The 114,585-nt window shown below is 60.7% G+C and carries 105 protein-coding genes (2 of these 105 only partly in view); 80 read left to right on the top strand and 25 right to left on the bottom strand.

Going from position 1 to position 114,585, the window contains the following annotated elements; translation table 11 throughout:
* From prmB to I6G83_RS23350, 6 genes are all read left to right on the top strand, one after another.
* Window positions 1-886, top strand: the 3' portion of a protein-coding gene (gene prmB / locus I6G83_RS23375; RefSeq protein ID WP_041411839.1) for a 50S ribosomal protein L3 N(5)-glutamine methyltransferase. It extends 47 nt beyond the left edge of the window; only the last 886 of its 933 coding nucleotides appear in the window; its start codon lies beyond the left edge, outside the window; it ends in the stop codon at window positions 884-886.
* Window positions 887-944: 58 nt separating this feature from the next.
* A complete protein-coding gene (gene aroC, locus I6G83_RS23370; RefSeq protein ID WP_015673222.1) occupies window positions 945-2,030 on the top strand; it encodes a chorismate synthase in 1,086 nt (361 codons plus the stop codon).
* A gap of 90 nt (window positions 2,031-2,120) precedes the next feature.
* Complete coding sequence (gene mepA / locus I6G83_RS23365; RefSeq protein WP_054306726.1) at window positions 2,121-2,948, top strand: penicillin-insensitive murein endopeptidase; 828 nt, start codon at window positions 2,121-2,123, stop codon at window positions 2,946-2,948.
* A 3-nt stretch (window positions 2,949-2,951) separates the two neighbouring features.
* Complete coding sequence (locus tag I6G83_RS23360) at window positions 2,952-3,752, top strand: sulfite exporter TauE/SafE family protein (protein ID WP_054306705.1); 801 nt, start codon at window positions 2,952-2,954, stop codon at window positions 3,750-3,752.
* A 66-nt stretch (window positions 3,753-3,818) separates the two neighbouring features.
* On the top strand, window positions 3,819-4,367 hold the full coding sequence (locus I6G83_RS23355; protein WP_054306704.1) for an elongation factor P hydroxylase: 549 nt from the start codon (window positions 3,819-3,821) through the stop codon (window positions 4,365-4,367).
* 60 nt (window positions 4,368-4,427) lie between these two features.
* Entirely contained in the window at window positions 4,428-4,709 is a 282-nt protein-coding gene (locus tag I6G83_RS23350; protein ID WP_015673218.1) for a YfcL family protein, read from the top strand.
* A 57-nt stretch (window positions 4,710-4,766) separates the two neighbouring features.
* On the opposite strand, the gene mnmC is transcribed toward I6G83_RS23350, so the two are convergent.
* Entirely contained in the window at window positions 4,767-6,788 is a 2,022-nt protein-coding gene (gene mnmC, locus I6G83_RS23345) for a bifunctional tRNA (5-methylaminomethyl-2-thiouridine)(34)-methyltransferase MnmD/FAD-dependent 5-carboxymethylaminomethyl-2-thiouridine(34) oxidoreductase MnmC (RefSeq protein ID WP_054306703.1), read from the bottom strand.
* Between the two features lie 171 nt (window positions 6,789-6,959).
* Between mnmC and fabB the strand changes: the two genes are divergently transcribed.
* From fabB to I6G83_RS23305, 8 genes are all read left to right on the top strand, one after another.
* Window positions 6,960-8,180, top strand: a complete 1,221-nt coding sequence (gene fabB, locus I6G83_RS23340; protein WP_054306702.1) for a beta-ketoacyl-ACP synthase I — start codon at window positions 6,960-6,962, stop codon at window positions 8,178-8,180.
* Window positions 8,181-8,396: 216 nt separating this feature from the next.
* Entirely contained in the window at window positions 8,397-8,819 is a 423-nt protein-coding gene (locus I6G83_RS23335; RefSeq protein WP_015673215.1) for a hypothetical protein, read from the top strand.
* 70 nt (window positions 8,820-8,889) lie between these two features.
* Window positions 8,890-9,213, top strand: coding sequence for a copper-binding protein (locus I6G83_RS23330; RefSeq protein ID WP_054306701.1), 324 nt, complete (start codon window positions 8,890-8,892; stop codon window positions 9,211-9,213).
* Window positions 9,214-9,221: 8 nt separating this feature from the next.
* The gene (locus I6G83_RS23325; RefSeq protein ID WP_054306700.1) at window positions 9,222-10,478 is read left to right on the top strand and encodes a TolC family protein; all 1,257 of its coding nucleotides are present in this window, start codon (window positions 9,222-9,224) and stop codon (window positions 10,476-10,478) included.
* Window positions 10,478-11,806 carry an efflux RND transporter periplasmic adaptor subunit gene (locus tag I6G83_RS23320; RefSeq protein ID WP_054306699.1) on the top strand — a complete coding sequence of 443 codons (1,329 nt, stop codon included), beginning with the start codon at window positions 10,478-10,480 and terminating at the stop codon, window positions 11,804-11,806. The genes I6G83_RS23325 and I6G83_RS23320 overlap by 1 nt, the downstream gene beginning before the upstream one ends.
* Window positions 11,803-14,940 carry an efflux RND transporter permease subunit gene (locus tag I6G83_RS23315; protein ID WP_054306698.1) on the top strand — a complete coding sequence of 1,046 codons (3,138 nt, stop codon included), beginning with the start codon at window positions 11,803-11,805 and terminating at the stop codon, window positions 14,938-14,940. The genes I6G83_RS23320 and I6G83_RS23315 overlap by 4 nt, the downstream gene beginning before the upstream one ends.
* A gap of 347 nt (window positions 14,941-15,287) precedes the next feature.
* Window positions 15,288-16,328 carry a hypothetical protein gene (locus I6G83_RS23310; RefSeq protein WP_054306697.1) on the top strand — a complete coding sequence of 347 codons (1,041 nt, stop codon included), beginning with the start codon at window positions 15,288-15,290 and terminating at the stop codon, window positions 16,326-16,328.
* A complete protein-coding gene (locus I6G83_RS23305) occupies window positions 16,325-16,744 on the top strand; it encodes a hypothetical protein (protein ID WP_054306696.1) in 420 nt (139 codons plus the stop codon). The genes I6G83_RS23310 and I6G83_RS23305 overlap by 4 nt, the downstream gene beginning before the upstream one ends.
* 66 nt (window positions 16,745-16,810) lie before the next feature.
* Here the strand turns inward: I6G83_RS23305 and apbE are convergent, their stop codons facing one another.
* Both apbE and pdxR read right to left on the bottom strand, forming a co-directional pair.
* Window positions 16,811-17,842 carry an FAD:protein FMN transferase ApbE gene (apbE, locus tag I6G83_RS23300; RefSeq protein ID WP_054306695.1) on the bottom strand — a complete coding sequence of 344 codons (1,032 nt, stop codon included), beginning with the start codon at window positions 17,840-17,842 and terminating at the stop codon, window positions 16,811-16,813.
* 117 nt (window positions 17,843-17,959) lie between these two features.
* Entirely contained in the window at window positions 17,960-19,393 is a 1,434-nt protein-coding gene (gene pdxR / locus I6G83_RS23295) for a MocR-like pyridoxine biosynthesis transcription factor PdxR (protein WP_225365566.1), read from the bottom strand.
* A 97-nt stretch (window positions 19,394-19,490) separates the two neighbouring features.
* Between pdxR and I6G83_RS23290 the strand changes: the two genes are divergently transcribed.
* Complete coding sequence (locus I6G83_RS23290; RefSeq protein WP_054305571.1) at window positions 19,491-19,946, top strand: rhodanese-like domain-containing protein; 456 nt, start codon at window positions 19,491-19,493, stop codon at window positions 19,944-19,946.
* Window positions 19,947-19,955: 9 nt separating this feature from the next.
* On the opposite strand, the gene flk is transcribed toward I6G83_RS23290, so the two are convergent.
* Window positions 19,956-20,984 (bottom strand): flagella biosynthesis regulator Flk, encoded by a 1,029-nt coding sequence (gene flk, locus I6G83_RS23285; protein ID WP_015673207.1) that lies wholly within the window; start codon window positions 20,982-20,984, stop codon window positions 19,956-19,958.
* 191 nt (window positions 20,985-21,175) lie between these two features.
* On the opposite strand from flk, the gene I6G83_RS23280 reads away from it, so the two are divergent.
* The 4 genes from I6G83_RS23280 to I6G83_RS23265 are packed head-to-tail and all read left to right on the top strand — an operon-like array spanning window position 21,176 to window position 24,841.
* Window positions 21,176-21,541, top strand: coding sequence for a hypothetical protein (locus tag I6G83_RS23280; RefSeq protein ID WP_054305572.1), 366 nt, complete (start codon window positions 21,176-21,178; stop codon window positions 21,539-21,541).
* A gap of 48 nt (window positions 21,542-21,589) precedes the next feature.
* Entirely contained in the window at window positions 21,590-23,635 is a 2,046-nt protein-coding gene (locus I6G83_RS23275; protein WP_054305573.1) for a protein-disulfide reductase DsbD family protein, read from the top strand.
* Window positions 23,632-24,348 (top strand): DsbA family protein, encoded by a 717-nt coding sequence (locus I6G83_RS23270; RefSeq protein ID WP_054305574.1) that lies wholly within the window; start codon window positions 23,632-23,634, stop codon window positions 24,346-24,348. Before I6G83_RS23275 ends, I6G83_RS23270 begins: the two co-directional genes overlap by 4 nt.
* Window positions 24,341-24,841 carry a protein disulfide oxidoreductase gene (locus I6G83_RS23265; protein WP_054305575.1) on the top strand — a complete coding sequence of 167 codons (501 nt, stop codon included), beginning with the start codon at window positions 24,341-24,343 and terminating at the stop codon, window positions 24,839-24,841. Before I6G83_RS23270 ends, I6G83_RS23265 begins: the two co-directional genes overlap by 8 nt.
* Before the next feature lie 698 nt (window positions 24,842-25,539).
* Here the strand turns inward: I6G83_RS23265 and I6G83_RS23260 are convergent.
* Genes I6G83_RS23260 through I6G83_RS23250 form a run of 3 tightly spaced genes read right to left on the bottom strand, consistent with a single transcriptional unit; the run spans window position 25,540 to window position 28,500 of the window.
* Window positions 25,540-27,057: a tripartite tricarboxylate transporter permease gene (locus I6G83_RS23260; protein ID WP_054305577.1), complete on the bottom strand. Its 1,518-nt coding sequence runs from the start codon at window positions 27,055-27,057 to the stop codon at window positions 25,540-25,542.
* Between the two features lie 9 nt (window positions 27,058-27,066).
* Window positions 27,067-27,498: a tripartite tricarboxylate transporter TctB family protein gene (locus I6G83_RS23255; protein WP_054305578.1), complete on the bottom strand. Its 432-nt coding sequence runs from the start codon at window positions 27,496-27,498 to the stop codon at window positions 27,067-27,069.
* Window positions 27,499-27,519: 21 nt separating this feature from the next.
* Window positions 27,520-28,500: a Bug family tripartite tricarboxylate transporter substrate binding protein gene (locus tag I6G83_RS23250; protein WP_015673199.1), complete on the bottom strand. Its 981-nt coding sequence runs from the start codon at window positions 28,498-28,500 to the stop codon at window positions 27,520-27,522.
* Window positions 28,501-28,625: 125 nt separating this feature from the next.
* Here I6G83_RS23250 and tctD point away from each other — a divergent pair, with 125 nt between their 5' ends.
* Both tctD and I6G83_RS23240 read left to right on the top strand, forming a co-directional pair.
* Window positions 28,626-29,300 carry a transcriptional regulator TctD gene (gene tctD / locus I6G83_RS23245; RefSeq protein WP_015673198.1) on the top strand — a complete coding sequence of 225 codons (675 nt, stop codon included), beginning with the start codon at window positions 28,626-28,628 and terminating at the stop codon, window positions 29,298-29,300.
* The gene (locus tag I6G83_RS23240; protein ID WP_054305579.1) at window positions 29,287-30,699 is read left to right on the top strand and encodes a sensor histidine kinase; all 1,413 of its coding nucleotides are present in this window, start codon (window positions 29,287-29,289) and stop codon (window positions 30,697-30,699) included. The genes tctD and I6G83_RS23240 overlap by 14 nt, the downstream gene beginning before the upstream one ends.
* A 12-nt stretch (window positions 30,700-30,711) precedes the next feature.
* Here the strand turns inward: I6G83_RS23240 and I6G83_RS23235 are convergent, their stop codons facing one another.
* The gene (locus I6G83_RS23235; protein ID WP_054305580.1) at window positions 30,712-31,623 is read right to left on the bottom strand and encodes a DMT family transporter; all 912 of its coding nucleotides are present in this window, start codon (window positions 31,621-31,623) and stop codon (window positions 30,712-30,714) included.
* A gap of 119 nt (window positions 31,624-31,742) precedes the next feature.
* On the opposite strand from I6G83_RS23235, the gene I6G83_RS23230 reads away from it, so the two are divergent.
* The 15 genes from I6G83_RS23230 to hisP all read left to right on the top strand — a co-directional run bounded on the left by I6G83_RS23230 (window position 31,743) and on the right by hisP (window position 46,018).
* Window positions 31,743-32,516, top strand: a complete 774-nt coding sequence (locus I6G83_RS23230; RefSeq protein ID WP_054305581.1) for an AraC family transcriptional regulator — start codon at window positions 31,743-31,745, stop codon at window positions 32,514-32,516.
* A gap of 86 nt (window positions 32,517-32,602) precedes the next feature.
* A complete protein-coding gene (gene pdxB, locus I6G83_RS23225) occupies window positions 32,603-33,724 on the top strand; it encodes a 4-phosphoerythronate dehydrogenase PdxB (RefSeq protein ID WP_054305598.1) in 1,122 nt (373 codons plus the stop codon).
* 84 nt (window positions 33,725-33,808) lie between these two features.
* A complete protein-coding gene (locus I6G83_RS23220) occupies window positions 33,809-34,819 on the top strand; it encodes an aspartate-semialdehyde dehydrogenase (RefSeq protein ID WP_015673193.1) in 1,011 nt (336 codons plus the stop codon).
* Complete coding sequence (gene truA / locus I6G83_RS23215; protein ID WP_054305582.1) at window positions 34,819-35,631, top strand: tRNA pseudouridine(38-40) synthase TruA; 813 nt, start codon at window positions 34,819-34,821, stop codon at window positions 35,629-35,631. The genes I6G83_RS23220 and truA overlap by 1 nt, the downstream gene beginning before the upstream one ends.
* Before the next feature lie 100 nt (window positions 35,632-35,731).
* The gene (locus I6G83_RS23210; protein WP_015673191.1) at window positions 35,732-36,394 is read left to right on the top strand and encodes a DedA family protein; all 663 of its coding nucleotides are present in this window, start codon (window positions 35,732-35,734) and stop codon (window positions 36,392-36,394) included.
* Between the two features lie 235 nt (window positions 36,395-36,629).
* On the top strand, window positions 36,630-37,541 hold the full coding sequence (gene accD / locus I6G83_RS23205; protein ID WP_054305583.1) for an acetyl-CoA carboxylase, carboxyltransferase subunit beta: 912 nt from the start codon (window positions 36,630-36,632) through the stop codon (window positions 37,539-37,541).
* Between the two features lie 152 nt (window positions 37,542-37,693).
* Window positions 37,694-38,959, top strand: a complete 1,266-nt coding sequence (gene folC, locus I6G83_RS23200; protein ID WP_054305584.1) for a bifunctional tetrahydrofolate synthase/dihydrofolate synthase — start codon at window positions 37,694-37,696, stop codon at window positions 38,957-38,959.
* Complete coding sequence (gene dedD, locus I6G83_RS23195; protein ID WP_015673188.1) at window positions 38,960-39,646, top strand: cell division protein DedD; 687 nt, start codon at window positions 38,960-38,962, stop codon at window positions 39,644-39,646.
* 246 nt (window positions 39,647-39,892) lie between these two features.
* Entirely contained in the window at window positions 39,893-40,393 is a 501-nt protein-coding gene (gene cvpA / locus I6G83_RS23190) for a colicin V production protein (protein ID WP_015673187.1), read from the top strand.
* Window positions 40,394-40,419: 26 nt separating this feature from the next.
* Window positions 40,420-41,937: an amidophosphoribosyltransferase gene (purF, locus tag I6G83_RS23185; RefSeq protein ID WP_015673186.1), complete on the top strand. Its 1,518-nt coding sequence runs from the start codon at window positions 40,420-40,422 to the stop codon at window positions 41,935-41,937.
* A 127-nt stretch (window positions 41,938-42,064) separates the two neighbouring features.
* Window positions 42,065-42,637: a UbiX family flavin prenyltransferase gene (locus I6G83_RS23180; protein ID WP_054305585.1), complete on the top strand. Its 573-nt coding sequence runs from the start codon at window positions 42,065-42,067 to the stop codon at window positions 42,635-42,637.
* Between the two features lie 313 nt (window positions 42,638-42,950).
* The gene (gene argT / locus I6G83_RS23175; protein ID WP_015673184.1) at window positions 42,951-43,733 is read left to right on the top strand and encodes a lysine/arginine/ornithine ABC transporter substrate-binding protein ArgT; all 783 of its coding nucleotides are present in this window, start codon (window positions 42,951-42,953) and stop codon (window positions 43,731-43,733) included.
* Between the two features lie 103 nt (window positions 43,734-43,836).
* Window positions 43,837-44,523 carry a histidine ABC transporter permease HisQ gene (locus I6G83_RS23170; RefSeq protein ID WP_054305586.1) on the top strand — a complete coding sequence of 229 codons (687 nt, stop codon included), beginning with the start codon at window positions 43,837-43,839 and terminating at the stop codon, window positions 44,521-44,523.
* Window positions 44,520-45,227, top strand: a complete 708-nt coding sequence (locus tag I6G83_RS23165; RefSeq protein WP_015673182.1) for an ABC transporter permease — start codon at window positions 44,520-44,522, stop codon at window positions 45,225-45,227. Before I6G83_RS23170 ends, I6G83_RS23165 begins: the two co-directional genes overlap by 4 nt.
* Window positions 45,228-45,244: 17 nt before the next feature.
* A complete protein-coding gene (gene hisP / locus I6G83_RS23160; protein WP_015673181.1) occupies window positions 45,245-46,018 on the top strand; it encodes a histidine ABC transporter ATP-binding protein HisP in 774 nt (257 codons plus the stop codon).
* Window positions 46,019-46,028: 10 nt separating this feature from the next.
* Here hisP and I6G83_RS23155 read toward each other — a convergent pair whose 3' ends face one another.
* From I6G83_RS23155 to yfcG, 3 genes are all read right to left on the bottom strand, one after another.
* A complete protein-coding gene (locus I6G83_RS23155) occupies window positions 46,029-46,934 on the bottom strand; it encodes a TIGR01777 family oxidoreductase (protein ID WP_054305587.1) in 906 nt (301 codons plus the stop codon).
* Between the two features lie 30 nt (window positions 46,935-46,964).
* Window positions 46,965-47,339, bottom strand: coding sequence for a dihydroneopterin triphosphate 2'-epimerase (gene folX, locus I6G83_RS23150; protein WP_015673179.1), 375 nt, complete (start codon window positions 47,337-47,339; stop codon window positions 46,965-46,967).
* 111 nt (window positions 47,340-47,450) lie between these two features.
* Window positions 47,451-48,080 (bottom strand): GSH-dependent disulfide bond oxidoreductase, encoded by a 630-nt coding sequence (gene yfcG, locus I6G83_RS23145; protein WP_015673178.1) that lies wholly within the window; start codon window positions 48,078-48,080, stop codon window positions 47,451-47,453.
* Between the two features lie 263 nt (window positions 48,081-48,343).
* Between yfcG and yfcE the strand changes: the two genes are divergently transcribed.
* Both yfcE and yfcD read left to right on the top strand, forming a co-directional pair.
* Window positions 48,344-48,895 carry a phosphodiesterase gene (yfcE, locus tag I6G83_RS23140; RefSeq protein ID WP_054305588.1) on the top strand — a complete coding sequence of 184 codons (552 nt, stop codon included), beginning with the start codon at window positions 48,344-48,346 and terminating at the stop codon, window positions 48,893-48,895.
* 88 nt (window positions 48,896-48,983) lie between these two features.
* A complete protein-coding gene (gene yfcD / locus I6G83_RS23135; protein ID WP_054305589.1) occupies window positions 48,984-49,559 on the top strand; it encodes an NUDIX hydrolase YfcD in 576 nt (191 codons plus the stop codon).
* Between the two features lie 54 nt (window positions 49,560-49,613).
* On the opposite strand, the gene I6G83_RS23130 is transcribed toward yfcD, so the two are convergent.
* On the bottom strand, window positions 49,614-50,633 hold the full coding sequence (locus I6G83_RS23130; RefSeq protein ID WP_015673175.1) for a LacI family DNA-binding transcriptional regulator: 1,020 nt from the start codon (window positions 50,631-50,633) through the stop codon (window positions 49,614-49,616).
* Between the two features lie 344 nt (window positions 50,634-50,977).
* On the opposite strand from I6G83_RS23130, the gene I6G83_RS23125 reads away from it, so the two are divergent.
* From I6G83_RS23125 to I6G83_RS23095, 7 genes are all read left to right on the top strand, one after another.
* Complete coding sequence (locus I6G83_RS23125; RefSeq protein ID WP_054305599.1) at window positions 50,978-51,421, top strand: PTS sugar transporter subunit IIA; 444 nt, start codon at window positions 50,978-50,980, stop codon at window positions 51,419-51,421.
* Window positions 51,422-51,511: 90 nt separating this feature from the next.
* Window positions 51,512-51,793 (top strand): PTS sugar transporter subunit IIB, encoded by a 282-nt coding sequence (locus I6G83_RS23120; RefSeq protein WP_015673173.1) that lies wholly within the window; start codon window positions 51,512-51,514, stop codon window positions 51,791-51,793.
* A 23-nt stretch (window positions 51,794-51,816) separates the two neighbouring features.
* Window positions 51,817-53,196: a PTS ascorbate transporter subunit IIC gene (locus tag I6G83_RS23115; protein ID WP_054305600.1), complete on the top strand. Its 1,380-nt coding sequence runs from the start codon at window positions 51,817-51,819 to the stop codon at window positions 53,194-53,196.
* Window positions 53,197-53,209: 13 nt separating this feature from the next.
* Window positions 53,210-54,049, top strand: coding sequence for a transketolase (locus tag I6G83_RS23110; RefSeq protein WP_054305590.1), 840 nt, complete (start codon window positions 53,210-53,212; stop codon window positions 54,047-54,049).
* Window positions 54,042-54,995 (top strand): transketolase family protein, encoded by a 954-nt coding sequence (locus I6G83_RS23105; protein ID WP_054305591.1) that lies wholly within the window; start codon window positions 54,042-54,044, stop codon window positions 54,993-54,995. The genes I6G83_RS23110 and I6G83_RS23105 overlap by 8 nt, the downstream gene beginning before the upstream one ends.
* A 237-nt stretch (window positions 54,996-55,232) precedes the next feature.
* Window positions 55,233-55,775 (top strand): hypothetical protein, encoded by a 543-nt coding sequence (locus I6G83_RS23100; protein WP_072186093.1) that lies wholly within the window; start codon window positions 55,233-55,235, stop codon window positions 55,773-55,775.
* The gene (locus tag I6G83_RS23095; protein ID WP_054305592.1) at window positions 55,772-56,197 is read left to right on the top strand and encodes a putative T6SS immunity periplasmic lipoprotein; all 426 of its coding nucleotides are present in this window, start codon (window positions 55,772-55,774) and stop codon (window positions 56,195-56,197) included. Before I6G83_RS23100 ends, I6G83_RS23095 begins: the two co-directional genes overlap by 4 nt.
* Before the next feature lie 74 nt (window positions 56,198-56,271).
* Here I6G83_RS23095 and pta read toward each other — a convergent pair whose 3' ends face one another.
* Window positions 56,272-58,407 carry a phosphate acetyltransferase gene (pta, locus tag I6G83_RS23090; protein WP_197733922.1) on the bottom strand — a complete coding sequence of 712 codons (2,136 nt, stop codon included), beginning with the start codon at window positions 58,405-58,407 and terminating at the stop codon, window positions 56,272-56,274.
* A 164-nt stretch (window positions 58,408-58,571) separates the two neighbouring features.
* Window positions 58,572-59,774: an acetate kinase gene (gene ackA / locus I6G83_RS23085; RefSeq protein WP_015673167.1), complete on the bottom strand. Its 1,203-nt coding sequence runs from the start codon at window positions 59,772-59,774 to the stop codon at window positions 58,572-58,574.
* A 366-nt stretch (window positions 59,775-60,140) separates the two neighbouring features.
* Between ackA and yfbV the strand changes: the two genes are divergently transcribed.
* The 4 genes from yfbV to I6G83_RS23065 all read left to right on the top strand — a co-directional run bounded on the left by yfbV (window position 60,141) and on the right by I6G83_RS23065 (window position 63,832).
* Window positions 60,141-60,596, top strand: a complete 456-nt coding sequence (gene yfbV, locus I6G83_RS23080) for a terminus macrodomain insulation protein YfbV (RefSeq protein WP_015673166.1) — start codon at window positions 60,141-60,143, stop codon at window positions 60,594-60,596.
* A gap of 134 nt (window positions 60,597-60,730) precedes the next feature.
* A complete protein-coding gene (locus tag I6G83_RS23075; protein ID WP_015673165.1) occupies window positions 60,731-61,225 on the top strand; it encodes a YfbU family protein in 495 nt (164 codons plus the stop codon).
* Window positions 61,226-61,242: 17 nt separating this feature from the next.
* A complete protein-coding gene (locus I6G83_RS23070) occupies window positions 61,243-61,899 on the top strand; it encodes a sugar phosphatase (protein WP_054305594.1) in 657 nt (218 codons plus the stop codon).
* Window positions 61,900-61,999: 100 nt separating this feature from the next.
* A complete protein-coding gene (locus I6G83_RS23065; RefSeq protein WP_054305601.1) occupies window positions 62,000-63,832 on the top strand; it encodes an SLC13 family permease in 1,833 nt (610 codons plus the stop codon).
* 45 nt (window positions 63,833-63,877) lie between these two features.
* Here the strand turns inward: I6G83_RS23065 and yfbR are convergent, their stop codons facing one another.
* Together yfbR and I6G83_RS23055 are read right to left on the bottom strand one after the other, a co-directional pair.
* Entirely contained in the window at window positions 63,878-64,477 is a 600-nt protein-coding gene (gene yfbR, locus I6G83_RS23060; protein ID WP_015673162.1) for a 5'-deoxynucleotidase, read from the bottom strand.
* An 81-nt stretch (window positions 64,478-64,558) separates the two neighbouring features.
* Entirely contained in the window at window positions 64,559-65,773 is a 1,215-nt protein-coding gene (locus I6G83_RS23055) for a pyridoxal phosphate-dependent aminotransferase (protein ID WP_015673161.1), read from the bottom strand.
* Between the two features lie 848 nt (window positions 65,774-66,621).
* On the opposite strand from I6G83_RS23055, the gene lrhA reads away from it, so the two are divergent.
* The 14 genes from lrhA (at window position 66,622) to nuoN (ending at window position 83,390) form a co-directional block, all read left to right on the top strand.
* Window positions 66,622-67,545, top strand: coding sequence for a transcriptional regulator LrhA (lrhA, locus tag I6G83_RS23050; RefSeq protein ID WP_054305595.1), 924 nt, complete (start codon window positions 66,622-66,624; stop codon window positions 67,543-67,545).
* 715 nt (window positions 67,546-68,260) lie between these two features.
* Window positions 68,261-68,698 (top strand): NADH-quinone oxidoreductase subunit NuoA, encoded by a 438-nt coding sequence (gene nuoA / locus I6G83_RS23045; protein WP_015673159.1) that lies wholly within the window; start codon window positions 68,261-68,263, stop codon window positions 68,696-68,698.
* Window positions 68,699-68,727: 29 nt separating this feature from the next.
* On the top strand, window positions 68,728-69,402 hold the full coding sequence (locus I6G83_RS23040) for a NuoB/complex I 20 kDa subunit family protein (RefSeq protein ID WP_015673158.1): 675 nt from the start codon (window positions 68,728-68,730) through the stop codon (window positions 69,400-69,402).
* 96 nt (window positions 69,403-69,498) lie between these two features.
* Window positions 69,499-71,295 (top strand): NADH-quinone oxidoreductase subunit C/D, encoded by a 1,797-nt coding sequence (gene nuoC / locus I6G83_RS23035; RefSeq protein ID WP_015673157.1) that lies wholly within the window; start codon window positions 69,499-69,501, stop codon window positions 71,293-71,295.
* 2 nt (window positions 71,296-71,297) lie between these two features.
* Window positions 71,298-71,849 carry an NADH-quinone oxidoreductase subunit NuoE gene (gene nuoE / locus I6G83_RS23030; RefSeq protein WP_015673156.1) on the top strand — a complete coding sequence of 184 codons (552 nt, stop codon included), beginning with the start codon at window positions 71,298-71,300 and terminating at the stop codon, window positions 71,847-71,849.
* Entirely contained in the window at window positions 71,849-73,192 is a 1,344-nt protein-coding gene (gene nuoF, locus I6G83_RS23025) for an NADH-quinone oxidoreductase subunit NuoF (RefSeq protein ID WP_099050067.1), read from the top strand. The genes nuoE and nuoF overlap by 1 nt, the downstream gene beginning before the upstream one ends.
* Window positions 73,193-73,315: 123 nt before the next feature.
* Window positions 73,316-76,051 carry an NADH-quinone oxidoreductase subunit NuoG gene (gene nuoG, locus I6G83_RS23020; RefSeq protein WP_102025018.1) on the top strand — a complete coding sequence of 912 codons (2,736 nt, stop codon included), beginning with the start codon at window positions 73,316-73,318 and terminating at the stop codon, window positions 76,049-76,051.
* Window positions 76,048-77,025, top strand: coding sequence for an NADH-quinone oxidoreductase subunit NuoH (gene nuoH / locus I6G83_RS23015; protein WP_054305596.1), 978 nt, complete (start codon window positions 76,048-76,050; stop codon window positions 77,023-77,025). Before nuoG ends, nuoH begins: the two co-directional genes overlap by 4 nt.
* A gap of 14 nt (window positions 77,026-77,039) precedes the next feature.
* Window positions 77,040-77,582, top strand: coding sequence for an NADH-quinone oxidoreductase subunit NuoI (gene nuoI, locus I6G83_RS23010; RefSeq protein ID WP_015673152.1), 543 nt, complete (start codon window positions 77,040-77,042; stop codon window positions 77,580-77,582).
* 13 nt (window positions 77,583-77,595) lie between these two features.
* A complete protein-coding gene (gene nuoJ / locus I6G83_RS23005; protein WP_015673151.1) occupies window positions 77,596-78,156 on the top strand; it encodes an NADH-quinone oxidoreductase subunit J in 561 nt (186 codons plus the stop codon).
* Entirely contained in the window at window positions 78,153-78,455 is a 303-nt protein-coding gene (nuoK, locus tag I6G83_RS23000; RefSeq protein WP_004960562.1) for an NADH-quinone oxidoreductase subunit NuoK, read from the top strand. The genes nuoJ and nuoK overlap by 4 nt, the downstream gene beginning before the upstream one ends.
* A complete protein-coding gene (nuoL, locus tag I6G83_RS22995) occupies window positions 78,452-80,299 on the top strand; it encodes an NADH-quinone oxidoreductase subunit L (protein ID WP_054305597.1) in 1,848 nt (615 codons plus the stop codon). The genes nuoK and nuoL overlap by 4 nt, the downstream gene beginning before the upstream one ends.
* 97 nt (window positions 80,300-80,396) lie before the next feature.
* Window positions 80,397-81,926 (top strand): NADH-quinone oxidoreductase subunit M, encoded by a 1,530-nt coding sequence (gene nuoM, locus I6G83_RS22990; protein ID WP_015673149.1) that lies wholly within the window; start codon window positions 80,397-80,399, stop codon window positions 81,924-81,926.
* 6 nt (window positions 81,927-81,932) lie between these two features.
* Window positions 81,933-83,390 carry an NADH-quinone oxidoreductase subunit NuoN gene (gene nuoN / locus I6G83_RS22985; protein ID WP_015673148.1) on the top strand — a complete coding sequence of 486 codons (1,458 nt, stop codon included), beginning with the start codon at window positions 81,933-81,935 and terminating at the stop codon, window positions 83,388-83,390.
* 57 nt (window positions 83,391-83,447) lie between these two features.
* On the opposite strand, the gene I6G83_RS22980 is transcribed toward nuoN, so the two are convergent.
* A complete protein-coding gene (locus tag I6G83_RS22980) occupies window positions 83,448-84,323 on the bottom strand; it encodes a LysR family transcriptional regulator (protein ID WP_054305399.1) in 876 nt (291 codons plus the stop codon).
* 309 nt (window positions 84,324-84,632) lie between these two features.
* On the opposite strand from I6G83_RS22980, the gene I6G83_RS22975 reads away from it, so the two are divergent.
* From I6G83_RS22975 to I6G83_RS22960, 4 genes are all read left to right on the top strand, one after another.
* Window positions 84,633-86,456, top strand: coding sequence for a thiamine pyrophosphate-binding protein (locus I6G83_RS22975; protein WP_054305400.1), 1,824 nt, complete (start codon window positions 84,633-84,635; stop codon window positions 86,454-86,456).
* 44 nt (window positions 86,457-86,500) lie between these two features.
* A complete protein-coding gene (locus I6G83_RS22970; RefSeq protein WP_171020756.1) occupies window positions 86,501-86,929 on the top strand; it encodes a cupin domain-containing protein in 429 nt (142 codons plus the stop codon).
* A 50-nt stretch (window positions 86,930-86,979) separates the two neighbouring features.
* Window positions 86,980-87,852, top strand: coding sequence for a DMT family transporter (locus tag I6G83_RS22965; RefSeq protein ID WP_054305401.1), 873 nt, complete (start codon window positions 86,980-86,982; stop codon window positions 87,850-87,852).
* 430 nt (window positions 87,853-88,282) lie between these two features.
* A complete protein-coding gene (locus I6G83_RS22960) occupies window positions 88,283-89,524 on the top strand; it encodes an MFS transporter (RefSeq protein ID WP_015673143.1) in 1,242 nt (413 codons plus the stop codon).
* 7 nt (window positions 89,525-89,531) lie between these two features.
* Here I6G83_RS22960 and I6G83_RS22955 read toward each other — a convergent pair whose 3' ends face one another.
* Window positions 89,532-89,669, bottom strand: coding sequence for a hypothetical protein (locus I6G83_RS22955; RefSeq protein ID WP_156484017.1), 138 nt, complete (start codon window positions 89,667-89,669; stop codon window positions 89,532-89,534).
* A gap of 57 nt (window positions 89,670-89,726) precedes the next feature.
* On the opposite strand from I6G83_RS22955, the gene I6G83_RS22950 reads away from it, so the two are divergent.
* The 8 genes from I6G83_RS22950 to menE all read left to right on the top strand — a co-directional run bounded on the left by I6G83_RS22950 (window position 89,727) and on the right by menE (window position 97,972).
* Window positions 89,727-90,218, top strand: a complete 492-nt coding sequence (locus tag I6G83_RS22950) for a DUF1097 domain-containing protein (RefSeq protein WP_054305402.1) — start codon at window positions 89,727-89,729, stop codon at window positions 90,216-90,218.
* Window positions 90,219-90,360: 142 nt separating this feature from the next.
* Entirely contained in the window at window positions 90,361-90,672 is a 312-nt protein-coding gene (elaB, locus tag I6G83_RS22945; RefSeq protein WP_054305405.1) for a stress response protein ElaB, read from the top strand.
* Between the two features lie 150 nt (window positions 90,673-90,822).
* Complete coding sequence (gene menF, locus I6G83_RS22940; protein WP_054305403.1) at window positions 90,823-92,115, top strand: isochorismate synthase MenF; 1,293 nt, start codon at window positions 90,823-90,825, stop codon at window positions 92,113-92,115.
* Window positions 92,116-92,297: 182 nt separating this feature from the next.
* On the top strand, window positions 92,298-93,974 hold the full coding sequence (gene menD / locus I6G83_RS22935) for a 2-succinyl-5-enolpyruvyl-6-hydroxy-3-cyclohexene-1-carboxylic-acid synthase (protein ID WP_062779033.1): 1,677 nt from the start codon (window positions 92,298-92,300) through the stop codon (window positions 93,972-93,974).
* Window positions 93,974-94,741, top strand: a complete 768-nt coding sequence (gene menH / locus I6G83_RS22930; protein WP_054306499.1) for a 2-succinyl-6-hydroxy-2,4-cyclohexadiene-1-carboxylate synthase — start codon at window positions 93,974-93,976, stop codon at window positions 94,739-94,741. Before menD ends, menH begins: the two co-directional genes overlap by 1 nt.
* 11 nt (window positions 94,742-94,752) lie before the next feature.
* Window positions 94,753-95,610 carry a 1,4-dihydroxy-2-naphthoyl-CoA synthase gene (menB, locus tag I6G83_RS22925; protein ID WP_015673137.1) on the top strand — a complete coding sequence of 286 codons (858 nt, stop codon included), beginning with the start codon at window positions 94,753-94,755 and terminating at the stop codon, window positions 95,608-95,610.
* Window positions 95,610-96,593 carry an o-succinylbenzoate synthase gene (gene menC / locus I6G83_RS22920; RefSeq protein ID WP_054306500.1) on the top strand — a complete coding sequence of 328 codons (984 nt, stop codon included), beginning with the start codon at window positions 95,610-95,612 and terminating at the stop codon, window positions 96,591-96,593. Before menB ends, menC begins: the two co-directional genes overlap by 1 nt.
* On the top strand, window positions 96,581-97,972 hold the full coding sequence (menE, locus tag I6G83_RS22915) for an o-succinylbenzoate--CoA ligase (RefSeq protein ID WP_054306501.1): 1,392 nt from the start codon (window positions 96,581-96,583) through the stop codon (window positions 97,970-97,972). Before menC ends, menE begins: the two co-directional genes overlap by 13 nt.
* Before the next feature lie 35 nt (window positions 97,973-98,007).
* On the opposite strand, the gene katA is transcribed toward menE, so the two are convergent.
* Window positions 98,008-99,444, bottom strand: coding sequence for a catalase KatA (gene katA, locus I6G83_RS22910; RefSeq protein ID WP_054306502.1), 1,437 nt, complete (start codon window positions 99,442-99,444; stop codon window positions 98,008-98,010).
* Between the two features lie 336 nt (window positions 99,445-99,780).
* Between katA and I6G83_RS22905 the strand changes: the two genes are divergently transcribed.
* Window positions 99,781-100,323 carry a YfaZ family outer membrane protein gene (locus I6G83_RS22905; RefSeq protein WP_015673133.1) on the top strand — a complete coding sequence of 181 codons (543 nt, stop codon included), beginning with the start codon at window positions 99,781-99,783 and terminating at the stop codon, window positions 100,321-100,323.
* Between the two features lie 56 nt (window positions 100,324-100,379).
* Here I6G83_RS22905 and tyrP read toward each other — a convergent pair whose 3' ends face one another.
* A complete protein-coding gene (tyrP, locus tag I6G83_RS22900) occupies window positions 100,380-101,588 on the bottom strand; it encodes a tyrosine transporter TyrP (RefSeq protein ID WP_015673132.1) in 1,209 nt (402 codons plus the stop codon).
* A 244-nt stretch (window positions 101,589-101,832) separates the two neighbouring features.
* On the opposite strand from tyrP, the gene I6G83_RS22895 reads away from it, so the two are divergent.
* Window positions 101,833-103,029, top strand: a complete 1,197-nt coding sequence (locus I6G83_RS22895) for a nicotinamide mononucleotide deamidase-related protein YfaY (protein ID WP_062779036.1) — start codon at window positions 101,833-101,835, stop codon at window positions 103,027-103,029.
* Window positions 103,030-103,195: 166 nt separating this feature from the next.
* The gene (locus I6G83_RS23695) at window positions 103,196-103,411 is read left to right on the top strand and encodes a Hok/Gef family protein (protein ID WP_082394676.1); all 216 of its coding nucleotides are present in this window, start codon (window positions 103,196-103,198) and stop codon (window positions 103,409-103,411) included.
* Window positions 103,412-103,543: 132 nt separating this feature from the next.
* On the opposite strand, the gene yfaE is transcribed toward I6G83_RS23695, so the two are convergent.
* From yfaE to ubiG, 4 genes are all read right to left on the bottom strand, one after another.
* Window positions 103,544-103,804: a class I ribonucleotide reductase maintenance protein YfaE gene (gene yfaE, locus I6G83_RS22885; protein ID WP_015673129.1), complete on the bottom strand. Its 261-nt coding sequence runs from the start codon at window positions 103,802-103,804 to the stop codon at window positions 103,544-103,546.
* Between the two features lies 1 nt (window position 103,805).
* Complete coding sequence (gene nrdB, locus I6G83_RS22880; protein ID WP_015673128.1) at window positions 103,806-104,936, bottom strand: class Ia ribonucleoside-diphosphate reductase subunit beta; 1,131 nt, start codon at window positions 104,934-104,936, stop codon at window positions 103,806-103,808.
* Between the two features lie 98 nt (window positions 104,937-105,034).
* A complete protein-coding gene (gene nrdA / locus I6G83_RS22875; protein ID WP_054306823.1) occupies window positions 105,035-107,323 on the bottom strand; it encodes a class 1a ribonucleoside-diphosphate reductase subunit alpha in 2,289 nt (762 codons plus the stop codon).
* Window positions 107,324-107,758: 435 nt separating this feature from the next.
* A complete protein-coding gene (gene ubiG, locus I6G83_RS22870; protein WP_054306822.1) occupies window positions 107,759-108,484 on the bottom strand; it encodes a bifunctional 2-polyprenyl-6-hydroxyphenol methylase/3-demethylubiquinol 3-O-methyltransferase UbiG in 726 nt (241 codons plus the stop codon).
* 191 nt (window positions 108,485-108,675) lie between these two features.
* Here ubiG and gyrA point away from each other — a divergent pair, with 191 nt between their 5' ends.
* Both gyrA and rcsC read left to right on the top strand, forming a co-directional pair.
* Window positions 108,676-111,324, top strand: coding sequence for a DNA topoisomerase (ATP-hydrolyzing) subunit A (gene gyrA / locus I6G83_RS22865; protein WP_054306821.1), 2,649 nt, complete (start codon window positions 108,676-108,678; stop codon window positions 111,322-111,324).
* A gap of 156 nt (window positions 111,325-111,480) precedes the next feature.
* Complete coding sequence (rcsC, locus tag I6G83_RS22860) at window positions 111,481-114,360, top strand: two-component system sensor histidine kinase RcsC (RefSeq protein ID WP_054306820.1); 2,880 nt, start codon at window positions 111,481-111,483, stop codon at window positions 114,358-114,360.
* A gap of 60 nt (window positions 114,361-114,420) precedes the next feature.
* Here rcsC and rcsB read toward each other — a convergent pair whose 3' ends face one another.
* Window positions 114,421-114,585 carry the 3' portion of a response regulator transcription factor RcsB gene (gene rcsB, locus I6G83_RS22855; protein WP_015673123.1) on the bottom strand. It continues 486 nt past the right edge of the window, so 165 of the gene's 651 nt are visible here — the last part of the coding sequence; its start codon lies off the right edge, out of view; the stop codon is at window positions 114,421-114,423.

Below are 114,585 nucleotides of genomic sequence, written 5' to 3'. Positions count from 1 at the left end.
TCAGGATATGCTGCGCTGGACCGTCAGCCGCTTCAGCGCCGCCAATATCTACTATGGTCACGGAACCGATAATCCGTGGGACGAAGCGGTGCAGCTGGTTCTGCCGAGTTTGTATTTGCCGCTGGATATTCCGGAAGAGATGCGCAGCGCGCGTCTGACCTCCAGCGAGCGCCATCGCATCGTCGAGCGGGTGATCCGCCGTATTAACGAGCGCGTGCCGGTGGCCTACCTGACCAACAAGGCCTGGTTCTGCGGCCTGGAGTTTTACGTCGATGAGCGCGTGCTGGTGCCGCGTTCGCCGATTGGCGAGCTGATCAACGACCAGTTCAGCGGCCTGATCCCGCACCCGCCGCGCCATATTCTGGATATGTGCACCGGCAGCGGCTGCATCGCCATCGCCTGCGGCTACGCCTTCCCGGAAGCGGAAGTGGACGCGGTGGATATCTCCAGCGACGTGCTGGCGGTGACCGAGCGCAATATTCAGGCGCTGGGGGTCGAACATCAGGTGATCCCGATCCGTTCCGATCTGTTCCGCGACGTTCCCGCGATCCAGTACGATCTGATCGTCACCAACCCGCCGTATGTGGATGCTGAAGATATGTCCGACCTGCCGGAAGAGTTCCGCTTTGAGCCGGAACTGGGCCTGGCGGCGGGCAGCGACGGCCTGAAACTGGTGCGCCGCATTCTGGCCTGCGCGCCGGACTTTCTCAGCGATGACGGCGTGCTGATTTGTGAAGTCGGCAACAGCATGGTACATCTGATGGAGCAGTACCCGGATATTCCGTTCACCTGGTTGGAATTTGCCAACGGCGGCGACGGCGTATTTATGCTGACCAAGCAACAGCTGGTGGACTGCAAGGCACATTTCAGCATGTATCGCAGCTGATGATTTTCCCTGGCCTGCCGCGGCAGGCCTGATAACAAAACAACGGTAAGGAGCCGTGATGGCAGGGAACAGTATTGGGCAGTTATTCCGCGTCACCACCTTTGGCGAATCTCACGGGGTGGCGCTGGGATGTATCGTTGACGGGGTGCCGCCGGGCATCGCGCTGACGGAAGAAGATTTGCAACACGACCTGGACCGCCGTCGTCCGGGCACCTCGCGCTACACCACGCAGCGCCGTGAACCCGATCGGGTGCGCATTCTTTCCGGCGTGTTTGAAGGCGTGACCACCGGCACCAGCATCGGCCTGATGATCGAAAACACCGATCAGCGTTCGCAAGACTACGGCGCGATTAAAGACGTGTTCCGCCCAGGCCATGCCGACTACACCTACGAACAGAAATACGGCGTGCGCGACTATCGCGGCGGCGGCCGTTCGTCGGCGCGTGAAACCGCGATGCGCGTGGCGGCCGGGGCGATCGCCAAAAAATACCTCGAGCAGAAATACGGCGTGAAGGTGCGCGGCTATCTGGCGCAGATCGGCGACGTCAGCTGCGAGCTGAAGGACTGGGAGCAGGTTGAACAGAACCCGTTCTTCTGCCCGGACCCGGACAAGCTGGAGGCGCTGGATGAACTGATGCGCGCGCTGAAAAAAGAGGGCGACTCCATCGGCGCCAAAGTCAGCGTGGTGGCGGAGAACGTCCCGGTCGGCCTCGGCGAGCCGGTGTTTGACCGTCTGGACGCCGATCTGGCGCATGCGCTGATGAGCATCAACGCGGTGAAAGGCGTGGAGATTGGCGACGGCTTTGCCGTGGTCACCAAGCGCGGCAGTGAAAACCGCGATGAAATTACCCCGGAAGGCTTCCAGAGCAACCACGCCGGCGGCATTCTCGGCGGCATCAGCAGCGGCCAGCCGGTGATTGCCCACCTGGCGCTGAAGCCGACCTCCAGCATTATGGTGCCGGGGCGCACCATCAACCGTCAGGGTGAGGCGGTGGATATGGTGACCCGCGGCCGTCACGATCCGTGCGTCGGCATTCGCGCGGTGCCCATCGCCGAAGCGATGATGGCGATCGTGCTGATGGATCACCTGCTGCGCCAGCGCGGGCAGAACGGCGACGTGCTGTCCGACGTACCGCGCTGGTAACCGCGCCCTATCCGGGCATCGTCACGATGCCCGTTGTTCCGACGGCGCGGCATGGCGCCGGTCCGCATGGCGAAATCAATGGATATCACGATGAAAAAAGGGTTGTTGGCTCTGATGGCGCTGCTGGCGTCAAGCTCCGCGCTGGCGTTGACGCCGTGGCAGAAGATCGATCATCCGGTGTCGGGGGCGGCGCAGGCCATCGGCGGTTTCTCTAACGGCTGCGTGATCGGCGCCCGGCCGCTGCCGCTGAATGCGGCGGATTATCAGGTGATGCGTCAGGACCAGCGTCGCTACTTCGGCCACCCGGATCTGCTGGCGTTTATCCAGCGTATGACCCGCGCGGCCGGGCAGCAGGGGCTGGGCACGGTGCTGATTGGCGATATGGCGATGCCGGCCGGCGGGCGCTTCAGCAGCGGCCATGCCAGCCACCAGTCCGGTCTGGACGTGGATATCTGGCTGCAGCTGCCGCATCAGCGCTGGAGCGAGCGACAGCTGCTGAAACCGCAGCCGATCGACTTGGTGAGCGGCGACGGCATGCGGGTGCGTGATAATCAGTGGCAGCCGCAGATTGGTTCGCTGATCAAACTGGCGGCGCAGGACGACGAGGTGGCGCGCATCTTTGTCAACCCGGCGATTAAACAGCGGCTGTGCGACGATGCCGGCAGCGACCGCGCCTGGCTGCACAAGGTGCGGCCGTGGTTTGGCCACCGCGCGCATATGCACGTGCGGCTGAGCTGCCCGCCGGACAGCCTGGAGTGTAAGGATCAGGATCCGCCGCCGCCGGGCGACGGCTGCGGGGCCGAACTGGCCAGCTGGTTTGAACCGCACCAGCCAAGCTCGAAACCGGGCAAGCGGGTCGTGCCGCCGTTGCCGCCTTCCTGTCAGGCGTTGTTAGATAACCATTTTTCTGCGGAATAATTCATGGACTGGTTGATGGTCAGCCCCGAAATGCTCGGGGTGTTGTTTGCCGTGGCGTTACTGGCAGGTTTTATTGATTCTATCGCCGGCGGCGGCGGGTTGTTGACGGTGCCGGTGCTGCTGGCGGCGGGGGTGCCGCCGGCGGAAGCGCTGGCGACCAACAAGCTGCAGTCGGTGGGCGGCTCGCTGTCCGCCAGCCTGTATTTTATCCGTCGCAAGGCGGTCAATCTCGGCGATCAAAAGCTGACGATCCTGCTGACGCTGCTCGGCTCGATCGCCGGCGCGATCCTGGTGCAGCATATGCGCGCCGATCTGCTGCGGCAGATGCTGCCGCTGCTGGTGATCGGCATCGGGCTCTATTTCCTGCTGACGCCGCGCCTGGGGGAGAGCGACCGCCAGCGGCGTCTGAGCGCGCTGCCGTTCGGTCTGGTGGCCGGCGGCTGCGTCGGTTTTTACGACGGCTTTTTCGGCCCCGGCGCCGGTTCCTTTTACGCGCTGGCCTATGTGACGCTGTGCGGCTTTAACCTGGCGAAATCCACCGCGCACGCCAAGGTGCTGAACTTCACCTCCAACTTCGGCAGCCTGATCTTCTTTATCATCGGCGGTAAGGTGGTGTGGGGCATCGGCTTGCTGATGCTGGTCGGGCAGGTGCTGGGCGCGCGCATGGGCGCGCATATGGTGCTGACGCGCGGCCAAAAGCTGATTCGGCCGATGATCGTGGTGGTGTCGCTGGTGATGAGCCTGAAGCTGCTGTACGACAATCACGGCGCTGAAATCCAGCAGTGGCTGGCGATGCATATTTAACGGGTCAATCGGGCGGCGACGTGAAATAATAGCCGCCCTGTTTTTGTGGTTACTTTGAGTTTTTTTATGTCAGACACGCACCAATATCCCCAGCTGATTGAAATTTTTAATCAGTGCTTCAGCGACGATTACAACACGCGCCTGGTCAAAGGCGACGATGAACCGATTTACCTGCCGGCGGACGATGAGCTGCCTTACCACCGCATCGTGTTCGCCCACGGCTTCTACGCCAGCGGCCTGCATGAAATTTCCCACTGGTGCATTGCCGGCGCGGAGCGGCGCAAGCTGGTCGATTTTGGCTACTGGTACTGCCCGGACGGCCGCGATGCGCAGACGCAGAGCGAGTTTGAGGCGGTGGAAGTCAAACCGCAGGCGCTGGAGTGGCTGTTCTGCGTCGCCGCCGGCTTCCCGTTCAACGTCAGCTGCGACAACCTGAACGGCGACTGCGAGCCGGATCGCGTCGCTTTCCAGCGTAAAGTGCGCGCCCGGGTGCTGGAACTGCTGGAAAAAGGCATCCCTGAACGGCCGGCGCGCTTTATTCAGGCGTTACAATCGTTTTACAATACGCCGCCGCTGACGGCTGAGAGTTTTCCCTATCCGGAAGATTTGAACTGATTTTACTTTAAACCCCGCCTCTGGCCGGCGCGATGCCGCAGGGGAACATGAGGACATGCGATGATCGCTGAATTTGAAGCGCGCGTTTTGGCGCTGATTGATGACATGGTAGACCACGCCAGTGATGATGAACTGTTTGCCGGTGGCTATCTGCGCGGTCATCTGACGCTGGCGGTAGCCGAAGCGGAAGAGCAGGGCGAACACAGCGCCGAACAGCTGAAGGTGCGGGTTGAAGACAGCCTGCATAACGCCATTCGCGCCGGCGAGCTGTCGCCGCCCGATCAGGTATTGGTGGAAGCGATGTGGGAGAATCTGTACCAGGCCGCGCTGCCCACCGCCTGATGCCGCATGTTGCCGCCCCTCTCGCCGTGCGGGGAGAAGGGCGCGCCTCCGCCCGGTTTACAGCGGGCGACCCTTCAGCAGTTTTCTTACCCACATCCGGTTCGGATTGAGCGCCGCCAGCACCTCGGCGTCGGCCGGCAGCGGTTCGCCGAACAGCTGCGCCGCCAGGATCTCCGCCGCCAGCGGCGCGGAGCACAGCCCGCGTGAGCCAAGCCCGCCGAGCATAAACAGGTTCGGGTAGACCGGCGCCTGCTCGATCACTTCCCCACGCTGACGCCGCTGCGGCAGATTCTGGTACTGCGCCAGCGTTTGCCGGTAGTCCGGCAGCGCGCCGGCCATCGGCAGATGATCGCGGGTGGCGCTGCGCACGCCGCAGCGGGCCTGTCCGCCGCTGACGTCCGCCTGCTGCGTCCACGCCTGTTGCGGCAGGCAGCGCAGCAGCCGCGCGCGGTTTTCCTGCTGCTCCTGCTCGCTGTAGGCGGTATCGGTCACGCCGCGCTGGTAGCTGGCGCCGATGCAGTGCTGCTGATGCTGCGGGCTGACCGGCGTCAGATAACCTTCATAGCATAATACCTGTTGCAGCTGGCCCAGCGCCGGCGCGGTCGGAATATGGGACACCTGGCCGCGCACCGCGTACATCGGCAGCTCGGCGCACTGGGGCAGCGCCGCCAGCTGGTGGCCGTTGGCCAGCAGCACCACCTGATGCTGCCGGCTGGCGCCGTGGCTGAAGTCGAGCCGCCAGCCGCCGAATTCCGCCGTCAGCGCGCTGAGCCGGTGGCGGTAATGGCAGCTCAGCCCCTGGCGCTGCGCCAACTCCAGCGCGCCGCGGGTCAGCTCCGCCGGGCAGAGCCAACCGCCCTGCGGATAGTTGATGCCGCCGAAGCCGCTGTCGACGCTGCACAGCCGGCTGAGCGTATCGCGATCGGCGGCAAAGGCGAACGCTTCCGGCCAGTCGGTAGCCAGCATATTGCCGATTTTCGCCGCGCTTTTTTCATCATAGGCCAGCTGGCTGACGCCGCACCAGCGGTGTTCGAAGGCGACGCCGCGGTCTGCCAGCGTGTCGTACAGACGGCGGGCAAAGGGGAAGGCGGCGCTGAAAAAACGCTCCAGCACGTCGCCGCGGCCGTTGAGTAGCGGATACAGGGCGCCCTGACGGTTGCCGGAGGCGCCGGCGGCCGCTTCATCGTCCGCGCAGTACAGCGTGACGTTGGCGCCGCGCCGCAGCAGCGCCAGCGCGGTGAGGGCGCTGGCAATGCCGCCGCCGACCAGCGCGATATCCTGCGTTGTACCCGCGGCCGGCCGATGGAGCCACGGCGTCGGGTCGGGCGTCAGCGCGCTGTCCGCCGGCAGCGTGCCGACCAGCATTTCGCGCTTCTGGCCGAAGCCTTTGGTTCTTTCCACCGTAAAGCCCGCCTGCTGCAGGCCGCGGCGTACAAAACCGGCGGCGGTAAAGGTGGCGAAGCTGCCGCCCGGCCGGGCGAAGCGCGCCATGGCGGCGAACAGCTGCTCGCTCCACATATCGGGGTTTTTCGCCGGAGCGAAGCCGTCGAGGAACCAGGCGTCGACCTGATTATTGATGCTGTGGTCGAAGCGCGGCAGCAGCGCGTTGACGTCGCCGAACCACAGGTCGAGCGTTATGCGGCCCTCCGCCAGCAGCAGGCGGTGGCAGCCGGGCAGCGCCTGCGGCCAGCTGGCGCGCAGCTGATCGGCGTACGGCGCCAGCTCCGGCCAGCGGGCATGCGCCGCCGCCAGATCCGCCGGCTGCAGCGGAAATTTCTCAAAGCTGATAAAGTGCAGGCGCTGCAGCGGGGCGTCGGGATTGGCCTGCAGATGGCGCTCAAACGCCTGCCACAGGGTTAAAAAGTTCAGCCCGGTGCCGAAGCCGGTTTCCGCCGCGATAAACAGCGGACGCGGATGTGCGGCGAAGCGCGCCGGCAGCCGGTTGCCGCCGAGAAAGACGTAGCGGGTTTCTTCCAGCCCATCCTGATTGGAAAAATAGACGTCATCAAACTGTTTCGAAACAGGTGTACCCTGTTCGTTCCAGGATAGCGCGGCGGTTTGGATGGGGGAGTTGCTCACGGTTGGTTGCTCGTCATTCAAGGAGGTAGCGCGATTTTAACGGCGCTGGCGCTGCGGCGCAAACTGGATAAGAATAAAGCTGAAAAACGCTGATCGGACTTGTTCGGCGTACATCTGTACGCTAAAGTGCGAGGCAAAATCCCGAATGTAAAATTGTGGAAGAGGTATTGAATGAAACGTGCAGTGATTACTGGCCTGGGTATTGTCTCCAGCATTGGTAATAACCAACAGGAGGTCCTGGCGAGCCTGCAGGAAGGACGTTCTGGGATTACTTTCTCTCAGGAGTTAAAAGATTCCGGCATGCGTAGTCACGTATGGGGCAATGTTAAACTGGACACTGCCGGCCTGATCGACCGTAAAGTCGTGCGCTTTATGAGCGATGCTTCCATCTATGCTTACCTGTCCATGCAGGAAGCGATTCAGTCTTCCGGCCTGAAGGAAGAAGAATACCAGAATAACCCGCGCGTCGGCCTGATTGCCGGCTCCGGCGGCGGTTCCCCGCGCTTCCAGGTGTTCGGCGCTGACGCGATGCGCAGCCCGCGCGGCCTGAAGGCCGTTGGTCCTTACGTGGTGACCAAGGCCATGGCTTCCGGCGTTTCCGCCTGCCTGGCGACGCCGTTTAAGATCCACGGCGTCAACTACTCCATCAGCTCCGCCTGCGCCACCTCAGCGCACTGTATCGGCAACGCGGTTGAGCAGATCCAACTGGGCAAACAGGACATCGTCTTTGCCGGCGGCGGCGAAGAGCTGTGCTGGGAAATGGCCTGCGAGTTCGACGCCATGGGCGCGCTGTCCACCAAATATAACGAAACGCCGGAAAAAGCCTCCCGCACCTACGACGCCGATCGCGACGGCTTCGTGATCGCCGGCGGCGGCGGCATGGTCGTGGTCGAAGAGCTGGAGCACGCGCTGGCGCGCGGCGCGCACATCTATGCTGAAATCGTCGGCTACGGCGCCACCTCTGACGGCGCCGACATGGTTGCGCCATCCGGCGAAGGCGCGGTGCGCTGCATGCAGATGGCGATGCAGGATCTGGATGCGCCGATCGACTACATCAACGTACACGGCACCTCTACGCCGGTCGGCGATGTGAAAGAACTGGGCGCAATCCGCGAAGTGTTCGGCGACACCACGCCGGCCATCTCCTCCACCAAAGCGATGACCGGCCACTCGCTGGGCGCCGCCGGGGTGCAGGAAGCGATCTACAGCCTGCTGATGCTGGAACACGGCTTTATCGCCCCGAGCATCAACATTGAAAATCTGGACGAGAAAGCGGCGGGGATGGACATCGTCACCCAGCCGACCACGCGTGCACTGAACACCGTGATGTCCAACAGCTTCGGCTTTGGCGGCACCAACGCCACGCTGGTGATGCGTAAACTGCAGAAGTAAGTTTATTCGTCTGCTGGATAGATTCAGCATCAAACCATGGGTTCGCTTTAGCGAACCCATTTTTTTGCGCGCCAGTTGACGCATGCGCCGCCCGCCATTGACTGAAATCAAAGAATTTTATCCTGCCTCCGTCATGATGACCTCATTCCGTCTCCAGAGGCGAAAGGCATTCGCCGTTTAGCAATACTCTTGGTGACATATTTTCAGGAAGAATAAATGTCCGTTCAGGCCGCTCTGTCACAGTTTATGCACCGTCTGCGCTTCGTCAGCAAACGCGGCGGTGCATGGCTGTTGCTGCTGGTCTGGCTGCTGTTTAACGGGCAGTTAGCGCTGGCCGGCCACGGTTGCGACCTGCGTCCGCTAGGCAGTGCGGTTGCCGCCCAGCATATGGCGCACCTGCAGCCGGATGCGTCGGCGATGGCGCACCCTGCGGGCGCTGATGCGCTGTGTGAAAAGCACTGCGTGCCGGACAATGCGCAGCAGGATCACGCCAGCCTGTCGCTGGCGGCCCTGCCGGCCAGTTTTGGCCTATCGCTCGCCGTACCGCGCTTCGCACCGCAGATTTCCCGTTCCCACTGGCAAACGCCGCCGATAGCAGGGCCGCCGACAGAGGTTGTGTTCTGTCGGTTCCGTGAATAGCCAACCTCGCGTTTTACCGTCCCAGCGGACGGCATTTCGTGTTGGTTAACTATTTTATGGAGCTATCGTTATGCGTAATTTATTGAGCGTTGCCGTTTTTTCACTGCTGTTATCTCCCGTCGTTCTGGCCGCCGAGCCGGCGGCGTCCCACTCTGCCGCCGTGCACGATACGGCGGTTACCCACAGCCAAGGCGTGCTGAAAGCCTGGAATAGTCACAAGGTGTCGATTGCCCACCCGGCGATTGAGTCCTTGGGCTGGCCGCCGATGACCATGAACTTCCTGCAGCCGCAGCCGCCGTTGGCGGAGCTGCCCGCCGATACGCCGATTGAGTTCAGCTTCCGTCAGGTAGACGGCGGCTATCAGCTGATCGCCCTCAGCGCCAGCCAGCAGTAAGGAGCAGCATGTTCAACTTATTTTCTCACCCGATGCGGGTGGGCTGGCTGCTGCTTGCCTGTTGTTCGGCGGGCGCGCAGGCGGCCGGCCTGACGCTGGATCAATCGCTGGCGGCGGCGGAGCGTTACTCCGCCGAACTGTCCGCCAATCGCCATCAGGCCGCGGCGCTGCTCAATATGGCGGACTCCGCGCTGCAGCTGCCGGATCCCAAACTGAAGCTGGGCATTGAGAACGTGCCGGTGCAGGGCGGTAACGGACATCGCCTGACGCGCGACGGCATGACCATGGGGCGCGTCGGCATCATGCAGGATTACGTCAGCGGCGATAAGCGCCAGCGTAAGGCCGACACGCTGCGGGCCGAAGCGGAAAAAACCGCGGCCAGCAGCGCGACGATCCGCGCGCGCCTGCAGCAGCAGACGGCGCAGGCCTGGCTGGAGCTGGCGCTCAGCCGGCAAACCCTGCATGACGCCAGAGCGCTGGTCACGGAGAGCGAGCGCCAGATTGCCGCACAGCGCGCCGGCGTAGCCAGCGGCAGTTCGTCGGCCAGCGAGGTGGTGGACGCGCGCCTGACGCTGTTGGCGATGCAGGATCAAATCAGCATTGCCGAGCGCGATGCGACGGTGGCGCAGGCCAGGCTGACGCAGCTGACCGGACAACAGATCGACCAGGTTGCCGGCAAGCTGCCGCGTTTTGAGCGTTTGCCGGCCGACGGCGACGTGCTGCGCCAGGCGATACGCCAGCACCCGGAGGTAGTGCAGGCCAGCCGCGAGGCCGATGTGGCCAAGGCGCGTTCCGCCCAGTCAGCAATCGCCGCCATTCCCGACGTCGGCGTGGAGCTGTATTACGCGCGCCGCGCCGACGGTTATGAAGATATGGCCGGCGTGATGCTGAGCGTCGATCTGCCGCTGTTTAAAGCGCAAAGGCAGGATAAAAACTATGCCGCCGACGTGTCGCGCACCCTGGAGGCCAACGATCAGCTGACGTTGCTGATCCGCGACCACCAGGCGCAGCTGGACACCCTGCTGGCGCAGTACCAGACGGCGCAGGAGCAGTGGCAACGCCAGCAGCAGCAGGTGATTCCGCTGCAGCAGCAGCGCCTCGATCTGCTGTTGGCGCAGTACCGCAGCGGCGGCAGCAACCTTTCCGCCGTGCTGTCGGCGCGCCGTGCGTTGCTGGATGCCCGGTTGAACGCCGGTCAGGCCGCCCGCCAGCTGGCTCAGCTGTGGGCCGCCATTCGTTATCTGATCCCGCAGGAGACCCTCTGATGAAAATGCGTTTTAACCTTGCGTTATTGGCGGCGCTGGCGGCAGGCGCCGGGGCCGGTTACTGGCTGGCGACGCCGTCGTCGTCCCCGGCGCAGAGCGCAGCGTCAGCGGGCGAGCGTCAGGTGCTGTATTGGTACGATCCGATGGTGCCGGGACAGCGTTTTGACAAGCCGGGGCCTTCACCGTTTATGGATATGGATCTGGTGCCGCGCTATGCCGATGAGGTTGAGGAACAGGGCGGGGTGACCATCAGCGCCCGTCAGCAGCAAAACCTCGGCGTGCGCACCGCGGCGGTGGAGCTGCGGCCGCTGACGCCGCAGCTGGAGGCGTACGGCAGCGTAGCGATTGACGAGCGCGGCGTGCAGACCATCGCCGCGCGCGCCAACGGTCTGGTGGAGAAACTGTGGGTGCGCGCCAGCCAGCAGCAGGTGAAAAAAGGGCAGGCGCTGGCGCAGCTGTGGATCCCGGAGTGGCACGCGGCGCAGCAGGAGTATCTGGCGGTGCGCCGTCTGGGAGACAGCGCGCTGAGCGCCGCGGCGCGTCAGCGCCTGCAGCTGCAGTTTATGCCGGAGGCGGTGATCCGCGAGGTGGAGCGCAGCGGCCGGCCGCAGACGCGCATGACCGTGCGGGCGCCCGCCGACGGTTTTATCAACCGTCTGGATGTGCGTGAAGGCGCGCAGGTCAGCGCCGCGCAAGGGCTGTTTGAACTGGCGACGCTCGATCGGGTGTGGATGGTGATCGACTACCCGCAGGCGCAGGCCGGGGTGGTGCAGGTCGGCGATGCGGTCAGCGCCGGCAGCGCCAGCTGGCCGGGTGAGCGTTTCAGCGGCACGATCGACGAACTGCTGCCGAATGTTGACCCGCTGACGCGCACCTTCCAGGCGCGGGTGAAGCTGCAAAACCCGCAGCACCGGCTTAAACCGGGCATGTATCTGCAGGTGCGGCTCAGCCAGCCGGCGGCGGGGCAGCCGGTGCCGGCGATTCCGCTGGAGGCGTTAATCATGAGCGGCGACCGCAACCGGGTGCTGGTGAGCGAGGGCGACGGCTACTTTATGCCGGTCGAGGTCGCGACCGGTCGGCAGCAGGACGGCTGGGTAGAGATCACGCGCGGGCTGAAGGCCGGGCAGCGGGTGGTGACCGCCGGTCAGTTCCTGATCGACTCTGAGGCCAGCCTGCGCAGCGCGCTGCCGCAACTGGCGGCCGAACCTGCGCAGCACGGGGAGCATGGCGCGCACGGGGCGCATCAGCACCCGGCGGCGGAGACAGCGCCGCAAACCGCGGCGCATGGACAGCATACGGATCACAGCGCACACGGAGGTCATCAATGATAGCTGCAATCATTCGCTGGTCGCTGCGCAACCGGCTGCTGGTGCTGCTGGCGGCGGCGATGCTGGCCGGCTGGGGGATTTGGGCGCTGCAGAAAGCGCCGCTGGACGCCCTGCCGGATCTGTCCGACGTTCAGGTGATCGTCCGCGCCAGCTACCCGGGCAAAGCGCCGCAGGTGGTGGAGGATCAGGTGACCTATCCGCTGACCACCACCATGCTGACGGTGCCCGGCGCGAAAACCGTGCGCGGGTTCTCCATGTTCGGCGACGCCTATGTCTACATCCTGTTTGAGGACGGCACCGATCTGTACTGGGCGCGCTCGCGCGTGCTGGAGTCGCTCAGCCAGGTGCAGTCTTCGCTGCCGCCTCAGGTGAAAGTGGCGCTCGGGCCGGACGCCACCGGCGTCGGCTGGGTGTATGAGTATGCGCTGGTGGACAAAAGCGGTCGCCACAGCCTGGCGGATCTGCGCGCGCTGCAGGATTGGACGCTGAAGTTTGAGCTGAAGACCGTGCCCAACGTCGCCGAAGTGGCCAGCGTCGGCGGCATGGTGCGTCAGTATCAGGTGGTGCTCAACCCGGAAAGCCTGCGCGCGCTCAACGTCTCCCACCAGCAGGTGGTCAAGGCGCTGCAGGAGGCCAATCAGGAGGGCGGCGGCGCGCTGCTGGAAATGGGCGAGGCGGAATATATGGTGCGCAGCGCCGGCTACCTGAAAACGCCGGCGGATTTCGCCGATGTGGTGATTGCGGTGCGCGACGGCGTGCCGATCCTGCTGTCGCAGGTGGCGACGCTGCGTGAGGGGCCGGAGATCCGCCGCGGCGTGGCGGAACTGAACGGCGAAGGGGAAGTGGCCGGCGGCATTGTGGTGATGCGCTACGGCCAGAACGCGCTGGAAACCATCAACGCGCTGAAGGCCAAGCTGCAGCAGCTGCGGCAGACGCTGCCGCCGGGCGTGGAGATCGTCACGGTTTACGACCGTTCACAGCTGATTGAACAGGCGATTGATAATCTGTCGTTCAAGCTGCTGGAGGAGTTCGCGGTGGTGGCGCTGGTATGCACGCTGTTCCTGTTCCACTTCCGTTCGGCGCTGGTGGCGATGGTGACCCTGCCGCTCGGCATTCTCGGCGCGTTTGTGGTGATGCACTACCAAGGGGTGAACGCCAATATCATGTCGCTGGGCGGTATCGCCATCGCCATCGGCGCCATGGTGGATGCGGCGATCGTCATGATCGAGAACATGCATAAGGTGCTGGAGCAGTGGCGGCAGCGCCATCCCGAACGGCAGCCGGCGGCGCAGGACTACTGGCGTATCGCCGAGCAGGCGGCGGTGGAGGTCGGCCCGGCGCTGTTCGGCAGTTTGCTGATTATCACGCTGTCGTTTATCCCGGTGTTCACGCTGCAGGCGCAGGAGGGCAAGATGTTCGCGCCGCTGGCCTTCACCAAAACCTATGCGATGGCGGTGGCGGCCGGGCTGGGCATTACGCTGGTGCCGGTGCTGATGGGCTACTTTATCCGCGGCCGTATTCCCGACGAGCAGGCCAACCCGGTTAACCGCTGGCTGATCCGGCTGTACCAGCCGCTGCTGGCGGCGGTGTTGGCGCGGCCGCGTCTGACGTTGGGCCTTTCCGCGCTGCTGCTGGCGCTGACGCTGTACCCGCTCAGCCGGCTGGGCAGCGAGTTTATGCCGCCGCTCGATGAAGGCGATCTGCTGTATATGCCGTCGACCCTGCCGGGCATTTCGGTGCGTGAGGCGGGGCGTCTGCTGCAGCTGACCGACCGGCTGATTAAAACGGTGCCGGAGGTGGAGACGGTATTCGGCAAGGTCGGGCGGGCGGAGACCGCCACCGACCCGGCGCCGCTCACCATGCTGGAAACCACCATCCGCTTTAAACCGCGCGACCAGTGGCGGCCGGGCATCACCATGGACAAGCTGGTGGCGGAGCTGGACGAGGCGGTCAAGGTGCCGGGCATCGCCAACGTCTGGGTACCGCCGATTCGCAACCGGCTGGATATGCTCTCCACCGGGATTAAAAGCCCGGTGGGGATCAAGGTTAACGGCAGCGACCGGGCGGATATCGAGCGCGTCGCCGGGCAGATTGAGCAGGTGGTGCGGCAGGTGCCGGGCGTTTCCTCGGCGCTGGCGGAGCGGCTCAGCGGCGGGCGCTATGTTGATATCGATATCGACCGCCAGCGCGCCGCCCGCTATGGCGTATCGGTGAACGAGCTGCAGTCGATGGTGGCCTCGCTGGTGGGCGGTGAAAACGTCGGCGAAACCATTGAGGGGCGGGCGCGCTATCCGATTAACGTGCGCTACCCGCGTGAGATCCGCGACTCGCTGCAGGGGCTGCGCGATCTGCCGGTGGTGACGGCGAACGGCAGCCAGCTGCCGCTGTCGGCGCTGGCGGATATCCGCGTCAGCGACGGGCCGCCGATGCTGAAAAGCGAAAACGCCCGGCTGTCGGAGTGGATCTATGTGGATCTGCGCGGCCGGGATCTGAAGTCGGCGGTGGAGGAGATGCAGCAGGCGGTGGCGCAGCAGGTGAAGCTGCCGGCCGGAATTTCGCTCAGTTGGTCCGGGCAGTTCGAGTATCTGGAGCGCGCCAGCGCCCAGCTGAAAATCGTGCTGCCGGTCACCCTGGGGATTATTTTTGTGCTGCTGTTCGTCACCTTCAACAGCGTGCGCGATGCGCTGCTGATTATGGCGACGCTGCCGTTCGCCCTGATCGGCGGCGTCTGGCTGCTGTATCTGCTGGATTACAACCTGTCGGTGGCCGGTGCGGTGGGCTTTATCGCCCTCGCCGGGGTGGCGGCGGAGTTCGGCGTGATTATGGTGCTGTACCTGAACCAGGCGCTGCACAAACAGCAGCAAAGCAGCGGCGGGCCGCTGACCCGTCCGCAGCTGCTGGCGTCGATTACCGAGGGCGCGGTGCTGCGCGTCCGGCCCAAGGTGATGACGGTGGCGACCATTATGGCCGGGCTGCTGCCGATCATGTGGAGCGACGGTGCCGGTTCCGAAGTGATGCAGCGCATCGCCGCGCCGATGATCGGCGGCATGATCAGCGCGCCGATTTTATCGATGCTGGTGATCCCGGCGGTGTATCTGCTGATGCATAAATCGGCGGAGCCATCCGGGGAATAAAACGTTGATTAATTAGGCGAATTGGTATTTTTATTCCTCGGCGCGGTCGGTAATATGCCGGCAGAATTGCCGCCCGTAGGGGGTATTAGCGAGGTGAACGGCAATCGGAGGGGGCCGCAGGAGCGGTTCCTTTGCCACCAGGTGACGTCGCCGTTGCAATTCTCTACGGCGACAATTCAAGGACATCGCATATATACCCTAAATAATTCGAGTTGCAGGAAGGTGGCAAGGGAAGGAATCCCGATGCGCTTACATCAGTAAGTGATTCGGGTGACTGAGTGCAGCCAACACATCTGCAGCTTGAAGTATGACGGGTATATACGTCATTACGACAAGGAGTCTCACTAATGACCTTTCCCTCCCATCAGCGTATTGAACCCGGTTACTGCGTGGTTGAAACACCGGGGTCACTCTCTTCACAGGGCAACATGCTGTTCAGAAATCCACGCAGCGCAGCCGCCGGTTATTTTATGCGGCTAAATGCCGATACGCCTTGGCTGAAGCCCGGACATATCCTGATCGTTGCCGATCCGGCCAATTCCCAGCAAGGGCCGGCCCTAAGGCAGTTACGTCAGGCGAAGAATCGTGTTAACCAGACGCTGGCGCAGGCGGACACGCAACAGGCAAGTTTTCTGCAACGCCATTATGAGACGATAGCCACCGTTCTTAACGGCAGCAGTTCAGGGCTGGCCACGGCCAGCGATGCCGGAAAGCGTTACTTTAGCCGTATTGAAGAGATTCTGAAGCAGATCGAAAGGGCTTACCAGAATCAGTTCCGTACTCAGGGATCGTTGATTAGCCAGCAGTTTTTTGTGGAGCGTAACCGGTTATTCGCTGAACTTAAGACGATGCTGGATAAGCCGATTTTCAACCGCCTGCCGCGTAAAATTATTAATCTACATCCGTATGAGCGGATGAAAAGAGCCTTAAACTTATCCAGCCGTTCGATTGTCCATGAGTGGACGACGGCCGGCGTGGGGGCGATCGGCGGCTACTCGACCTATCTGGACGGCACCAGCAGAGCGATCAGGTTTATGCGCAGCGCCGGCTGGGTGGGGCTGGGTATTACTGCGACCAGTACGACCAATGATATCTATCATTCCTGTACGGTCGGCCGCGAAAGTGAATGTACCCGGGTCGCGTTCAGAGAGTATGGTTCATTTCTTTTTGGTACAGGTGGCGGCGCCATTGGCGGTAGTATGGGAGCGATGGCTGGAGGAGGCCTCTGCGTGGCGTTGGGTATTATCAGCGCACCGATGGCCGGTAGTGCGGGGCTTGCTTGTGCGATTATCGGTGCTTCTGCGGGGAGCCTTGTTGGTGGCGCCGTGGCAGGTTCATTCGGTGGGATGGCCGGTGAAAACTTTTATAAAATAATAGGTAATAAATGATTTCGATTTTACTGGATGTCGGCACGATACTCTCTTTCCTGGCTATTTTTATCGGTTTTCTCACCATGATTTTTTTTGGGATAAACCGCAAAAAATATAAGCGCATTGTCGCCCTATATGCAAACGAGGGGTTGTACATGAATGATTTCAATCAACTCGCTGTATACTTTGGCTATTTTGGCAGCTATTTCCCAACGGATTTTTTCAATAAGTTATTGAAAAACAAAAAGATAAAAACAGGAAAGGATACCTTTGTGCCATCGGAGGCGTATACATTTCTGCAATCTCTTCCCCGCGAGTTAACGGGGTGGATCACGACATATCATCGGATGCATATCATCTGGTCGACCTTATTTTTGATAGGTTGCACCATGTTGGGGATTGTCAAAGTATTCGTGGGATACCCAATTGATTAATCAGTGTATTAGTGCCAATGACTGGCAGGCCGCATTGGGCCATTGCCAGTCATTGGCTATGTGGCGCTACTGCAGCAAAAACGCCTTAAACTGCGGTGTCATCTGCGCGCTGAAGCCGTCGTCGGTTTTGCTGATCATATACACCGCCAGCCCTTGCTGTTCCGCCAGCTTCATCGCCTTTTCGCTGCCGAGCACCATCAGGCCGGAGTCCCAGCCGTCGGCTTCCAGCGCGGTGGGGGCGATCACCGTCACCGAGACCAGGCGGTGGTTAATCGGCCGGCCGGTGTTGGGGTCAATAATGTGCGAATAGCGCTGACCGTTCTGCTCAAAGTAGTTGCGGTAGCTGCCGGCGGTGCTGATGCCGTAGCCCTGCAGATCCACCAGCGCCTGCACCGCGTTTTCCTGGTCGGTGGGTTTTTGGATCGCCACGCGCCACGGCTGGCCCTGGCCGTTAACGCCGCGTGAACGCACCGCACCGCCCACCGACACCAGGTAGTTGGTGATGCCTTTACGCGCCATCAGCTGCGCCAGCAGATCCGCACCGTAGCCTTCGCCCAGCGTCGACAGATCGACATACAGCCCCGGCAGATCTTTTTGCAGCCACTCGCCCTGCGCATTACTGGTCAGCGTCAGGTGCTGCAGGCCGACGTTACGTTTGGCGGCGTCGATCTGCTGCTGGCTGGGAACGCTCACCGGACGTTTGTCCGGGCCAAAGCCCCACAGATTCACCAGCGGACCGACGGTGATGTTCATCGCGTCATGGGTATCGCGGCCGATGCGCTGGGCGGTGAGAATAATATCCGCCATGCCGCGCGGGATCGGCTGCGGCGCACTGCTGTGTGAACGGTTAAAGCGCGACAGCACCGAATCGGCGCGGTAGGTGGAGATATCGTCATTGGCCTGCTCCAGCAGCGCGTCGATCTCCTGCTGCAGCTGCTGACGGTTTTCCGTCACCTCGCCGCTGATTTTGACGCTGTAAAACGTTCCCATGGTTTTACCGGCGATATCCATCTGCGGGCGGGTGGCGGCGTTATCGCAGGCGGTGAGCAGCATCAGCGCGGCGACGAACGGCAGGCTTCTGGCGAAAGAGTAGGCCATGGCGGGATCCTTGAAGACAAAATAAAGGCGCTATAAATAGAGCAAAGCGCGGCAAATAGAAAGGGGCGGCGGCGACAAAATGCATTTTGTTGCACAACGGGAGAGGTGCCGGCGCGCTCAGTCGGGGCGCAGATGAGCCAGACGCGCCACGGCGGCGCTGATTTCTCCCGGCGTGAGCGCGGCAAAGCCCAGCAGCCAGCCGTCGCGCCGTGCGGCGTCGAGTTGGTAATGGGCCGCCAGCCCGGGCGTCAGCACGCCGACCTGTCTGGCCTGGCGGGTCAACGCCGCTTCGCAGCCTGCCGGCAGCCACACGCTGAGCTGCAGGCCGCCGTGGGTCGGCTGCGGCGTGGCAAAGTGCCGCCAGTGGCGTGCTATTTGCTGCTGCAGATGGTCGCGGCGGCTGCGGTACAGCTGGCGCATATAGCGGATATGGGCGGCAAAATGTCCCTGACGCATAAATTCCGCGGTGACGGCCTGATTCAGCTGGGTGGTGTGGCCGTCATAGACGCTGCGGGCGGTGACGAAGGCCTCCACCAGCGCCGGCGGCACAATCAGATAGGCCAGCCGCAGCGCAGGAAACAGCGATTTGGAAAATGTGCCGAGATACAGCACGTTGCCGGCGCGATCCAGCCCCTGCATGGCGGGCATCGGCTGGCCGTCATAGTGAAACTCGCTGTCATAGTCGTCTTCCACGATCCACGCCCGCTGTTTTTCCGCCTGCGCCAGCAGCGCCAGCCGGCGGGCCAGGCTGAGCGTCACGCCGCTGGGATACTGGTGCGAGGGGGTCAGGTAGATCAGGCGCGGAGCGGGCAGCGCGTCATGGGGCCGCATACCGGCGTCATCCACCGCGACGGGGGTGAGCTGTGCGCCGGCGCTGAGAAAAGCGTTGCGCGCGCCGAGATAGGCGGGATCTTCAATCCACACCCGGTCGCCGTCGTCCAGCAACAGGGTGGTGATCAGCTGCAGGGCCTGTTGCGAGCTGGTCAGCACGATCACCTGCTGCGCATTGCAGTTAACGCCGCGCGTTTGGTTGACGTGGGCGGCGATCGCCTCCCGCAGCGGCGGGTAGCCCTGCGGGTCGCCGTAGCGCATTAATGCTTCCCCCTGTCGCCGCCACTGCTGCGCCGTCAGCTGTTGCCACTGTTTAACGGGGAACAGGCGCAGATCGGGGGAGCCGGCGGCGAACGGCAGCGGTCTTTGCGGATCGCGGCAGCCGCCGGTGGCGACGATCTGGCTGCCGCGGCGGGAAAGCTGCGGGCGCGGCTGCGGCCGGCCGGGCGGGCGCATTTTGGTCACCGAGATGGCGACAAAGGTGCCCTGACCGACGCGGCGCTGTAAATATCCCTCGGCCTCCAGCTGGCCGTAGGCGGCCTCCGCCGTGACGCGTGAGACGCCTAAATCGGCGGCCAGCGTGCGGCTGGAGGGCAGACGTTGCCCGCAGGTCAGTGCGCCGCTGTGAATCGCGCGCCGCAGCGTACTGCAGACGCGTTCGCGCAGCGGGGTGTCGGCCTGTTCCGGCCGTTGGAACAGCGTCAGCAGCGTTTGTGTCATGATCGGTCTTATCGGTGATAAAAAATGGGTCTCATTGATAAGACCAAAATAGGGCATGCTTGTCATCATCATTTGATCGCAACTGAGGGTAAACAGCATGACGTATCGTTCACAGGTTTTAGCATTTCCCCCGGCCGAAGCGGCAGAGAACCTGGCGTATCTGGCGGCAAAACTGCGTTTTTATACCGATGCCTGGGATGTGGCGGAGGATTTACGTCACGGCGTTGACGCCATCGTGGTCATTGATGCGCGTTCCGAACAGCACTATCTGGCGGGGCACATTCCCGGCGCCGTCAGCCTGCCGCACCGGCGGATGGATGAGGCCGGCACGGCGGCGCTGGATCGCGATAAAGTGTATATCACCTACTGCGACGGTATTGGCTGTAACGCGTCGACGAAGGGGGCCTATCAGCTGGCCCGGCTAGGGTTTAAGGTCAAGGAGCTGATTGGCGGGCTGGATTTCTGGCTGCGCGACGGCTATCCGGTGGTCAGCGGCGCGTCGCGCGGTTCTCTGGCGGGACAGCCGTCAGATGTCGACTGCGGCTGCGCCTGACGTCTACGGTTACAACACCAGCGCCAGGACGATCGCCAGCACCAGCAGCAGCGCAAGCAGCGTCCAGCCCCGCTTGCCGAGGGCGGCCTGCAGCGGCAGCACCACGTTGGCGATCAGCGGGTTGAGTTGCGGCTGCGGCGTTTGCGTTTCGCTGTGGATGGTCGGCGTGACGCCGGCTTTTTCCAACCGGCGGGCGAACAGCTGGTTCACCGCGTCGTTGACCTGCGCCTGGGTCAGCGGGGTATTGGCCGCGCAGTGGAGGCGCGTCTGGCCGTAATCCAGCAACTGCTGCTGCTCTTGCCGATCCGCCGGCTGTTTCAGCACCGTCAGCAGATTATTCAGCGTCGGGGCGTGCTGCGCGCTCAGCGCCGTTTTCACCTGCAGATACTGGCTCAACAGCTGGAAGTGGCGCGCCGGCAGCGGATCGTTGGTTTTTACGCCGACCAGATTAAACAGGCTTTGCCAGATTTTGGCCGGCGATTCGCCGGTGGCGGCGCTCAGGCGCGTCACCTGCTGCTGTAGGTTCTGATGCTCGGCCGGCAGGAGAGGGCGATCGCTGACGGCGCTCTGCTGCGGATGCGGAATGGTCAGGCTGCCGCTCTGCAGCTGGTTCAGCACCTGCTGCAGCTGCGGATGGCTGAGCTGGCTCAGCACGGTGTGGCCGAACTGCTGGCGGATAAAATCGCTGACCGCCTGCCGGTTATTGCCCTGCGGCAGCAGTTCGGTCAACTGCTGCAACAGCTGACGGCTGGCGTGATTTTGCTGCGCTTGTCCCAGACGCTGCTGCAACAGCTGCTCTGCCGGCTGAAAGTGGCGGGCCCGCAGTTCGCTGCCGTCGGTGGCGCCCAGATCGTGGCGCAGACTGGCCCAAATCTCGGCGGACTTGGCCGGGCTGAGGGCCATAATCTTGACCACCAGCTTTTCCAGCGTGGTGCGCTGCGCCGGAGAGAGCGGCTGCGTATCGGAAGTGGTGTTTTTCTCCCCGGATGGGGGGCGATCGGAAAGGTTGTGGGCGCCGGGGCCGCTCAAAGGTTGCATATCACCAGTCCTTCGCTGTGCAGAAAGAAGTCATACCCGGCGAAAAGCGCAGGTTCTATAAGTCGTATAGCGACTATGATACCTGTAAATTCCCCTTATCAATACCATCCGCGCGACATTTCTTTACAGGTAAAACGTTGCCAATCGTCTCGTCGCCGTTAAGATAGGCGGATTACGCTTACGAGGATGTCATGGTCAAACGGCAACAGATTGCAAAATGGTTTTTATGCCTGGCTTGCCTGGTCGTACTGACCTGCATGACGCAGCGCATGGCGAGCCTGCACGCGCTGCAACTGACGCTCGGCATCCCGACGGTCAGCGCCGCCGCGGCCGGTGACGACGGTGAGCCCGTTGCCGCCACCAGCCCGTGCGAGCTGAGCGCCAAATCACTGCTGGCCGCGCCGCCGGTGATCTTCGAAAGCGTCCTGCTGGGGCTGGGCCTGCTGTTGGCGCTGCTGGCCCCGGTGATCACCGCGCGTCTGCGCATTCCGCCGCCGCGTGCGGTTTCCCCGCCCACCCTCAGGGTGCACCTGCGATTATGCGTTTTCCGTGAATGAGTTTATCGCCCAACCTGGACGATAACTGACTCATTTACGGAGAAAAATATGTTGAATACCTTTAGGTCGGCGTTAGCCTGCCTGCTGCTGCTATGGCTGCCGATGCTGCAGGCGGCGGACAGCGGCTGGCTGCAAAGTCCGACCAACGATCACGCCAAGGTGCGGCTGCGCGCCGATACCTCTCAGGCCGGAGAAACGCGCCTGCTGCTGTCGGTAGAGCTGCAGAAGGGCTGGAAAACCTACTGGCGCTCGCCCGGCGAAGGCGGCATCGCGCCGGCGATCAAGTGGCAGGGCGAACCGCCGCCGTCGGCCGAATGGTTCTGGCCGGCGCCGCAGCGCTTTGACGTGGCGGGCATCACCACCCAGGGCTACCACGACGGCGTTACCATCCCGATCGTCATCAAGGGGCCTGCGCCGGCGAATCTGGCCGGCACCCTGACGCTGTCGACCTGCAGCAACGTCTGCATCCTGACCGACTATCCGTTCAAGCTGGATCTGTCGGCGGCCAATGACGCGCAGTTCAGCCATGACTTTGCCCAGGCGATGGGCAAAGTGCCGATCGCCAGCGGCCTGACGGACAATCTGCGCGTCGGTTACCGCAACGGCGAGCTGCAGATCAGCGCCGATCGCAACGCGGGCGCCAGCTGGCGTCAGCCTGCGCTGTTCTTTGACACCCTGCCGGATGCCGATATCGGCAAACCGGTCATCAGCCACAGCGGCGGCGGAATGCAGGCGCGGGTGCCGGTCAGCGACGGCTGGGGCGACGCCGCGCCCGATCTGCGCGGACAGACGCTGACGCTGGTGGTCGTCGACGACGGCCTGGCGCAGCAAACCACGCTGACCGTCGGCGAGCCGCTGGCGCTGTCGTCTGCGGACGGCGTAACGCTGTGGCAGGCGGTGCTGATGGCGCTGGCCGGCGGATTGATTCTCAACCTGATGCCGTGCGTGCTGCCGGTGCTGGGGATGAAGCTGGGCTCGATCCTGCAGGTAGAGCAGCGCGACCGGCGCAGCGTACGGGCGCAGTTCCTCGCCTCCAGCGCCGGGATTGTGGCGTCGTTTCTGGTGCTGGCGCTGCTGATGACCGCCCTGCGGCTGAGCAATCAGGCGCTGGGCTGGGGCATCCAGTTCCAGAACCCGTGGTTTATCGGCTTTATGGTGCTGGTGACGCTGCTGTTTAGCGCCAACCTGTTCGGCCTGTTCCACCTGCAGCTCTCTTCCGGGCTCAGCACCCGGCTGGCGACCCACGGCGGCCAGGGGATGAGCGGTCACTTCTGGCAGGGGGCGTTCGCCACGCTGCTGGCAACGCCGTGTACGGCGCCGTTCCTCGGCACCGCGGTGGCTTTTGCGCTGGCCGCGCCGCTGCCGGTGCTGTGGGGCATGTTCCTGGCGCTGGGCATCGGCATGAGCCTGCCGTGGCTGCTGATTGCCGCCTGGCCGGCGCTGGCGCTGCGTCTGCCGCGTCCCGGCCGCTGGATGAACGTGCTGCGTCTGGTGCTGGGCCTGCTGATGCTGGCATCGTCGCTGTGGCTGCTGAGCCTGATGACCAACCATATCGGCGTACAGGCGACGCTGGTGGTCGGCGGCGCGCTGCTGTTGGGCTTGCTGCTGGCGGTCTGGCGCCGCTACGGCGCGCGTTCGGCGGGCATCGCCGGCGCCAGCCTGCTGGTGGTGACCGGCCTGACGCTGCTGACGCTGTCGCTGACGGCGAACCTGTGGCGGCAGCCGCTGCAGGACCGGGTGACGTGGCAGCCGCTGAGCGAGCAGGCCATCACCCAGGCGCTGGCCCAGAACAAGCGGGTGTTCGTCGATGTGACCGCCGACTGGTGCGTCACCTGTAAAGCCAACAAATTCAACGTATTGATGCGTGACGATGTACAGCAGGCGCTGATGGCCGATGACGTGGTGGCGCTGCGCGGCGACTGGAGCCGGCCTTCGGCCGAGATTAGCGCGTTTCTGCAACGCCGCGGCAGCGTCGGCGTCCCTTTCAACCAGATTTATGGCCCCGGCAGCCCGGACGGCGTGGTGTTATCCCCTTTATTAACCCGCGATGCCGTTCTTAAAACCCTGTCCGCCGCCAAAGGAACTGAACAATGAAGAAATTACTGATTATTTTACTGCTGATGGTGTCCCCGGCGTGGGCCGCCGCGCCTTTTACCCCGGAACAGGAGGCGCGCGTTAAGGAGATGATCCGTGAAACGCTGGTGTCCAACCCGGATATTCTGGCGCAGGCGGTTGACGCCTGGCAGCAGCAAACCGCCGATCAACAGGTCAGCCAGGTGATCAAGCAGCAGGCGAAAACCCTGTATCAGGATCCGGCCAGCCCGCGCCTGGGGGCGAAGGACGCCAAGCTGACGATGGTGACCTTTACCGATTACAACTGCCCGTACTGCAAGCGTTTTGACCCGATGCTGGAAAAAATCGTCAAGAAATATCCGGACGTAGCGCTGGTGGTGAAACTGCTGCCGTTTAAAGGCGAAAGCTCGGTCAGTTCGGCGCGCATCGCATTGACCACCTGGCAGCAGAACCCGCAGCAGTTCTGGGCGCTGCACCAGCGGCTGATGGCGAAAAAGGGCTTCCACGATGACGCCAGCATCGCCGCGGCGCAGCAGAAAACCGGCGTGAAGGCGGTGACGCCGAGCGAGCAGAGTATGAGCACGCTGCGCACCAATATGCAGCTGGCGGAACAGCTGGGGGTGCAGGGCACGCCGGCGACGCTGATTGGCGATCAGATGCTGCCGGGGGCGGTGTCCTACGAGCAGCTGGAGTCGCTGGTGAAACAGCAGCTGGCTCAGGCTGACAATGGCTAGGCTGAAGCGCTGGGGGCGCGAAATTGCGCTGCTGTTGCTGATGCTGGCGGGGATTCTGTTCGCCATGGACCTGTGGCGCGCACCACAGGCGCCGCCGGCGTTCGACAGCCAGCGCCTGACCACCCTGGACGGCGCGACGCTCTCGCTGGCGCAGCGTAGTCAGGAACGGCCGCTGCTGGTGTACTTTTGGGCCAGCTGGTGCGGCGTCTGCCGCTACACCACCCCCAGCGTCGCCAAGCTGGCGCAGCAGGGCGGCAACGTGTTGAGCGTGGCGCTGCGTTCCGGCGATGACCAGCAGGTGGCGGCCTGGCTGGCCGCCAAGCGGCTGAGTCTGCCGGTGGTTAACGATCCCGCCGGCGAGCTGGCAGCGCGCTGGCAGGTGGGCGTTACGCCCACCTTCGTCATCATCGATAAGGGCAAGGTGGTGCAGAGCACCACCGGCTGGACCAGCTACTGGGGCATGAAGCTGCGCCTGTGGTGGGCGGCCTGGTAGCAGAGTATGTCAGGGGAGGGAGACCGGTGATGTAAAAACACACGTAAAGAAGTTTGTGTGGTAATTCACCGGTCTTGGCTCCCTGTTTTTAATATCTTCCGCTGTTGTTATGACCGTATCGTGGTTTTTTACATGATGGGTTCTCGTTCCCCTATACCGGCCACCGCGCATTGGGCTACTATTGCCTGCATTCGGTTAAATTGCCGGCACAAGTACGGAACCGATTATTGATATAATCTACGATTACATCGGACTATGAACGATTTAATTAAAAACCTCGCAATAGCAATTCTCGCCATTCAGGCCATAACTTTTTCCGTTTATGTTGGCGTGTATATTATCTATAGCAAACATTATAAGCGTCTAATCGCATCGTTCAGGGAGAAGTACGAATTCCCATTTCCCTATTCGTTTCATTGTCAGACCGGAATTTTCGGTTCGGTAGCAATTTGCTATTTCTTTATGATGCTCAGGGCAGGAAGGAAGGCGTTTTTCTTACCGAAAACAAGTGACTTCTATGCTTTCTCTAAGGAAATTCCAAGCGCGAAAATAAGTTGGTTGTCGACTTTGTTTTATTTGTCGCTGCTGTCTTTTTTCTGTCTGACTTTGATCGCCTTGTTTGCTGCCTATATCAAACTCTTTGCATAAAAAAGGGGCCGGATTATCCGGCCCCTTGTTGATGATGTTGCAGGTAACGCTTATTCGGCCTCGGCGGTTTTCACCGTCTGGCGGCGCTTGCGGATCGTGCGCAGCACCGGCGGCACCACCAGTACCGCGACCGCCAGCACCAGCAGGCTCTGGGCAATACCGCTGCCCCACAGAATGCCGTATTCGCCGTTGCTGATCGACAGCGCGCGGCGCAGGTTCTGCTCCAGCAGTTCACCCAGCACAAAGCCCAGAATCAGCGGCGACATCGGGAAGTGCATTTTACGCAGAATATAGCCGAACACCCCCAGCCCGACCATCAGCATCAGGTCGAAGGTGGTGCTGTGCACCGCGTACACGCCGACCGCCGATACGGCGGCGATCGCCGGTACCAGGAACCACAGCGGGATGGTCAGCATGCGGGTAAACAGGCCAATCAGCGGGATGTTCATGATCAGCAGCATCACGTTGGCGATCAGCAGCGCGGCGATCAGCCCCCAGACGATATCGGGCTGTTCGGTGAACATCGCCGGCCCCGGCGTGATGTTATACAGCGTCAGCGCGCCCATCATTACCGCGGTGGTGCCGGAACCCGGCACGCCCAGCGTCAGCATCGGAATAAACGAGCCGCAGGCCGAGGCGTTGTTGGCCGCCTCCGGCGCCGCCACGCCGCGGATATCCCCTTTGCCGAAGCTGTCGCTGTTACCGCTGATTTTCTTCTCGGTCATATAGGTCAGCGCACTGGCGATGGTTGCCCCGGCACCCGGCAGAATGCCGACGAAGAAGCCGACCACCGAAGAGCGCAGGGCCGGGCCGGCGCACTCTTTCGCCTCTTTGCGGTTAAACAGCAGCCGCCCGGTTTTGCGCACCAGCTTCTGACCGGCGCCGGTGCTCTCCAGCATCAGCAGGATTTCACTGACCGAGAACAGACCGATCACCACTACGATAAACTGAATGCCGTCGGAGAGGTGCACGCTGTCAAAGGTAAAGCGGTAGACGCCGGTGTTGGCGTCGACGCCGACCGTCGCCAGCCCGAGGCCGATCAGCGCCGCCAGCAGCGACTTCAGCGGGTTCTGGCTCATCATGCTGCCCAGACAGGCGATGGCGAAGATCATCAGCGCGAAGTACTCCGCCGGGCCGAACGCCAGCGACCAGCGGGCCAGCAGCGGGGCGAACAGAATAATGCCGCCGATGGCGATGATAGAACCGATAAACGAGCTGACCGCGGAGATCGACAGCGCCACGCCGGCGCGCCCCTGCTGCGCCATCGGGTAGCCGTCCAGCGCAGTCATGATCGCCGCGGCGTCTCCGGGCACGTTAAGCAGAATGGAGGAGATACGGCCGCCGTACTCGCAGCCGATATACACCGTCGCCAGCAGGATCAGCGCCGATTCCGCCGGCAGCTTCAGCGCGAAGGCCAGCGGCAGCAGGATCGCCACGCCGTTGATCGGCCCGAGGCCCGGCAGCAGCCCGACGATGGTGCCGACGAAACAGCCGATCAGCGCGATAACCAGGTTCTGTGGAATCAGCGCCACCTCGAACCCTTGTGATAAATATAACCAGGTATCCATTGTCGTTCCTTAATTCAGCCAGACGCCGAGCGGCAGCGTCACGTCGAGCAGACGGTCAAAGGCGTAATACAACGCCACGCCCATCACCACGCCGGAAATCGCCGCCGCCAATACGCGTGCGCCGAACAGCAGCGCGATGCTGAAGGTCAGCAGGGCGGTGGCCAGCGGAAAGCCCAGTAGCTCAAAAAGCCAGGCGTACAGCGACAGCGTGATAATCAGCACCAGCAGACGCTGCAGCGTGGCGCGGTGCGGCCAGGCCACCGCCTGCGGATGGCGCAGCAGCATCAGGACGGCGCACAGCGCCATCAGGCCGAGAATGATCAGCGGAAACGGGCGCGGCCCCAGCGGTTCATAGCTGTATTCGCTGTGAATGCCCCAGCCGATATACAGGCCGCCGATGCACAGCAGCAGCCACACTCCGGCAAAAATACGATCGCTCATGACATGCCTCCGGAGGAGTTGTTACTTGGCCAGGCCGAAGGCCTTCGCCTGCTCACGGTATTCGCCGACCTGTTTCTTCACGTAGGCATCCAGCTCTTTGCCGCGCAGGTTGAATTCAAACAGCCCGCGCAGGTCGCGCTGCTTCTTGAACTCTTCGGTCTGCTGCAGCTTGGCGAAGGCGTCGGTCCACCACTGGTACTCTTCGTCGCTGACTTTCGGCCCCAGGTAGAAGCCGCGGATCACCGGCCACACCAGGTTATAGCCCTGCTCTTTGGCGGTCGGCACCTCGGCCAGCTGGCCCGGCAGGCGCTCTTCCGAATACACCGCCAGCACGCGGATCTTGTCGCCCTGCAGGTAAGGCACCATCTCGCTCAGATCGCCGGAGACCGCCTGAATATGGTTGCCGAGCAGCGCGGTCACCGGCTCGCCGCCGCCTTCAAAGGCGACGTAGCGCATCTTGCGCGGGTCGACGCCGACCTCACGCGCCAGCAGCGCGGTTTTCATCCAGTCCTGGCTGCCGATCGAGGCGCCGGCGCCGAACACCACGCTGGTAGGATCTTTTTTGAAGGCTTCCATCAGGTCTTTCAGCGTCTTATACGGCGAGTCGGCGCGCACGGCGATCATGCCGTAATCGGTGCCGACCGCCGCCAGCCATTTGACGTCGTCCACGCCGTAGCGGCCGAACTTGCCCTGCGACAGGTTGAGCAGCGAGCCGCCGGAGAAGGCGACCACGGTGCCGAACTCCGCCGGACGCTGGGCGACGATGGCGTTATAGGCCACCGCGCCGACGCCGCCCGGCATATAGGTGACGCGCATCGGTTTATTGATGGCTTTGGTTTCCTGCAAAGACACCTGCAGCAGTTTACAGGTCAGGTCGAAGCCGCCGCCGGGTTTGGCCGGCGCGATACATTCGGTACGGTCGGGCGCTTCAATAGCGAAAGCCTGGTTGGCTGCCAACAGCAGAGCGGTTGCGGTCAGAGTACGGGTGATTATTTTTTTCATTGCCTTCCCCTAGGTATTTTTTCTTTCAGACTGTGAGAACTCCCGCTGACACGGGGTTGCCAAATTGTTAAAACATAAACCTTTCATTTACCTTTCAACGTATGGAAAAGTTTACAGGATGTGATATGCGTCTCTTGTTAGTGGAAGATCACCCTGAATTATCCCATTGGCTGCAGAAGGCGCTGACCGGCGCCGGCTTCGCCGTGGACGTCGCCTCAGACGGACTGATGGCCGACCACCTGCTGTTAAACGAACATTACAGTCTGGTGGTGCTGGACGTGGAGCTGCCGCGCCTCAACGGGCTGGATCTGCTGGCGCGGCTGCGCAAGCGCGGTCAGAACCTGCCGGTGCTGCTGCTGACCGCCCGCGCCGACGTCAGCGACCGGGTCAGGGGGCTGAATCTCGGCGCTGATGATTACCTGAGCAAGCCGTTTGAACTGGATGAGCTGGAGGCGCGCATCCGTGCGCTGCTGCGCCGCAGCGTGGGCGTCACCCAGCAGACGCTGCAGTTTGGCGCGCTTACCTACCATGACGAAGGTTACTTTTTACTGGATAACCGGCCGCTGGCGCTGACGCCGCGCGAACTGGCGGTACTGACCACCCTGATCCACCGGCGCGGCCGGCCGGTCGCCAAGCAGCAGCTGTTCGAACAGGTGTTTACCCTGTCCGACGAGGCCAACCCGGAAAGCATCGAGCTGTATGTGCACCGGGTGCGTAAAAAGCTGCACGGCAGCAACGTGGCGATCGTCACGCTGCGCGGATTGGGCTACAGCCTGGAGCTGAGCGATGAAGTGGTTTAAACCGCCTGGCTCGCTGTTTTATCAACTGTTGCTGTTTTTTGGTTTGCCGCTGACGATACTGGGCGGCATTTCTATCTATACCCACTACTTCAGCGCCACCCACGCCGCCACGCTGGCCTATGACCGCACGCTGCTGGCGTCGGCGCGCACCGTGGCGGAACGGCTGGTCGTGCGTAAGGGCAAGTTGGCGGTTGATGTGCCCTATGTGGTGCTCGACAGCTTCGAACGCAATATGAACGACCAGCTGTATTACGAGGTGATTTCACCGCAGGGCCGCAGTATTTCCGGCTATGACGATCTGCCGCTGCCGCCGCCGCACCTGGCGCGCTCCACGCTGTACCCGGCGTTGGTGCATTTTTACGACGCCGAATACGCCGGGCGACCGATCCGCGTTGCCGCGCTTTATCAGCCGATTAATGAGGGCGGCATGAGCGGTATGGCGACCATTCTGGTGGCGGAAACGCTGGAATCGCGTAACTATCTGGCGCGCCAGATGCTGCTGGCCGCGCTGCTCAGTCAGGGTACGGTAGTGGTGCTGACGCTGCTGCTGGCGTTTGTACTGCTGAAAAAGCTGCTCAAGCCGCTGCGTAAATTGTCGAGCGTGATGATGCGCCGCGATCCGGGCGAGCTGACTCCGCTGCCGATGCTGCTGCCGTGGTCGGAAATGCAGCCGCTGCTGCTGGCCTTTAACCGCTATACCGAGCGGCTGCGGGTGATGGTGGCGCGTCAGGAGCGCTTTAGCGCCGACGCCTCGCACCAGCTGCGGACGCCGCTGACGGTGCTGAAGACGCAGGTCGGCGTGGCGCTGGCCAGCGACGACCCGCAACAGTGGCGCGAAAGCCTGCTGGCGATCGGCAAGACGCTGGACAATACCGTGGCGCTGACCGACCGCCTGCTGTACCTGTCGCGGCTGAAGGCGCATGAATCGCGCAGCGAGCGCCGGCTGCAGCCGGTCAACCTGGCGCAGGTGCTGCGCGACGCCTGTTTCTCCCGCCTGCCGCAGGCGCGCAGCAACGGCATCGATCTCGGTTATGAGGGGGAGGCGGTATGCTGGATCGGCGGTGAGGCGCTGCTGCTGACGGAGATGTGCGCCAATCTGCTGGACAACGCGCTGAAGTACACGCCGCGCCGCGGCATGGTGACGGCGCGCCTGCGCGCGGCGGACGGTGAAGGCATTCTGGAAATTGAAGACAGCGGGCCGGGCATTACCCAGCAGGAGGCGCAGCAGGCGCTGCAGCCTTTCCGCCGTCTGGATAACGTGGGTGAACAGCCGGGCGCCGGCCTGGGGCTGGCGCTGGTGAAGGATATTGCCGCCTACCACGGCACGCGGCCGGAGTTGCTGAGCTCCGCAGAGCTTGGCGGCCTGTTGGTGCAGGTGCGCTTCCGCCTGTTGTCCTGAGGCGGCGGCGGATTATTCGCCGAGCTCGCCGGAGACCGCCGGCTGCGGTTTTTTACGTCCCAGCGGCGTGCGCAGGCGCTGGGACAGGATCACCCCCAGCAGGGTGACGCCGCCGCCGATCAGGTGGTAGTCGTGCAGCTGCTCATGCAGGAACAGCACGGCGATTGCGGCGGTGAATACCGGCGCCAGGTTCATAAAGATCGAGGCGGTATTGGCGCCGAGGCGGACCACGCCCTGGATCCACAGGAACGGCGCGATAATCGACGCCGGAATAGCGGCAAACAGCACCAGCGACAGGTTCTGGCTGTTCAGGCCGACGTCCGGCGCCATCAGGAAGTTCGGCAGCAGCAGCAGCACGCCGAAGGCGATCTGCACATACAGCGATTGCCAGTTGGGCAGGGCGATTGCCCAGCGTTTGGTCAGCACGCCGTACAGCGCGTAGGACGCGGTGGCGGCAAGCATCATCAGCTCGCCTTTGCCGATGCCGTGCTGCAGCAGCGCGCCCGGCTGGCCGGCGCTCACCAGCCAGATCAGGCCGCACAGAGAAATGACGCTGCCCAGCGCCACGCCGACGGTCGGCGCCACCCGCAGCAGTACGATGCTGATCAGAATGGTCAGCAGCGGGATCAGCGACACGATAATGCCCATAAACAGCGCGCTGACGCTGTGCGCGGCGTAGTAGGCCAGACTTTGATACAGCACCATGCCCAGCAGCCCCAGCACCAGCAGCTTGCCGGCGTTGGCGCGCACCGTGCGCCAGTTGCGGATCACGCCCGGCAGCACAAACGGCGTCAGCGCAACCAGCGCCAGCAGCCAGCGATAGAACGAGATCGCCGCCGGATCGATCGCGCCGGCCGACAGTTTGCTGACCACGGCGTTGACGGACCAGATCAGTACCGCCACCAGGGGAAAGAGTGCGTTCATGATAATTATTCTCAACAACGTATAACAGGACGCCCAGTTTACGCCTGTCTGGTTTATTGCATATACTGAAAACCAGACAAAAATCGCCGTAAACCAGACAACCTGCCGATAGGATCCCTATGCCGGAAATCCGTCATTTTGCCGAAGCGCTGATCCCGGCGCCGCAGCCGGTGCAGTTCCGCTGTGAAGCGTTCAATGCGCGCACCGAATTTCAGCCGCACCGCCACGTTTGGGGGCAACTGATGTGGGTGACCAGCGGGGTGATGGTCACCCACATTGGCGGACAGCGTTTTCTGGCGCCGCCGGAGTTTGTGCTGTGGGCGCCGGCGGGGGTGGAGCACTCCTGTTATAACCATAAATTGGCGCAGTGCCGCATGGTGGACATTGCCCAGCCTTTATGCCGTCAGATGCCGGCAACGCCTTGCCTGGTCAGCGTCACGCCGATTTTCCGCGCCATCGCGGATGATTTCTATGCGCGCCGGCAGTATATCCCGCAGAGCCGGGAGGACCTGCGGCTGTGCCGCGTACTGATCGACCAACTGCACCTGTCGCCGCGGCAGCAGACCTATTTACCCTCCTCGCAGGATAAGTTTCTGGCGCCGATCCTTGAGGCGCTGGAGCATTGTCCTTCGGACAACACGCCGTTGGCGCAGTGGGCGCGGCGGGTCTATACCACCGAACGCACGCTGTCGCGCCGCTGTCAGCAGGATCTCGGCATGTCGTTCAGCGAATGGCGCCAGCGGCTGCGCTTCCTGCATGCGGTGTCGCTGTTGGAGCGGGGGAAAACCGTGCAGGACGTGGCGCTGGAAGTGGGGTACAGTTCCGCCTCGGCGTTTATCGTGATGTTTCAACAGATTGCCGGCGCCACCCCTGAACGTTTCCGACGCGCATAGGCACGGCGGCGCGGGTGACTCGTGACGCAACCATAACTCAGGTATATGATCGGGCGGCAAATGGCCGTCCTGGGTTGGAGAAAGAAGTGAAAATACTGGTTGATGAAAATATGCCGTATGCGGTTGAGCTGTTCAGCCGTCTGGGAGAAACGCTGGCGGTGCCGGGCCGTCCGATCCCGCTGGAGGCGCTGGCGGACGCCGATGCGCTGATGGTGCGCTCGGTCACCAAGGTGAACGAAGCGCTGCTTGCCGGCACCCGCGTCGGCTTTGTCGGCACCGCGACCGCCGGCACCGACCATGTGGACGACGCCTGGCTGCAGCAGGCGGGCATCGGTTTTTCCGCCGCGCCCGGCTGCAACGCCATTGCGGTGGTGGAGTACGTCTTCTCCGCGCTGATGCTGCTGGCCGAGCGCGACGGCTTCCAGCTGCAGGATAAAACCGTCGGCATCGTCGGGGTCGGCAACGTCGGCTCGCGGCTGGATGCGCGCCTGCGGGCGCTGGGGGTGCGCACGCTGCTGTGCGATCCGCCGCGCGCCGATCGCGGCGACGCCGGCGAATTCTGGCCGCTGGAAAAACTGGTGGCGGAAGCCGACGTGCTGACCTTCCACACGCCGCTGAATAAATCCGGCCCTTATCACTCGCTGCATCTGGCCGACGCCGAGCTGCTGGCGGCGCTGCCGGACAACCGCATTCTGATTAACGCCTGCCGCGGCGCGGTGGTGGATAACGCCGCGCTGCTGCAGGCGCTGGAAAAGGGCAAGAAGCTCAGCACGGTGCTGGACGTCTGGGAGCCGGAACCGGAGCTGTCGCTGCCGCTGCTGGCGCGGGTGGACATCGGCACCGCGCATATCGCCGGCTATACGCTGGAAGGCAAGGCGCGCGGCACCACCCAGGTGTTTGAGGCCTTCAGCCGCCATCTGGGCCAGCCGCAGCAGATTGAGCTGGCCTCGCTGCTGCCGACGCCGGAATTCAGCGATATCCGTCTGAACGGGCCGCTCGATCAAGGCAGGCTGAAACGTTTGATGCACTTGGTGTATGATGTGCGCCGCGATGACGCGCCGTTGCGCAAAGTGGCCGGCCAGGCGGGCGAGTTTGACCGCCTGCGCAAGCAGTATCAGGAGCGACGCGAATGGTCGTCGCTGCGCGTGGCGTGCGATGACGACGCCAGCGCCGAGCTGCTGGCCCGGTTGGGCTTTAGCGTATGCTAAACGGCGCGCGGCTTTAAATATCAGGGCGGTGATGGCACCGCCCGTTTGTTTTGCATGTTAATGAAATATTCGGGAGATACCCCAATGTCTGACGGCTGGAATATCGCTCTGCTTGGCGCCACGGGCGCGGTAGGTGAAGCATTGCTGGAATTGTTACAGGAACGTCAGTTCCCGGTGGGCGAACTCTATCCGTTGGCCAGCGAACGCAGCGCCGGTGAAACGGTGCGCTTTAACGGCAAAACCCTGCAGGTGGAAAATGCCGAGGAGTTCGACTGGTCGCAGGCGCAGCTGGCCTTCTTCGTGGCCGGCGCCGAAGCCTCGGCGCGCTACGCGATTGACGCCGGCAATATGGGCTGTCTGGTGATCGACAGCAGCGGCCTGTTCGCGCTGGAGCCGGACGTGCCGCTGGTGGTGCCGGGCGTCAACCCGCAGGTGCTGGCCGATTACCGCAACCGTAATATCGTCGCCGTGGCCGACGGCATGGTCAGCCAGCTGCTGACCGCCATTAAGCCGCTGACCGAGCAGGCCGGCCTGTCGCGCCTGCACGTCACCACCCTGATGTCGGTGTCCGCCCGCGGTAAGGCGGCGGTGGACGATCTGGCGGGTCAGAGCGCGCGGCTGCTGAACGGCGTGCCGGCCGAAGAGGGCCTGTTCGCCAAACAGCTGGCGTTCAACCTGCTGCCGCTGCTGGCGGATGAGCAGGGCAGCGTGCGCGAAGAGCGGCTGATCGTCGATCAGGTGCGCAAGGTGCTGCAGGACGAAGGGCTGCCGATGTCGGTGACCTGCGTACAGTCGCCGGTGTTCTACGGCCACGCGCAGGCGGTGCAGGTGGAAGGGCTGCGGCCGATCGACGCCGATGAGGCGCGCGCCGAACTGCAGGACGCGGAAGATATCCAACTGAGCGATGAAGACGACTATCCGACGCAGGTGACGGAAGCTTCCGGCAGCGACGTGCTGAGCATCGGCTGCCTGCGCAATGACTATGGCATTCCGCAGGTGCTGCAGTTTTGGTCGGTGGCCGACAACGTGCGCTTCGGCGGCGCGCTGATGGCGATTGAAACCGCCGAGCGTCTGCTGCAGGAGCAGCTGTACTGATGTCCGAGCCGGCTGTAGCGACCCAGAAAATCGCGCTGGGCATTGAATATGACGGCAGCGGCTATTACGGCTGGCAGCGTCAGCAAGAGGTGCCGAGCGTACAGGCCTGCCTGGAGCAGGCGCTGAGTAAAGTGGCGGACGCGCCGATCACGGTGCTGTGCGCCGGGCGCACCGACGCCGGGGTGCATGCCACCGGCCAGGTGGTGCATTTTGAAACCCCGGTGCGCCGTAAGGACGCCGCCTGGACGATGGGGGTCAACACCCATCTGCCGCCGGATATCGCCGTGCGCTGGGTCAGCCCGGTGGCGGAAGATTTCCATGCGCGCTTCAGCGCCACCGCCCGCCGCTATCGCTATGTGATCTTCAACCACCGCTATCGTCCGGCGGTGCTGCAGCAGGGGGTGACGCACTTCTATCATCCGCTGGACGCCGATCGCATGCAGCGCGCGGCGCAGGCGCTGCTGGGAGAGAACGACTTCACCTCGTTCCGCGCCGTGCAGTGCCAGTCGCGCACGCCGTGGCGGAATGTAAAACACGTTAAGGTCACGCGTCACGGGCAGTATATCGTGGTAGATATAAAGGCGAACGCCTTTGTGCATCATATGGTGCGCAATATCGTCGGCAGCCTGCTGGAGATTGGCTGCGGTAACCAGGATGAAAACTGGATGGCGCAGCTGCTGGCGTTAAAAGACCGTAATCTGGCGGCGGCCACCGCCAGAGCGGAAGGCCTGTATCTGGTCTCCGTGGACTATCCCGAGCGTTTCGCACTGCCGCAGGCGCCGATGGGGCCGCTGTTTTTAGCCGATGACTGAATAAGACGCGCCGTTGCGCCAGACCCCGCCAAGGGGCCGTTGTGCGACGCGTTTTGATTAATCCGCCGGCGGGGGAGACCTCCGGCCCAAGAGAGACGCTATGGACATCATCAAGTTTGTTATTGATTTCATTTTGCATATCGACGTGCATTTGGCCGAGCTGGTGGCGCAGTACGGCATGTGGGTATACGGGATTTTGTTCCTGATTCTGTTTTGCGAAACCGGCCTGGTGGTGACGCCGTTCCTGCCGGGGGATTCTCTGCTGTTCGTGGCCGGGGCGCTGGCCTCGTTACCGACCAACGATCTGAACGTGCATACCATGGTGGCGCTGATGGTGATTGCCGCGGTGGTGGGGGATGCGGTCAACTACACCATTGGCCGTCTGTTCGGTGAAAAACTGTTCAGCAACCCGAATTCGAAAATTTTCCGCCGCAGCTATCTGGATAAAACCCACCAGTTTTATGAAAAGCACGGCGGCAAAACGATTATTCTGGCGCGATTTGTGCCGATCGTGCGTACTTTTGCGCCGTTCGTCGCCGGTATGGGGCATATGTCCTACCGTCACTTCGCCGCCTACAACGTGATTGGCGCGCTGGTCTGGGTGCTGCTGTTCACCTATGCCGGTTACCTGTTCGGCAACGTGCCGGTGGTGCAGGAAAACCTGAAGTTGCTAATTGTTGCTATTATCGTTGTGTCAATTTTGCCGGGCATTATTGAAATCTGGCGCCACAAGCGCGCGGCTGCTCGCCAGCAAAAACAGTAAAAAACATCGCTTAACCTATCGGTTCGACCAGTTTTTTATCTACAGCGTCGGGCCGATATGGTTTAATGAGCGACATTTATGGTCTGTTCCTGCGGACAACCCTGAATTCAGTGCCTTGGCGGCGCGCCTGTCGCGCCGGGGTCCGGGCGCTTTTTCATTGGCTGTTGCTGCGAAGGGATTGTTAAAGCATGAACTGCGAACTGGCGTCTGCCAGGTTCAAACAGAAAGGTCTTCGATGAGCTGGATTGAACGAATTCTTAACAAGAGCAATATCACCCAAACCCGTAAGGCGAGCATTCCTGAGGGCGTTTGGACCAAATGTGACAGCTGCGGTCAGGTTCTCTACCGCGCCGAGCTGGAGCGTAACCTGGAAGTCTGCCCGAAGTGCGACCACCATATGCGCATGTCCGCGCGTACGCGTCTGCACACGTTGCTGGACGAAGGCAGCGAAGTGGAAGTCGGCAGCGAGCTGGAACCGAAAGACGTTCTGAAATTCCGCGATTCCAAAAAATATAAGGACCGCCTGGTTGCCGCCCAGAAAGCGACCGGTGAAAAAGATGCGCTGGTGGTGATGAAGGGCACGCTGTACGGCATGCCGGTCGTGGCCGCCGCCTTCGAATTCGCCTTTATCGGCGGTTCCATGTCTTCCGTCGTCGGCGCGCGCTTTGTCCGCGCGGTTGAGCAGGCGCTGGAAGACAACTGTCCGCTGGTGTGCTTCTCCGCCAGCGGCGGCGCCCGTATGCAGGAAGCGCTGATGTCGCTGATGCAGATGGCGAAAACCAGCGCCGCGCTGGCCAAAATGCAAGAGCGCGGCCTGCCGTACATTTCCGTACTGACCGACCCGACCATGGGCGGCGTCTCCGCCAGTCTGGCGATGCTGGGCGATATCAACGTCGCCGAGCCGAAGGCGCTGATCGGCTTTGCCGGCCCGCGCGTCATTGAGCAGACGGTGCGTGAAAAACTGCCGCCGGGCTTCCAGCGCAGCGAGTTCCTGATTGAGAAAGGGGCGATCGATATGATCGTGCGTCGTCCGGAAATGCGCCAGACGCTCGCCAGCATTCTGTCCAAGCTGACCAACCAGCCGCAGCCGGCGTTTGACCAGCCGGAGCCGGTGGTCGTGACGCCGGAAAATCAGGCGGACGAATAAGGCATGCATACGCCGCGGCGGTCCGTCAGGCCGTCGCGACGCTCAACCGCCGCTGAGTGGCTATGCGGCGGTTGAAACGCAGAGCATCGCCTTGCCCGCGGTGAGGGTGGTGCCCTGATGGATTAATGAACCCAAGTTCAGTGATGGGACTCATGCAAAACCACCAAATTCCCCAAGCCACGTCGCCATTGAGCTCGTGGCTTTATTATCTGGAGCGTCTGCACAGCCAGGCGATCGAACTCGGCCTGGAACGCGTGCAAAGCGTTGCAGCGCATCTTGATCTTCTCACTCCGGCCCCGACGGTGTTCACCGTTGCCGGCACCAACGGCAAAGGCACCACCTGCCGCACGCTGGAAGCGATTCTGCTGGCGGCCGGCCTGCGCGTCGGCGTTTACAGCTCGCCGCATCTGGTGCGCTATACCGAACGGGTGCGTATTCAGGGCGAAGAGTTGAGCGAAGCGGAGCACTGCCGTGCGTTCGCCGCCATTGAAGCCGGGCGCGGTGACACCTCCCTGACCTATTTTGAGTTCGGCACCCTGTCGGCCCTGCAGCTGTTCCGTCAGGCCCGGCTGGACGTGGTGATCCTGGAAGTCGGCCTCGGCGGGCGTCTGGACGCCACCAATATCGTCAACCCGGACGTGGCGGTGGTCACCAGCATCGCGCTCGACCACACCGACTGGCTGGGCGACGACCGCGACAGCATCGGCCGGGAAAAGGCCGGCATCTTCCGCGGCGGCAAGCCGGCGGTGGTCGGCGAACCCGATATGCCGGACTCGATTCGTCAGGTGGCGGAAACGCTGGGCGCGCAGCTGTATCGCTGCGGCGACGCCTGGACCTTCAGCGAGCAGGGCGAACGCTGGCAGTGGCGCAGCGAAGGCACCACGCTGACCGACCTGCCCACGCCGAACGTGCCGCTGGCCAATGCCGCGACGGCGCTGGCGGCGCTGCACTATTCCGCGCTGGAAATTGACGAGCGCGCCATTTTCACCGGCCTGCAGCAGGCGACGCTGCCGGGGCGTTTCCAGACCGTGCAGCAGGCGCCGCGGCTGATCCTCGACGTGGCGCATAATCCGCACGCCGCCGGCTATCTGGCCGGGCGGCTGGCGCAGCTGCCGCGCGACGGCGGCAAGGTGCGTGCGGTAGTCGGCATGCTGGCGGACAAAGACATCGCCGGTACGCTGGCCTGCCTGCGGCCGCAGGTTGATGAATGGTACTGCGCGCCGTTGGACGTGCCGCGCGGCGCCGGCGTGGATCAGCTGGCGCAGCATCTGCCGCAGCCGCGCGCCTTTGCCGATGTTGAAACGGCCTGGCGACAGGCGATGCAGGATGCGGATAATCAGGATATTGTCATCGTCTGTGGATCGTTCCACACCGTCGCGCAGGTGATGGCGGCGTTAGACGAGATGCGGGGAGAGTGAGTGGCAAGTAAATTTCAGAACCGACTGGTCGGGACCGTGGTATTAGTGGCGCTGGGGGTGATTATCCTGCCAGGGCTGCTGGACGGTAAGAAAAAGCATTATGAAGATGAGTTCGCCGCGATCCCACTGGTGCCGAAGCCGGGCGATGCGCGGGAGAACGACGCGATTCCGCCGGTAAGCCAGCCGCTGCCGACGCAGCCGCCGGCGGGCGCGGGGGCGCTGGTGGAACAGCAGGCGGCCAATGAGGCGGCGACGCAGCAGGCGGTGAACCAGCCGTCGCAGAGCACCACGGTGACGCCGCCGCCGGCGGTCACCCAGCCGACGCCGCAGCCGAAGCCGGTTGAGAACAAACCTGCGCCGCAGCCGAAGCCGAAACCGGAAGTGAAGCCGCAGCCGAAGCCTGAGGTGAAACCGCAGCCGAAGCCGGCAGAGAAAGCGCCGTCCGGCCAGGCCTATGTGGTGCAGCTGGGGGCGCTGAAAAACGCCGCCAAGGTTAACGAGATCGTGGCGTCGCTGCGTCTGTCCGGCTATCGCGCCTTTACCGTGCCGTCGACGCCGGTGCAGGGGCAGATCACCCGTATTTACGTCGGCCCGGACGCGTCGAAGCAGAAGCTGCAGTCTTCGCTGTCGGCGCTGAATTCGCTCAGCGGGCTGAGCGGGCAGGTGAAGCCGTACAACGCGCGTTAACCCCGTTCTTCTGCCGCGTTTGCAAGGCGGGGCAGAAGAATCAGCTATGTAGGCGCGGCGATTAGGAATTTTTTTATCGCCGCTTTTTATTTGTAAATTGCTAGGGAAATCCCCTACGCAAACGTTTTCTTTTTCTGTTAGAATTCGCCGCGCATGGGAAATACCCCAGTGCATTCGGGCTGTGGCCGCTGTGCGACAGCCTGAAGGAGGAGGGGGCGTGCGGGGCATTTCACTATTGGAATGGTCATGGTCTGGATTGATTACGTCATTATTGCGGTGATTGGATTTTCGGCTCTGGTTAGCCTGATCCGAGGGTTTGTTCGCGAAGCATTGTCACTTGTGACATGGGGATGTGCGTTTTTTGTCGCCAGCCATTTTTATTCTTACCTCGCCGTCTACTTCACCCGTTTTGACGATGAACTGGTGCGAAACGGTATCGCGATTGCGATTTTGTTTATCGCGACCCTGATCGTGGGGGCGATTGTGAACTACGTGATTAGTTCACTGGTCGAAAAGACCGGGCTGTCAGGAACCGATCGGGTGCTGGGCATCTGCTTCGGCGCATTGCGCGGCGTGTTGATCGTCGCCGCGATACTGTTCTTCCTCGACAGTTTTACCGGCTTCTCGCAAAGTGAAGACTGGAAACAGTCGCAGCTGATTCCCCAGTTCAGCTACATCATCAGGTGGTTCTTTGACTACCTGCAGAGCACGTCGAGTTTCTTACCGTCCCACTTGCCGGGGCGGTAGCGGCTTAGGCTTAGAGGAAAGACAACATGTGCGGTATTGTCGGTATCGCCGGTTTTATGCCGGTAAACCAGTCGATTTATGATGCGTTGACGGTGCTGCAGCACCGTGGCCAGGATGCCGCCGGCATCGTCACCATTGATGCCCATAACGGTTTCCGTCTGCGTAAGGCAAACGGCCTGGTGAAGGATGTTTTTGAAGCACGGCATATGCAACGCCTGCAGGGCAATATGGGGATCGGCCATGTGCGTTACCCAACGGCCGGCAGCTCCAGCGCTTCAGAGGCCCAGCCTTTTTATGTGAACTCACCGTTCGGCATTACGCTGGCCCACAACGGTAACCTGACCAACGCGCATGAACTGCGGCAGCAGCTGTTTGAAAGCGGCCGTCGCCATATCAACACCACTTCCGATTCCGAAATACTGCTCAACGTGCTGGCCGCCGAGCTGGACCGTTTCCCGCACTATCCGCTGGAATCTGACAATATCTTTACCGCCGTGGCGGCGGTACATCAGCAGCTGCGCGGCGCTTACGCCTGCGTGGCGATGATCATCGGCCACGGTCTGGTGGCGTTCCGCGATCCTAACGGCATCCGTCCGCTGGTGATCGGCAAACGCACGCTGGAAGACGGCCGCAACGAGTATATGGTGGCCTCCGAAAGCGTGGCGCTGGATACGCTGGGCTTTGAATTCCTGCGCGACGTAGCGCCGGGCGAAGCGGTGTACGTGACGGAGAAGGGCCAACTGTTTACCCGCCAGTGCGCCGAAAACCCGAAAAACAACCCGTGCCTGTTTGAGTTCGTCTACTTCGCCCGCCCGGATTCCTTTATGGACAAGATCTCGGTATACAGCGCCCGCGTGCGCATGGGCCAGAAGCTGGGCGAGAAGATCGCGCGCGAGTGGGAAGATCTGGACATCGACGTGGTGATCCCGATCCCGGAAACCTCCTGCGATATTGCGCTGGAGATCGCGCGTATTCTGGAAAAACCGTACCGCCAGGGCTTTGTGAAAAACCGCTACGTCGGCCGCACCTTTATCATGCCGGGCCAGCAGGCGCGTCGCCAGTCGGTGCGCCGCAAGCTGAACGCCAACCGGGCGGAGTTCCGCGACAAGAACGTATTGCTGGTGGATGACTCCATCGTGCGCGGCACCACCTCCGAGCAGATCGTCGAGATGGCGCGCGACGCCGGCGCCAAGAACGTCTATCTGGCTTCCGCTGCACCGGAAGTTCGCTTCCCGAACGTCTACGGCATCGATATGCCTAGCGCCAATGAGCTGATCGCTCATGGCCGCGAGGTGGATGAGATCCGGCAGATCATCGGCGCCGACGGGCTGATTTTCCAGGACCTGGGCGACCTGATCGAAGCGGTGCGCGAGGAAAACCCGGATATCACCCAGTTCGAATGCTCGGTGTTCGACGGTATCTACGTCACCAAAGATGTCGATCAGGGCTATCTGGAGTATCTGGAATCGCTGCGCAACGATGACGCCAAAGCGCTGCGCGGCCAGGCCGAAGCGGAAAATCTGGAAATCCACAACGAAGGCTAAGCCTGTCCTCGCCATACCGATGCGCCGTGCACCGTCGCGGCGCATCGTTCCTGCCTGAACCTTGCTTCTCCGCCGTGATTACGGCAAAGTTGCTCCGACCCTTAGACTTTTTTGGCAGAGATCCCTCATGAAACGACTCATCATCGGCATTTCCGGCGCCAGCGGCGCGATCTACGGCGTGCGCCTGCTGCAGGTGCTGCGCGACGTGGCGGACGTGGAAACCCATCTGGTGATGAGCAACGCCGCCCGGCAGACGCTGGCGCTGGAGACCGCGCTCAGCCTGCGTGAAGTGCAGGCGCTGGCCGATGTGGTGCACGACTCGCGCGATATCGCCGCCAGCATCTCTTCCGGCTCCTTCAAAACGCTGGGCATGGTAATTTTGCCCTGCTCGATCAAAACGCTGTCCGGCATCGTTAACAGCTATAGCGACGGCCTGCTGACGCGCGCCGCCGACGTGGTGCTGAAAGAGCAGCGGCGTCTGGTGCTGTGCGTGCGTGAAACGCCGCTGCACCTTGGGCACCTGCGTCTGATGACCCAGGCGGCGGAGATGGGCGCGCTGCTGATGCCGCCGGTGCCGGCCTTTTACCACCGGCCGGCCAGCGTGGAAGACATTATCGATCAGACGGTTAACCGCGTGATTGACCAGTTTGACATTGAGCTGCCTCAGGATCTGTTTACCCGTTGGCAAGGCGCCAATTAACAATTCATTCCCCAATTTTGCACATTTGTGCAACAACGCACTGTATTGATGCGCGGCCCGCACCATAATGGGGCCGTTTCACCACGCTTGCTGTTTCATGGTATGGGCATCCAGGGGTTGCCCGTGGCGCGGCCGAACGGCCGGTTTCATATTTGCGGTTCTCGTCCAGGAAACAGTTTTGCGCAGGGCGGAGCCGTTCCCTCCGCGGCCTGACGCACGCAATGTGGCACGATTACTGCAAATTGATAGTGATTCAGTGGGGCACGCTTCCCGCAATGGCATCAAAAAAATAAAATCAATTTGAGGGTAATGTATGAAAAAGCTGGTTAAGGTTCTTCCGCTGGTTATGGCCCTGGCAGCGGCACACAGCGCATTTGCCGCCATCCCGTCAACGCTGAAGATCGGCACCGATCCGACCTACGCGCCATTTGAATCCAAAGATGCCAACGGCCAGCTGGTCGGTTTTGATATCGACCTGGCCAAAGAGCTATGTAAACGCATCAACACCCAGTGCACCTTCGTCGAAAGCGATTTCGACGCGCTGATCCCATCGCTGAAAGCCAAAAAAATTGATGCCATCATTTCATCGCTGTCGATTACCGAGAAGCGCCAGCAGGAAATCGCCTTTACCGACAAGCTGTTCGCCGCCAATGCCCGCCTGATCGCGCCGAAAGGCTCGAAGCTGTTGCCGACGGTGGAATCCCTGCGCGGCAAGAGCGTCGGGGTGCTGCAGGGCACTACCCAGGAAGCCTACGCCAACGCCTACTGGCAGCCGAAAGGGGTGACCGTGGTGCCGTATCAGAACCAGGACCTGGTGTACGCCGATCTGGCCTCCGGCCGTATTGACGCCGCCTTCCAGGACGAAGTGGCCGGCAGCGACGGCTTCCTGAAGCAGCCGCCGGGCAAGGACTACGCCTTTGCCGGCGAGTCGGTGAAGGATGACAAATTCTTCGGCGTCGGCACCGGCATGGGGCTGCGCAAGGGGGATACCGAGCTGAAGGCGGCGCTGGATAAGGCCTTTGCCGAGATGCGTAAAGACGGCACCTACGATAAGTTCGCGAAAAAATACTTCGATTTTGACGTCTACGGCGGCTGACCGCCCGTTCTCCTGCCGGTAGCCGCGGCGGCGCAGCACGTTGCGACCGCCTGCGGCTGCCCGGCGGGGATTGCTTACGCCTACTGACGACAGGATGAAGTACATGCTGCAAGGTTATTCTCAACTGATATTTGAGGGCGCGCTGGTGACGCTGGAGCTGGCGCTCAGTTCCGTGCTGCTGGCGGTGGCGATCGGCCTGATCGGCGCCGGCGGCAAACTCTCCAACAACCGCCTGCTGGCCTCGCTGTTCGGCGCGTATACCACGCTGATCCGCGGCGTGCCCGATCTGGTGCTGATGCTGCTGATCTTCTACGGCCTGCAGATCGCGTTAAACAGCCTGACCGAGACGCTGGGGCTGGCGCAGATCGATATCGATCCGCTGACGGCGGGCATTATTACGCTGGGCTTTATTTACGGCGCCTATTTTACCGAAACCTTCCGCGGCGCCTATCTGGCGGTGCCGCGCGGACAGATTGAGGCGGCGACCGCCTTTGGCTTCAGCGGCGGACAGACCTTCCGCCGCATTCTGTTCCCGGCGATGATGCGTTTTGCGCTGCCGGGCATCGGCAATAACTGGCAGGTGGTGCTGAAGGCGACGGCGCTGGTGTCGATCCTCGGTCTGAATGACGTGGTGAAGGCCACCCAGCTGGCGGGCAAGGGCACCTATCAACCCTTCTTTTACGCGCTGGTGGCCGGCGCGGTGTATCTGCTGTTTACCACCCTCTCCAACGGCGTCCTGCTGTGGCTTGAGCGGCGTTATTCCCTGGGCGTCAAGAGGGCCGAGCTATGATGGAGATCCTGCAACAGTACTGGCAGTCGCTGCTGTGGAGCGACGGCTACCGCTTTACCGGCGTGGCGGTGACGCTGTGGCTGCTGATAAGTTCGGTGGTGATGGGCGGGCTGCTGTCGCTGCCGATGGCGGTGGCGCGCGTCTCTTCCCGGCGCTGGCTGAGCTTCCCGGTGTGGCTGTACACCTACGTGTTCCGCGGTACGCCGCTGTATGTGCAGCTGCTGGTGTTTTACTCCGGCATGTACAGCCTGGAGGTGGTGCGCGGCAGCGAGCTGCTCAATGCGTTTTTCCGCAGCGGGCTGAACTGCACCATTCTGGCGCTGACGCTCAATACCTGCGCCTACACCACTGAAATTTTCGCCGGCGCGATCCGCGCGGTGCCGCACGGGGAAATTGAAGCCGCCAACGCCTACGGTTTTTCACGTTTCAAACTGTATCGCTGCATTATTCTGCCTTCGGCGCTGCGCACCGCGCTGCCGGCCTACAGCAATGAAGTGATTCTGATGCTGCACTCCACCGCGCTGGCGTTTACCGCCACCGTGCCGGACCTGCTGAAAGTGGCGCGCGATATCAACGCGGCGACCTATCAGCCGTTTTACGCGTTCGGCATCGCCGCGGTGCTGTATCTGGCGATTTCCTACACGTTGATCAGCCTGTTCCGCAAGGCGGAAAAACGCTGGATGGCGCACGTGACTCATCGATAAAGGACGGAAATAACATCATGTCTGAGATTAAATTAGCCGTCAGCGACCTGCACAAACGCTATGGCGACCATGAGGTGCTGAAGGGCGTCTCGCTGGCGGCCAACGCCGGCGATGTGATCAGCATTATCGGCTCTTCCGGCTCCGGCAAGAGCACCTTTCTGCGCTGCATCAACTTTCTGGAACAGCCCTGCGCCGGCAGCATCAGTCTGAATAATGAAGATATCCGCATGGTGCGCGATAAAGCCGGCCAGCTGCAGGTGGCGGATAAAAAACAGCTGCAGCTGCTGCGCACCCGGCTGACGATGGTGTTCCAGCACTTTAACCTGTGGAGCCATATGACGGTGCTGGAAAACGTGATGGAGGCGCCGGTGCAGGTGCTGGGGCTGGGCAAACAGGAGGCCCGGCAGCGCGCGGAGCGCTATCTGGACAAGGTCGGCATCGACCAGCGGGCGCGCGCCAAATATCCGGCGCACCTGTCCGGCGGCCAGCAACAGCGCGTTTCCATCGCCCGCGCGCTGGCGATGGAGCCGGAAGTGCTGCTGTTTGACGAACCGACCTCGGCGCTGGATCCGGAGCTGGTGGGGGAAGTGCTGCGCATTATGCAGCAGCTGGCGGAAGAGGGAAAAACCATGGTGGTGGTGACGCACGAAATGGAGTTTGCCCGCCACGTTTCCAATCAGGTGATTTTCCTGCATCAGGGGCTGATTGAAGAACAGGGGCCGCCGGCGCAGCTGTTCGATAATCCGCAAAGCCCGCGTCTGCGGCAGTTTTTATCGGGGGCGCTGAAGTAATCCTGCGGCGCTAGGCCGGCGGGTGAATCACCGACGCCAGCGCCTGCTCCAAATCCACATAGCGGAAGCGGAAGCCCGCCTCTTCCAGCCGTTTGGGCACCGCGTGCTGGCCGCCGAGCACCAGCACCGCCGCTTCCCCCATCAGCAGCCGGATCGCCCAGGCCGGCATACGCAGCCAGGCCGGACGCCCCAGGGTTTTCGCCAGCAGGGCGGCGAACTGCTCATTATGCGCCGGGTAGGGGGCGACCATATTGAACGGGCCGCTCAGGGTGGGGGTGTCCAGCAGAAACAGAATGCCGCTGACCATGTCGTCCAGATGGATCCACGGCAGATACTGCCGGCCGCTGCCGATCGGGCCGCCCAGCCCGAGGCGAAAAGGCGGCAGCATCTTCGCCAGCGCGCCGCCGTGCGGGGCCAGCACCACGCCGGTGCGCAGCAGGCACACCCGCGTGCCGTTGCTTTGCGCCCGCAGCGCCAGCGCTTCCCAGCGCTGACAGAGTTGGTGGGTAAATTCGTCGTGCGGCGCTTCCTCTTCGGTCACCACCGCCTGATCCTGATCGCCGTAGTAACCGACCGCGGAGCCGGAAATCAGCACCGCCGGCGGCCGTTCGCTGACGTGGATCAGCGCCGCCAGCCGTTCGGTCAGATCCCAGCGGCTGTGGCACAGGCGCGCCTTCTGCGCTTTGCTCCAGCGTTTATCGGCGATCGGTTCGCCGGCCAGGTTGATGACCGCGTCAATGCCGTCGAGGGAGGGGCGGTCCTGCAGTGAGGACCAGTAGCTGACGCGCTCGCCAAACAGCGTGCGCGCATGCGCCACGTTGCGGGTCAGCACGGTTACCGTATGGGAAAGCGCCAGCAGCCGCTGCGTGAGACGGCGGCCGATAAGCCCGGTCGCACCGGTAATCAGGATATGCATGGCGGATATTCCCCCCCTTGCCTGGCGCCTTTAGCCTTCGCGGCGATAGCTCATGGTCATTGACACCGAATCGGCGTAGCGCAGGGCCAGTAGTTTATCGATCTCTACTTCAGCATAGGTCACCCACGGGTGCTGTTTCACGATATCGAGCACATCCTGGGTTAATTTTTCCAGCAGCGCGAAGCGGTTATCCTCGACGTGGCGGATGATGGCTTTGGTGATGGTGCGGTAGTTGAGCGCGTCGGCGATGTCTTCACTGTTGCGCGCCTGGTCGGCCGGGTAGTGGATGGCGACATTGATCAGCACGTCCTGCCGGTTATTGATCTCTTCTTCCTTGATCCCGATGAAAGTACGCAACCGCAGGTTTTTTATGCGGATGACGGCGTCGGGTTGGCTAAATGACATCAGCAGTTCTCCATGTAATCTGATTGTTTGCGCCCAGAATACACGGAAAGTAGGGAAATGATAACGCCGAGGGGGGAAACTCTGCCGGCCGCGGCGGCCGGCACAGGGCGGTTAGGCCGGTTCGGCCAGCTTGTAGGCGCGTTCGGTGGCCGGACGGTTGCTGATGCGTTCGAACCAGTTGCGCACCGCCGGGAAGTCGGCCAGGTCGATACGCTGGCGCGGATGAGAGACGACCCACGGGTAGGTGGCGATATCGGCGATGCTGTAGTTGTCGCCGCCAAGATACGGATGTTTTTGCAGTTCGGCTTCCAGCACGCCGTACAGGCGTTTGGTTTCCAAGTGGTAGCGTTCGATGGCGTAAGGCACCGGCTGCGGCGCGTAGTGGTTGAAGTGATGGTTCTGGCCGAGCATCGGCCCGAAACCGGCGACCTGCCAGAACAGCCACTGCAGGGTGGCGGCGCGTTCGCGCAGGCCTTTGCTCAACAGTTTGCCGGTTTTTTCCGCCAGGTACAGCAGGATTTCGCCGGACTCGAACAGGGCAATCGGCTCGCCGCCGTCTACCGGCTGCTGATCGACAATGGCGGGAATTTTATTGTTCGGAGAAATCGCCAGAAAGTCGGGTTTGAACTGTTCGCCGGCGCTGATATTGACCGAATGCAGGCGGTAAGGCAGCCCCACCTCTTCCAGAAACAGCGTGATCTTGTGACCGTTGGGAGTAGGGGCGTAATACAGGTCAATCATACTCTAATACTCCTTGTAAAACATCATGATAAGATGAAGCATGAACCAGTCGGCAGCATGTGAGCCATGAGATCATTCTTATACTGTTGCGCCGGTTTGTCCATTAAACCCGGCGCTGCGTCAGCGTCGAACGCAGACGGCCCGCACTCCAGCTTAGACCATCGCCGCCATTTTCGGAAATTGGCCGTCGCCGGCGGCGCGTGTTTTTTTAGCCGCCTGTTCTACGCTAAAATAGCGCCTGTTTCGCGAAGAGGAGAAAGGGTATGAAGCTGATGTTTGCCTCAGACCTGCACGGCTCGCTGCCGGCGACCACCCGGGTGCTGGAGCTGTTTGCACAAAACGGCGCCGACTGGCTGATCCTGCTGGGCGATTTACTGAATCACGGCCCGCGCAACGCGCTGCCGGACGGTTATCAGCCGGCGCAGGTTGCCGAACAATTGAATCGCTATGCGCACAAGATCATCGCCGTTCGGGGAAATTGCGACAGCGAAGTCGATCAGATGCTGCTGTCCTTCCCGATGGACGCGCCCTGGCAACAGGTGCTGTGGCAAAAAAGACGATTGTTTTTAACCCACGGTCACCTTTATCATCCCTCCGCACTGCCGCCGTTATCGGCCGGGGATGTTCTGGCCTATGGCCATACGCACCTGCCGCAGGCGCAGCGCTGCGGGGAGATTTACTGCTTTAATCCGGGGTCGGTCAGTCTGCCCAAGGGAGGCTTTCCGGCCAGCTACGGCATGCTGGAGGCGCAGACTTTGCGCGTGGTCACGCTGCACGGCGGCGAGGTTGTTGCAGAGGCGGCATTAACGCACTAATTTATACACACAATAAGAATCATTGAATACAGCTAATTGATCAACCAGCGCGCGATGACCCTCGCGCCAAAATAGAAGGTTTTATAGGATGGCGGAACAGGATCAGGCTGCAGCGACCGAGTGGGTTGATATCGTCAACGAGCAAAATGAAGTAATTGCTCAATCCAGTCGTCAACAGATGCGTGCGGAACGGCTACGTCATCGTGCGACCTATATTGTGGTGCATGATGGGATGGGGAAAATACTGGTTCAGCGTCGTACCGATACCAAGGATATTTATCCGGGTCGGCTGGACGCGACCGCCGGCGGCGTGGTGCAAAGCGGCGAGAACGTGCTGGACTCTGCGCGCCGCGAAGCGGAAGAAGAGCTGGGGATTGCCGGCGTGCCGTTTGCCGAGCACGGCCAGTTCTACTTTGAAGAGGAGCAGTGCCGCGTTTGGGGCGCGCTGTTCAGCTGCGTATCGCACGGGCCGTTTGCGCTGCAGGAAGAAGAAGTGGTCGAGGTGACCTGGCTGACGCCGGAAGAGATCACCGCGCGCTGCGACGACTTTACGCCGGATTCGCTGAAGGCGCTGTCGCTGTGGCTGACGCGCAACAACGAACAGGACTACGGCAAGCCGCTGGCGCGGGCGGACAAGCCGGAAGACGGCGCGGAAAACGCCTGATTCCCGCGAGTGCGAGTAAAAATAACGCCGGTCTTCTGACCGGCGTTGTCGTTTTCAGCAGCTGTCGCGGCGGCACAGCGTCGAGGGCAGCGAGCCTGCAGCGCACCACTCCCGGCCGTCCAGCCGCGCCAGCAGCGCCTGACCGGCCTGAATGCCGATCTCCCGGTGCGGCACCGTCATGGTGGTTAACGGCGGCTGGCAGACCCGGCTGACTTCGCTGTTGCCGAAGCCGACCACCGCCAGCTGTTCCGGCACTTTTACGTGGCGGCGCTGACACTCGTACAGCGCGCCGCAGGCCAGCTCGTCCGAGGCGCATACCAGCGCGTCCAGCTCCGGCCAGGCCAGCAAAAATTCCGGCAGCTGCTGGGCGCCGGTGGCGAAGCTGGCGGGCTGCGCGGCGTTGATCACCCGGTGCGGCGACATATGGCTGCGCAGCAGCGCCTGGTGCCAGCCCTGCAGGTGCTGGCGGAAAATCCACTGCTCCTGGTTGGCGCACAGCAGGCCGATATTCTGATAGCCGCCGGCGATTAGCGTGTGGGTCAGCTGGTACATGGCGGCGACATAATCGATGCCGATGGTGATATCGATCGGGTCATCGCGCAGGGCGCCGATCTCCACCACCGGAATATTGGCCGCCTGCAGCGCCTGGCGGGTGGTCGGCGAGTGTTCGACGCTGAGCAGCACCGCCGCCGCCAGATTGTAGGACAGCAGGGTGGTCAGCAGTTTCTCTTCACGCTCCGGATAGTGCTGGGATTCCGCCAGCATGATTTGATAGCCGGCCGGCTGCAGCACCTGCTGCAGGCCGGCGAACATCTCGGCGCAGCCGGACTCCGAAAAGCTCGGCACCACCATGGCGATGGTATAAGACGACGCTGAAGCCAGCGAACTGGCGGCCAGGTTGGGCAGGTAGCCAAGCTCATTGACCGCCGCCTCAATTTTCTCTCTCAGTTTGTCCGACACCTGTTCCGGCGTGCGTAACGCGCGCGACACCGTCATGGTGCCGACGCCTGCCAGCTGGGCGACCTCGGCCAGCGTAACCCTGCCGGTACTGCGGCGTTTCTTCCCGATCGACATGCGTAATCCTGACGAAAAATGCGCGTCATGCGCATAAGAGCCTGATGGGATAGGCTCCAAGTGAATGTGGCTGTAAGCAGCGCTGTCATTAACCCTTACTATCCCGCTATGGGATCCATTTTAACGCGTTCCTCTCACCAGCGATAAAAAACTGTGCGACAACGACGCCGGCGCATCATTTTTTTGATAGCGCTATCACAGAACCGGCGGATAACGTTTTGGTAGCGCTATCTTTGAGATCTTTATCACGGTGAGGCGCTAAAACGTTGATTAAAGTTTCTTCGTTGCCCGGGCCGGCGGGCGTCGATGGCGACGCGCGGGACCAACGGGCGGAAGGAGGCAACGTGCTGAAACAGTGGCTGAAGGCAGACCATATTCAAGTGTGCGAGCGGGCGGATGACTGGCAGCAGGCGGTGACGCTGAGCGCGCAGCCCCTGCTGCAGAGCGGGGCGATCAGCACCGACTACCTGACGGCGATTTTCCGGCAGTATCAGGCGCTGGGACCCTATTTTGTGCTGGCGCCCGGCATCGCTATGCCGCATGCGCGGCCGGAAGAGGGGGCCAGGGCGCTTGGACTGTCGCTGCTGAAGCTGCACCAGGGCGTGCGTTTTCATTCACAGGACAACGACCCGGTGCGGGTGGTGGTGATGCTGTCAGCGCCGGACGGCGAAAGCCATATTGAGCTGATTGCCCAGCTGGCGGAATTATTTGCCGATGAGCAGGCGATGAATGCGTTATTCAACGCCGACAGCGTTCAACAGATTGAGGATATTATCGACCGCTATTAATTCAATCTTTTATTTATATTCTTAATAGTAACTAGCGCAGAATAAACCCTGCGGCCTTACCCTACGCATAAAATCTGACAGGTGAAAATAATGAAGATTATGGCAATTTGCGGCTCCGGCCTCGGCAGCAGTTTTATGGTGGAAATGAATATTAAAAAGGTACTGAAGAAAATGGCCGTTGAGGCGGAGGTGGAGCACTCGGATCTTTCCTCCGCCACGCCGGGCGCCGCCGATATTTTTGTGATGGCGAAAGACATCGCCGACAGCGCCAGCGTACCGGCAGACCAGCTGGTGGTGATCAGCAATATCATTGATATTAACGAGCTGGAAAACAAACTGCGTGATTACTTTATTGCGCACTCCATTATCTAAGCAACGCAATTGGCGAGGTGGATATGTTTATCCAGGAAACGCTCAGATTTGTGGTTGATATATTAAAAGTCCCCGCGGTGCTGGTGGGGGTTATTGCGCTGATTGGTTTATTGGCGCAGAAAAAATCGTTTTCCGACGTGGTGAAAGGTACGGTAAAAACCATTCTCGGTTTTATTGTGCTGGGCGGCGGTGCGACCGTCCTGGTCAGTTCATTAAATCCGCTCGGGGGGATGTTTGAACACGCCTTTAATATTCAGGGCATCATTCCGAATAACGAAGCGATCGTGTCCATCGCGCTGGAAAAATACGGCGCCTCCACCGCGCTGATCATGGCGTTCGGCATGGTGGCGAATATTATCGTCGCCCGTTTTACCCGGCTGAAATACATTTTTCTTACCGGTCATCACACCTTCTATATGGCCTGCATGATCGGCATCATCCTGTCGGTCGCCGGTTTTGAGGGGATCCCGTTGGTGTTTACCGGCGCGCTGACGCTGGGGTTGGTGATGGCATTCTTCCCCGCCATTGCCCAACGCTATATGCGGCGGATTACCGGCAATGACGATATCGCCTTCGGTCACTTCGGCACCCTGGGCTACGTGCTGTCCGGCTGGATTGGCGGCCGCGTCGGTAAAAACTCGCGCTCCACCGAAGAGATGAACCTGCCGAAGAATCTCAGCTTCCTGCGCGACAGCTCGATCTCCATCTCGCTGACCATGATCGTCATCTACCTGATTATGGCGATCAGCGCCGGGCAGGCCTACGTGGAGAGCGCGCTGAGCGGCGGGCAGAACTACCTGGTGTACTCGATTATTCAGGCCATCACCTTCGCCGCCGGGGTGTTTATCATCCTGCAGGGCGTGCGCCTGATTCTGGCGGAAATCGTGCCGGCGTTTACCGGCTTTTCCGAAAAGCTGGTGCCGAATGCGCGTCCGGCGCTGGACTGTCCGGTGGTGTATCCCTACGCGCCTAACGCGGTGCTGATCGGCTTTCTGTTCAGCTTCCTGGGCGGGCTGGTGGGGCTGTTCCTGCTGGGGCAGCTCAAATTGGTGCTGATCCTGCCGGGCGTGGTGCCTCACTTCTTCACCGGTGCGACGGCCGGCGTTTTCGGCAACGCGACCGGCGGCCGCCGCGGCGCGATGCTGGGGGCGTTCGCCAACGGCGTGCTGATTACCTTCCTGCCGATGCTGCTGCTGCCGGTGCTCGGCGCGTTGGGCTTTGCCAATACCACTTTCTCCGACGCCGACTTTGGCGTGCTGGGCATCGTGTTGGGCAATATGGCGCGCTTTATGAATAAGGAAGCGATCATGGTGGCGGTGGTGGTGATTTTTGCACTGCTGGTGGCGCACAACCTGCTGGGGAAACGCAAAGGCGCGCCATCCGGCGACGGCGTGAAAAAATAGTGAGGGCCGTGTAATGACAACAATAGATATCAGGGAGTTGCGCCAGCTGGCGCAGGCGATCCGTCTGGAGACGCTGAAGGCGCTGACCGCGCTGGGTTTTGGCCACTATGGCGGCTGCATGTCGGTGGTGGAGACGCTGGCGGTGCTGTACGGCGAGGTGATGCGCATCGATCCCGGCGATCCGGACTGGCCGCAGCGCGACAATTTTGTGCTGTCGAAGGGGCATGCCGGCCCGGCGCTGTACAGCACGCTGGCGCTGAAAGGCTATTTTCCGCAGGCGGAGCTGCAGACGCTCAACCAGAACGGCACCCGTCTGCCCAGCCATCCGGACCGGCTGCGCACCCGCGGCGTGGATGCCACCACCGGTTCTCTGGGGCAGGGCGTATCCATCGCCGCCGGCATGGCGCTGTCGCACCGGCTGGCGCAGCGTGATAACCGGGTGTTCTGCATTCTGGGGGACGGTGAGCTGAATGAAGGCCAGTGCTGGGAGGCGTTTCAGTTTATCGCGCACCACAATCTGAACAACCTGACGCTGTTTATCGATTACAACAAACAGCAGCTGGACGGCCTGCTGGATGAGGTGATCAAACCCTTCGATCTGGCGGGCAAGTTCCGCGCCTTTGGCTTTGCCGTCGCAAGCGTGCAAGGGGATGATATTGCGGCGATCCGTGCGGCGGCCGCGCCGCGGCGCAGCGGTGAGCAGCGGCCGCTGGTGGTGATCCTCGACAGCGTTAAAGGCCAGGGGGTGCCTTATCTGGAGCAGATGGACAACTCGCACCATCTGCGGCTGACGCCGGAGGTGCGTCAGCATATTGAACAGGCGATTGCCGAACTGGAGGCGACTCATGTTTAACGACAGCGTGCAGTTGGAAAAAGATCCGATAGAAATGCGTCAGGTGTACGCCGGCATGGTGCGCAGCCAGATAGAGCAGGGCGCGCCGATTATCGCGCTGGAGGCGGACCTGATGAGCTCGATGGCGATGGATGGCGTACAGCGCGACCATCCGCGTCACGTGATTAACTGCGGCATTATGGAGGCGAACGTGATCGGCGTGGCGGCCGGGCTGTCGCTGACCGGGCGGGTGCCGTTCGTCCACACCTTCACCGCCTTCGCCAGCCGTCGCTGTTTCGACCAGCTGTTTATGGCGCTGGACTATCAGCGCAATAACGTCAAGGTGATCGCCTCGGACGCCGGAGTGACCGCCTGCCATAACGGCGGCACCCATATGTCGTTTGAGGATATGGGCATCGTGCGCGGACTGGCGCACTCGGTGGTGCTGGAGGTTACCGACGCCACCATGTTTGCCGATATTCTGCGCCAGCTGATGACGCTGGAGGGTTTTTACTGGGTACGCACCACGCGTAAACAGGCGACGCGTATCTACCAGGAAGGGGCGCAGTTCACCATCGGCAAGGGCAATGTGCTGCGTGACGGTACGGACATCACGCTGATCGCCAACGGCATTATGGTGGCCGAGGCGCTGCAGGCGGCGCAGATGCTGGCGCGGCAGGGGATCAGCGCGGCGGTGATTGACATGTTTACCCTGAAGCCGATCGACCGCGAGCTGATTACCCGCTATGCGGCGCAGACCGGGCGGATCGTCACCTGTGAAAACCACAGTATCCATAACGGGCTGGGTTCGGCGGTGGCGGAGGTGCTGGCGGAGCACTGTCCGACTCCGATGCGCCGGGTGGGCGTGCAGGAGCGCTACGGCCAGGTCGGAACACAGGCATTTCTGCAGCAGGAGTATGGCCTGACGGCGGAGCATATTCTGGCGGCGGCGCAGCAGCTGTTGTAAAACCGTGGCCGGCTTGCCGGCCTTAATGGCTATAAGGCCTACTAATTGGGGCTATAGGGCGATAATAAGCATCAGTAACTTCTATTTATCGCTTTATTTACCATCACGAGATAAGCCCTTAGTGGGGCTTTTCTCGTTTTTAATGATTATGGATAGTCAGCCAGATGGTAAAAGGGGATAATAAACAGCTGTTTTAATTAAAATAAATACAACAACTTACATTCAAAGAGTGAATAAATGTTGACAACAATGAGAGGTACATTCAGAAGATTAACTCTAGGTGAGATCACCCTGGCACGTTCTATATATAAAAATGCCATTAACTACAGCCTTGTTAAAGTCCACAATGCTGAATACTTCCCCTTTGGATTACAACATAAGGAAACAGCTGTTACACCTAATGGTGAACTCTATTGGCCTGCAAAGCATTTCAAAGAAGATTATTCTTTAGAAACAACGCGCTATCAGTGGTGGTTTATGCATGAAATGGCACATGTGTGGCAGTATCAAATGGGGATGAATGTACGACTTCGTGGTGTAATGAGTTGGTTGGTCTCTTATAAATATTCATTACCTGATTACAACTCATTAGCTGATTATGGTATGGAAGCGCAAGCTAGCATGATTGCGGACTATTTTATTCTTTCTCGTTATGGGAGAGAAAAATGGTTTGAAGTGAAATTAATGCAGGGCATTATTGGTCCCGATTTAAAAAGTCGTTATGAGCATGTGTTGAAAAGATTTTTGCGTGATCCGGCTGACAGGAAGAACCTAAAATGAAAAAAATTTATCCGCTGGTCATCGCCGTGTTACTCAGCGGTTGTATGTTTGAAAAGCAGCGTTTTTATACGGCAGAGGTCGCCTTACAGGGGAAGCATCTCTGTTTCTCTCTGCCGGCAGAGTACTTGGCGCCTGACGTCAAGGTTAACCTCGTTAGCATCGCCATCGACCAACGGCAGGGCAACCAAACGCGTGAGGTCTGGCGCAGAAGCACCATGCCGCCGCAGCCAGCGGAGTGGGTGACTGCCGGGCAATGTATTCCTTATTCCTTTAGCGCTTTTGAGAGCGATGTTCCCTATAGCGTGGTAATCAGCACCGTAGAAGGGCAGGACGCCGACAGCAAACGCATCTGGCAACGCAGCTTCTCGCTGAAGATCGTCGAGGGCAGCGTTGCGCAGGTTATCACCGGCGCGGAGCCTTGAATCAACCGGAACGTGGATAGCTGAAATGACAGGGGCCGGCATTGCCGGCCCCTGTATGCTGTCAGACGTCTGAATTACGCCTGGGCATCAGCCTGAGAAGACTGGATCGCCGTCAGAGCGACGGTGTAGACGATATCGTCGACCAGTGCGCCGCGCGACAGGTCGTTCACCGGCTTGCGCATGCCTTGCAGCATCGGCCCGATGGACACCAGATCGGCGGAGCGCTGCACCGCTTTGTAGGTGGTGTTACCGGTGTTCAGATCCGGGAAGATGAACACGGTGGCTTTACCGGCAACCGGCGAGTTCGGCGCTTTGGACTTCGCCACGTCGGCCATGATGGCGGCGTCGTACTGCAGCGGACCGTCGATGATCAGGTCCGGGCGTTTTTCCTGCGCCAGACGGGTCGCTTCGCGGACTTTTTCCACGTCGCTGCCGGCGCCGGAGTTACCGGTGGAGTAGGAGATCATCGCCACGCGCGGCTCGATGCCGAACGCGGTGGCGGAATCCGCCGACTGGATGGCGATTTCGGACAGCTGTTCGGCGGTCGGATCCGGGTTGATGGCGCAGTCGCCATAGACCAGCACCTGATCCGGCAGCAGCATAAAGAACACGGAAGAAACCAGCGAACTGCCCGGCGCCGTTTTGATCAGCTGCAGCGGCGGACGGATGGTGTTGGCGGTGGTGTGCACGGCGCCGGAAACCAGGCCGTCGACCTCGCCTTTTTCCAGCATCAGCGTGCCGAGCACCACGTTGTCTTCCAACTGCTCGCGCGCCACTACTTCGGTCATGCCTTTGTTTTTACGCAGTTCGACCAGGCGCGGCACGTAGTTTTCACGCACCTGCTCCGGATCGACGATCTCGATGCCTTTACCCAGTTCTACGCCCTGCGCTGCGGCAACGCGCTGGATTTCATCCGGGTTGCCGAGCAGTACGCATTCGGCAATGCCGCGTTCGGCGCAGATGGCCGCCGCTTTCACGGTGCGCGGCTCGTCGCCTTCCGGCAGTACGATACGCTTGCCGGCTTTACGCGCCAGTTCGGTCAGCTCGTAGCGGAACGCCGGCGGCGACAGGCGGCGCGAACGTTCGGAGGTGGCGGTCAGCGATTCGATCCACTCGGCGCTGATATGGCTGGCGACATAGTTCTGCACTTTTTCGATGCGCTGATGGTCGTCGGTCGGCACTTCGAGGTTGAAGCTCTGCAGGCTCAGCGAGGTCTGCCAGGTGTTGGTGTCCACCATAAACACCGGCAGGCCGGTGGCGAAGGCGCGTTCGCACAGCTTTTTGATCGGCTCGTCGATTTCATAGCCGCCGGTCAGCAGCAGCGCGCCGATTTCCACGCCGTTCATCGCCGCCAGACAGGCGGAAACCAGCACGTCCGGACGGTCGGCGGAGGTCACCAGCAGCGAGCCGGGACGGAAGTGCTCCAGCATATGCGGAATGCTGCGCGCGCAGAAGGTCACGGACTTCACGCGGCGGGTCATGATATCGCCTTCGTTGATCACGCGCGCCTTCAGGTGGCGAGCCATGTCGATGGCGCGGGTGGCGATCAGATCGAAGCTCCACGGCACGCAGCCGAGCACCGGCAGCGGGCTGTTGGCGAACAGCTGCTTCGGATCGACATTGGCGACGCTGGCCTTGGTGGAATCGTCGAAGATTTCCGACAGGTCAGGGCGGGTGCGGCCCTGATCGTCAACCGGCGCGTTCAGCTTGTTGATGATCACGCCGGTGATGTTTTTGTTTTTGCTGCCGCCGAAGCTGGTGCGCGCCAGTTCGATGCGCTCTTTCAGCTGCGCCGGCGAATCGTTGCCCAGCGCCAGTACAAAGACGATTTCGGCATTGAGGGTTTTGGCGATTTCATAGTTCAGCGCGTTGGCGAACTGATGCTTGCGGGTCGGCACCAGGCCTTCGATCAGCACCACTTCCGCGTCTTTGGTGTTTTCGTGGTAGCGCGCGACAACCTCTTCCATCAGCACGTCTTGCTGGTTGGAGCTGAGCAGGCTTTCTACATAGCTCATGCGCAGCGGCTCGGCGGCCGGAATGGTGGAGTTGCTGCGGATGATGGTGGTGGTCTGGTCGAGGGTATCGTCGCCGGCGCGCGGTTGGGCGATAGGTTTAAATACGCTGAGGCGAACGCCTTGCTGCTCCATGGAGCGGATGACACCCAGGCTGACGCTGCTCAAACCGACGCTGGTGCCAGTGGGGATCAACATGATTGTACGTGACACAGAATAGTCCTCTTCACGATGGATATGCGGTAGTCGCCTGATCGTGCACTGCGGCCGGGCGGCAAAGCGGTGCGACCAACGGGGCCGTCTGCGGCGGCGATAAGGCTTAAAAGCAACACCGCCAGCCGGAGCTGGCGGTGCCTGATAGATTACGCCGTTAGGCGGGCTGCGTCTTGCGCGATAACCAACTCTTCGTTGGTTGGGATCACCAGCGCCAGGCGGCTGCCGTCTTTGGTGATGGCGCCGGCTTTGCCGAAGCGGGCGGCCAGGTTGCGTTCATGGTCGACTTCGAAGCCGAGCAGGCCCAGCTTGTTCAGGGTCATTTCACGCACCATGCCGGCGTTTTCACCGATGCCGCCGGTGAAGATCACCGCGTCCAGACGGCCGTCCATCAGCGCGCCGTAGGCGCCGATATATTTCGCCAGGCGGTGACAGAAGACGTCCATCGCGCGCTTGGCGTCCTCTTTGGTGGCGTAGTTGTCTTCCACATAGCGGCAGTCGCTGGTGACTTCGGTCAGGCCCAGCAGGCCGGACTCTTTGGTCAGCAGCTTGTTGATCTGATCGACGCTCATGCCCAGCGCGTCATGCAGGTGGAAGATGATGGCCGGATCGATGTCGCCGCTGCGGGTGCCCATCACCAGACCTTCCAGCGGGGTCAGGCCCATGGAGGTATCGACGCACTTGCCGTTGCGCACCGCAGTGACGGAGCCGCCGTTGCCCAGGTGGCAGGTGATGACGTTAAGCTCTTCCACCGGTTTGTTCAGCATTTTGGCCGCTTCCTGGGTGACGAAGAAGTGGCTGGTGCCGTGCGCGCCGTAGCGGCGTACGCCGTGGTCGCGGTACAGGCTGTACGGCAGGGCGTACAGATAGGATTCTTCAGGCATGGTCTGATGGAACGCGGTGTCGAACACGGCGACGTTCTTATCAGCCAGAGCCGGGAAGGACTTCAGCGCTTCAGCGATGCCGATCAGGTGCGCCGGGTTGTGCAAAGGTGCAAACGGCACGGAATCTTTGATACCCTGCAGAACTTCATCGTTGATCAGTGCGGAAGCGGTGAACTTCTCGCCGCCGTGTACGATACGGTGACCGATGGCGGTCAGCTGGGCGGAGAGTTCAGGTTTTTGTGCCAGGATGGTGTTAACAATAAAATTCAGCGCTTCGCTGTGGGCTGCACCGGCACCGAGTGCCGCTTCTTGTTTACCGCCGTCCATTTTCCACTTGATGCGCGCCTCAGGGAGGTGGAAGCATTCAGCCAAGCCGGAAAGGTGTTCTTCACCGTTGATAGCGTCAATGATCGCGAATTTCAGGGAAGAACTGCCGCAGTTAAGAACCAGTACTAGCTTACTCGACATGGAAGTACCTACTTATAGTTCGTGTTGTTAAAAGAAAATCAAAAAACACGTTAGTGAATTAATCGTCAATCAGACAACAAGCGTAGCGCATAATGCCGTTGACATTTATGATTAACATCATGTGAAGCACAGAAAACACATGATGGTGAAAAAACCGGGTATTTCTCCGCGGCTTAAGTAATCTTGCTAGTTATAGGGCTGAAAATTGACAAAATTTGACAAACTTGTCGCTATCTTCTAGCCGGCCAAAAAGGCCGGAGTAGGATACCGATAGCCCGCGGTAAACACAAAATAAATTTAAAGCTTCAAATTTTTTAGTAGTGTGGTTGGCGCCACCCCTTTTTTTCTGCGACGTTGAGGTATGCGATGACGAGCAAACCGTCCGGTTCCGTAAGTTGGTTTCAGGTATTCCAGCGCGGACAGCACTATATGAAAACCTGGCCGTCGGACAAGCGTCTGGCCCCGGTCTTTCCGGAGAATCGCGTTGCGCGCGCCACCCGTTTCGCCATTCGTTTTATGCCGCCGCTGGCGGTGTTCACCCTGACCTGGCAGATTGCGCTGGGCGGCCAGCTCGGCCCGGCGATCGCCACCGCGCTGTTCGCCTGCAGCCTGCCGATGCAGGGGCTGTGGTGGCTGGGCCGCCGTTCGCTGACGCCGCTGCCGCCGGGGCTGCTCGGCTGGTTCCACGAGGTGCGCGACAAGCTGGCGCAGGCCGGCCAGGCGCTGGCGCCGGTTGAGGGTACGCCGACCTATCAGTCGCTGGCGGACCTGCTCAAGCGCGCGTTCAAGCAGTTGGACAAGACCTTCCTGGACGATCTCTGAGTTCCTTCGCCGCCGGACCGCTGCGTCCGGCGACGCCAAACTTGGCGCAAATCAAAGAAGCGGCGGGTTGTGATTCCATGCCCCAAATCAGTATGCGATGCTCACGCCAATTTGCAGAACTGAGGACCCTAAACATGGAAATGACCCACGCCCAACGCCTGATCCTGTCGAATCAGTATAAGATGATGACGCTGCTCGATCCGGACAACGCCGAACGCTACCGCCGCCTGCAAACCGTGGTGGAGCGCGGTTTCGGCCTGCAGCTGCGCGAGCTGGATCGCGATTTCGACGAGATGAGCGAAGAGGTTTGCCGCACCATCATCAATATTATGGAAATGCACCATGCGCTGCAGGTGTCCTGGGAGAATCTCAAGGATCGCCAGGGGCTGGAGCCGCGCCGTCTGGCGTTTCTTGGCTTTGATGCGGCGACCGAGGCGCGCTATCTGAGCTATGTGCGTTTCCTGGTCAATACCGAGGGACGCTATACTCAGTTCGACGCCGGCAGCCACGGCTTTAACGCCCAGACCAAAATGTGGGATAAATATCAGCGTATGCTGGCGCTGTGGCTGTCTTGTCCGCGTCAGTATCATTTGAGCGCCGTCGAGATTGCGCAAATTATTAATGCATGATTAAAAAGAGGTTTCCTGTGGAGTGTAAAGGCTTTCTGTTCGACCTGGATGGTACATTGGTAGATTCACTGCCCGTTGTGGAGCGCGCCTGGACCCAGTGGGCCAACCGGCACGGCGTCGATCCGCAGGCGGTGCTGGATTTTATTCACGGTAAACAGGCCATTACCTCTCTGCGCCACTTTATGCCGGGCGCCAGCGAAGCCGATATTCAGCATGAACACGATCTGCTGGAACAGGTGGAAGCGCAGGATACCGACGGCGTACGCGCTCTGCCGGGGGCGGCGGCGCTGCTGGAGCGGCTGAACACGCTGGGCATTCCCTGGGCGATCGTCACCTCCGGTTCGGTGCCGGTTGCCAGCGCGCGCCGCCAGGCGGCGGGGCTGCCGCTGCCGGCGGTGTTTGTCACCGCCGAACAGGTTGAGCGCGGCAAACCGCAGCCGGACGCCTACCTGCTGGGGGCGGAGCGCCTGGGGCTGGCGCCGCAGGCGTGCGTGGTGGTTGAGGATGCAGCGGCGGGCATCGCTTCCGGCCTGGCCGCCGGCTGCCAGGTGATCGCGGTCAATGCGCCTGCCGATGCGCCGCAGCTGGAGCAGGTCGATCTGCGCCTTTCCTCCCTTGAACAACTGCAGGTTGACGGCGATGCGCACGGCGCGCGCATCACGCTGCGCGACTGATCGCCGCTATTCGCCGGCAAATTGATTAGACCCCGCATACGCGGGGTTTTTTTGTGCTAATTTTTAAGGCCTTGGAACCTGGCGGATGGACGAGGCCGATGTGAACAGCGAATTACTGTGGGTGTTGTGTTTATTGCTGGTGGCGATTGTGCTGTTTACCACCAACAAACTGCGCATGGATGTGGTCGCCTTATTGGTGATTATCGCCTTTGTGTTAAGCGGAACGCTAACCTTGCAGGAGGCGACGGTCGGCTTTAGCGACCCGAACGTGATTTTGATCGCCGCGCTGTTCGTGATCGGCGAAGGATTGGTGCGCACCGGCGTGGCCTATCAGGTCGGCGACTGGTTGGTGAAGGTGGCCGGCAGCAGCGAAACCAAAATGCTGGTGCTGCTGATGGTGACGGTGGCCGGGCTGGGGGCGTTTATGAGCTCGACCGGCGTGGTGGCGATTTTTATTCCGGTGGTGCTCAGCGTGGCGGCGCGGATGAAAACCGCGCCGGGGCGGCTGATGATGCCGCTGAGCTTCGCCGGCCTGATCAGCGGCATGATGACGCTGGTGGCGACGCCGCCCAATATGGTGGTGAACAGCGAGCTGGTGCGCGAGGGCATCCGCGGCTTCGGCTTCTTCGGCGTCACGCCGATCGGCATGCTGGTGCTGGTGCTCGGCGTGGGCTATATGCTGCTGGCGCGGCGCTGGCTGGGCGGCGCCTCGCCGGACAGCCGCAAAGAGAGCTGGCAGCGCCGCACCTTCCGCGATCTGATCCGCGATTACAAACTGACCGGCCGCGCGCGCCGCCTGGCGCTGCGCCGCGGCTCCCCGCTGGTGGGGCGTTCGCTGGATGAGCTGCATCTGCGGGCGCGCTACGGCGCCAACGTGGTGGGCATTGAGCGCTGGAAGCGCTTTCGGCGGGTGATGGTCAGCGCCTCCGGCAGTACCGAGCTGCGCGAGCGCGACGTGCTGCTGATCGATATGTCGGCCAGCGACGTTGACCTGCGCGAATTCTGCGGCGAACAGCAGCTGGAGCCGATGGTGCTGCGCGGCGACTATTTCTCTGAGCAGTCGCGCAACGTCGGCATGGCGGAGGTGTCGCTGATCCCCGATTCGGCGCTGCTGGGCAAAAGTCTGCGGGATAGCGGCTTCCGCAGCCGTTACGATCTCAACGTGGTCGGCATTCGCCGCAACGGCGAGACGCTGGCGGGCAAGCTGGTGGATGAACCGCTGGCGCTGGGAGATATGCTGCTGGTGATCGGCGACTGGAAGGCGATTCGCCAGCTGCAGAGCAAAACCCACGACTTTATCGTGCTCAACCTGCCGGCGGAGGTGGACGAAGTGGCGCCGGCGATGACGCAGGCGCCGCACGCGCTGTTTTGTCTGGCGCTGATGGTGGCGATGATGCTGACCGACGAGGTGCCGAACCCGATTGCGGCGCTGATCGCCTGTCTGCTGATGGGCAAATTCCGCTGTATCGATATGGAGAGCGCCTATAAGTCGATTCACTGGCCGAGCATTATTCTGATCGTCGGCATGATGCCGTTTGCGCAGGCGCTGCAGAAAACCGGCGGGGTGGGCCTGATCGTGCAGGGGCTGATGGACGTGGCCGGCGATATGGGGCCGCGCGTGATGCTGCTCTGCCTGTTCGTCCTGTGCGCGACGATCGGCCTGTTTATCTCCAATACCGCCACGGCGGTGCTGATGGCGCCGATCGCCATCGCGGCGGCGCGGGAAATGGCGGTGTCGCCTTATCCGTTCGCCATGATTATCGCGATAGCCGCTTCCGCGGCCTTTATGACGCCGGTCTCGTCGCCGGTAAATACGCTGGTGCTGGGGCCGGGGAATTACACCTTCGGTGATTTTGTCCGTCTTGGCGTGCCGTTCACCGTGCTGGTGATGCTGGTCAGCGTTGCGGTGGTGCCGTGGCTGTTCCCGTTCTGAACCCCGTCAGACAACAGGGCGCGGACGTCGCGCCCTGAAGGGGGATTACAGTTCGGCGTCCAGGCTGATCTCGTCCAGCGACAGGCTGAAGCTGGGGATAAACACCGTCATGAAGTACTCCATTTCCGGGCTGTTGCGCAGCTGCAGGGTTTTCTCCAGCCGCGCCTTGGCCAGCGTGAACTCCTGGTTGCCCGCCGACAGTTCTTCCAGGCACTTCAGATAGGCGCACAGGGCGTCGGCCTGCTTGACCACCAACTTTTCATCCTCGCTGTAGCAATGCTCGTCGAGAATGCTGCGAAAGTCATTGCGCAGCTCTTCCGGGATCATCGCCAGTAATTTCTGCTGCGCCACTTTTTCGATCTTTTTATATTCATGGGCAATCTGCGGGTTGTAATACTTGATCGGCGTCGGCATATCGCCGGTGATCACTTCGCTGGCGTCGTGATACATCGCCAGCAGCGCCACGCGCTCGGCGTTCAGGTTGCCGTTGAACTTGCGGTTTTTAATCACCGCCAGCGCGTGGGCGACAAACGCCACCTGCAGGCTGTGTTCGGAGACGTTTTCGGTGCGCACGTTGCGCATCAGCGGCCAGCGGTTGATCAGTTTCAGGCGGGACAGGTGGGCAAAGAAATGGCTCTGGCTCATGGGTTTTCTCTACGGCAGCAAAGAACGTTATTTTGCTGACTACGGCGCGTTTATGCAAACGCGCCGTAGAGAAGGGGGAGTTTACTGGCGATAGTTTTCCAGGAAGCGCCCCAGCTTGCCGACCGCCATTTCCAGTTCGTCGACGCGCGGCAGGGTAACGATGCGCACGTGATCGGGATACGGCCAGTTAAACGCGCTGCCCTGCACCAGCAGGACCTTCTCCTGCAGCAGCAGATCCAGCACCAGTTTCTGGTCGTCGTGGATATTAAAACGCTTGGCGTCGATACGCGGGAACATATACAGCGCGCCCTGAGGCTTGACGCAGGAGACGCCGGGAATATCGTTGAGCAGCTCCCAGGTGCGGTTGCGCTGTTCGTACAGGCGGCCGCCCGGCTGAATAAATTCGCTGATGCTCTGATAACCGCCCAGCGCGGTCTGGATGGCGTGTTGCATCGGCACGTTGGCGCACAGGCGCATCGACGCCAGCATTTCCAGCCCTTCAATATAGCCCTTGGCGTGCTTTTTCGGGCCGTTCAGCACCATCCAGCCCTGACGGAAACCGGCGACGCGGTAGGTTTTGGACAGGCCGTTAAAGGTGACGGTCAGCAGGTCCGGCGCCAGCGAAGCGATGGAGATATGTTCGGCGGCGTCATACAGGATCTTGTCGTAGATTTCATCGGCGAAGATGATCAGGTTATGTTCGCGCGCAATTTCGACGATCTGTTCCAGCAGCGCTTTGCTGTACACTGCGCCGGTCGGGTTATTGGGGTTGATGATCACGATACCGCGGGTGCGCGGGGTGATTTTACTGCGAATATCGTCAAGGTCCGGGAACCAGCCGGCCTCTTCGTCACACAGATAGTGGACGGCCTTGCCGCTGGAGAGCGAAACCGCCGCGGTCCACAGCGGGTAGTCGGGCGCCGGCACCAGCATTTCGTCGCCGCTGTTGAGCAGCGCCTGCATCGACTGGACGATCAGCTCGGATACGCCGTTGCCGATATAGATGTCCTCGACGGTGACGTCGCGCATGTCGCGCGCCTGATAGTGCTGCATAATCGCCTTGCGCGCCGAGTAGAGCCCTTTGGAATCACAGTAGCCCTGAGCGGTCGGCAGGTTGCGGATCACATCGACCAGAATTTCATCCGGCGCTTCAAAGCCGAAGGGCGCGGGGTTGCCGATGTTGAGTTTAAGGACTTTATTGCCTTCTTCTTCTAGGCGTTTGGCTTCTTTGAGCACCGGGCCGCGAATGTCATAACAGACGTTGTCCAGTTTGCTGGATTTCTCAATGGGGGACATAAAAAAACTGTGCCTTCTGCTGGGATAGGGCATTCCTACCGTGGAACGCCGCAACCTGCCCAATGTACTCCTGGTACCTGCGCTTTTGAAGGGCTGCGCACACCTTTGGTGCAAATGATCGGCTAAAATGGCGATTTTAACGATGATAAGTCTGGTTAAAATTTTTTGTTGGCGTTAAATTCTGTGTTTGGTTTCATTGTTGGTGTTTTATTGTGTTGGGCGCCTCGGGGCGTAAACCTGGCTGCACAGCGTGAGCGGGGCGGTTGGTCTGGCGTCGTCAGGCGACAGTGCCGCCTTTTAATGCTGAATGGGCGGGTATTCCCGGACTAGTCTGATAGCTTGATGAGTTATTCATCACCACACTGCTATATAAATAATATTTATATTAGAAAGCTTTCACTTTGTGACTTGGCTAACATTTGCGTAACTGCACGGGCTTTCACCTTGGCATCTTGGTTACCATTTGAATTTATTGGTTTATCCTTAAAATTTGTCGATTGTTTCAGCAATAAACATTCAGCATTCGTGAGCGGTTGCGTTAAAATAGCGCGCGAATATGAGAAAAAAGAAGCACGTTTAGTGTGGCAATTCAGCGGGATGAATGAGTAAAATTCTTGTTCCCCCTTTCCATCCAACACATTAGCGATGCGCTCATCCGGGCCAGTTAAGCGGCGGCGATAGGTTGCAGGCTAAAAGGCGATAGAGGTAACGAAATATAAGGAATTTTTTGCCCTCCACTTATGAGTGGGGTAGTGTCGTACCTGGCGCCGTTCTTTTAAACAGCGCCTAAAGAAATACACCAGGGTAGTTTCAAATATTATAGAATTTAAAAAGTGAAGAAAAACACTATGACCAATGCAAATCGTCCGATACTTAATCTCGACCTCGATCTGCTAAGAACTTTTGTGGCTGTTGCCGATCTGAATACGTTTGCCGCAGCGGCCGTCGCCGTCTGCCGTACTCAGTCCGCGGTCAGCCAGCAAATGCAGCGATTAGAGCAATTGGTAGGCAAAGAGTTATTCGCCCGACACGGTCGTAATAAACTTCTTACTGAGCATGGCATACAGCTGCTCGGTTACGCCAGAAAAATATTGCGCTTTAATGATGAAGCCTGCGCCTCGTTGATGTTTAACAATATCAAAGGCGTGCTCACCATTGGCGCTTCCGATGACACGGCCGACACCATTTTACCGTTCCTGTTAAACCGCGTAACCGCCGTCTATCCGAAACTGGCGGTAGACGTACGCGTCAAGCGTAGTCCATTTATGCTGGATATGCTCAATAACGGCGAGGTGGATCTGGCTATTACCACCGTCGATACCGTCGGGCACCCGCACGTGGTGCTGCGCACCTCGCCAACGCTGTGGTACTGCGCGGCGGATTACCATTTCCAGCAGGATGAGCCGATTCCGCTGGTGGTGCTGGATGAGCCTTGTCCTTTCCGCGCGATGGCGATCGAGCATCTGGACGAGGCCGGGATCCCATGGCGTATTGCCTACGTGGCTTCCACGCTGTCGGCGGTGCGCACCGCCTGTAAGGCGGGCCTGGGCGTTACCGTCCGTCCGGTGGAGATGATGAGCCCGGATCTGCGCGTGCTGGGGGCGTCGGAAGGTTTGCCGACGCTGCCGGAGACGCAATACACGCTGTGCAAGGATATCCAGTGTGAAAACGAGCTGGCGATGGCTATTTTCAGCGCGGTTCAGCAGGGCAATACCAGCTACAGCTTCCAGAATGCCGCATCTACAGAAGATGCGGTTGATGACGATGAATAGCGCCGGACGGCGCGTCGCGTAACCCTAAAACCTCTGCTGCGGCGGAGGTTTTTTTTTGCTCTTTTTTAGTAAGATTGCTATTTATAGTATCTTCGTTATTAATTCCTCTTATAACCTCTATTTGTTCTTCTCTTTGCCGCCGCGGCACGGCCGTTTTCGGCAAGAAAATTTTTTTCAGCGTTTTTTTCCCCGTTGTGCGAAAATCGAGAAGTCAGGTTTTTTCTGTGGATATTTTGCGGGCATACTGTGCGGTTAAAATTTGTGCGGTAGTTTATGAAAAATGTTAAAGAGCCACACTTTTTTTGAGGATTTCTGCTGAAAACGTGTCCTGGATCAAAAAAATACCCCTAGGTAGTGAGTGGAACAACAGGGAATACCTGAGAGAATGATATAGTAAAACTGAAATGTGCATATTGGTTGATATCTATCTGTTTCTACACAGCAAATGACTGACACGATTTAGCCTGGAAGCTGGCGCATGAAATGTTAATTAAATGATACGTATGTAAACTAATGTGTAGATACTTTTGTCAAAGTTGACAAAAGGTTATAGAAAGGAGTAAAAAGCCCACAGTAAAAACGCTGCTTAACGCATTGTAATAATAGCAGTTAGTTTTTTGTGGTTATTTATCCTTCCCTTAAATCGATGTGGTGCGCTAACTGCCGTGATAAGAGCAGAATGTTCGACGCCACTTTTGATGAGTAAGCAAAGAGTATGTCAACAACCACTGAAGTTATCGCTCATCACTGGGCATTCGCCGTATTTCTTGTCGTGGCCATCGGGCTGTGCGGCCTCATGCTGCTGGGCGCGTATTTCCTGGGCGGGAGAGCCCGTGCGCGTGCCAAAAACACCCCGTTTGAATCCGGTATCGACTCGGTCGGTTCAGCGCGTATGCGCCTGTCCGCCAAGTTCTATCTGGTCGCCATGTTCTTCGTTATTTTCGATGTAGAAGCCTTGTATCTCTATGCCTGGTCGGTCTCGATTCGCGAGAGCGGCTGGGTGGGCTTTATCGAAGCCGCCATTTTCATTTTGGTGCTACTGGCCGGTCTGGTTTATCTGGTGCGCATCGGCGCATTGGACTGGACGCCTGCTCGCTCCAAGCGTCAGGTTAAACCAAGCACGATCACTAACACCAACCGTCATCCGCAGTAGTTATTTGTGGTTAAAAACGAGGCATTAAGATGGACTATACGCTCACCCGCATAGACCCGAACGGTGAGAACGACCGTTACCCCCTGCAGAAACAGGAGATCGTCGCCGATCCTCTGGAACAACAGGTTCACCGCACGGTTTACATGGGTAAACTCGAACATGCATTGCATGACATGGTGAACTGGGGGCGTAAAAACTCTCTTTGGCCGTATAACTTCGGCCTTTCGTGCTGTTATGTGGAGATGGTGACCTCGTTTACCGCCGTTCATGACGTTGCGCGTTTTGGTGCGGAAGTGCTGCGCGCTTCCCCGCGTCAGGCCGACTTTATGGTGGTGGCGGGGACCTGCTTCACCAAAATGGCCCCGGTCATCCAGCGCCTGTACGAGCAGATGCTTGAGCCGAAATGGGTGATCTCCATGGGCGCCTGCGCCAACTCCGGCGGCATGTACGATATCTATTCCGTGGTGCAGGGCGTGGACAAGTTCCTGCCGGTCGACGTGTACATCCCGGGCTGTCCGCCGCGTCCGGAAGCTTACATGCAGGCGCTGCTGCTGCTGCAGGAATCCATCGGGAAAGAGCGTCGTCCGCTGTCGTGGGTGGTTGGCGATCAGGGCGTATATCGCGCCAACATGCAGTCGGAAAGAGAACGCAAGCACGGCGAGCGTATCGCAGTCACCAATCTGCGCACGCCTGACGAAGTTTAAGACGTTCATTTAACGTCCATCTTAATACGCTATTGGTAAACACAGCGAAAGTTAAGCTTGCAGCGATTTGACCCTTCAGTGTGGTGAAAAAATATTATGACAGATTCAACGACGCACGACGCTCTGCCTGACTGGCAAACCCGCGATCACCAAGGCGATCCGGTGATTGGCGAACTGCGCAACCGTTTTGGGCCGGAAGCCTTTACTGTTCAAGCAACGCGTACCGGTATGCCCGTGGTATGGGTCAAGCGTGAACAGCTCCTGGAAGTAATGACGTTCCTCAGAAAACAGCCGAAGCCGTATGTCATGCTGTTCGACCTGCATGGCGTTGACGAGCGTCTGCGCACGCACCGCCAGGGTCTGCCTGCCGCGGATTTTTCTGTTTTCTATCATCTGATTTCCATCGAACGCAACCGCGATATCATGCTGAAGGTGGCGCTGTCTGAAAAAGACCTGCACGTGCCTACCGCGACCAAGGTGTTCCCGAACGCCAACTGGTACGAGCGTGAGACCTGGGAGATGTTCGGCATCACCTTCGACGGCCACCCGCACCTGACGCGCATCATGATGCCGCAGACCTGGGAAGGCCACCCGCTGCGTAAAGACTACCCGGCGCGCGCGACTGAATTCGACCCGTTCGTTCTGACCAAGCAGAAAGAAGATCTGGAGATGGAGTCGCTGACCTTCAAGCCGGAAGAGTGGGGCATGAAGCGCGGCAACGAGAACGAGGACTACATGTTCCTCAACCTCGGCCCGAACCACCCGTCGGCGCACGGCGCCTTCCGTATTATCCTGCAGCTGGACGGCGAAGAAATCGTCGACTGCGTGCCGGATATCGGCTACCACCACCGCGGTGCGGAAAAGATGGGCGAGCGCCAGTCCTGGCACAGCTACATTCCGTACACCGACCGTATCGAATACCTGGGCGGCTGCGTTAACGAAATGCCGTACGTGCTGGCGGTGGAAAAACTGGCGGGCATCAAGGTGCCTGAGCGCGTCGACACCATCCGCGTGATGCTGTCCGAACTGTTCCGCATCAACAGCCACCTGCTGTATATCAGCACCTTCATTCAGGACGTCGGCGCCATGACGCCGGTGTTCTTCGCCTTCACCGACCGTCAGAAAATCTATGACCTGGTGGAAGCCATCACCGGTTTCCGTATGCACCCGGCCTGGTTCCGCATCGGCGGCGTGGCGCATGACCTGCCGCGCGGCTGGGATCGCCTGCTGCGCGAGTTCCTGGAGTGGATGCCGAAGCGTCTGGACTCCTACGTCAAGGCGGCGCTGAAAAACACCATTCTGAAGGGCCGTTCCGTCGGCGTGGCGGCGTATAACGCCAAAGACGCGCTGGACTGGGGCGTTACCGGCGCCGGCCTGCGCGCCACCGGCATCGAGTTTGACGTGCGTAAATGGCGTCCGTACTCCGGCTATGAAAACTTTGACTTTGACGTGCCGGTCGGCGACGGCGTCAGCGACTGCTACAGCCGCGTGATGCTGAAGGTCGAGGAGCTGCGCCAGAGCCTGCGCATCCTCGAGCAGTGCCTGAACAACATGCCGGAAGGCCCGTTCAAGGCCGATCACCCGCTGACGACGCCGCCGCCGAAAGAGCGCACGTTGCAGCACATTGAAACGCTGATCACCCACTTCCTGCAGGTTTCCTGGGGCCCGGTGATGCCAGCGAACGAATCATTCCAGATGATTGAAGCCACCAAAGGGATCAACAGCTACTACCTGACCAGCGACGGCAGCACCATGAGCTACCGCACCCGGGTACGTACGCCAAGCTTTGCGCACCTGCAGCAGATCCCGTCGGTTATCCGCGGCAGCCTGGTTTCCGACCTGATTGTCTATCTGGGTAGTATCGATTTTGTAATGTCAGATGTGGACCGCTAACTATGCATGATCAAAAAGATAATCACGTGAGTCACCATGTGCCTGAACCTGTCGACGCGGCCGCGCCAGCGAGCGGCGTTGAGGCGTTTGAGCTGAGTGCAGCGGAGCGTGATGCGATTGAGCATGAAAAGCACCATTACGAAGATCCGCGCGCCGCTTCCATTGAAGCGCTGAAAATTGTGCAGAAGCAGCGCGGCTGGGTACCGGATGGGGCGATTTATGCCATCGCGGAAGTGCTGGGCATTCCTGCCAGCGACGTAGAAGGCGTTGCCACGTTCTACAGCCAGATTTTCCGTCAGCCGGTAGGACGTCACGTGATTCGCTACTGTGACAGCGTGGTATGTCACATCACCGGTTACCAGGGCATTCAGGCCGCGATTGAGAAGAAGCTGAACATCAAGCCGGGTCAAACCACCGGCGATGGCCGTTTCACGCTGCTGCCGACCTGCTGTCTGGGCAACTGCGACAAAGGGCCGACCATGATGATTGATGAGGACACTCACAGTCAGCTGAAGCCGGAAGATATCGATAATCTGCTGGAGCAGTACCAATGATCAAAGACATTGTACGCACTCCCGAGATGCATCCGTTGACCTGGCGTTTGCGCGACGACAAACAGCCGGTGTGGCTGGATGAATACCGCAGCAAAAACGGCTACGCGGGAGCGGAAAAGGCCATCAAAGGCATGGCGCCGGATGAAATCGTCAGCCTGGTCAAAGACTCCGGCCTGAAAGGGCGCGGCGGCGCGGGCTTCTCCACCGGTCTGAAGTGGAGCCTGATGCCGAAAGACGAATCCATGAACATCCGCTACCTGCTGTGCAACGCCGATGAGATGGAGCCGGGCACCTATAAGGACCGCCTGCTGATGGAGCAGCTGCCGCACCTGCTGGTGGAAGGCATGCTGATCTCCGCCTTTGCGCTCAAGGCTTACCGCGGCTACATCTTCCTGCGCGGCGAATACGTCGAGGCGGCGGAGCGTCTGCGCCGCGCCATCGCCGAAGCCACCGAAGCGGGCTATCTGGGTAAAAACATTATGGGCAGCGGCTTCGATTTCGAGCTGTTCGTCCACACCGGCGCCGGCCGCTATATCTGCGGTGAAGAGACGGCGCTGATCAACTCGCTGGAAGGCCGCCGCGCCAACCCGCGCTCCAAGCCGCCATTCCCGGCCTCCGCCGGCGTCTGGGGCAAGCCGACCTGCGTTAACAACGTGGAAACGCTGTGCAACGTGCCGGCGATTCTGGCCAACGGCGTGGAGTGGTACACCGGCATTTCCGGCAGCGAAGACAAAGGCACCAAGCTGATGGGCTTCTCCGGCCGGGTGAAAAACCCGGGCGTCTGGGAGCTGCCGTTCGGCACCACCGCACGCGAAATTCTGGAAGATTACGCCGGCGGCATGCGCGACGGCCTGAAATTCAAAGCCTGGCAGCCGGGCGGGGCGGGGACCGACTTCCTGACCGCCGACCACCTCGATCTGCCGATGGAATACGGCGCGATCGGCAAGGCCGGCAGCCGTCTGGGCACCGCGCTGGCGATGGCGGTGGACCACGAAATCGGCATGGTTTCCCTGGTGCGCAACCTGGAAGAGTTCTTCGCACGCGAGTCCTGCGGCTGGTGTACGCCGTGCCGCGACGGCCTGCCGTGGAGCGTGAAAATCCTGCGTGCGCTGGAAAAAGGCGAAGGGCAGCCGGGGGATATTGAAACCCTGGAACAGCTGTGCCGCTTCCTTGGCCCGGGTAAAACCTTCTGCGCACACGCGCCGGGCGCCGTAGAGCCGCTGCAAAGCGCAATTAAATATTTCCGTGACGAGTTTGAAGCCGGTATCGCCGTACAGCATTTCAGCAATGCGCATGCCATCGGCGGTATTCAGGCCAACAACTTGTTGAAGCAACGCTGGTAAGCCCGCTTTTAGCCCGGCGTATTTCGCGGACGGCCACTCATGGCGCCGCCGGAAAATACGCGGGATAACAGAATTTTTGATTAACGCCTGCCGCAAAGCAGGCCATTTGGAAGCATGCTGACTATGGCTACGATTCATGTAGACGGCAAAGAATACGACGTTGACGGAGCAGACAACCTGTTGCAGGCCTGTCTCTCCCTCGGCCTCGATATTCCTTACTTTTGCTGGCACCCGGCGCTGGGAAGCGTCGGCGCTTGCCGCCAATGTGCGGTTAAGCAGTACCAAAACGCGGAAGACACGCGCGGCCGTTTGGTGATGTCCTGTATGACGCCGGCGTCTGATGGCACCTTTATCTCCATCGATGACGACGAAGCCAAACAGTTCCGCGAAAGCGTGGTTGAGTGGCTGATGACCAACCACCCGCACGACTGTCCGGTGTGTGAAGAGGGCGGCAACTGTCATTTGCAGGATATGACGGTAATGACCGGCCACAGCTTCCGCCGCTACCGCTTCACCAAACGCACCCACCAGAACCAGGAGCTGGGGCCGTTTATCTCCCATGAGATGAACCGCTGCATCGCCTGCTACCGCTGCGTGCGTTACTACAAAGACTATGCCGACGGCACCGATTTCGGTGTCTACGGCGCGCACGACAACGTCTACTTCGGCCGCCCGGAAAGCGGCACGCTGGAAAGCGAGTTCTCCGGCAACCTGGTGGAAGTGTGCCCGACCGGCGTCTTTACCGACAAAACCCACTCCGAACGCTACAACCGTAAGTGGGACATGCAGTTTGCGCCAAGCATCTGCCAGCAGTGCAGCATCGGCTGTAACACCAGCCCGGGCGAGCGCTATGGCGAGCTGCGCCGTATCGAAAACCGTTACAACGGCAGCGTAAACCACTACTTCCTGTGCGACCGCGGCCGCTTCGGCTATGGCTACGTCAACCTGAAGGATCGTCCGCGTCAGCCGCAGCAGCTGCGCGGCAATGACTGGATTGCGCTGAACGCCGAACAGGCGATGGAAGGGGCGGCGGATATTCTGCGCCAGGCCAAGAAAACCATCGGCATCGGCTCGCCGCGCGCCAGCCTGGAAAGCAACTTCGCGCTGCGTGAGCTGGTCGGCGCCGAGAACTTCTATACCGGTATCGCGCAGGCGGAACAGCAGCGTCTGGAACTGATGCTCAACGTGCTGAAAAACAGCGGCGTACATACGCCGGCGCTGCGTGAAATCGAAGAGTACGACGCGGTGCTGGTGCTGGGCGAAGACCTGACGCAGACCGGCGCGCGCATTGCGCTGTCGGTGCGTCAGGCGGTGAAAGGCAAAGCCCGGGCGATGGCGGCGGCGCAGCGCGTGGCCGACTGGCAGATCGCGGCGGTGCAGAACATCGGCCAGCATGCCAAATACCCGCTGTTCGTCACCAACGTCGACAGCACCCGTCTGGATGATATCGCCGCCTGGAACTACCGTGCACCGGTGGATGAGCAGGCGCGCCTCGGCTTCGCCATCGCGCACGCGCTGGACGCGGCTTCGCCGGCGGTTGACGGCCTGACGGACGATCTGCACAAGAAAGTCGATATTATCGTGCAGGCGCTGACCGGCGCGCGTAAACCGCTGATCGTGACCGGCAGCAGCGCCGGCAGCGAAGCGATGATCGAAGCGGCGGCCAACATCGCCACCGCGCTGAAGGGCCGTGGTTCCGAGGTGGGCATCACCCTGGTGGCCGGCGCCGCCAACAGCCTGGGTCTGGCGATGATCGGCGGCGGTTCGCTCGATCGCGCGCTGGAACAGCTGGCGAGCGGCCAGGCCGACACCGCCATCGTGATGGAGAACGATCTGTACCGTCACGCCGCGGCGGACAAGATCGACGCCGCACTCGCCAAGGTCAGCAACCTGATCGTGGCCGATCATCAGCGCACCGCGATTATGGATAAAGCCAGCCTGATTCTGTCAGCCGCCAGCTTTGCCGAAAGCGACGGTACGCTGGTTAACCAGGAAGGCCGCGCGCAGCGCTTCTTCCAGGTGTACGATCCGGCTTACTACGACGACGCCAAAAACAACGTGCGGACGGAAATTCTGGAGAGCTGGCGCTGGATGCACTCGCTGCACTCCACCTACACCAGCCGCCACGTGGACTGGACCCAGCTTGACGACGTGATCGAAGCCTGCGTCGAGGCGCTGCCGCAGCTGCAGGGCATCAAGGATGCCGCGCCGGACGCCAGCTTCCGCATCCGTGGGCAGAAACTGGCGCGTTCACCGCACCGTTACAGCGGCCGCACCGCGATGCGCGCCAATATCAGCGTGCACGAACCGCGTCAGCCGCAGGATAAAGACACCATGTTCGCCTTCTCCATGGAAGGGAACAACAGCCCGCTGGCCGACCGCCAGCAGATCCCGTTCGCCTGGTCGCCAGGCTGGAACTCACCGCAGGCGTGGAACAAATTCCAGGCCGAGGTCGGGGGCAAGCTGCGTCACGGCGATCCGGGCGTGCGCCTGATCGAAGCAGGGGAGGGCAGCCTCGGCTACTTCGCCAACGTGCCGGCCGCATTCCGTGCGGAAGGCTGGCAGGTGGCGCCGTATTACCACCTGTTCGGCAGCGACGAAATGTCGCAGCGCTCCGAGGTGATCCAGCAGCGTATGCCGGCGGCCTATGCGATGGTTAACCCGGCCGACGCCGCGCGTCTGGGCGTTAACGAAGGGGCATTGGTGGAGTTCAGCTGTGCGGGCCAGACGCTGCGTCTGCCGGTGCGCCTGAGTGAAACCCTGACCCAGGGCCAGGTTGGTTTGCCGCTCGGCTTGCCAGGGATCCCGCCGGTGCTGGCGGGTGCGAAGGTTGAAAATCTGCGGGAGGCGGCACGATGAGCTGGTTTACCCCTGAGGTGATCGAAATATTGATCGCCGTGTTGAAAGCGGTCGTGATCCTGCTGGTCGTGGTCGCCTGCGGGGCGTTCATGAGCTTCGGCGAACGCCGTCTGCTCGGCCTGTTCCAGAACCGTTACGGGCCAAACCGTGTCGGCTGGGGCGGCTCGCTGCAGCTGGTCGCCGACATGATCAAAATGTTCTTTAAGGAAGACTGGGTTCCGACCTTCTCCGACCGGGTGATCTTCACCCTGGCGCCGATGATCGCCTTTACTTCCTTGCTGCTGGCATTCGCCATCGTTCCGGTCAGCCCGACCTGGGCGGTGGCCGATCTCAACATCGGTATTCTGTTCTTCCTGATGCTGGCCGGCCTGGCGGTATACGCCGTGCTGTTCGCCGGCTGGTCGAGCAACAACAAATACTCGCTGTTGGGGGCGATGCGTGCCTCGGCGCAAACCCTGAGCTACGAAGTGTTCATCGGCCTGTCGCTGATGGGGGTTGTGGCGCAGGCGGGTTCATTCAACATGCAGGACATCGTTGAATCACAGGCTCACGTCTGGAATGTCATCCCGCAATTCTTTGGTTTCGTGACCTTTGCGATTGCCGGCGTGGCGGTGTGTCACCGTCACCCGTTTGACCAGCCGGAAGCGGAGCAGGAGCTGGCCGACGGCTACCACATTGAATATTCCGGTATGAAATTCGGTCTGTTCTTCGTGGGGGAATATATCGGCATCGTGACCGTTTCCGCCCTGATTGTGACGTTGTTCTTCGGCGGTTGGCAGGGGCCATTCCTGCCGCCGTTCATCTGGTTCGCGCTGAAAACGGCCTTCTTCATGATGATGTTCATCCTGATCCGCGCCGCGCTGCCGCGTCCGCGCTATGACCAGGTGATGTCATTCGGCTGGAAAGTCTGCCTGCCGCTGACGCTGCTGAACCTGCTGGCGACCGCCGCAGTTATTTTGTACAACGCTCAATAAGGGGTGAATAAACCATGACATTGAAAGAGTTAGTGGTTGGTTTCGGCACCCAGGTACGCAGTATTTGGATGATTGGCATGCACGCCTTCGCCAAACGCGAAACCCGGATGTATCCGGAAGAAGAGGTTTACCTGCCGCCGCGCTACCGTGGCCGCATCGTGCTGACGCGCGATCCGGACGGCGAAGAGCGCTGCGTTGCCTGTAACCTGTGTGCGGTTGCCTGCCCGGTCGGCTGTATTTCGCTGCAAAAGGCAGAGCAGAAAGACGGCCGCTGGTATCCGGAGTTCTTCCGCATCAACTTCTCGCGCTGCATTTTCTGCGGCCTGTGCGAAGAAGCCTGCCCGACCACCGCAATCCAGCTGACGCCGGATTTCGAACTGGGCGAGTTCAAGCGCCAGGATCTGGTGTATGAGAAAGAAGATCTGTTGATCTCGGGCCCGGGTAAATATCCGGAATATAACTTCTACCGGATGGCCGGTATGGCGATCGACGGCAAAGCGAAAGGCGAAGCCGAAAACGAAGCCAAGCCGATCGACGTGAAAAGCCTGTTGCCGTAAGGAGCCAGCAAGCATGGAAATTGCATTTTATCTGGCAGGTTTGATTGCGATTCTCGCGACGCTTCGCGTGATTTCGCATACCAATCCTGTGCATGCGCTGCTGTATTTAATCGTCTCACTGTTGGCGATCTCGGCAGTCTTTTTCTCACTGGGCGCCTATTTTGCCGCCGCGCTGGAAATCATCGTCTACGCCGGCGCCATTATGGTGCTGTTCGTCTTCGTGGTGATGATGCTGAACCTCGGCAACGCGGTGCAGCAGCAGGAGCGCGAATGGCTGAAGCCGTCGGTGTGGATTGGCCCCGGCCTGATGTCGCTGGTGTTGCTGGTGGTGCTGGTTATCGCCATCCGCAGCGTCTCCGACCAGGGGATCAGCGGCGAGATGGTCGACGCCAAGGCGGTCGGCATCAGCCTGTTCGGCCCTTACGTCCTGGCGGTGGAGCTGGCTTCAATGCTGCTGCTGGCCGGTCTGGTGGTTGCCTTCCATATTGGCCGTGAGCACAAGCCGGGCGAAGTGCTGAGCAGCGCCCCGGCGAGCAGCGAAATGGCGAAAAGAAAATCGGAGGAGCAAGCATGATCCCTCTTCAACATGGGCTGATTCTGGCGGCGATTCTGTTCGTACTCGGGCTGACCGGGTTGCTGATCCGTCGTAACCTGCTGTTTATGCTGATCAGTCTGGAAGTGATGATCAACGCCGCGGCGTTGGCGTTTATCGTGGCGGGAAGCTACTGGGGTCAGGCGGACGGGCAGGTGATGTATATCCTGGCCATCAGCCTGGCGGCGGCGGAGGCCAGTATCGGCCTGGCGCTGTTGCTGCAGCTCTATCGTCGTCGTCATACCCTGAATATTGATACTGTCAGTGAGATGCGCGGATGAACCTATTATATTTAACTATTCTGCTGCCGCTGATCGGGTTCCTGCTGCTGGCGTTCTCCCGCGGCCGCTGGTCTGAAAATACGGCGGCGACCGTCGGCGTCAGTTCTATCGGCCTGGCGGCGGTAGTCACCCTTTATGCGGCGCTGGATTTCTTCAGCCAGAAAGCCGCCGGCGTACAGCTGTTTGAGCAGCACCTGTGGACCTGGATGACGGTCGGCAACTTCAACATCGACGTGACGCTGGTGCTGGACGGCCTGTCGCTGACCATGCTGTCGGTGGTCACCGGCGTCGGCTTCTTCATCCACATGTTCGCCTCCTGGTACATGCGCGGTGAAGAGGGCTACTCGCGCTTCTTCGCCTACACCAACCTGTTTATCGCCAGCATGGTGGTTCTGGTACTGGCGGACAACCTGCTGCTGATGTACCTGGGTTGGGAAGGCGTGGGCCTGTGCAGCTACCTGCTGATCGGCTTCTACTACAAAGATCCGGCCAACGGCGCGGCGGCGATGAAAGCCTTTATCGTTACCCGCGTGGGCGACGTGTTCCTGGCCTTTGCGCTGTTTATCCTGTACCACGAACTGGGCACGCTGAACTTCCGCGAGCTGATGGTGCTGGCGCCGCAGAAACTGGCGATGGGCGACACCGCCATTACCTGGGCGACCCTGATGCTGCTGGGCGGCGCGGTCGGTAAATCGGCGCAGCTGCCGCTGCAGACCTGGCTGGCGGACGCGATGGCCGGCCCGACGCCGGTATCGGCGCTGATCCACGCCGCCACCATGGTGACCGCGGGCGTCTACCTGATTGCCCGTACGCACGGCCTGTTCCTGATGGCGCCGGAAGTGCTGAACCTGGTGGGCATCGTCGGTGCGGTAACCCTGCTGCTGGCCGGCTTCGCCGCGCTGGTGCAGACCGACATCAAACGCGTGCTGGCCTACTCCACCATGAGCCAGATCGGCTATATGTTCCTGGCGCTGGGCGTACAGGCCTGGGACGCGGCGATCTTCCACCTGATGACCCACGCGTTCTTCAAGGCGCTGCTGTTCCTGTCGTCCGGTTCGGTGATCCTGGCCTGCCACCACGAGCAGAACATCTTCAAGATGGGCGGCCTGCGTAAGAGCATTCCGCTGGTGTACGTCTGCTTCCTGGTGGGCGGCGCGGCGCTGTCGGCGCTGCCGCTGTTGACCGCCGGCTTCTTCAGTAAGGATGAGATCCTGGCCGGGGCGATGGCCAACGGCCATATCAACCTGATGATCGCCGGTCTGGTCGGCGCGTTTATGACCTCACTGTATACCTTCCGCATGATCTTCATCGTGTTCCACGGTAAAGAGCAGATTAAAGCGCATGCGGGCAAGGGCATCACTCACCATCTGCCGCTGCTGGTTCTGCTGGTGCTGTCCACCTTCGTCGGCGCGATGATTGTGCCGCCGCTGCAGGGCGTACTGCCGGCGACGACCGAACTGGCGCACGGCAGCGTGCTGCAGCTTGAAATCACCTCCGGTGTGGTGGCGGTTATCGGCATTCTGCTGGCTGCGGCGCTGTGGCTGGGCAAACGTCGCCTGGTCAGCAGCGTGGCCGCCAGCGCGCCGGGCCGTTTCTTCTCGACCTGGTGGTTCCATGCCTGGGGCTTCGACTGGCTGTATGACAAAGTGTTCGTCAAACCTTATCTGGGCGTCGCGCGTCTGCTGCAAAGCGATCCGCTGAACAGCCTGATGAACATTCCGGCGGTGTTCTCCCGCTGGGGCAACCGCGGTCTGACGGTCAGTGAAAACGGACAGGTGCGCTGGTATATCGCGTCTATGGGTGTGGGTGCAGTGGTCGTATTGGCGCTGTTGATTTTGGTTTAACTGAATAATTTAAACAGACGTAATTTCGGGTTCGGCCCTTGATGCTCAAGGGCCAGATAAATGTTTTAGATTATTCATATTAGGGACACAAAACGCCATGCTATTACCTTGGCTAATTCTTATCCCCTTTATCGGCGGCCTGCTGAGCTGGCAGTTCGAGCGTTTCGGCACCAAGGTGCCGCGCTGGATCGCGTTGATTACAATGGGGCTGACACTGGCGCTCTCGCTGCAACTGTGGCTGCAGGGCGGCTATACCTTGACCACGCCGCAGGGCATTCCGCAGTGGCAGGAAGAGTACCTGCGCTCGTGGATCCCGCGCTTCGGCATCAACATTCACCTGGCGCTGGACGGTCTGTCGCTGCTGATGGTGGTGCTGACCGGCCTGCTGGGCGTGCTGGCGATCCTCTGTTCCTGGCGTGAAATTCAGAAGTATCAGGGGTTCTTCCACCTGAACCTGCTGTGGATCCTGGGCGGTGTTATCGGCGTGTTCCTCGCTATCGACATGTTCCTGTTCTTCTTCTTCTGGGAAATGATGTTGGTGCCGATGTACTTCCTGATCGCGCTGTGGGGCCACAAGGCGTCGGACGGTAAAACCCGCATCACCGCGGCCACCAAGTTCTTCATCTATACCCAGGCCAGCGGTCTGGTGATGCTGATTGCGATTCTGGGCCTGGTCTTCGTGCACTACAACGCCACCGGCGTCTGGACCTTCAGCTATGAAGATCTGCTGAAAACGCCGATGTCGCACAACGTGGAATACCTGCTGATGCTGGGCTTCTTCATCGCCTTTGCGGTGAAAATGCCGGTGGTGCCGCTGCATGGCTGGCTGCCGGACGCGCACAGCCAGGCGCCGACCGCCGGTTCCGTTGACCTCGCGGGCATTCTGTTGAAAACCGCGGCCTACGGCCTGCTGCGTTTCAGCCTGCCGCTGTTCCCGGAAACCTCCGCCGAGTTTGCACCGATCGCCATGTGGCTGGGCGTTATCGGCATCTTCTACGGCGCCTGGATGGCGTTCGCGCAGACCGATATCAAGCGCCTGATCGCTTACACCTCGGTGTCCCACATGGGCTTCGTGCTGATTGCCATCTACACCGGCAGCCAGCTGGCTTACCAGGGCGCGGTGATTCAGATGATTGCGCACGGCCTGTCCGCGGCCGGTATGTTCATTATCTGCGGCCAGCTGTATGAGCGTCTGCATACCCGTGATATGCGCCAGATGGGCGGTCTGTGGGGACGTATCAAATACATTCCCGCGCTGTCGCTGTTCTTCGCGGTCGCTACGCTGGGGATGCCGGGCACCGGTAACTTCGTCGGCGAATTTATGATCCTGTTCGGCAGCTTCCAGGTGGTGCCGGTGATCACCGTGATCTCTACCTTCGGTCTGGTGTTTGCTTCGGTTTACTCGCTGATCATGATGCAGCGCGCCTATTACGGCACGCCAAAATCTGACCAGCCGTTGCCGGGCATGACCGCACGCGAACTGTTCATCATTCTGCTGCTGGTGGTACTGCTGGTGCTGCTGGGCGTGTATCCGCAGCCGATTCTGGATACCTCTGCTGCCGCAATGAGCAACGTGCAACACTGGTTTGGTTCGTCAGTTTCTGCAATTTCAACAACAAGGCCGTAATTCGCCATGACAATAACTCCTCAACAACTGATCGCACTGTTGCCGCTGTTGATCGTCGGATTGACGGTGGTGGTTGTGATGCTAGGCATTGCGTGGCGACGCGACCACTTTATCAACGCGACCCTGACCGTGATCGGTCTTAACCTGGCGCTGCTTTCGCTGTACTTTGTCGGCCAGGCTGGCCCGATGGACGTTACCCCGCTGCTGCGGGTTGACGGTTACTCCATGTTCTACACCGGGCTGGTGCTGCTGGCGAGTCTGGCGACCTGCACCTTCGCCTATCCTTGGCTGGTCGGTTATCCGGACAACCGTGAAGAGTTCTATCTGCTGGTGCTGATTGCCGCAATGGGCGGCATTCTGCTGGCGAGCGCCAACCATCTGGCCTCGCTGTTCCTGGGGATTGAGCTGATCTCGCTGCCGCTGTTCGGCCTGGTGGGCTACGCCTACCGCCAGAAGCGTCCGCTGGAAGCGGCCATCAAGTACATGCTGCTGTCAGCCGCCGCCTCCAGCTTCCTGCTGTTCGGCATGGCGCTGCTGTATGCGGAATCCGGCACGCTGGCGCTGTCCGGCCTCGGCAAGAGCCTCGGTGAAAACATGATGCACCAGCCGCTGGTTCTGGCCGGTATGGGCATGATGATCGTCGGCCTGGGCTTCAAGCTGTCGCTGGTGCCGTTCCAGCTGTGGACGCCGGATGTGTATCAGGGGGCGCCTGCGCCGGTTTCCACCTTCCTGGCCACCGCCAGCAAAATCGCCATTTTTGCGGTGGTGATGCGTCTGTTCCTGTACGCGCCGGCGGCCGACAGCGAAGCGCTGCGTACGGTGCTGGCGATTATCGCCTTCTGCTCCATCCTGTTCGGTAACCTGATGGCGATCAGCCAGACCAATATCAAGCGTCTGCTGGGCTACTCTTCTATCGCTCACCTGGGCTACCTGCTGGTGGCGCTGATTGCGGTGCAGACGCACCAGCTGTCGCTGGAAACCGTCGGCGTTTATATGGCCGGTTATCTGTTCAGCAGCCTGGGCGCCTTCGGCGTAGTCAGCCTGATGTCCAGCCCGTACAGCGGGCCGGATGCGGACTCGCTGTTCTCCTACCGCGGTCTGTTCTGGCATAAGCCGATTCTGTCGGCGGTGATGACGGTGATGATGCTGTCGCTGGCCGGTATTCCGATGACGCTGGGCTTTATCGGTAAGTTCTTCGTGATCGCGATGGGCGTCAGCGCGCACCTGTGGTGGCTGACCGGTGCGGTGGTGGTGGGCAGCGCCATTGGCCTGTACTACTACCTGCGCGTGACCGTCAGCCTGTACCTCAACGCGCCGGAAACGCTGTCGCGCGATACGCCGCGCAACTGGGCGCTGACCGCCGGCGGGGTGGTGGTGCTGATCTCCGCCGCGCTGGTGCTGGTGCTGGGTATCTATCCGCAGCCGCTGATTACGCTGGTGCAGATGGCGCAGCCGCTGTTCTGATTGCGTTGTTAACGTCAAAAAGGTCGCCGCGGCGACCTTTTTTTATGCCTGCAGTAATTACTGCGGACAGTTCTGAAATGCGGTTTCCAGCGCCTGCACCACCGCGCGCACCCGCGCGGCGCGCTGCAGATCGGGGTGCAGCACCAGCCAGATATCGACCCAGTCCTGGTTCTCCGGCAGCACCCGCACCAGATCGGGATCGTTATCCGCCAGGAACGAAGAGAGCAGGCCGATGCCGAGGCCGCTGCGGGTGGCGGAGCGCAGCAGCAGCTGCGAGTTACACTGCAGCACCACGTTCGGGTCGATCAGGGCTTCGCCGCAGAAGTTGCTCCAGTGGCGCGGCACCAGTTCGCGCGGGAACATCAGCAGATTGTGGCCGCGCAGGTGCTCGCCCTTGGCCGGCATGCCGTGCACGTCCAGATAGTGTTGCGTGGCGTACAGCCCCATCTCAATGGTCGCCAGCCGTTTGATAATCAGTTCGTCGGACTCCGGCCGCGCGCCGCGGATCGCCAGATCGGCGCCGCGGTAAGAGATATCAGAAATATTCACCGCGGTCAGCAGCGTCACGGTGATCTGCGGATGCTGTTCGCGCAGGCTGCGCAGCGCCGGGATAACGAAGGCTTCGGCCATGGTGTCGGTAGTGGCGATGCGCACATTGCCGCACAGGCTTTCGTCGCCGCTGGTCGCCTTGCGGGCGATGGCCTGCACGGCGTTTTCCATATTCTCTACGTCCGCCAGCATCTCTTCGCCCAGCGGGCTGAGGGAGAACGCCTTGGGAGTACGGATAAACAGCTTGGAGCCGAGGGACTCCTCAAAGGCGGAAATACGGCGTCCGACGGTGGCCTGGTCGACGTGTAGCTCATTTGCGGCCTTACGTAAAGTACCGCAGCGGGCTACGGCGAGGAAAAAGCGTGCATCATCCCAATTCATCAACGACTTCCTTCTTTGAGAGCGGCGGGATGCCACAGGGGGTTGTATTGGCTTATCCGTGTTGCAATGGGGGTTGCGCTAAAAATGAGTCACCCGTATCATAATTATCTATTATGTTTTATGGTATAAAAAAATGCATCATTGTGAAGCAATTTTGCATCTTTATTTTTACCTGCCGAACTTTATGCTAACGGATGCGCTGGCGTGATCTACCGCACAGTTCATCGTCGGCGACTCATTGGAGCCAGTCTCGATAGGCGGCAGCGCCTGGTGGAGATGCGCTCGACTCTCTATTGTGACTGGACATTAAACATGGCGTCTCACGCAGAAAATACGTGCGTTCCCGCAGCGGTGGCTAACGCGGGTGCGATCGCAGGCGGCTTCCCGGCCGCCGCCAAACCCGCGCTACACGGTAATAACGCCGACGTCATTATCCAGACGCTCGCCGAGCGCGGCATTCAGCATATCTTCTTGGTGCCGGGCAAACTGATCTATCCATTGATTAAGTCTATTGACGGTTCCTCGATCGCCGGGATCGTCGCAGCCCATGAAACCGCCTGCGGCTTTATGGCCGACGGCTATGCGCGCGCCAGCGGCAACTTCGGCGTGTGTCTTGGCATCTCCGGGCCGGGCACCATGAACTTCCTGCCGGCGATGGCGGCGGCGCAGGCGGATAAAATTCCGGTGATGTATCTGGCCGGCGGTATCGCCACCTATCACGAGGCGCAGGGCGCGTTTCAGGACGGCAGCAACAGCGGCATTGATGAGCTGACCATTGTCAAACCGCTGCTGAGCAACGCGATTGAGGTGAAGCAGGCGCATACGCTGCGGCACGAGTTGCGCCGCAGCCTGTCATGCCTGAACGGCCAGCGGAAAGGGCGCACCTATTTGAGCGTACCGGTGGATATACAAAAACGTCCGGCGCAGGAATCTTCCTCACCGGGAGCATCGCGCCGCCGTGAAACGGCGATTGACCTGCCGGCGCTGGACGCGCTGCTGGATGATTACCTGCTGCGCGGCCTGAATATCGCCTGCCTGGCCGGCAGCCGGGTGAATAATCCGCAGGATGCCGATTTGCTGCGCCGGCTGGCGGAAAAGTATCACCTGCCGGTCGCCACCACGCTGGCGGGGAAGGGAGCGTTCCCGGAGGGGCATCCGCTGGCGCTGGGCCTGTACGGCTTCGCCGGCCATACCCGGGCGGTGGAAACCATCAATGGCGAAGAGGTCGATGTGCTGCTGGTGCTGGGGTGCGATCTGAACCAGCGCGACAGCCTGAACTGGCACCCGCAACTGCACGGCACCAAAACGCTGGTGGTGATTGATGAAGACTTCGACCAGATCAGCTCGCACTATCAGCCGGACGTGCAGATTTTCTCCAACCTGAGCGCCGCGCTGCAGCACCTGCTGGCGGCGGCTGATAGCAACGAGCCTCACCTGGCCTGCGTGAATAAGCTGCGTAGCCAGTGGATGGGGCACGTCAGCCAGCTGCCGCTGGAACAGCGACAGCCGGACCGTACGGCGCGTATGATGGCGGGGGAAAAGCATCTGTATCCCGGCGAGGTGGTGGAGCATTTGCGCAGCCGCACCGCCGCGGACGCCAATGTGGTGGTGGATTCCGGGGCGCACCGTATCTTTATGGCTCACCATTGGCAAAGCCACGGCGTTGGCGATTATCATACCTCCAGCGCGCTGGCGCCGATGGGCTGGGCGATTTGCGCCGGGATCGGCATCAAACTGGCGGCGCCGCAGCGTGACTGCCTGGTGGTGACCGGCGACGGCTGTATGCTGATGCACGGCATGGAGATTCAGACCGCCGCCCGCTACCGACTGAAAATGACCTTTTTGGTGATGAATAACTGCGCGCACGGCGCGATGCATATCGACACCCTGCAGCAGAGCGGCGTCGGCGAGGCGTATACCGCGCTGCCGTCGCATGACTGGCGGGCGTTTGCCGGCAGTCTGGGCGTGGCCGCCGCCAGGGCCGCCACGCTGGACGAGCTGGATGCGGCGCTGGCCGCCGCAGCGGCGCATGACGGGCCGTATCTGATTGAAATGATGGTAGGGAACCATCGGGCGCCCAATCGTTACTATGCCGAGAGCGTGGCGGAATATGAGCAACGCATCCGCGAACAATGATCGGGAGTATTTACGCGGTTTTATAAAATTGCGGAGTGATAACAATGATGTGTCGGTCGGGCGTAATGGCGGCCATGATGCTGGCCTGTATGAATGCGTTGGCGGAAGAGAGCCATGGCGAAGGGATTAATAAACAGACGTTGCTGAAGACGGAAAACTCCTGGGAAGGGACGCCGTACGGCCATTATCCCGCCGGCGCGCCGCAGATCACCATGCTGAAGGTGACGGTGGAGCCGAACCGGGTGCTGGCCTGGCATACGCACCCCTGCATCAGCGCGGTGCACATGACCGCGGGCAGCGTCTCGCTGACGGTGGCGAAGACCGGAGAAAAGCGAACCTTCCGCCAAGGCGATTCGTTCACCGATACGGTCGACATTGTCCATCAGGGGCAGGCAGGCGCGCAGGGGGCGGAGATGCTGGTGTTCTTTGCCTGTGCGGATAATCGCCCGCTGACCATCGCCGAGGCCAAATAACCGGCGGACTTATCAAGGCGGCGCGTTCGGCCGCGATTAACGGGGAATATATGGTTGCGTTATGGATGCTGGTGGCCAGCGTGTTTTTTGCGCTGATGGGCGCCAGTATAAAGCTGGCATCGGCGAAGGTCGGCTTTTTCGACATTATCTTTTACCGCTCGTTCGTCAATGTGCTGATCGTCGCCGCGTTGATTAAGATAAAGCGTCTCGGTTTCCGGACCCGGCATCTGGGGCTGCATATGAAACGCGCGGCGATTGGCAACGCGGCAATGTACTGCGGTTTCTATTCCCTGATCCATTTACCGATCGCCACCGCGACGACGCTGGGTTACACCAACCCGATTTTTCAATCGGTGATTACCTTTATCACCGCCAAGGGCCAGCTGACCGGCAAACTGCTGTTTTCGGTGCTGCTGGGTTTTGTCGGCATTTTGGTGCTGCTGCGGCCGGATATGCCGCACGGCGAGTATGCGGCCACGCTGATTGGTCTGCTGTCCGGCCTGCTGACCGCATTGGCCTATTTTAACGTGGGCAAACTGGTGCGCACCGGCGAGCCGGAACTGCGGGTGGTGTTCTATTTTTCACTGGTTGGTACGCTGGTGGGGCTGGTGATGGCCGGCGCGATCGGCTTTGCCGCGCTGGATGCCGTCACGTTACTGAATGTCTGTGCGATTGGCGTTTTCGGCAGCCTGGGGCAGATCACCATGACGCGCGCCTACGGCAGCGGTAACCCGGTGATTGTCAGCATTCTGTCCTACAGCACAATTATTTTCTCTACGCTGCTCGGCTATCTGATCTTTGATGAGAAACAGTCGTATATTGCCGCCGTTGGCATGGCGCTGATTATTCTTTCCGGCGGCCTGGCGATTTTGCGGCGCGCGCCGGCGAAGGTGCGCCGTCCGGCCGCGGCGGCGCAGGATTAAGCCTCCTCAACGGCCGGCGCTAAAGGCGATCTTTCTGCTTCGGCGCGCGATGATACGCGCGCCGTTTCACTATTTCATTTTTTTACTTTTATTTTTTTCACTTATTTTTAGCGTGTTAGCCGATAAATAACGGGAAATTTTATTTATCGCTTAGTCGATTCTCTTATATCCTTATGCGTAATTTATCCATCGCCAGGGCTAGGCTTATGCGTAACTAACAGTAATAATAGATACTTATAACGCATTCGTCTGATAGCTTACGAGAGTATATAACTGACGGCCGGTATGCATAATTGAATCACCCTGATGCATTCTTGGCTATTTTGGCGGTTATTCCTGAACGGTATGATAAACGCGTTTCCTGATACGTTTTGGTTTTCAGGAAGGGGTGTTTATTACGGCCAAAGGCCGCAAGTTTCAGGAGAAAGAGATGTCTGACGGAGTGGCCGTTGAAGAAGCCGCTAAAGTGAAATCGGGCGCGTCGCATTTTGCCATTTTGCTATTTTTGGCGCTGGCGTTAATGTCGGCACTATTAAATAGCAGTGCACCGACGCCGCTGTATCCGCTTTATCAACATGAGTTAGGTTTAACGTCAGTCAGCCTGACAATTATTTATGGTGCTTATGCCGGCGGCGTGCTGATCTCGCTGTTCGGCGTAGGCAATATGGCCGGCAAAGTTCGCGACCTGCGCAGCATGATTGTGCCGGCTTTGCTGGTGGTATTGGCCGGCGCGCTGCTGTTCTCCATGGCGGATTCGTTCGTGATGATGTTTATGGCGCGCCTGCTGGCCGGTATCGGCACCGGTGCCCTGACCGGCGCGGCGAACATTGCGCTGGTGCGCTTCGGGCCGAAAGACGGCGGTAAGGTGGCGGCGCTGATTGCTACGCTGTCCTTTACCACCGGCCTGGCGCTGGGGCCGATTTTCAGCGGTCTGGCGCTGCAGACCGGGTTTTACACCACGTCATTGCCGTTTATCATCATTATGGCGGTGGCGGCGATCGCGGCGCTGGGCGTGATGCTGAAGTGGCCGGGGTCGGCGGCGGTTGCGCCGGCGGGGGATGTGCAGAGCACCGCCGCACCGGCCAAGAGTTCGCTGGCAGATGGCCTGCGCGCTACCGGCATCAAGTTTTACCTGTGTGCCGGCGCGCTGTTTACCTGCTGGGCGGTGGCCGCCAGCATTCTGGCGATTGGTCCGAACGTCGCGGAGAAATTGCTGGGCATGCATAGCCGTGGTATGTATGGCTATGTGATCGCGGTTTACCTGGTGATTGCCGGTATCAGCCAGATTTTGAGCCGCCGGATTAACGCGCGTCACTCGCTGATGTTTGGCTGTCTGGCGCAGGCGCTGTCGGTGGTGGTGTTCGCCGAAGCGATTCAGATCCACTCGCTGGGTCTGGCAGCGGCCGGTATGGTTATCGCCGGCTATGCTTACGGGGCGATTTTTGTCGGCAGCGCGACGCTGGTGAACCTGATTTCACCGAAGTCCAGCCATGCGCGACTGATTTCGCTGTTTTATGTGATTGCTTATATCGCCAACTGGGTGCCGATCCTGTTGGGGGTAGTTATCGACCATGCCAGCCTGCAGCTGGCGGTGAATTTACTGTTTATGGTCAGTGCAGTGGTATGCCTCGCCTTGGGGCTGCTGGTAACGCGAGCGGGATTCCCGCGCTAAGCCTGCGTTAGCCGCATACTGCACGACCGACGATTTCCCTGGTGTTGTTGTGTGTCATTTCCAGCGTGCTTGCACGCTGGTTTTTTTTGTCTGCTTCCCGCCTTGCCGCCGCCGCGTATTGCATGCGTTTGCTGATCGCGATCATATACAGCCGGACGCTTTTCGGTAAACTGCACGCTTCTTTTTTACCAGGGTCGGTATTATGAATGTACTTGTTGCCATTGCCGTTACCACCGGCATTCTTTCTGGCATCTGGGGCTGGGTTGCCCTCAGCCTCGGGTTGATCAGCTGGGCGGGCTTTTTGGGCTGCACGGCATATTTCGCCTGTCCGCAGGGCGGGGTAAAGGGCCTGTTGGTCAGCACGCTGACCTGTTGCAGCGGCGTGTTCTGGGCGATGCTGATTATCCACGGCAGCGCGCTGGAGCCGGCCTGGAGCCTGCTGGGCTATGTGCTGACCGGCGTGGTGGCGTTCCTGATGTGTCTTCAGGCCTGGCAGCAGTGGCTTAACTTTGTGCCGGGCACCTTTATCGGCGCCTGCGCCACCTTCGCCGGCGACGGCGAGTGGCGTCTGGTGACGCTGTCGCTGCTGGTGGGGCTGCTGTTCGGCTTTGCGATGAAAAACAGCGGCCTGTGGCTGGCGGCGCGCGGGCGCCGGGCTGGGGCGCCGGCCGCCTCAACGGCGGGAGACGCCTGACGGGGAACGTCAGGTTAGCGGCTATTCGTCTGGCGAGCGCCGGCAATTGTTGTCTATAGTTTAGGGACGGCGAACCTGCTATGCCGTACGGATCTCGGCGCGGCGCTGAAATCCGGCGGCGACAACAATGGAGAACGGTGAAATGACAAGATATACGGACGAAAGTCGCACCAACCTTGATGACGATCTGCGCATGCTCAGCGATACCCTGCAGGAAGTGTTGGACTATTCGGGCGATCGCGCCGATCAGGCTTATGTGGATATCAAGAGCCATGCGGAGCAGGCGCTGAAAGAGGTAAAGGCGCGCCTGAACGACGCTTCCGAAGGGTATTACGCGCGCGCCAAAGAGGCGGTGCATCGCACCGACGATTATGTGCGCGATAACCCCTGGCACAGCGTGGGCATCGGCGCGACGGTCGGTCTGGTTTTCGGGCTGTTGCTGGCCCGGAAGTAAAGCGTCGTACTGAGGGCGGCCGCGCTGCGGTCGCCCGCTCTCTTTTTCTGATTGTTCTGTTTCTGCCTGGCCGCCGGGCTTTATTTTTCCGACTCTCTCGCGGTTTTTACCGTATAATCCCCTACATTTCGTTTGGTTAATGAGGTGGCGGTGGAACATATCTCAGCATTGTTGCAGCAGTTGCGTCAGCGGCTGGCGCAACCTTTCCCAGACGCGGCCGGTTTCCGGCAGATCTCCCTTCCCGTCAGTGACGCATGCAGCGACGACCTGCTGGCGTGGTTGGCGGCGCAATCCACGTTTCCGCAGTTTTACTGGCGTCATCGGGATGAGCAGGAAGAAGTGGCGGTATGCGGCGCGCTGCGCCAGTTTAGCGATGCGGCCGCCGCGCAGGCGTTTATAGCGGCGCACCCCACGGCGCGCGTCTGGGGATTAACGGCCTTTGACGGCCCATCCTGCCTGTTTTTGCCACGCCTGGCGTGGCAGCGGCGCGATAAGCGCGCGAGCCTGACGCTTAACCTGTTTACGGAAAATGCGGCGGAGACGGCCGACTGGCTGGCGACATTGGCGCCGGCGACGCCGATCGCGCCGCTGCGGACGACGGTCGAGACGGTGGCGCACTATCCCGATGCAGCGGGCTGGACGCAGATGCTGCAGCAGGCGCTGACGGCGATTGCCGCTGAGCGGCTGGAGAAGGTGGTCTTGGCGCGCTGCAGCCGTCTCACGCTGGCGCAGCCGCTGCCTGCGCCGGCGCTGATGGCGGCCAGCCGCCGGGTAAATCATCGCTGCTACCACTTTATGCTGCGTTTTAGCGCCGGTTCCGCCTTTCTCGGCTCCAGCCCGGAGCGGCTCTATCTGCGCGACGGACGGCGGCTGTTGACCGAGGCGCTGGCCGGCACGGTGGCTAACGACGGCGATGACGCCCGGGCGCAGCAGTTGGCGCAGTGGTTGCTGGACGACCGCAAGAACCAGCATGAAAACCTGCTGGTGGTGGATGATATCTGCCAGCGCCTGCAGGGGCGCGTCAGCGCGCTGGACGTGCAGCCGCCGGAAGTGCTGCGTTTGCGTAAGGTGCAGCATCTGCGCCGCCGCATCGCCGGGCAGCTGCAGACGGCGGACGATGCGGACTGCCTGCAGCGTCTGCAGCCGACGGCGGCGGTTGCCGGTCTGCCGCGGCAGGCGGCGCGGGCGTTTATCGCCGCGCATGAGCCGGCGGCGCGCGGTTGGTACGCCGGCTGCGCCGGCTATCTGTCCGCCGAGCGCTCTGAGTTTTGCGTGGCGCTGCGCTCCTGCCAGATTGACGACGACAGCCTGCAGCTGTATGCCGGCGCCGGCATCGTCAGCGGCTCCGACCCGGCGCAGGAGTGGCAGGAGCTGGACAACAAGGCGGCGGCGCTGCGCAGTCTGCTGCAGCCGGAACCGACGACGGCTGAGGCCGCTGATTAATTGCGCGTATCTCCCTAATATTGATCGGCAAGAGGAATTCCTGTTAGCGGGATATCGCCTGTTTTTGCGCTGGCGCAAGGGTTGCCGGAATAACTGCTCATATAATTATTGTTAATGACTTTTAGTGCATTTGGTCGTGATGGTTATGTTCCCGGCCAATCGCTGTGACTTGTGAGCCAACTATGTCGACAAGTGTTTTTAACCGCCGCTGGGCGGCGTTGTTGCTGGAGGCGGTGTCCCGCCACGGCGTACGGCATGTGTGTATTGCGCCCGGCTCGCGTTCAACGCCGCTGACGTTAGCGGCGGCCGCCAACCCCGCCTTTATCTGCCATACCCATTTTGATGAACGCGGACTGGGCCACCTGGCGCTCGGTCTGGCGAAGGCCGGGCGCGAGCCGGTGGCGGTGATCGTGACCTCCGGCACCGCGGCCGCCAACCTGTATCCGGCGCTGATTGAAGCCGGGCTGACGGGGGAGCGGCTGGTGTTTTTCACCGCCGACCGGCCGCCGGAGCTGATTGACTGCGGCGCCAATCAGGCGATCCGTCAGCGCGGCCTGTATGCGTCCCATCCGGCGAGCAGCATCGACCTGCCGCGGCCGACGCCGGATATTCCCGCCCGCTGGCTGGTTTCCACCGTCGACGATGCGATGGCGCGGCTGTCGCACGGCGCATTACACATCAACTGCCCGTTTGCCGAACCGCTGTATGGCGGCGATGAGCGCGAGTATGCCGACTGGTCCGCCGCGCTGGGCGACTGGTGGACGGGAAACCGGCCGTGGCTGCGCGAGACGACGGCGCAGCAGACGCAGCAGGCGCAGCCGGACTGGTTTTTCTGGCGGCAAAAGCGCGGCGTCGTGGTGGCCGGACGCATCGACGCCGAAGAGGGCGAACAGCTGGCGCAGTGGGCGGCGACGCTGGGCTGGCCGCTGATTGGCGACGTGCTGTCGCAGACCGGTCAGCCGCTGCCGTGCGCCGATCTGTGGCTGGCGCAGCCGCAGGCGACGCGCCTGCTGGACAATGCGCAGCTGGTGATTCAGTTCGGCGGCAGCCTGACCGGCAAACGCCTGCTGCAGTGGCAGGCGAACTGCCAGCCGGAGGAGTACTGGCTGGTTGACGACCTGCCGGGGCGGCTCGATCCGGCGCAGCATCGCGGCCGGCGTATTTCTGCGACGGCCGGCGACTGGCTGGCGCTGCATCCGGCGCAGCCGCGCGCGCCCTGGGCCGCCGAGCTGCCGGCGTTGGCGCACGATGCATTCGAGACGGTGGCGGCTGAAGTACGCCACGACTTCGGCGAAGCGCAGCTGGCGCATCGCCTGCCGGAGCTGCTGCCGGAGAACGGGCAGCTGTTTTTGGGCAACAGCCTGGTGGTGCGGCTGGTTGACGCGCTGGCGCAGCTGCCCGCCGGCTATCCGGTGTTCAGCAACCGCGGCGCCAGCGGCATCGACGGCCTGATTTCCACCGCCGCCGGGGTGCAGCGCGCCGGCGGCAAACCTACGCTGGCGCTGGTGGGGGATTTATCCGCGCTGTATGACCTGAATTCTCTGGCGCTGCTGCGGCACTGTTCGGCGCCGACGCTGCTTGTCGTGGTGAATAACAACGGCGGACAGATTTTTTCCCTGCTGCCGACGCCGGAAGAAGAAAGGGAACGCTTTTACTGTATGCCGCAGGCGGTGGAGTTCCGTCATGCCGCCGCCATGTTCCAGCTGGCGTATGCGCAGGTTAGCGACTGGGAATCATTGCAACAGGCGGTTGAGCGCGGCTGGCGTCACCGCGGTGCGACGCTGATCGAGCTGCAGGTTACGCCAGCTGCGGGGGCGGAAACCTTACGCCGCCTGCTGGCGCAGATGGCGGCGCGCTGATGCTGGCCGCGCGCATACTGCAACGGGGCGAGCGCCAGCGCCCGTGGCTGGTTTGGCTGCATGGCCTGCTGGGCAACAATAATGAGTGGCGGGTGATCGCCGCCCGCTGCGCGCAATGGCCGTCGCTGGCGATCGATCTGCCGGGGCACGGCGAGTCGGCCGGCCAGCGCTGCCGCAGTTTTGCCGACGTCAGCCGGCAGATCGGCGCCACGCTGCGTCAGCATCAGATTGAACGTTACTGGCTGGTGGGCTATTCGCTGGGCGGGCGCATCGCCATGTATCACGCCTGCTACGGCGACACGGCCGGTTTGCAGGGGCTGGTGGTTGAAGGCGGCAACCCGGGGCTGACCAGCGATGAACTGCGCCGTCAGCGCTGCGAGCACGATGCCCGCTGGGCGGCGCGGCTGCGCGCCGAACCACTGGCGCAGGTGCTGGCGGACTGGTACCGGCAGCCGGTGTTTCACGAACTGAGTGCGCCTCACCGCGAGGCGCTGATTGAAGCGCGCTCGCACAATGACGGCCCGGCGGTGGCCGCCATGCTGGAGGCCACCTCGCTGGGTCGTCAGCCCTGGCTGGCGCCGCAGCTGCGGCAGTTGCCGCTGCCGAAGCTGGTGCTGTGCGGCGCCGAAGACGCCAAATTTCAAGCGCTGACGCGCGCGGCCGGCTTGCCGCTGCGCATCATCGAGCAGGCCGGGCACAATGCGCATCTGGCCAATCCGCGCGCGTTTGCCGCGCAGCTGAATGATTTTCTTGTTAATCCCGCTTAAAGGAATCGAACATGCTTTATCCGAATGAAGAACACCTGTATGCCGCCATCGACTGGCAAGACTGCAGCGGTGATTTCAGCGATATCCTGTATCACAAGTCGCATGATGGCATCGCGAAGATCACCATTAACCGCCCGCAGGTGCGCAACGCGTTCCGTCCGCAGACGGTAAAAGAGATGATTGAGGCGCTCGCCAATGCGCGCTACGACGACGGCATCGGCGCGATTATCCTCACCGGCGCGGGCGATAAGGCGTTCTGCTCCGGCGGCGATCAGAAGGTGCGCGGCGACTACGGCGGCTACCAGGACGACAGCGGCGTACACCACCTGAACGTGCTCGATTTCCAGCGCCAGATCCGCACCTGCCCGAAACCGGTGGTGGCGATGGTAGCCGGCTATTCGATCGGCGGCGGCCACGTGCTGCATATGATGTGCGACCTGACCATTGCGGCGGACAACGCGATTTTCGGCCAGACCGGCCCGAAAGTCGGCTCCTTCGACGGCGGCTGGGGCGCTTCTTATATGGCGCGCATTGTCGGCCAGAAAAAGGCGCGCGAAATCTGGTTCCTGTGCCGTCAGTATGATGCCCAGGCGGCGCTGGATATGGGGCTGGTGAATACCGTGGTGCCGTTGGCGCAGCTGGAGCGGGAGACCGTGCGCTGGTGCCGCGAGATGCTGCAGAACAGCCCGATGGCGCTGCGCTGTCTGAAGGCGGCGCTGAATGCCGACTGTGACGGTCAGGCCGGCCTGCAGGAGCTGGCGGGCAATGCCACCATGCTGTTCTATATGACCGACGAAGGTCAGGAAGGGCGTAATGCGTTCAACGAGAAACGCCAGCCTGACTTCAGCAAATTCAAGCGTAACCCGTAATGGCGGCCGCGGAGCGTAGTGCCGTCGTGTATCGCTACCGTCTGCCGATGGAGGCGGGCATTGTGCTGCGTCACCAGCGGCTGAAAACGCGCGACGGGCTGCTGGTGCATCTGCAGCAGGGCGAGCGCAGCGGCTGGGGCGAAGTTGCGCCGCTGCCGGAGTTCAGCCATGAATCGCTGGAGCAGGCGCAGCAGGCGCTGCTGAGCTGGCTGCCCGGCTGGCTGGACGGCGGTTTGCCGGCCGAGAGCGCGCTGCCGTCGGTGGCGTTTGGCGTCAGCTGCGCGCTGGCGGAGTGCGGGCGGCAGCTGCCGGCGGCGGCCGATTACCGCAAGGCGCCGCTGTGCACCGGCGACCCCGATGCGCTGTTTGCCGAACTGGCGGCGCTGCCGGGCGACAAGATCGCCAAGGTGAAGGTCGGGCTGTACGAGGCGGTGCGCGACGGCATGGTGGTCAATATGCTGTTGGAGGCGCTGCCGGATTTGCGCCTGCGGCTGGATGCCAACCGCAGCTGGACGCCGGCGCGGGCCGCCGGCTTCGCCAAATACGTCAACCCGGCGTGGCGTCAGCGCATCGCGTTTATTGAAGAGCCCTGCAAAACCCGCGACGAGTCGCGCGCGTTTGCCCGGGAGAGCGGCATTGCCATCGCCTGGGATGAAAGCGTGCGCGAGGCGGATTTTGTGGTGCAGGCCGAGGCGGGCGTGGCGGCGATTGTGATTAAACCGACGCTGACCGGCAGCCTGAGCCGCTGCCGCTTGCTGATTGAGCAGGCGCAGCAGGCCGGGCTGACGGCGGTGATCAGCTCCAGCCTGGAATCCAGTCTGGGGTTGACCCAGCTGGCGCGGATGGCGCACTGGCTGACGCCGGATACCGTGCCGGGGCTGGATACCCTGGGGCTGATGCAGGCGCAGCTGCTGCGTCGCTGGCCGGACTGCGCGCTGCCGCTGCTGGAGGTTGAGGCGCTGGAGTGCGTATGGCGCAGCTGAACGACTGGCCGTGGCGTTACTGGGCGCGGCGGCGGCCGGCGGACACCGCGCTGACGGTAGAGCGGCAGGCGATCAGCTGGCGGCAGCTGCGGCAGCGGGTTGATGCGCTGGCGGCCGGCTTCCAGCTTCAGGGCGTGACGCCGGGCTGCGGCGTGGCGCTGTGCGGCAACAATAATTATCCGCTGCTGCTGGCCTACCTGGCGCTGCTGCAGTGCGGCGCGCGGCTATTGCCGCTTAACCCGGCGCTGCCGGCGCAGACGCTGGCGGCGCTGCTGCCGGCGCTGGATATGCGGTTTGCCGTGGCGCCGGACGGTGCGCCGGCGGGAATAAGCGGCGTACCGCTGCTGGACGTCGATGCGGCGGGTAGCGCCGAAGCGTGCGACAGCGGCTGGCAGCCGGGGCGGCTGGCGACGCTGACGCTGACCTCCGGCTCCAGCGGCCTGCCCAAGGCGGCGGGGCACAGCTGCGCCGGACATCTGGCCAGCGCGGAAGGGGTGTTGCAGCTGATGACGTTTCAACCCGGCGACAGCTGGTTGCTGTCGCTGCCGCTGTATCATGTCTCCGGGCAGGGCATCGTCTGGCGCTGGCTGGCGGCGGGGGCGCAGCTGGCGGTACGCGCCGGCATGCCGCTGGCGCAGGCGCTGGCAGGCTGCAGCCACGCGTCGCTGGTGCCGACGCAGCTGTGGCGTTTGCTCAGTCAGCCGCAGGCATCATTAACGCTGAAAGACGTGCTGCTGGGCGGCGCGATGATCCCGCTGTCCCTGACGGAGCAGGCGGAGGCCCGCGGCATCCGCTGCTGGTGCGGCTACGGCCTGACCGAATTTGCTTCGACGGTGTGCGCCAAGCGCGCCGATGGGCTGCCGGGCGTCGGTATGCCGCTGGCGGGACGGGAAATCCGCCTGGTGGATGAGGAGGTGTGGATCCGCGCGGCGAGCATGGCGCTGGGCTACTGGCGCGATGGCCGGCTGTGGCCGATCGGCGATGCGCAGGGCTGGTTCCACAGCCGCGATCGCGGCGTGATGGCGCAGGGTGAACTGCGCATTATCGGCCGGCTGGATAATCTGTTTTTCAGCGGCGGCGAAGGCGTGCAGCCGGAAGACGTGGAGCGGGTGCTGGCGGCGCATCCGCAGATCTCGCAGGTGTTTGTGGTGCCGGTGGATGACGCCGAATTCGGCCAGCGTCCGGCGGCGGTGATTGAAGGGGACGGCGAGCTGTCGCTGGATGCGCTGCTGCAGTGGGCGCAGGGGCGGCTGGCGAATTTCCAGCGTCCCGTGGCGCTGTGGCATTTGCCGGAGCAGTTAAAAGGCGGCGGCATCAAGATTGCGCGCCGGCAGGTGCAGGAGTGGGCCGGCCGGCAGTGGCGGGCGGCGGATCGATAAGGGGCCGATATTCACGGCCCCCGTTGGCGCTGGTTTTAGTTAAGGCCCAGCGCCTTGGCGACGCCGGCGCCGTAGTCCGGATGGACGCGGGTGAACAGCTCCACCTGACGGCGCTGGATTGCCTCAGGCACCTGCGACAGCTCACCGGCGATGCGGGTGAACATCCGCTGATGCTCTTCAGCGCTTAACAACTCAAACAGCGCGCGCGGCTGGCTGTAGTAGTCGTCGTCTTCACGGTGGTTCCAGTGGTCGGCCGCGCCCTCAATGCTCAACGGCGGTTCGCTGAAGTCCGGCTGTTCCTGATACAGGCCAAAGCTGTTCGGCTCATAGGTTGCGCCGTTGCCGCTGTTGCCGTCCACGCGCATTGCGCCGTCGCGGTGGTAGTTATGGAACGGACATTTGGCGCCGTTGACCGGGATCTGGTGATGGTTGACGCCCAGGCGGTAGCGGTGCGCGTCGCCGTAAGAGAACAGGCGGCCCTGCAGCATTTTATCCGGCGAGAAGCCGATGCCGGGCACCACGTTGGCCGGGTTCATCGCCACCTGCTCAACCTCGGAGAAATAGTTGTCCGGGTTGCGGTTCAGCTCGAAGAAGCCGACGTCGATCAGCGGGTAGTCGGCGTGCGGCCACACCTTGGTCAGATCGAAAGGGTTGTACGGCGTCTGCGACGCCTCGTGCTCCGGCATGATCTGCACCTGCAGTTTCCAGCGTGGGAAATCGCCGCGTTCGATCGCCTCGAACAGATCGCGCTGCGAGCTTTCGCGATCTTTGGCGATGATCGCCTCGGCCTGATCGTCCATCAGGTTTTCAATGCCCTGTTCGCAGCGGAAGTGGAACTTCACCCAGAAGCGCTGATTGTCGGCGTTGATCAGGCTGAAGGTATGGCTGCCGAAGCCGTGTATATGGCGGTAGGATTTGGGCAGCCCGCGGTCGCTGAAGTCGATGGTCAGCTGGTGCAGCGACTCCGGCAGATGAGAGAAAAAGTCCCACTTGTAAACCGGGTTGCGCAGGTTGGTGCGCGGATCGCGCTTGACCACGTGGTTGAGATCCGGGAATTTGAGCGGATCGCGCAGGTAAAATACCGGCGTATCGTTGCCCACCAGATCCCAGTTGCCCTCTTCGGTGTAGAACTTCATGGCAAAGCCGCGGATGTCGCGCTCTGCGTCGGCCGCGCCGCGTTCGCCGGCCACGGTGGAGAAGCGCACGAACATTTCGGTCTGTTTGCCGATCTCAGAGAAAATTTTGGCGCGGGTGTACTGAGTGATGTCGTGGGTGACGGTAAAGGTGCCGTAAGCGCCGGAACCTTTGGCGTGCATACGGCGCTCCGGGATCACCTCCCGGTCGAAGTGGGCGAGTTTCTCCAGAAACCAGACGTCCTGCAGCAGCATCGGACCGCGTTTGCCGGCGGTGATGACATTATTATTATCCACAACCGGCGCGCCGGCCGCGGTGGTTAATCCTTTCTTGCTCATCCTGTGCTCCTTGATATGGCAGTTAACTGTGATAGCGCATACTCGGGTGACTCAGCATTACCTGCGGGGCGTGTCGCCGCCGCGCATCGGTAAAAGCACTATTATTTGTAGACCTATTAATCCGCTGCGGCAAATAGGTCTGAGTTATTGTTGCCGGTAACAGTGAGAATTTTCCTGCCGGTGGGCAAAAATTTACATTCGTCTGATTGGAAAAGGTTTTTCTCAGGCAGGCTGCGCTGATAGGCTGTTGCGCTTCGGTATAGAGAGTTCGCGTTACGATGGCCCGTTCAGGCATCGCATATCAGGCGAACCGTTCAACGCAATAAGGGAAAGCACATGAAGAAAAGTTTAGTGGCATGCGCAGCAGGCCTGCTGCTGGTCAGCGGAACGGCGAGCGCCATCGGCGTGTCCGCCGAAGCCGGGCGCCATTACACCAACCTGGGCGTCGGCCTCGGCAGCAACAGCGCCGGGTTCGGCCTGAACGGCAACTGGGCGCGCAGCGATCATGACGGCAACGTCGGCAGCCTGGGGCTGACCTTCAGCCTGCCGGCCGGCCCGCTGAGCGCCACCGTCGGCGGCAAGGCGCTGTATCTGAGCCCGAAAGAGGGTAAGGACGGCGGGGCACTGGCGCTGGGCGGCGGTCTGGAGTGGACCATCAACCGCTACTTCAGCCTGCATGGCGAAGGCTACTTTGCGCCGGATGCCTTCACCAGCGGCGTGAAGTCGTACAGCGAAGCCAGCGGCGGCCTGCGCTGGAACGTTCTGCGTCCGCTGAGCGTGGATGTCGGCTATCGCTATATGAAGATGGAAGGGAAAGACGGCCACCGCGACAATACGCTGGCCGACGGGCCGTATATCGGTGTCGGTTTGAGTTTCTGATCCGACGCCAGCGCAATAACAACGGGGGCCGCCAGGCCCCCGTTGTTATTTCCTGCTTAGCCCACCGCCGGCAGCAGCCCGCCGGCAATGCTTAACTGAATGGCAATCACCGCGATACCGCAGACAAACACCAGCGCCAGCGCCGGCGTTCCTCCCCACACGCGATACGCCGTCTGATGCTGGCGACGGGTTTTCCACACCAGCAGCGAAGGCAGCAGCAGCGCCAGCACCGCCAGCGCAATGGCGGCAAAGCCCAGCGCCAGCACGAAGCCGCGCGGGTAGAACAGTGCGAAGGCCAGCGGCGGCAGGAAGGTGATCAGACCGGTCTGCAGACGTCCCGCGGCGTTGTCCTTGCGTTTGCACAGGTCGGCCAGGAAATCGAACAGGCCGAGCGACACGCCGAGGAAAGAGGTCGCCAGCGCCAGGTCGGCGAACAGGTGCACCGTCAGTTCGACGTGCGGCGAGGCCACCACGTCGCGCATCGCCTGCAGCAGCCCGTTTAAGCCTGCCTGCTGCGCCAGAATGCCGATAAAGGTGTCTGAGTTAATGGTGCCGAGCGTCGCCAACTGCCAGAAGATGTAGGCCACCAACGGAATCGCGCTGCCGATGATAAAAATCCAGCGCAGTTTACGAATGTTGCCGCCCATGTAGTTGACGATGCTTGGCACGCTGCCGTGGAAACCAAAGGAGGTGAAGATCACCGGAATGGCCGACAGCGCCAGGCCCTGTTCCAGCGGCAGCGTCATCAGATTGGTTTGATGAATATTCGGCAGCATCAGGCCGAGCATCACGATCAAAAACACCACTTTGGCGCTGAACAGCAGGCGGTTGAACATATCCACCGAATGCGTGCCGATACACACCACGCCGCCGGCAATCAGGGTAAACAGCAGTACGCCCAGCGCATTGGACATATGGCTATTGGTCCACTGGCTGATGCTGGCCGCCAGCAACTCGCCGGCGCCGCTGATATAGGCGGCGGTCAGGGCATACATCAAAAACATCATGCTGAAACTGGTGAGCCACTGCCCGCCGCCGCCCAGATAGCGCTTCGCCAGGGTGCCGAGGCCGGTATCGGCCTGTTCATGCTGGTAGACCTCCACCAGCAGCAGGGCGGTGTAACACATCAACAACCACAGCCCGATCAGTAAACTCAGGGTTACGCCAAAGCCGACGCCGGCCGCCGCCAGCGGCATCGCCAGCATTCCGGCGCCGATAGAGGTGCCGGCTACGATAAAAACACTGCCAAGAGTGCGATTCTTCACGTTTTTCTCTGCGGTTGATGAGTTTGAAAAAATTATAGGTAACGATTTGCGTGAGCGGCAGGATAGTTGAAGGTGCAAAATATGTCAAACAGGCGTTACATTGCTTGTAAACTAATAATTACACCTGCGCGGGCGGTACGGTTATTCAGAAAAGTGCTTAGCGTGATAAGAAACGATTTATAGATAGTGAAAAGTTATTTACAGGCTTCTATAGTGGAATGACCAGAAAATGTGGGAGAGATCAATGTTAAGGGTTGAGATGCTCAGCACCGGCGACGAAGTGTTGCATGGGCAAATTATTGATACCAATGCGGCCTGGCTGGCTGACTATCTGTTCCAGCAGGGGATCCCGATGAGCGGGCGTGAAACGGTGGGGGACAGCCTCGCCTCGCTGATTGAAACGCTGCAGGCGCGCAGCCAGATTGCGGATATCCTGATCGTCAACGGCGGTCTGGGGCCAACCAGCGACGACCTCAGCGCGCTGGCGGCGGCGCAGGCCTCCGGCGTTGAGCTGGTGGAGCAGGCGGCGTGGATCGCCCGTATGGAAGCCTACTTCGCCGAACGCGGCCGGCCGATGGCCGCCTCCAACCGCAAACAGGCGCAGATCCCGGCTAACGCCGAGCTTATCGATAACCGCGTCGGCACCGCCTGCGGTTTTATGCTGCGGCTGAATAAATGCCTGATGTTCTTTACGCCCGGCGTTCCCTCCGAGTTTAAGACCATGGTTACGGAGCAGATCGTGCCGCGTCTGCGCCAGCATTTTACGCTGTCCGCGCCGCCGCTGTGCCTGCGGCTGACCACCTTTGGCTGTTCGGAAAGCGATTTGGCCGCCGAGCTGGACGGCATGCCGCTGCCGGAAGGCGTGGTGCTGGGCTACCGCTCCTCCAGCCCGATTATTGAGCTGAAGCTGACCGGCCCGCAGGCGCAGCGGGAGGCGATGGAGCGCGCCTGGCAGCGGGTGCGGCAGGTTGCCGGCGACAATACGATTTTTGAGGGCACGGCGGGGCTGCCGGCGGTGTTGGCGCAGCAGCTGCAGCAGCAGGGATTGAAGCTGGCGCTCAGCGAGCAGTTCAGCGCCGGCCTGATCAACCTGCAGCTGCAAAGCGCGGACGCGCCGCTGGCCGGGGGCGAGCTGCTGCCGTCGCACTGCCTGGAAACGCTGGAGACGGTGATCGCGCGCGCGCAATCGCTGGCGCAGCTGGCGGGCGCACAGCTGGCGCTGGCGGTCAGCGCGATGCAGGATGAGCAGGTCAGTATTGCGCTGCATACGCCGCGCGGCAGCGTCGGACAGACGGTGCGCTATCGCGCCTCACGCCATGGGTTGCGCCTGCGGCAGGAGTCGGTGGCGATGCTGGCGTTGGATATGCTGCGTCGCTGGCTGGCCGGCGGGCAGGTATGCGGTAAAAACGGCTGGCTGGAGATGGTGGAGATCATCGAATAGCAAAGCGTTGATGCTGATGATATATCCCTTATTAATCATAAAGTTATAGGGGGTATTCGTTGCGGGACAATGCTGCTATTCTGCTTGCGGGTGCTTGAGTCTGTTCGTCTTGAGCATGGTGTGGCAGGGCGGATAAATGAAAGCCCCAGACTGACTCTAAATCAGAATGGGGCTGCACATACCGCCTAGACACCGGTATGGTAGCCCCTTCACCGCAAGGAGGCAAGCAGTGCATAAAAAATATGCGCTACACCTGTTAGTTGTTGTATGCATTACGGTTTTAATATTCTTTGGAATGATAAAAGGTTCGCTCTGCGAGCTGAAGATTGACCAGGGGAATATTACTATCCATATGACGCTGGCATGTGATGTGAAGCGGTAATCATAGTGCGGGATAACGTGATACGGCGAAAGGCGGACAAGGCCGTCGCGGCGTTTCGCCAAGGTTGCTGCAGGGCGGCAACCGGGTTATCCCGCCTATTTCCGGCATCCGGGCGTTGGTTCAGGCACCCTTTTACAATTCCAGTTCGATATCCGCCTGCGGCATACAGCAGCAGGGCAGGATCTCGCCGTCATTGATAAACGCCAGCGGCTGCTGGCGATAGACCACCTGGCCCTTCACCAGCTTGAGCCGGCAGGCGCCGCAATAGCCGGAGCGGCACTGATATTCCACCTGCACGTCGTGCAGCTCCAGCACGTCGAGCAGGCTGTTTTTATCCGCCGGACAGCGTAGCTGCGTGCCGGAAGCCCGCAGCGTGACGGTTGGCGTCGCCATCTTACAGCTCGAAATCGCTCAGGTCGTCGGCGTTGACCTCGGAATCGATCTGGCCGACCAGGTAGGAGCTGACTTCCACTTCCTGCGGCGCCACCTGTACGTTGTCGGACACCAGCCAGGCGTTGATCCACGGAATCGGGTTGGAGCGGGTTTCGAACGGCGCGCCCAGCCCGACGGCCTGCATGCGGATGTTGGTGATGTATTCCACGTACTGGCACAGAATATCTTTGTTCAGGCCGATCATCGAGCCGCCGCTGAACAGGTATTCGGCCCACTCTTTTTCCTGCTGCGCCGCCAGGACGAACAGGTCATAGCACTGCTGCTGGCATTCAACGGCGATCTCGGCCATTTCCGGGTCGTCGGCGCCGGAGCGCATCAGGTTCAGCATATGCTGGGTGCCGGTCAGGTGCAGCGCTTCGTCACGGGCGATCAGCTTGATGATTTTGGCGTTGCCTTCCATCAGTTCGCGCTCGGCAAAGGCGAATGAGCAGGCGAAGCTGACGTAGAAGCGGATCGCCTCCAGCGCGTTGACGCTCATCAGGCACAGGTACAGCTGCTTTTTCAGCGCGCGCAGATTGACGGTGACGGTTTTGCCGTTCACCTGATGCTCGCCTTCTCCCAGCAGATGGTAATAGCCGGTCATCGCGATCAGATCGTCATAGTAGGACGAAATGTCTTTCGCGCGCTTTTTGATCTCTTCGTTGGTGACGATATCGTCAAACACCAGCGCAGGATCGTTAACGATATTGCGGATGATGTGGGTGTAGGAGCGGGAGTGAATGGTCTCGGAGAAGGACCAGGTTTCCACCCAGGTTTCCAGCTCGGGGATCGAAATCAGCGGCAGCAGGGCGACGTTCGGGCTGCGGCCCTGAATGGAGTCCAGCAGCGTCTGATACTTCAGGTTGCTGATGAAGATATGTTTCTCGTGTTCCGGCAGGGCCTGATAGTCGATGCGATCGCGGGAAACGTCCACTTCTTCCGGACGCCAGAAGAAGGACAGCTGTTTCTCGATCAGTTTTTCAAAAATTTCATATTTTTGCTGGTCGAAACGCGCGACGTTGACCGACTGGCCAAAGAACATCGGTTCGAGCAGTTGATCGTTTTTTTTCTGAGAAAAAGTGGTGTAAGCCATGAGCCTGAATCCTTTGATACCACACAGATAGAGGCCGGATTGCTCCGGCCCCTACGTGCTGACTATGTAGGGGCCGAACGCCCGGCCCTCAGCGTTAATTAAATCTTGCAGGCGCCGCTTTCGCAGTCGTCGTCACCGCCTTTGGCCGGCAGAATATCTTCCTGAACGTCTTCGGCACCGTCACGGGTGTTTTGATAATACAGCGTCTTCACACCGAACTTGTAGGTGGTGAGCAGGTCTTTGAGCAGCTGCTTCATCGGCACCTTGCCGCCGGTAAAGCGGGTTGGGTCGTAGTTGGTGTTGGCAGAAATCGACTGGTCGATAAACTTCTGCATCAGGCCGACCAGCTGCAGATAGCCGTCGTTGCTCGGCATGTCCCACAGCAGCTCGTAGGCGTCTTTCAGACGCTCGTACTCCGGCACTACCTGGCGCAGAATGCCGTCTTTCGACGCTTTGATGCTGATATGGCCGCGCGGCGGTTCAATGCCGTTGGTGGCGTTGGAAATCTGCGAGGAGGTTTCCGACGGCATCAGCGCAGACAGCGTGGAGTTGCGCAGGCCGGTTTCCTGAATCTCTTTACGCAGCGTTTCCCAGTCGTAGTGCAGCGGCTCCTGGCAGATGACATCCAGATCTTTCTTGTAGGTGTCGATCGGCAGAATGCCCTGCGCATAGGTGGTTTCGTTGAACCACGGGCAGGCGCCTTGCTCCTGCGCCAGACGGTTGGAGGCTTTCAGCAGGTAGTACTGAATGGCTTCAAAGGTCTTGTGCGTCAGGTTGTTGGCGCTGCCGTCGGAGTAACGCACGCCGTGTTTCGCCAGGTAGTAGGCGAAGTTGATTACGCCGATACCCAGGGTGCGGCGACCCATCGCGCCGCGGTGGGCTGCGGTGATTGGGTAGTCCTGGTAGTCCAGCAGCGCATCCAGCGCGCGCACCGCCAGGGTTGCCAACTCTTCCAGCTCATCGAGGTTCTCAATGGCGCCGAGGTTGAAGGCGGACAGCGTACACAGCGCGATTTCACCGTTTTCGTCGTTGACGTCTTCCAGCGGCTTGGTCGGCAGGGCGATTTCCAGGCACAGGTTGGACTGGCGCACCGGTGCGATCTGCGGATCAAACGGGCTGTGGGTGTTGCAGTGGTCAACGTTCTGAATATAGATACGGCCGGTAGAGGCGCGTTCCTGCATCATCAGCGAGAACAGCTCAACCGCTTTCACGCGTTTCTGACGGATGCTGCTGTCCTGCTCGTATTTGGTGTACAGGCGTTCGAACTCGTCCTGATCGGCGAAGAACGCATCGTACAGGCCCGGCACGTCGGACGGGCTGAACAGGGTGATGTCGCCGCCCTTGATCAGGCGCTGGTACATCAGGCGGTTCAGCTGTACGCCGTAGTCCATATGACGCACGCGGTTGCCTTCAACGCCGCGGTTGTTCTTCAGCACCAGCAGGCTTTCAACTTCCAGGTGCCACATCGGGTAGAACAGCGTCGCTGCGCCGCCGCGTACGCCGCCCTGAGAGCAGGACTTCACCGCGGTCTGGAAGTGTTTGTAGAACGGGATACAGCCGGTATGGAACGCTTCACCGCCGCGGATCGGGCTGCCCAGCGCACGGATGCGGCCGGCGTTGATGCCGATGCCGGCGCGTTGGGAAACGTATTTCACAATGGCGCTGGAGGTGGCGTTGATGGAATCCAGGCTGTCGCCGCACTCGATCAGCACGCAAGAGCTGAACTGGCGGGTAGGGGTGCGCACGCCGGACATAATCGGCGTAGGCAGAGAAATCTTGAAGGTGGAAATCGCGTCGTAGAAACGTTTGACGTAGTCCAGACGGGTTTCACGCGGGTAGTTGGAGAACAGGCACGCGGCCACCAAAATATACAAGAACTGCGCGCTCTCGTAGATTTCGCCGCTGACGCGGTTCTGCACCAGGTATTTCCCTTCCAGTTGCTTCACCGCCGCGTAAGAGAAATTCATGTCGCGCCAGTGATCGATAAAGTCGTTCATCTGCTCGAACTCTTCGACGCTGTAGTCTTCCAGCAGATGCTTATCGTATTTACCCATTTCAACCATGCGCACCACGTGCTCGTGCAGCTTCGGCGGCTCAAACTGGCCGTAAGCCTTTTTACGCAGGTGGAAGATCGCCAGGCGCGCGGCCAGGTATTGGTAATCCGGCGCGTCGCGCGAGATCAGATCGGCGGCCGCCTTGATGATGGTTTCATGGATATCGGCGGTTTTGATGCCGTCATAAAACTGGATGTGTGAACGCAACTCTACTTGAGACACCGAGACGTTGTGTAAACCTTCCGCGGCCCAGTCGATGACCCGGTGGATTTTGTCGAGGTTGATGCGCTCTTTACGCCCATCGCGTTTAGTTACAAGTAGACTTTGGTTCATTTTTACCTGTCCGTGTGATTCCCCTATATGCAGAAGTGTAGTCGCTCTGCTCAGTATGTAAACACTATATATAGGGGGTGTTTATTAATGGGGTAACAAGATAGTGAGAAAGCCGGGGGTTTGCAAGTGAACAAAATGGCCCGATTTTGTGGATAACTTGGGGGTGAAATGTGAGGTTGCGTTGCCAGTGCGCGCCGTATCTGGCCCGAAGGATTGTCAATAAGCGCGATAAGATTTTCCTCTGATTTACAAAAATTTGATCGATTGCCGATTTCTTAAACGTTAGATAAAAACGGCATATTGATCGAACTTAATATGATTAAAAACAGTTTATATAGCGTTTTCAGTACCAAAGCGGAAAAACTGCAACATTGCGGGCGCAGCGCTTGACACGCCGGACGTTATCAGACCACGTCCGGCGCGGGATGACGGCGCTCAGCCGGCGTGCTGGGTATGAACCATATAGTTCACGTCAACGTTGCGGCCCAGCTTGAAATGGTCGGTGATCGGGTTGTAATGCAGGCCGATCATGTGTTTTTCCCGCAGCGGCGTGCTATCCACCCAGCGGATAAGCTCGGAAGGGCGGATAAACTTCTTATGGTCGTGCGTGCCCTGCGGCACCATCTTCAGAATATATTCGGCGCCGACCACCGCCATCAGCCAGGCTTTGGTGTTGCGGTTAATGGTGGAGAAGAAGACGTGGCCGCCCGGCTTGACCAGCTGCGCGCAGGCGCGCACCACCGAGGCCGGGTCCGGCACGTGCTCCAGCATCTCCATACAGGTGACGACGTCGTATTGCTGCGGATGGGCTTCGGCATGGCTTTCCACCGTTTCCTGGATGTAGTTGACGGCGACGCCGCTTTCCAGGGCGTGCAGCCGCGCCACCTGCAGCGGTTCCGCGCCCATATCCAGGCCGGTGACCTGCGCGCCTTCGCGCGCCATGCTTTCGGCCAGAATGCCGCCGCCGCAGCCGACGTCGAGCACTTGCTTGTCAAAGATGCCGTCGGCGCGCTGCATAATGTAGTTCAGGCGCAGCGGGTTAATGCGGTGCAACGGTTTGAATTCACCTTCCAGATCCCACCAGCGTGAGGCGACGGCTTCGAATTTGGCAATTTCCTGATGGTCGACGTTGGCGGCGCGGCCGGATGATTCAGCATTCATGGGCGTGTTGGGCTCCTTGTTCTCTTTGCGGCGGATTATACATGTTCTGCCGCCTCACTGTCGCCGTCGGCGCATTTTTGCCGACAAAGGCGGGTATATTTTTCCCGTAAAGCGCGCTTTGTGATATAGTTTTACACCTTTGGCACTATGCCAGGGCAGATGAATCATTCAGTATGAGGGATAGCAGCTCCATGAGCGACCTTGCCAGAGAAATCACACCGGTAAACATCGAAGAAGAGCTGAAAAGCTCGTATCTGGATTATGCGATGTCCGTTATTGTCGGACGTGCGCTGCCGGATGTTCGCGATGGGTTAAAACCGGTGCACCGCCGCGTGCTGTACGCGATGAATGTACTGGGTAACGACTGGAATAAACCCTATAAAAAATCCGCCCGTGTCGTCGGCGACGTGATCGGTAAATACCACCCGCACGGTGACAGCGCGGTCTACGACACGATAGTGCGTATGGCCCAGCCGTTCTCACTGCGCTATATGCTGGTGGACGGTCAGGGCAACTTCGGTTCCGTTGACGGCGACTCCGCCGCGGCGATGCGTTATACCGAAGTGCGCATGTCGAAAATCGCGCACGAACTGCTGGCGGATCTGGAAAAAGAAACCGTCGACTTCGTGCCGAACTATGACGGCAGCGAGCAGATGCCGGCGGTGATGCCGACCAAGATCCCCAACCTGCTGATCAACGGCTCCTCCGGTATCGCCGTAGGTATGGCGACCAATATTCCGCCGCACAACCTGTCTGAAGTGATCAACGGCTGTCTGGCCTATATTGATGATGAAAACATCAGCATCGAAGGGCTGATGGAACATATCCCGGGGCCGGACTTCCCGACCGCGGCGATTATCAACGGCCGCCGCGGCATTGAAGAAGCCTACCGCACCGGCCGCGGCAAGATGTATATCCGCGCCCGCGCCGAAGTGGAAGCGGACGCCAAAACCGGCCGCGAAACCATTATCGTTCATGAGATCCCGTATCAGGTGAACAAGGCGCGGCTGATCGAAAAGATCGCCGAGCTGGTGAAAGACAAACGCGTGGAAGGCATCAGCGCGCTGCGCGACGAGTCTGATAAAGAAGGCATGCGCATCGTGATCGAAGTGCGCCGCGACGCCGTCGGGGAAGTGGTGCTGAACCACCTCTACGCGCAGACGCAGATGCAGGTGACCTTCGGCATCAACATGGTGGCGCTGCATCAGGGGCAGCCGAAACTGCTGAACCTGAAAGACATTCTGGAAGCCTTTGTGCGTCACCGCCGTGAAGTGGTGACCCGCCGTACCATCTTCGAGCTGCGCAAAGCGCGCGAGCGCGCCCATATCCTGGAAGCGCTGGCGGTTGCGCTGGCCAACATCGATCCGATTATCGAGCTGATCCGTCAGGCGCCGACGCCGGCGGAAGCGAAGGCCGGACTGGTGGCGAAGCCTTGGGAACTGGGCAACGTGGCCTCCATGCTGGAGCGCGCCGGCGACGACGCCGCGCGTCCTGAGTGGCTGGAGCCGGAGTTCGGCATCCGCGACGGTAAATACTACCTGACCGAACAGCAGGCTCAGGCGATCCTGGACCTGCGTCTGCAGAAGCTGACCGGCCTGGAACACGAAAAACTGCTGGACGAATATAAAGAGCTGCTCAACGTCATCGCCGGGCTGATCTTTATTCTGGAAAGCCCGGAACGTCTGATGGAAGTGATCCGTGAAGAGCTGGTGGCGATCCGCGATCAGTTCGGCGACGAACGCCGTACGGAGATCACCGCCAACTCTTCCGATATCAACATCGAAGACCTGATCAATCAGGAAGACGTCGTGGTTACCCTGTCGCATCAGGGGTACGTCAAGTACCAGCCGCTGAGCGACTATGAAGCCCAGCGCCGCGGCGGCAAGGGCAAGTCCGCCGCGCGGATTAAAGAAGAAGACTTTATCGACCGTCTGTTGGTGGCCAACACCCATGACACCATTCTGTGCTTCTCCAGCCGCGGCCGTCTGTACTGGATGAAGGTCTACCAGCTGCCGGAAGCGAGCCGCGGCGCGCGCGGGCGTCCAATCGTCAACCTGTTGCCGCTGGAAGCCAACGAGCGTATCACCGCGATTCTGCCGGTGCGCGAGTATGAAGAAGGGCGTCACGTGTTTATGGCGACCGCCAGCGGCACCGTGAAGAAAACGGCGCTGACCGAGTTCAGCCGTCCGCGCAGCGCCGGCATCATTGCGGTTAACCTCAATGAAGGCGATGAGCTGATCGGCGTCGATCTGACCGACGGCAGCAACGAAGTGATGCTGTTCTCCGCCAACGGTAAAGTGGTGCGCTTCCCGGAATCTCAGGTACGCTCCATGGGCCGTACCGCCACCGGCGTACGCGGCATCAACCTGGGCGACGGCGACAGCGTGGTGTCCCTGATTGTGCCGCGCGGCGAAGGCGATATCCTGACCGTCACGCAAAACGGTTACGGCAAACGCACCGCGGTCACCGAGTATCCGACCAAGTCGCGCGCGACTCTGGGGGTTATCTCCATCAAGGTCAGCGAACGTAACGGCCAGGTTGTCGGTGCGGTGCAGGTGGAAACCACTGACCAGATCATGATGATCACCGATGCCGGCACGCTGGTGCGTACCCGCGTCGCGGAGGTCAGCGTGGTGGGCCGTAATACCCAGGGCGTGACGCTGATCCGTACTGCGGAAGACGAAAATGTCGTCGGTCTGCAGCGCGTGGCCGAGCCGGTTGAAGATGAAGAGCTGGACAGTCTTGAGCCTGGCGAAGTGCCGGAAGAAGACGCAGCGCCGCTGGATGACGGCGACGACGGCGATGCCGCCGCTGACGATGCGGACGGCGAAAACGCCTGATCCGCAGGGGATTCCCCGTCGGCGAAAGTGATGAAAACAGGGCCTGGCAGCGATGCTAGGCCCTTTTTCAGATATATGGTTTAATTGCATCAGATTTCCCGGCGATAACCCGCGCGCAAGGCGTGCGTTACCCTCTCACTTTTGTATGGTATCCGATTGAAATACTTGGCCTCTTTCCGTACCACGCTCAAAATTTCCCGCTACATGTTCCGGGTGCTGGCCGTGTTGCTGTGGGCGCTGGGCGCGCTGCTGAGCACGTTCTATATTCTGAATATCCTGCACGATAAAGAGTCCGAACTGCGGCAGGAATATAACCTGAACTTCGACCAGGCGCAGGGCTATATCCGCCATTCGGCGGATATCATTCGCGATATCAAATACATGGCGGAAAACCGGCTGAACGGTTCCGTCAGCAGTCTGGATATTCTGGGCGGCATTTTCCCGGGCAAGAGCGCGCCGCCGGAGTTTTTCCCGCTGTACCCGGAGTCAAACTGCTCGCTGAACACCAACTACCGCAGCTCCCTCGATTCGCTCAGCAGCCTGATCCAGTATTGGAAAGAGAACTTTGTTGCTGCTTACGACCTGAACCGGGTGTTCTTTATCGGCGGCGACAGCCTGTGCATGGCGGAGTTCGGCAAGGGCAACGACGTGGCGGACCGGGAAAATACCCTGAAATCGCTGCATGAGCGCATTCTGACCTACCGCAACGCCAAGAATCAGGATAAAGACAGCAACCTTTACTGGATAAGCCCCAGCCAGCAGCGGCCGGACGTGGGGTATCTGTACGTGCTGGCGCCGATTTATATCGGCAATAAGCTGGAAGCTATGCTGGGCATTGAGCAGACCATCCGGCTGGAGGACTTCGTCACGCCGGGCACGCTGCCGGTCGGCGTCACGTTGCTGGATGAAAACGATCGGCCGATACTGCGGCTGACCGACGGCGAGCGCTACGCATCGGCGCTGAGCAGCTACCCCGAAGAGCACGCCTATTTTGGCTACGTGGACAGCTATCATGATTTGATCATGAAAAAAGCGCTGCCGCCGTCGTCGCTCAGCATCGTCTATTCGCTGCCGGTCAAGAGCGTGGTTGAACGCTTTAAAATGCTGATTCTCAATGCGGTGCTGCTGAACCTGCTGTCGGCCATCGTGCTGTTCACCCTGGCCTGGCTGTTTGAGCGCAAAATGTTCCTGCCGGCGGAGGAGAACGCCTTCCGGCTGGAGGAGCATGAGCAGTTTAACCGCAAGATTGTCGCATCGGCGCCGGTGGGCATCTGTATCCTGCGCATCAGCGACGGCACCAATATCCTCAGTAACGAACTGGCGCACAACTATATCAACATGCTGACGCATGAGGACCGCGACCGCATTACGCGCATTATCTGCGAGCAGCAGGTGAATTTTGTCGATGTGATGACCAGCGACAACAACAATCTGCAGATCAGCTTCGTGCACTCCCGCTACCGCAACGAGGACGTGGCGATCTGCGTGCTGGTGGATGTCAGCGCGCGCGTGAAGATGGAGGAGTCGCTGCAGGAGATGGCGGCGGCGGCGGAGCAGGCCAGCCAGTCGAAGTCCATGTTCCTGGCGACGGTCAGCCACGAGCTGCGCACGCCGCTGTACGGCATTATCGGCAACCTTGACCTGCTGCAGACCAAGGTGCTGCCGGAAGGCGTCGACCGGCTGGTCAACGCGATGAACAACTCATCCAGCCTGCTGCTGAAAATCATCAGCGACATTCTGGACTTCTCGAAAATCGAATCCGAACAGCTGAAGATTGAGCCGCGCGAGTTTTCCTGCCTGGAGGTGATTACCCATATTGCCGGCAACTACCTGCCGCTGGTGGTGAAAAAGCGCCTGGGACTGTACTGCTTTATTGAGCCGAGCGTGCCGGAGCGCATTTCCGGCGATCCGGTGCGTCTGCAGCAGGTGCTGTCGAACCTGTTGAATAACGCCATCAAATTTACCGATACCGGCTGTATTATTTTGCAGGTCTGCGCGCAGAACAATTACCTGACCTTCAGCGTGCGCGACACCGGCGTGGGGATCCCGGAGAAAGAGGTGACCCGGCTGTTTGACCCGTTCTTCCAGGTGGGGACCGGCGTCCAGCGTCACTTCCAGGGCACCGGGCTGGGGCTGGCGATCTGTGAGAAGCTGATCAACATGATGGACGGCGATATCGCCGTGGAGTCCGAGCCGGGGCTGGGCAGCATGTTCTCGGTCCGTCTGCCGCTGTTTAACGCGCAATATCCGGCGCCGCAGCCGAGCGACGCCTGGCAGGGCAGAACGCTGTGGCTGGACGTACGCAACCAGCGGCTGGAGCAGTATCTGCTGGCGCTGCTGGATGCGCGCGGGGCGACGGTCGTGCGTTACGAAGGCCGGGCCACCACCTCTGCCGACGTGCTGCTCAGCGATTACGATCTGCAGCTCAATACGCCGCTGCTGGCGCAAATCTATTTCTCGATTGAGCATATCGGCCCGTCGCAGGAGCTGCATCCGGGCTATTGGCGGCACAGCACCTCGACGCCGCGTGAGACTATCGGCCTGCTCAACCGGCTGTTCGGCCTTGAAGAGGGCAATGCCAAGACGCTGATGCCGCTGCCGTCGCCGAGTAAAACCAGCGGCGTCGACAATGGCGATATCCGCCTGCTGGTGGTTGACGACCATCCGATTAACCGCCGGCTGCTGTCCGACCAGCTGACGTCGCTGGGGTATCGGGTGGTCACCGCCAATGACGGCGTCGATGCGCTGGGGGTGCTGAACCATGAAAGCGTGGACATCGTGCTGACCGACGTGAATATGCCGAATATGGACGGCTACCGTCTGACCCAGCGGCTGCGCGAGCTGAACTTCACCTCGCCGGTGATTGGCGTGACGGCCAATGCGCTGGCGGAAGAGAAGCAGCGCTGTATCGAGGCCGGCATGGATAACTGTCTGTCCAAGCCGGTAACGCTGGAAACGCTGGCGGAGACGCTGGCGATCTATTCCGCCATCGTGCGCAAGCAGAATCAGGATACGGCGCAGGAAGACGCGGAGTAGGGCAGGCGGCAGGGATAAAAAAACGGGGCCGTTCAGGCCCCGTTTTTGTTTCAGGATGGATTAGTCTTTATCCAACTGCGTCATACTGACGGAAGAGAGATAGTTGAGCAGGGCGATGTCGTTGTCGACGCCCAGCTTCATCATGGCCGATTTCTTCTGGCTGCTGATGGTTTTGATGCTGCGGTTCAGCTTCTTGGCGATTTCGGTGACCAGGAAACCTTCGGC

Source organism: Serratia rubidaea (assembly GCF_016026735.1).
GTDB classification, from domain to species: Bacteria; Pseudomonadota; Gammaproteobacteria; order Enterobacterales; family Enterobacteriaceae; genus Serratia_B; species Serratia_B rubidaea.
This window is presented reverse-complemented; position numbering and strand designations above follow the sequence as displayed.

Excerpts from the sequence above, each read along its gene's own strand:
- I6G83_RS22960 (WP_015673143.1), top strand. The coding sequence starts at position 88,283 with ATGTCTGACGGAGTGGCCGTTGAAGAAGCCGCTAAAGTGAAATCGGGC.
- I6G83_RS23325 (WP_054306700.1), top strand. The coding sequence starts at position 9,222 with ATGTTCAACTTATTTTCTCACCCGATGCGGGTGGGCTGGCTGCTGCTT.
- pdxR (WP_225365566.1), bottom strand. The coding sequence starts at position 19,393 with ATGACACAAACGCTGCTGACGCTGTTCCAACGGCCGGAACAGGCCGAC.
- lrhA (WP_054305595.1), top strand. The coding sequence starts at position 66,622 with ATGACCAATGCAAATCGTCCGATACTTAATCTCGACCTCGATCTGCTA.
- purF (WP_015673186.1), top strand. The coding sequence starts at position 40,420 with ATGTGCGGTATTGTCGGTATCGCCGGTTTTATGCCGGTAAACCAGTCG.
- I6G83_RS23240 (WP_054305579.1), top strand. The coding sequence starts at position 29,287 with ATGAAGTGGTTTAAACCGCCTGGCTCGCTGTTTTATCAACTGTTGCTG.
- I6G83_RS23350 (WP_015673218.1), top strand. The coding sequence starts at position 4,428 with ATGATCGCTGAATTTGAAGCGCGCGTTTTGGCGCTGATTGATGACATG.
- I6G83_RS23310 (WP_054306697.1), top strand. The coding sequence starts at position 15,288 with ATGACCTTTCCCTCCCATCAGCGTATTGAACCCGGTTACTGCGTGGTT.
- tctD (WP_015673198.1), top strand. The coding sequence starts at position 28,626 with ATGCGTCTCTTGTTAGTGGAAGATCACCCTGAATTATCCCATTGGCTG.
- I6G83_RS22975 (WP_054305400.1), top strand. The coding sequence starts at position 84,633 with ATGGCGTCTCACGCAGAAAATACGTGCGTTCCCGCAGCGGTGGCTAAC.
- I6G83_RS22970 (WP_171020756.1), top strand. The coding sequence starts at position 86,501 with ATGATGTGTCGGTCGGGCGTAATGGCGGCCATGATGCTGGCCTGTATG.
- nuoH (WP_054305596.1), top strand. The coding sequence starts at position 76,048 with ATGAGCTGGTTTACCCCTGAGGTGATCGAAATATTGATCGCCGTGTTG.
- ackA (WP_015673167.1), bottom strand. The coding sequence starts at position 59,774 with ATGTCGAGTAAGCTAGTACTGGTTCTTAACTGCGGCAGTTCTTCCCTG.
- nrdA (WP_054306823.1), bottom strand. The coding sequence starts at position 107,323 with ATGAACCAAAGTCTACTTGTAACTAAACGCGATGGGCGTAAAGAGCGC.
- katA (WP_054306502.1), bottom strand. The coding sequence starts at position 99,444 with ATGAGCAAGAAAGGATTAACCACCGCGGCCGGCGCGCCGGTTGTGGAT.
- nuoC (WP_015673157.1), top strand. The coding sequence starts at position 69,499 with ATGACAGATTCAACGACGCACGACGCTCTGCCTGACTGGCAAACCCGC.
- I6G83_RS23315 (WP_054306698.1), top strand. The coding sequence starts at position 11,803 with ATGATAGCTGCAATCATTCGCTGGTCGCTGCGCAACCGGCTGCTGGTG.
- menC (WP_054306500.1), top strand. The coding sequence starts at position 95,610 with ATGGCGGCCGCGGAGCGTAGTGCCGTCGTGTATCGCTACCGTCTGCCG.
- I6G83_RS23360 (WP_054306705.1), top strand. The coding sequence starts at position 2,952 with ATGGACTGGTTGATGGTCAGCCCCGAAATGCTCGGGGTGTTGTTTGCC.
- I6G83_RS22905 (WP_015673133.1), top strand. The coding sequence starts at position 99,781 with ATGAAGAAAAGTTTAGTGGCATGCGCAGCAGGCCTGCTGCTGGTCAGC.
- nuoI (WP_015673152.1), top strand. The coding sequence starts at position 77,040 with ATGACATTGAAAGAGTTAGTGGTTGGTTTCGGCACCCAGGTACGCAGT.
- yfbR (WP_015673162.1), bottom strand. The coding sequence starts at position 64,477 with ATGAGCCAGAGCCATTTCTTTGCCCACCTGTCCCGCCTGAAACTGATC.
- nuoJ (WP_015673151.1), top strand. The coding sequence starts at position 77,596 with ATGGAAATTGCATTTTATCTGGCAGGTTTGATTGCGATTCTCGCGACG.
- flk (WP_015673207.1), bottom strand. The coding sequence starts at position 20,984 with ATGCAACCTTTGAGCGGCCCCGGCGCCCACAACCTTTCCGATCGCCCC.
- folX (WP_015673179.1), bottom strand. The coding sequence starts at position 47,339 with ATGTCATTTAGCCAACCCGACGCCGTCATCCGCATAAAAAACCTGCGG.
- I6G83_RS23330 (WP_054306701.1), top strand. The coding sequence starts at position 8,890 with ATGCGTAATTTATTGAGCGTTGCCGTTTTTTCACTGCTGTTATCTCCC.
- I6G83_RS23220 (WP_015673193.1), top strand. The coding sequence starts at position 33,809 with ATGTCTGACGGCTGGAATATCGCTCTGCTTGGCGCCACGGGCGCGGTA.
- menE (WP_054306501.1), top strand. The coding sequence starts at position 96,581 with ATGGCGCAGCTGAACGACTGGCCGTGGCGTTACTGGGCGCGGCGGCGG.
- menH (WP_054306499.1), top strand. The coding sequence starts at position 93,974 with ATGCTGGCCGCGCGCATACTGCAACGGGGCGAGCGCCAGCGCCCGTGG.
- hisP (WP_015673181.1), top strand. The coding sequence starts at position 45,245 with ATGTCTGAGATTAAATTAGCCGTCAGCGACCTGCACAAACGCTATGGC.
- yfaE (WP_015673129.1), bottom strand. The coding sequence starts at position 103,804 with ATGGCGACGCCAACCGTCACGCTGCGGGCTTCCGGCACGCAGCTACGC.
- aroC (WP_015673222.1), top strand. The coding sequence starts at position 945 with ATGGCAGGGAACAGTATTGGGCAGTTATTCCGCGTCACCACCTTTGGC.
- I6G83_RS23155 (WP_054305587.1), bottom strand. The coding sequence starts at position 46,934 with ATGCATATCCTGATTACCGGTGCGACCGGGCTTATCGGCCGCCGTCTC.
- I6G83_RS23305 (WP_054306696.1), top strand. The coding sequence starts at position 16,325 with ATGATTTCGATTTTACTGGATGTCGGCACGATACTCTCTTTCCTGGCT.
- I6G83_RS23230 (WP_054305581.1), top strand. The coding sequence starts at position 31,743 with ATGCCGGAAATCCGTCATTTTGCCGAAGCGCTGATCCCGGCGCCGCAG.
- nuoE (WP_015673156.1), top strand. The coding sequence starts at position 71,298 with ATGCATGATCAAAAAGATAATCACGTGAGTCACCATGTGCCTGAACCT.
- menB (WP_015673137.1), top strand. The coding sequence starts at position 94,753 with ATGCTTTATCCGAATGAAGAACACCTGTATGCCGCCATCGACTGGCAA.
- I6G83_RS23270 (WP_054305574.1), top strand. The coding sequence starts at position 23,632 with ATGAAGAAATTACTGATTATTTTACTGCTGATGGTGTCCCCGGCGTGG.
- I6G83_RS23100 (WP_072186093.1), top strand. The coding sequence starts at position 55,233 with ATGTTGACAACAATGAGAGGTACATTCAGAAGATTAACTCTAGGTGAG.
- I6G83_RS23130 (WP_015673175.1), bottom strand. The coding sequence starts at position 50,633 with ATGTCGATCGGGAAGAAACGCCGCAGTACCGGCAGGGTTACGCTGGCC.
- folC (WP_054305584.1), top strand. The coding sequence starts at position 37,694 with ATGCAAAACCACCAAATTCCCCAAGCCACGTCGCCATTGAGCTCGTGG.
- I6G83_RS23260 (WP_054305577.1), bottom strand. The coding sequence starts at position 27,057 with ATGGATACCTGGTTATATTTATCACAAGGGTTCGAGGTGGCGCTGATT.
- I6G83_RS23040 (WP_015673158.1), top strand. The coding sequence starts at position 68,728 with ATGGACTATACGCTCACCCGCATAGACCCGAACGGTGAGAACGACCGT.
- I6G83_RS23110 (WP_054305590.1), top strand. The coding sequence starts at position 53,210 with ATGACAACAATAGATATCAGGGAGTTGCGCCAGCTGGCGCAGGCGATC.
- I6G83_RS23235 (WP_054305580.1), bottom strand. The coding sequence starts at position 31,623 with ATGAACGCACTCTTTCCCCTGGTGGCGGTACTGATCTGGTCCGTCAAC.
- I6G83_RS23180 (WP_054305585.1), top strand. The coding sequence starts at position 42,065 with ATGAAACGACTCATCATCGGCATTTCCGGCGCCAGCGGCGCGATCTAC.
- cvpA (WP_015673187.1), top strand. The coding sequence starts at position 39,893 with ATGGTCTGGATTGATTACGTCATTATTGCGGTGATTGGATTTTCGGCT.
- elaB (WP_054305405.1), top strand. The coding sequence starts at position 90,361 with ATGACAAGATATACGGACGAAAGTCGCACCAACCTTGATGACGATCTG.
- argT (WP_015673184.1), top strand. The coding sequence starts at position 42,951 with ATGAAAAAGCTGGTTAAGGTTCTTCCGCTGGTTATGGCCCTGGCAGCG.
- I6G83_RS22950 (WP_054305402.1), top strand. The coding sequence starts at position 89,727 with ATGAATGTACTTGTTGCCATTGCCGTTACCACCGGCATTCTTTCTGGC.
- gyrA (WP_054306821.1), top strand. The coding sequence starts at position 108,676 with ATGAGCGACCTTGCCAGAGAAATCACACCGGTAAACATCGAAGAAGAG.
- nrdB (WP_015673128.1), bottom strand. The coding sequence starts at position 104,936 with ATGGCTTACACCACTTTTTCTCAGAAAAAAAACGATCAACTGCTCGAA.
- nuoK (WP_004960562.1), top strand. The coding sequence starts at position 78,153 with ATGATCCCTCTTCAACATGGGCTGATTCTGGCGGCGATTCTGTTCGTA.
- I6G83_RS23075 (WP_015673165.1), top strand. The coding sequence starts at position 60,731 with ATGGAAATGACCCACGCCCAACGCCTGATCCTGTCGAATCAGTATAAG.
- I6G83_RS23055 (WP_015673161.1), bottom strand. The coding sequence starts at position 65,773 with ATGTCCCCCATTGAGAAATCCAGCAAACTGGACAACGTCTGTTATGAC.
- I6G83_RS23320 (WP_054306699.1), top strand. The coding sequence starts at position 10,478 with ATGAAAATGCGTTTTAACCTTGCGTTATTGGCGGCGCTGGCGGCAGGC.
- I6G83_RS23255 (WP_054305578.1), bottom strand. The coding sequence starts at position 27,498 with ATGAGCGATCGTATTTTTGCCGGAGTGTGGCTGCTGCTGTGCATCGGC.
- pta (WP_197733922.1), bottom strand. The coding sequence starts at position 58,407 with ATGTTGATCCCCACTGGCACCAGCGTCGGTTTGAGCAGCGTCAGCCTG.
- yfbV (WP_015673166.1), top strand. The coding sequence starts at position 60,141 with ATGACGAGCAAACCGTCCGGTTCCGTAAGTTGGTTTCAGGTATTCCAG.
- I6G83_RS23120 (WP_015673173.1), top strand. The coding sequence starts at position 51,512 with ATGAAGATTATGGCAATTTGCGGCTCCGGCCTCGGCAGCAGTTTTATG.
- nuoG (WP_102025018.1), top strand. The coding sequence starts at position 73,316 with ATGGCTACGATTCATGTAGACGGCAAAGAATACGACGTTGACGGAGCA.
- menD (WP_062779033.1), top strand. The coding sequence starts at position 92,298 with ATGTCGACAAGTGTTTTTAACCGCCGCTGGGCGGCGTTGTTGCTGGAG.
- yfcE (WP_054305588.1), top strand. The coding sequence starts at position 48,344 with ATGAAGCTGATGTTTGCCTCAGACCTGCACGGCTCGCTGCCGGCGACC.
- I6G83_RS23210 (WP_015673191.1), top strand. The coding sequence starts at position 35,732 with ATGGACATCATCAAGTTTGTTATTGATTTCATTTTGCATATCGACGTG.
- I6G83_RS23095 (WP_054305592.1), top strand. The coding sequence starts at position 55,772 with ATGAAAAAAATTTATCCGCTGGTCATCGCCGTGTTACTCAGCGGTTGT.
- I6G83_RS23170 (WP_054305586.1), top strand. The coding sequence starts at position 43,837 with ATGCTGCAAGGTTATTCTCAACTGATATTTGAGGGCGCGCTGGTGACG.
- I6G83_RS23355 (WP_054306704.1), top strand. The coding sequence starts at position 3,819 with ATGTCAGACACGCACCAATATCCCCAGCTGATTGAAATTTTTAATCAG.
- ubiG (WP_054306822.1), bottom strand. The coding sequence starts at position 108,484 with ATGAATGCTGAATCATCCGGCCGCGCCGCCAACGTCGACCATCAGGAA.
- I6G83_RS23250 (WP_015673199.1), bottom strand. The coding sequence starts at position 28,500 with ATGAAAAAAATAATCACCCGTACTCTGACCGCAACCGCTCTGCTGTTG.
- I6G83_RS22965 (WP_054305401.1), top strand. The coding sequence starts at position 86,980 with ATGGTTGCGTTATGGATGCTGGTGGCCAGCGTGTTTTTTGCGCTGATG.
- I6G83_RS23275 (WP_054305573.1), top strand. The coding sequence starts at position 21,590 with ATGTTGAATACCTTTAGGTCGGCGTTAGCCTGCCTGCTGCTGCTATGG.
- I6G83_RS23695 (WP_082394676.1), top strand. The coding sequence starts at position 103,196 with ATGGGGCTGCACATACCGCCTAGACACCGGTATGGTAGCCCCTTCACC.
- nuoN (WP_015673148.1), top strand. The coding sequence starts at position 81,933 with ATGACAATAACTCCTCAACAACTGATCGCACTGTTGCCGCTGTTGATC.
- yfcD (WP_054305589.1), top strand. The coding sequence starts at position 48,984 with ATGGCGGAACAGGATCAGGCTGCAGCGACCGAGTGGGTTGATATCGTC.
- nuoA (WP_015673159.1), top strand. The coding sequence starts at position 68,261 with ATGTCAACAACCACTGAAGTTATCGCTCATCACTGGGCATTCGCCGTA.
- yfcG (WP_015673178.1), bottom strand. The coding sequence starts at position 48,080 with ATGATTGACCTGTATTACGCCCCTACTCCCAACGGTCACAAGATCACG.
- I6G83_RS23290 (WP_054305571.1), top strand. The coding sequence starts at position 19,491 with ATGACGTATCGTTCACAGGTTTTAGCATTTCCCCCGGCCGAAGCGGCA.
- I6G83_RS23265 (WP_054305575.1), top strand. The coding sequence starts at position 24,341 with ATGGCTAGGCTGAAGCGCTGGGGGCGCGAAATTGCGCTGCTGTTGCTG.
- accD (WP_054305583.1), top strand. The coding sequence starts at position 36,630 with ATGAGCTGGATTGAACGAATTCTTAACAAGAGCAATATCACCCAAACC.
- I6G83_RS23105 (WP_054305591.1), top strand. The coding sequence starts at position 54,042 with ATGTTTAACGACAGCGTGCAGTTGGAAAAAGATCCGATAGAAATGCGT.
- nuoM (WP_015673149.1), top strand. The coding sequence starts at position 80,397 with ATGCTATTACCTTGGCTAATTCTTATCCCCTTTATCGGCGGCCTGCTG.
- I6G83_RS23115 (WP_054305600.1), top strand. The coding sequence starts at position 51,817 with ATGTTTATCCAGGAAACGCTCAGATTTGTGGTTGATATATTAAAAGTC.
- mepA (WP_054306726.1), top strand. The coding sequence starts at position 2,121 with ATGAAAAAAGGGTTGTTGGCTCTGATGGCGCTGCTGGCGTCAAGCTCC.
- apbE (WP_054306695.1), bottom strand. The coding sequence starts at position 17,842 with ATGGCCTACTCTTTCGCCAGAAGCCTGCCGTTCGTCGCCGCGCTGATG.
- I6G83_RS23165 (WP_015673182.1), top strand. The coding sequence starts at position 44,520 with ATGATGGAGATCCTGCAACAGTACTGGCAGTCGCTGCTGTGGAGCGAC.
- I6G83_RS23280 (WP_054305572.1), top strand. The coding sequence starts at position 21,176 with ATGGTCAAACGGCAACAGATTGCAAAATGGTTTTTATGCCTGGCTTGC.
- I6G83_RS22895 (WP_062779036.1), top strand. The coding sequence starts at position 101,833 with ATGTTAAGGGTTGAGATGCTCAGCACCGGCGACGAAGTGTTGCATGGG.
- fabB (WP_054306702.1), top strand. The coding sequence starts at position 6,960 with ATGAAACGTGCAGTGATTACTGGCCTGGGTATTGTCTCCAGCATTGGT.
- nuoL (WP_054305597.1), top strand. The coding sequence starts at position 78,452 with ATGAACCTATTATATTTAACTATTCTGCTGCCGCTGATCGGGTTCCTG.
- truA (WP_054305582.1), top strand. The coding sequence starts at position 34,819 with ATGTCCGAGCCGGCTGTAGCGACCCAGAAAATCGCGCTGGGCATTGAA.
- I6G83_RS22955 (WP_156484017.1), bottom strand. The coding sequence starts at position 89,669 with ATGATCGCGATCAGCAAACGCATGCAATACGCGGCGGCGGCAAGGCGG.
- I6G83_RS23335 (WP_015673215.1), top strand. The coding sequence starts at position 8,397 with ATGTCCGTTCAGGCCGCTCTGTCACAGTTTATGCACCGTCTGCGCTTC.